Here is a 112,479-nt window from a genome sequence, read left to right as displayed (position 1 = left end):
CTCTTCGGCGGCACGGAACTGGTGACCTTGCCCTATCTGCTCTATGAGCGCCTCGGAGCCTACCGGCTCGACGAGGCATCCGCCGTCGGCCTCGTCATTCTCCTCGTCGCGTTTCTCCTCGCTCGCGTTTCAGGTCGCTTGTCCCATGCTGGTGATTGACCATTGCCGCCTCACCTGGCCCGACTTCGTGGCCGATTACTCGCTGAAGGTTCAGGCGGGGCGCCTGTGCGCCATCATCGGCCCGTCCGGAGGCGGCAAGACCACCCTTCTCCACATGATCGCCGGTTTCGAGAAACCGGAGAGCGGAACCTTGACGTTCAACGGCCAGGACCTTCTTCCGCTGGAGCCCGCCAAGCGCCCGGTCTCCATCGTCTTTCAGGACCACAATCTCTTCCCCCATCTCACCGTCACGCAGAACGTGGGGCTGGGCCTGCGCCCATCGCTGCGCCTGACGGACGAGGAGACAATCTTGATCGAGGAAACGCTGGATGCCGTCGGCCTCCGGGGCTTCGGCGCGCGCAGGCCTGGCGAGATGTCGGGCGGGCAGCGCCAGCGCGTGGCTCTCGCCCGCGCGCTCGTCTCGGGCCGCCCTCTCATCCTGCTCGACGAGCCTTTCAGCAGCCTCGATCCCGGCTTGCGCCGCGACATGATCCTGCTCGTCGACAGCATGCGCCGCAAACGCCCCGTGACCATCCTCATGACGATCCACACGCCGGAGGATGCGGCGGACGTGGCCGATCAGATGGTTTTCGTGGCCGACGGAAAAGTCGTCGCCTCGGATGAGCCCTCGCGCATTCTGGGCGGATCCCTGGCTGCGCGGATCGCAGCCGCGGTCTCGGACACGTAACGGCGATACGCTTCCAAGCCTTTCCCGCGCATCGGAATCCTGCAAGGACGCAGGCCCCAAGTGACCTCATACTGGTATCGAAACCGCTCGACGCTGTCGCCTTCCCGCCTTTTCCCCCCGAATTCGCCTGTTGTCGTTTCATTCTCTCCGCTCTCCGGCGGCATTGCCTCGCGCAGGGCTTTCTGCACAGCGAAGGCCTATTCCCGGCCCCGAGCTCTTCCCCAACTGGATATTAAGTGGCATGGTGCCGTTTCACAGATCGCACCCAGGTTCCTGGCCCTTATGACTGACCTCCTGTTCCTCGGCATCGATGGCGGCGGCACCAAGTGCCGGGCCCGGCTGCGCGATGCGCAGGGCAACCTGCTCGGCGAGGGAACGGGCGGCCCGTCCAACATCAGGCTCGACCCCGATCTGGTATGGAGCTCGATTCTCACCGCCTGCCGCGCGGCGCTCGCACAGGCCGGACTTCATGAGCGCGACCTCGGCAGGATTCACGCCGGCATGGGAGCCGCAGGCGCAGGGCAGACCAGCGCCGTCGACCGTCTGCTCGCGCGTTCTCATCCCTTCGCATCCTTCGCCATCGACACGGATGCGCACACCGCCTGGCTCGGCGCCTTCAACGGGGGCGACGGAGCGATTCTCATCGTCGGCACGGGCTCCTGCGGCTACGGCGGCGTGAGCGGCCGCTGCCATTATGTGGGCGGCTGGGGTTACGAGATTTCGGATGACGGCAGCGGCGCCGTGATCGGACGTGAGCTTCTGCGCCGCTGCGTCTGGGTGCATGACGGCCGCGCTCCGGGAACGCCGCTCTCGGATGCGGTTCTGGCCGAGTTCGGAAACGATCTCGAAGTCCTGGTGGACTGGGTCGGCAAGGCCCGCCCGAGCGATTACGGGCGCTATGCGCCGCTCGTTCTGGAATATGCCGGGCGGCGCGATCCGCTGGGCATGGCCATCGTCACCGAAGCCGCCGCGGGTCTCGGTTCCATCGCCACGCGCCTTCTCGACCTCGGCGCCCCGGCCCTGTGTATGTTCGGCGGACTGGCGGAGCCCTTGAGGCCCTGGCTTCCTCCCCCGGTGCAGCGGACCATCACGTCTCCCATGGCGGATGCCCTCGACGGCGCCATCCTTCTCGCCCGAACGGCCCTGTCAGGGAGACAGTCATGAGCGAGACATCCAGCGAGGCTCTGGCGCTTCTTCCCCTGGACGAAGCCAATCCCACGCCGCTCTACCTCCAGCTCCAGCAATCCATCGAGGAGGCGGTGCGCCGGGGTGCGCTCAAGGCCGATGCCGCCCTTCCGGGGGAACGGGACCTCGCCAAACAGCTCGGCATTTCGCGCGTCACGGTGCGCAAGGCCATCACGGGCCTGGTGCAGAAAGGCGTTCTCGTCCAGCGCTGGGGCTCGGGCACCTTCATCGCGCCGCACATGCGGCTGGAGCAGCCTCTCTCGCGCCTGTCGAGCTTTACCGACGACATGGCCGCCCGCGGCCTGAAATCCTCGGCGGTGATGCTCAGCCAGTCGCGGGGACCGGCCTCGACCGACGAATTGATGGCGCTCGGCCTCTCGCCGGGCGATCTGGTGAGCCGCGTCAACCGCCTGCGCCTGGCGAACGGCATTCCCATGGCCATCGAGAACGCCGTGGTTCCCTCGCGGGTCCTGCCCGATCCCTCTCTCGTCAGGCAATCGCTCTATGCGGTTCTGCACGAGAAAGGGTTCATGCCCACGCGGGCTCTTCAGCGGCTGCATGCGGTGCTGCTGACGGAGGAACAGGCTTCCTTGCTCGGCGTTGCGCCTCAGAGCCCGGCCCTTTACATCGAACGCCGCTCGTTCACCGCGACGGGCGAAGTGGTCGAGTTCACCTCGTCCTATTACCGGGGCGATGCCTATGATTTCGTGGCTGAGCTGACGATCAGCCAGCCCGAACGGATGCACGATGACAATGTCTGATTTGAAGAATACTCCCTCCACCATCACCGCCATGCTGCGCGAGGCGCAGGAAGCGCCCCAGGTGGTCGCGCGCCTCCTCGCGAACAATGCGCCGCTCTGCCGGGATCTCGGTGAGCGCCTGCGGGCTTCCCCGCCGCCCTTCGCCGTGACCTGTGCCCGCGGCAGCTCCGACAACGCGGCGACCTTCGTCAAATATCTTCTCGAGATCCATTCCGGACTCGTGACGGCTTCCGTCGGCCCCTCGGTTACGTCCGTCTACGAGGCGCGCCCGCGCATGCGCGATGCGCTCTTCATCGCCGTGTCCCAATCGGGCCGCAGCCCGGACATCCTCAACCTCGCGCAAGCCGGCCGCGACGACGGCGCGCTGACCGTCGCGCTCGTCAACGACACGACGTCCCCCCTCGCCTCCACCTGCGAAGTCGTGCTGCCGCTGCAAGCGGGGCCGGAGAAGAGCGTCGCCGCGACGAAGTCCTTCATCGCGGCGCTGGCCGCAGGATTGCAGCTCGTCGCCCATTGGTCGCAGGACAAGGAGCTGCTCGCCGCGCTCGACACGCTGCCGGATGTTCTCGCAAAGGCGTCCGCAGCCGACTGGTCGTCTGCGCTCCCCCTCCTCTCGGATGCGAACAACCTCTTCGTCGTCGGGCGTGGCGTGGGCTTCGCCGTGGCGCAGGAGGCCGCGCTCAAGCTCAAGGAGACATCGGGCATTCACGCGGAGGCGATGAGCGCCGCCGAACTGATGCACGGCCCCTGGACGCTGGCGGGCGACCACTTCCCCATCCTGGTTCTCAGCCAGCGGGACGAGACCCTGAGCGGCGTGAACGATCTCGTGACGAAGCTGAACGAGCAGGGCGTTCCCGTCGTCGTCGGCGGCGCGGCGGAAGGTTCCGCCGCCGTGAAGCTGCCGTCCGTCGAGAATGTGCATCCCTACCTCGCGCCCATCGCCCTGATCCAGAGCTTCTATCCCCTCGTGAACGCCATCGCTCTGGCGCGCGGACGCAACCCCGACAACCCGCCGCGCCTGCGCAAGGTGACGGAGACCGTCTGATGGCCATCGCGCTGACCGGAGCCCGCCTGTTCGACGGATCGCACATGCTCGACGGCCGCGCCGTCGTGATCGAGAACGGCCACATTGCCGCCGTGCCGCTCGAAAAGGATCTGAGCGCCGGAATCCGGCGCCATGCCATCGAAGGACTCCTGGCGCCGGGCTTCATCGACGTGCAGGTCAATGGCGGCGGCGGCGTCCTCTACAACGACGTGCGCACGGTCGAGGGCCTGAGGAAAATCGCGGAGGCCCACCGGCGCTACGGCACGACGGGCCTTCTGCCGACCTTCATCACCGATACCCGCGCGGCCATGGCGGAAGCGGTCGAGGCCATGCGCGCGGCTTTGGCGGCCCGCGTCCCCGGCGTGCTCGGCATCCATCTGGAAGGCCCCTTCATCAGCCCCGAGCGCAAGGGCGTGCACGATGCATCCTTCATCCGTCCGCTGGAGGATGAGGACATCGCCATCATGACATCGCTGACGGAAGGCCGCACGCTCGTGACCCTCGCTCCCGAGCGCACCGGCATGGACGCAATCGCGCGCCTTGCCTCCGCGGGCGTCCTGGTCTGCGCCGGTCACACCGCTGGCGATTACGACACCGTCATCGAGGCCACGCGGCATGGCCTGCGCGGCTTCACGCATCTCTTCAACGCGATGCCGCCGCTCGTAGGCCGCGATCCCGGCCCCGTGGGCGCTGCCCTCGACAGCCGGGATACCTGGTGCGGGATCATCGTCGACGGACATCATGTGAACGATGCCTCCCTGCGCATCGCGATCGCGGCCAAGGGGACGGAGCGGATGATGCTCGTGACCGACGCCATGTCGGTGACCGGCACGGACCTGACGGACTTCGAGCTCCACGGCCGCACGATCTACCGGCGTGAGGGCAGGCTCGCCACGGCGGACGGGACGCTGGCAGGCTCCGACCTCGACATGGCAAGCGCCGTGCGCAACAGCGTCCATCGCCTCGGCCTTGCCCTGCCGGATGTGCTGCGGATGGCCTCGCTCGTTCCGGCGCGCTTCCTCAGGCTCGATCACGAATGCGGACGCATCGCGCCCGGATACCGCGCCGATTTCGTGTTGCTCGACGACGCGCTGAACGTGCGGCAGACCTGGATCGGCGGCAGCAGCGACTGAGCGGATCAACCCTTCCGGTAGAAGACGAAGCTGCGGCTCCTTCCTGCGAAGTCGCGGTCGTATTCCCGCTCGACGCGCCAGCCGTGGCGCTCGTAGAAGCGGCGGGCGGCATGGTTGTCGCGGAAGCATTCGAGCGTTCTTGCTCCTCGCCGCTCCGCCTCATTCAAGAGAAGCGGGCCGCCGCCCCTGCCGCTCTCGCCGGGATCCATGAACAGCATGTCGATATGCCCGTCCGTCATGAGCAGGAAACCTGTCGGCCGATCGTTCAGCGCCGCAACCAGGACACGCTCCCACGAGGTGGCGAAGCGCTGCGCGAAGAACGCCGCGTGCTTGGCTCGAAGAACGTCCGCTTCCAGAATTCCGGCAAAGGCCGAGCGGTATGACCGTTCGGCGATATCGGCCAGCGCCGGAATGTCACCGGCCCTGGCGGCGCGGACGATCACGGCTGCCCCCTGAGACGCGGATCGAGGGTATCGCGCAGCGCATCGCCGAGCAGGTTGAACCCGAAGGACAGGAAGAGGATGGCAAAGCCCGCGAAGACGGCGCTCCAGGGAGAGAGCATGAGGAAGTTGCGGCCTTCCGACAGCATCAGGCCGAGCGACGGCGTCGGCGGCTGGGTGCCGAGCCCGAGGAAGGAGAGCGAGGCCTCGACCAGGATGGCGGCGGACAGGAGAAGGCTCGTCTGGACGAGGATCACGGAAGCGAGGTTCGGCAGGATGTGCAGGAAGATGATGCGCGCATCCGATGCGCCGATGGCTTTCGCCCCCGCGACGTACTCGCTCTCGCACAGAACGAGCGCAGGGCCGCGCAGGAGCCTTGCGAAGATCGGCGTGTAGACTACCGCGATGGCAGCCGCTGCGCTGTAGGTGTGCGGCCCCAGCACCGCGATGATGCCGATGGCGAGCAGCATCACCGGAAAGGCGAAGAGTACATCCATGACGCGCATGATGATGCGGTCGAGCCAGCCGCAGTAATAGGCGGCCACGAGCCCGAGCGCTCCGCCCGCGACAAGCGCGATGCCGACGGCGAGGAGGCAGGCGATGAGGGATGTGCGGTATCCGTAGAGAATGCGCGTGAGCACGTCGCGGCCCAGCTGGTCGGTGCCGAACCAGTTCAGCGCGGAGGGCGCGCGCAGGCGCCGCGCGACGCTCTGCGCCATGGGATCGTAGGGCGCGAAGAGCGGCGCGCCGATGGCGAGAATGAGTTGGATCGCCACCAGGGCGATGGCGAAAGTCAGAAGCTTGTTCTTGGCCAGACGCGACATGGCTCAAGCCCTCACGCGGGGATCGACGACGATGTAGAGGAAGTCGACGAGGAAGTTGACGACGACGAAGCCCGCGGTGACCACGAGGATCGTGGCCTGGATCAGCGGATAGTTGCGCTCGGCGATGGCTCCGAGGATGAGGCGGCCGAGACCCGGAATGGCGAAGACCTGCTCGACCACGATGGCGCCGCCGAGCAGATAGCCGGTCATGATGCCGACGCTGGTGAGAAACGGGATCAGCGCATTGCGCAGGGCGTGCTTGTAGACGACGGTCCGCTCCGCGAGACCCTTGGCGCGCGCGGTGCGGATGTAGTCCTGGCCCAGCGCATCGAGCATGGCCGAGCGCACGAGGCGCGAAAGGTTGGCGAGGATCGGCAGCGCCAGCGCCACCGCAGGCAGGAGCATCCGCTGGAGGTTGCCCACCGGATCTTCCGAGAACGGCACGTATCCGAGCGAGGCGAAGCCGGGCGCCCAGGCGGAGAGGAGCAGGATGAGCACGATGCCGAGCCAGAAGGAGGGAATCGTCAGGCCCGCGATCGCCGTCACGCGCATCGCCACGTCGGCCGCGCCGCCGCGGGTCTGGGCCATGAGGCAGCCGACGGGCACGGCCAGCACGGCTCCGATGAGGAGCGCAAGGAAGGTCAGCTCCAGCGTCGGCCACAGATGCAGGATGATCTCGGTCGAGACGGGACGACCGGTCCAGAGCGACGTGCCGAAATCGCCGCGCAGGGCCGCACCCGCCCAGAGCAGGTATTGCTCGACGATGGGACGGTCGAGACCCACGCGACGGTTGAGCTCCGCCATGCGCTCGGGCGTAATCTCGGTGTTCGCGCCGAGCATGATCGCGACCGCATCGCCGGGGATCAGCCGGATCATCAGGAAGACGATGATCGACACGCCGAAGAGAACGACGATCAGATCGATGAGGCGCGCGAGCAGAACACGGTTCATGCGGAAAGGCTCTTGAAACGAAACACCCCGGCGCGCGCAATCGCGGCGCCGGGGCGATGGATGACACTCAGTAGGACGCGTTGCGCAGCAGCATGAGCGAGCGGTTGGGCATCACATCGTAACCCTGCAGCTTGCTGTTCATGGCCGAGAACAGCGTGCCGTAGGTGAGATGCGCCACGGGGCCGGAGCAGGCGAGCTTCTGCTGCACCTTGTCGTAGGCCGCCTTGCGCGCCGCCTGATCCTGCAGGGTGCGGGCCTGATCGAGAAGCCCGTCGAGCTCCGCGTCCGAATACTTGAACACGTTGGTCGAACCGCCCGTGCGGAAGGTGCGGTAGAAATACTCGTCCGGATCGGGCTGGCCCGCATTGATGGATGCGAACATGTCGAAGTTGCTGTTGCGCCAATCCTGAATGAACTGGCCCTGCTCCTGGTTGACGAGCTCGACCTTGAAGCCCGCCTTGTTGAGCTGCTCCTGCACCACCTGCGCGATATCCTTGACGTCCTGGCGCGGCAGCACCTTCAGGGTCACGGCCACCGGCGTCGCAACGCCCGCTTCCTTCAGAAGCGCCTGCGCCTTGGCGGGGTCGGGCTTGTAGCAGGCGAACTGCTTCACATCGAGCGCCCAGGATTTCAGGGCCGGAGAGAGCGGCCCGCCCGGAACGCCCGCGCCGAAGAGCGCCGCATCGACGATCTCCTGGCGGTTGATGGCGTAGTTCACCGCCTCGCGCACCTTCGGGTTGTCGAAGGGCGGCTTCGACACGTTCATGCCGATCAGCATGTAGGCGAGATCCATGGTCTCGGCGAGCTTCACGTTCGGCTTGCCCTTGAGCTGCAGGGCCGTCGCCGCGTCGATGTTGGGCAGGAGAGCGTACTGACCGTTGCTCAGGCCCACCTGGCGGGTGGCCGATTCAGGCACGATGTTGAACTTGAGCCCGGAGAGCTTCGGCAGTCCCTTGTCCCAATAGGCCTCGTTCTTGGTGAGAAGGATGAAGCCGTTGGGCTGCCATTCCTGGAACTTGAACGGGCCCGTTCCGACCGGCGCCTTCTGCAGGGCGTCCTTGTTCGCCTCCATGGCGCTCGGCACGATGGCAATGGTGGCAAGCGAACTCAAGAGCGCCGCGGAGGGTTCCTTGAGCTTCAGCTCCACCGTCTGCGGATCGACCGCGCTGGCGCTTTCAACCGCCGAGAGACGGCTCGCCAGCGGCGAGGCGATGTCCTTGCTCTGCACGCGCTTGATCGAGGCCACCACGTCCTCCGCCTCCATGGCGGAGCCGTCGTGGAATTTCACGTTCGCGCGCAGCTTGAAGGTATAGGTCTTGCCGTCGGCGGACACGGTCCAGGATTCGGCAAGGGCAGGAACGATCTTCAGATCCTTGTCGATGGCGGTGAGGCCCTCGTAGATATTGCCGTTCACCACCATGAAACTCGGGAAAGCGGTGATGAGATGCGGGTCGAGACCGGTGGGGCTCGCATCCGCTCCGATCTCCAGAACCTGAGCCGAGGCGGATGCCATCGCCGCCATTAAGAACCCCGCACCCAGTGCGCTGCGCAGTGCTGACCTGACCATGCGTCTTTTTCTCCCTTGGAAGCCGCAGGGGTTTTATAGGCCATCGCCGTGGACCTGTCATGGTCCAATATCATACCACTCTAGACCGGCTCGACGCTTGTGCTATGGTCCGCCAGGACCTGAAAGCATCCCGGAGAGACCGATGCCCGAACGCCCCGTCGTCAAAGCCATTGGCGCGATCAGCGGCACGTCAATGGACGGCATCGACGTCTCCATCGTGGAGACGGATGGGGACAGCGTGGTGAAGCCGGGTCCGGGACGGACCTTTTCCTATCCGGAGGATCTGCGCGCGACCCTGCAGGCTCTCATCGCCCAGCCCGCCCGCGCGCAGAGCGAGCCGCTGGACGATCTCGAGCAGGCCGTGACGCAGGCTCATATCGCCGCCATCCGCCGCTTCATGAGCGAGACCGGAATTGCCGCAGGCGACGTGAAGCTCATCGGCTTTCATGGGCAGACCGTCTATCACCGGCCGGAGATCCGCTTTACCCGCCAGCTCGGCCTCGGCGCACAGGTGGCGCGCGAGCTCGGCATCGATACGGTCTATCGTTTCCGCCATGCGGACGTGGCCTCCGGCGGCGAAGGCGCGCCCTTCGTTCCGCTTTATCATCGGGCCCTGGCAAGCGGATTGCCCCAGCCGGTCATGGTTCTCAATCTCGGCGGCGTCGGGAACGTCACCTATATCGATGGCGACGCGGTGATCGCGTTCGATACCGGCCCGGCCAGCGCACTGCTCGACGATTTCATGCTGCGCCGCCGCGGCCTGGGCTTCGACGAGAACGGGCAGCTCGCGGCTTCCGGTAATGTGGACCAAAGGCTCGTTTCCGCATTCATGACGAACCCGTTCTTCGACCGGCCCGCGCCGAAATCTCTCGACCGGCAGGATTTCCACGACCGCGCCAAAGGCGTTGAAGCGCTCTCCGATGCCGATGGCGCGGCGACGCTGGCGGAGTTCACGGTGCAATCCGTCATCGCCGCGCTGCGGCATGTTCCGCGCGCACCGCAGCGCTGGCTGGTGACCGGCGGCGGGCGGCGCAACGCGCATTTCATGAAGCGCCTGCGCGAGGAGCTCGGCGTCGCGGTCGATCCGGTGGAATCCGTGGGCTGGAATGGCGATTTTCTGGAGGCCCAGGCCTTCGGCTATCTCGCCGTACGCTCCACGCTGGGGCTGCCCCTGAGCCTGCCCACCACCACGGGCGTGCCGCATCCAATGCCGGGCGGCGAACTTCATCGCGCCGCGTGAGCGCCATGCCGCTTGAATCATGGATCGGGCAGGCCTTCGCGCCTGCCGCCGCGTCCATCGGGACGGGCAACATCCCCGGCGCGGTTCTCGGCCTCGTCACCGCTGACGGCAAGCGCGCCGTTCACTGGTCCGGCGCGGCGCAGATCCAACCGGAGCACGCGCCGATCTCCCGCGAGACATGGTTCGATCTCGCCTCCCTCACCAAGGTCATCTTCACGACGACGCGCATCCTGCATCTCGTCGAGGAGGGGAAGATCGCGCTCGACGATCCGCTGGCGACGGTCATTCCCGATCTGCGCCAATACGACATGAACGCCGCCGAACGGCGGCTCACCTTCCGCCAATGCCTGGCGCACCAGACCCATCTTCCGGCCGTCGAGCCGCTCTACACCTACGGCCAGGATCCGAACACCCTGCGCGCTTTCATCCTGCAGCGCGTCTGGCAGCCCGGGCCGCCGGTCTATTCCGACATCAATTTCATGCTGCTCGGCATCGCCATCGAGCGTCTCACAGGGCAGGCGCTGATCGATCAGCCGCTGCCGCCGCGTTTCTCGTTCCGGCCCGATCCCGCGCTCTGCGCCGCCACGGAGCGCTGCACCTGGCGCGGGCGCGTGATCCGCGGCGAGGTGCATGACGAGAACGCTTTCGCGCTGGGCGGAGCCTCCGGCCATGCGGGCCTGTTCGGCACCATCGACGGCGTGCTCGACTTCGCGCAATCGGTCCTCGACGGATCGGCGTTGTCGCCGGACTCCGTGAAAGCCATCCGCACGCGCGAGTCGGACAAGCGGACGGTCGGCTGGGAAGGATTCCATCCCGGCTGGCACGGCGGCGATTCCTGCTCCGCCGGCACCATCGGCCACACGGGCTTCACCGGCACCGGACTCTGGATCGATTTCGAGCGCGGGTTGGCATGGTCGCTGCTGACCAACCGCGTGCATCCCAGCCGCCACAAGGACAGCGGAATCCTCGCGCTTCGCCGCGCGACGGGGGAGCAGACGGTCGCGCTGTTCAACCGCCACGCCCGTCCTTAAGGATGCCGGTAAAAAGTTTGCCGACGGCTCCGTCCGGGCGCCTGCGGGCCATTGTTGAGGCCCTTCACTGGTCCTATACTGGTCTGGAAGAAGGTTGGCACAATGGCGACAGAACATTTCAGCACCCGCTACCAGGATCTCGACACGTGGCCGAGCCTCGACGTCCTCTCGGCTTTCTATGAGGGGCAGCTCTCCGCCGTTGCAGCCGTCAGGCCCTCCCTGCCCGCCATCGCCGCGGCGGCGGAAGAGGCGGTCAAGCGCCTGCGCCGTGGCGGCCGGCTCGTCTATGCGGGCGCCGGAACGTCCGGCCGCATCGGCGTGCAGGACGGAACCGAGCTTCCGCCGACCTTCAACTGGCCGGAGGACAAGCTGGTCTATCTCATCGCCGGCGGCCAGGGCGCCATCATGCAGGCCGTCGAGAATGCCGAGGACTCGGTGGAGGACGGCATCGCCGGCATCCGCGACAACGCAATCGGGCCCGACGACGTGGTGATCGGCGTCGCCGCGAGCGGACGGACGCCCTTCACGATCGCGGTGCTCAAGGAAGCCGCCGCCCGGGGCGCTCAGACCATCGGCATCGCCAACAACCAGGACGCACCCCTGCTCGGCGTCTGCTCCCATCCGATCCTCGCCGATACGGGCGAGGAGGTGATCGCGGGCTCGACCCGCATGAAGGCGGGCACGGCGCAGAAGGTCATCCTCAACCTGCTCTCGACCCTGATCATGGTGCGGATGGACCGGGTCTATCGCGGGCTGATGGTCAACATGCGCGCCACCAACGCGAAGCTGCGCCGCCGCAGCGAGATCATGGTCTCGCAGATCACCGATTGCGACGATGCGACCGCCGTCGAGGCCATCCGCAAGGCCGACGGCGATCTCAAGACCGCCGTGCTCATCGCCATGGGCGCGGGCCTGCCGGAAGCGCAGGACGCGCTCGCGCGAAACGATGGCAATCTGCGCAAGGCCCTGGCAGATTTCTCGAAACGGGAATAACTGAGTCGGCCGTTCAGCCGGCCGACGAGAAGAAGGCAGAGGTCATGGGGCTGGGGCTTGGCATCGACGCGGGCGGAACTGCCACGCGCTGGCGGCTGGTGGACGAGAACGGCCAGCGCGTGGCTCAAGGCTCCGTCGCTCCCCTGACCGGCCATCTCTTCTCCGCCGCCGCGGAAGAGCGCGCCCGCCAGATCGTTCTCGACATGGCCCAGGCCGTGATGAAATCCGGCAGGCCAATGGGCATCGTTGCCGGAATCACGGGCCTGACCCGTGACACCCCGGCGGAAGCCACCATGCGCGCCCTGTTCGCCGAGATTTTCGAGCTGTCCCCCGACAGGATCTTCGTCGCGGAGGACATGTGGATCGCCTACCTGTCCTATTTCACCCTGGGCGAAGGCATCCTGGTCTACAGCGGCACCGGCTCCATCGGCTACTACCTCTCGGAGAAGAAGGAGGTGATCCGGGTCGGCGGGCGCGGCAACCTCATCGACGACGGCGGCTCCGGGTTCTGGATCGCCCGGGAGGCCTTGAAGTCGGTTCTGCGCACCGAGGAAGAAAGCCCCGGCGAGGGATGGACGACGAAGCTCGGCATGTGCCTCTCGGAGGCGCTCGGCGGCACGGATTGGAACGTGGTCCGCTCCTATGTCTATGGCGGCGACCGCGGCAAGATCGGCTCGCTTGCCCGCAGCGTGGGCGAAGCGGCTCACAAGGGAGACGAGACGGCCCTGCGCATCCTGCGCGAGGCCGGCGAAGAGCTGGCCCGTCTCGCCAATTGCCTGATCAAGCGGCTCGGCCCCCGCCCGGTCGCCCTGGTCGGCGGATCGTCCCGGCTGCACCCGGTCCTGGCCCAGGCGTTCCAGCGGGACCTCGTCGCAAAGGTGGAGTTCATCCACAGCGATGTGGATGCCGCCTTCACGGCCGCGCATCTCGCCGCGAGCGTGCGGTGAGGCGAAGCAGCCTTCCCATTGATCGCCATGGGGCTCGTGTGGTCTATCCATGGCCGGGGCCGCCTTGCGCCGTCAGGCGGATCGGGGCCCATGCCACGTGGGGGATACGGTGATTTTCGATACCTGGCTCGACATGCCGACCTGGGGGATCTTCGGCTCCCTCGCGCTCCTGTTCGCCCTCTCGGCCTTCTCCATCCATTGGCTTTCCTTCGGGAAGCCGAACCGGGCACGCGCCGCCGGCTTCGTCGGCGTCGTCCCGCCCTTCTCGGGCACGATTGCGGTGCTCTTTGCGCTGCTGACGGGCTTTCTCGCCAATGAGGTCTGGGACAGGAACAGACAGGCCGACCGGGCGATCTTCGCGGAGCGCGATGCGCTTCTCTCGCTCCACGCCATCAGCCTCGCGACGGTGTCCGACATGGAAGACATCCGCGCCGCCGTGCAGGATTATGCGGAAACGCTCATCAACGATGAATGGCCGCGCATGATGGAGCAGCAGAGCTCCCCGAAGACCGGCGAGGCCCTCCGCACCCTGCTCACCAAGGTCTCGAATCCGCAGATCGGCGTCGAGGCCGGAACGGCTGCGCAGAGCGCTCTCCTCAACATCGTTCTCAAGCTGCGCGCGGCGCGCTACGACCGCCTCGCGCTCAGCGGCGACCAGACCGACAGGACCAAGTGGAGCGCCGTGGTCATCCTGGCCCTCATCAGCCAGCTCGCCATCGGAATCGTGCACCTGGAAAAGCCGCAGGCGCAACGGGCCTCTCTCGCCATCTTCTCCGTCGCCGTCGTCATCACCCTCGGCCTCGTCGCCATGCGGGAACGGCCTTTCGACGGTCCCGTGCGGTTCTCGCCAGCGCCGATCCAGGAGGCGCTCCAGATCATCAGGAGCGGCTGAGGGCGGCATCGGGCCTCACGGCTTGCGCAAGCCCTCATCCTCGGCCAAGACTTTCGTCTCGGCCATTTCCGGAATTCCAGTTCGAAGCGAAACTCAACGATGAAAGCTCTTTTCGTAGGCCAGACCTATATCGACGTGACCTTCCTGGCGGATGAACTGCCGACCGGGGACGAGAAAACCGTGGCGCGGGATTATGCGATCTCGTTCGGCGGCAATGCGGTCACGGCCGCTTTCGCCTGCGCCAAGCTTGGGCTCGCACCCGACCTCCTCACGTCCATCGCCGACGACTGGCTGGGCCGCATGTTCATCGACATGGCCGCGAAATACGGCATCTCGGTCCATCACCGGAAGGTTGCGGAATCCTCACTGTCCTTCATCATGCCGCGGGGCGGCAAGCGCGCCATCGTCCGCTGCCGCGACGACCATTACCTGCATCCCGTGCCGCCGCTGAACATCCAAGGCTGCAAGGCGCTGCACCTGGACGGCCACCAGGCGGACGCCGCCATGCACTACGCCAAGGTCTGCCGCGAGGCGGGCATCCTCACCTCCCTCGATGGCGGCGGCCTGCGTTCCAACACGCACGAGCTTCTGGAATTCATCGACGTGGCCATCGTGGCCGAGCGCCTCTGCGAGCAGATGAACCTCACGCCGTCCGGCATGCTGGGCTATCTCAAGAGCCGGGGCTGCAAGATCGGCGGCGTGACCCTGGGCGAGCGGGGCCTCGTCTGGTACGACGAGACGGGCACGGAAGGCGTTCTCCCCGCCCTCGACGTCCCGGGCAGCAAGGTGGTGGACACGAACGGCGCGGGCGACATCTTCCACGGCGCCTACGTCTATTCCGCCATGGCCCGGCCCGAGCTGCCCTGGCGCGAGCATTTCATCTTCGCCCGCGCGGCCTCGGCCCATGCCATCCAGCATCTCGGCAACGAGGCGAGCCTGCCGACCCTCGAGGATATCGCCAAGGTACAGGTGCTGTTTCCGGAGAAGGCGCAATCTGCCGCAGGCGCAGAATCTTATTTGGAAAATGCGGGCTAGAATCTTATGAGATAAAATTACATTAACTATACGATCCAGCTCTGCCCGTTTCTCGCCGAGCGTTCATCCGAAAGGGATACAAGCGTGAGTCCTACTCAGTCCTGGGCTTATGGACTCAACGAAATTCGCTTTCAGGCGGGAGCAGAAGGGTTCAGCCGCGAAGCCCTCTCCGAGCTGCTCGAGAACGTTCCTCTGGCCATTGCCGTCACCCTGGGCCCGCAGCAGCGCTTCGTCTTTGCCAACCGGCTGTTCCGCTCGGCCATGTCCGCAACCGAGGAAAACCTGATCGGGCGGACCGTGCAGGAGGTCATGGGCAAAAGCTATACCCCTGACATCGGGGTACTTCGGCAAAAGGTGTTCGAAACCGGCGAGCCACAGGGACTGGAGGGTTATCCTATCGTCCTGACATCCGGCACGACCACCTATTGGGACGTCAAGCTGCTGCCGGTTCGCGACGGGGACGACAGGATCAGCGGCATCCTGACCCTGGCGGCGAACGTGACCGAACGGGTCAAAGCGCGCAGCGAGGCCGAGATCAAGGCCCGCGAGGTCGCGCTCCATAACGAACGCCTCGCGCTTGCCGTCGAAGCCACCGAGATGGGCCTGTGGGAGTGGAACGCCCAGACGGGCGAGACCTTCTGGTCCGATCGGCAGAAAGATATCTTCGGCCTTTCGAAGGGGGAACCCGCCACCTACGAGTTCTGGCACTCGGCCATTCATCCCGAGGACCGCGAGCGCGTGGTGAGCAGCGTCGAGGCCTTGAGCGACCCACGGTCCGGCGGGCAGCTCCACATCGAACACCGGATCGTCCGCCCGGACGGGGAGCTGCGCTGGATCCTGAGCCATGGCCGCATGCTCTACGAGATCGTGAACGGCGAGCTGAAGCCCGCCCGCCTTCTCGGCACCATCATCGATGCCACGGAGCGCCGCAGGAACGAGGAGATCCGGCAGCTTCTGGTGCAGGAGCTTAACCACCGGGTCAAGAATCTCTTCGCCATGACGAGCGGCATGATCGCGCTCACCGCGCGCATGGCGGAGACGCCGAAACAGATGGCGGAGGCTCTGCGCGGGCGCATCGAAGCCCTGGCCCGTGCGCACGAACTCATCCGCCCCGCCATCACAGGCACCGAGCCCACCGATGGAGAAACCTCTGTCGAGGAGATCGCGCAGGCCATCCTGGCCCCGCACATCAACCGGGATGCCCCCTCTTCGATGACGCTGGAGGGGCCGGCCGTGCGGATCGGCCCGAAGGCGGCGACGATCCTGACCCTGGTGCTGCACGAATTGGCCACCAACGCCTCGAAATACGGCGCCCTGTCGGCTCCCGAGGGCCGGCTGAACATCGCCTGGAGGCAGGGCGCAACGCTCACGCTGCTGTGGCGGGAGGAAAACGGGCCCATCCTTCAAGGCCCGCCCGCAACGGAGGGATTCGGCTCGAAGCTCGCCCGCAGGAGCGTAACGGATCAGCTCGGCGGTGCAATCGCCTATGAGTGGGAGCCGGAGGGCCTCAAGGTACGCATCGAAGTGCCGCTCAGCCACTTGAACGACTGAGGCGAAGGGAAGGCGGCTATCAAGCCGCCTTCTTCTGGTAATCCTTCACATCCGAGAACCGGATCGCCTTGTAGCGGTCGATCTCGTATTGAAGATTGAACATGTTCGGCGCCATGAACACGGGCGCCTCGTCGAGATCCCGCGCCATGGACGAGAGATGGCTCTCGATGAACTTGTCGAGCTCCTTCGGATCGTCCGCCGTGATCCAGCGGCAGATGGAGAAGCGCGTCGGCTCGTAGTCGATAGGCAGGCCGTATTCCGCGGCGAGCCGTTCTTTCAGTACGTCGAGCTGCAGCGCGCCCACGACGCCGACGATGGCTCCGGAGCCGTCGTTCGGCACGAAAAGCTGCACCACGCCCTCTTCCGCCATCTGCTGCAGCGCCTCGCGCAGCTTCTTCGCCTTCATGGCGTCCTGCAGTTTGATGCGGCGCAGGATTTCCGGCGCGAAGCTCGGCACGCCGCGGAAGACGATGTCCTCGCCTTCAGTGAGCGTGTCGCCGATGCGCAGGGTGCCGTGGTTGGGAATGCCCACCACGTCGCCCGCCCAGGCCTCGTCCGCGATGGCGCGGTCCTGGGCGAAGAAGAATTGCGGCGCGTTCAGGCTCATGGGCTTGCCCGTGCGCACGAGCTTCGCCTTCATGCCGCGCTGGAGTTTTCCTGAGCAGATGCGCATGAAGGCGATGCGGTCGCGGTGGTTCGGATCCATGTTGGCCTGGATCTTGAACACGAAGCCCGACATCTTGGGCTCGCTTGCCTCGACAAGGCGCTTGTCCGCCTCCTGGCCGCGCGGCGGCGGAGCATATTCGGCGAGTGCGTCGATGAGGTCGCGCACGCCGAAATTGCGCAGGGCGCTGCCGAAGAACACAGGCGTGAGGTGGCCCTCGCGGAAGGCCTGGAGATCGAAGGGCTTGCAGGCTTCCTGCGCCAGCATCACCTCTTCCTGCCAGGCCTCCGCCTCTTCCGGCGGCAGCAGGGCGATGAGCTTGGGATCGTCCGGGCCGGAGACGGGCATCAGCGCGTCATCCGTATCGATGCGGCGCACGGCGTTGCGGCGCAGGTCGAAGGTGCCCGCAAAGCTCTTGCCCTGGCTGATCGGCCAGGTGACGGGGGCGGTGTCGAGGGCGAGCGTCTTCTCGATCTCGTCGAGGAGATCGAAAGGGCTGCGCGCCTCGCGATCCATCTTGTTGATGAAGGTCACGATGGGAATGTCGCGCATGCGGCACACCTCGAAGAGCTTGCGCGTGCGCGCCTCGATGCCCTTCGCCGCATCGATCACCATGATGGCGGAATCGACGGCGGTCAGCGTGCGGTAGGTATCCTCCGAGAAGTCCTCGTGGCCTGGCGTGTCGAGCAGGTTGAAGACGCAGCCGCCATATTCGAAGGTCATGACCGAGGTCACCACCGAGATGCCGCGCTCCTTCTCGATTCCCATCCAGTCGGAACGGGTCGAGACGCGGTTCTTCTTCGCCTTCACCTCGCCGGCGAGCTGGATCGCTCCCCCGAAGAGCAGCAGCTTCTCGGTAAGCGTGGTCTTACCCGCGTCCGGGTGGGAGATGATCGCAAAGGTTCTGCGGCGGCTCACGGGAGCCGGAAGATCGGTCATGGTTCTTTAAAAATGCCCTGGGGACGGTGGTGGACAGTACGCCGCAGCGCGCCGCCCTTTCGCTATTCTCTTCTGACCCCATATGGGGGTTTCCCGTCAACAGCGAAAGGAGGTGATCCAGTGTCTCATTGTCATACCCTACGGTCCCCGGTTGCCGTGACCTGGATCTTGGCCTCTGCCGAGATCGGTGCGTAACGCACGCGCATCGTAGCGGAAAAGTGGAATCCGATTTTCGCTAGCGCGGCCCGCTGGGTCCGCACCCAACGATGCGTCCTTGAAGAAGGGGCATCGAATGGATCCCAAAAGCGGGGTCCACTTTTGGGTCCGATGCCTATGGCCGGCGTTCAGCGGGCCGTGGAACCGACAATGGAAAGGCCGCCTCCCAGGGCGGCCTTTCTTTTTGCCTTGCCGAGCCTCAGGCGCCGAGCAGCTTGCCCGTCCGCTGGGCCGTGGTGCCGGCGACCTTGGCGATCCGCATGCCCCGGGTCACGAAGCGCAGGGCGACCCGGGCGAACATCACCCCGTCGCAGGGGGCCTTGGCCTGAACGGTGGCGCCGGTGAGCGGATCGATCACGTCCGCGATCGCGTCGCCCGCCTTCACCCGGTCACCCACCTGGGCCTTGAAGACCAGGATGCCATAGCCCGGAGCCGGAACCGGCTCGGACGCCGCCAGGGGCGTGGCCCGGCAGAGGGGCTCCGGCAGCGTCGGGGCCGTGCCCTCGATCGCCCCGCGCAGGGTCAGGTAGGCGACGATGGCGGCAGCATCGGCCCTGGCCGTCTCGTGGTCAACGTCCCGCTCGCCCCGGAATTCCAGGGTCGTCGCGTGGCAGGAGAACGGGATCGGACGGTCCGGGAAACGGTCGGCCAGTTCCGCCCAGGGACGGCTGCAGGCCTCGTCGAAGGGCTCGTCGCCCGACACGTCGGCCAGGAGGTAGGCATGGGCTCCCATGAGCGCCGCAAGGGGAGCGAACTCCTCCGCCGAGCGCGTATGGGTATAGAGATGCACCACGGCCTCCGCATCGCAATGCAGGTCGAGGACGATGTCCGCCTCCTGGGCGAGGCCCAGCAGGGCCTTCTTCATGACCTCGGCAGGATTGGACGGCTCCCAGGCTTCGAGCTCCGCCCGCAGGGCCTCGCGAATCAGGCGGACATTGGCCTCACCGTCATCGGTCAGCCGGCCCTCGACCCGCTCGGCGACCTTTGGCACGAGATGGGGATAGCCGCGATTGAAATTGATTCCGTCGGCCAGGTTGAAGCGGCCGATATGGCTTCCCGATACCCTCTGGCTCAGGCCGATGGGATTGGCGGAGGGGACGAGCACGATCTCGCCCCTGATCCGGCCTTCGGCCTCGAGGACGGTCAGGCGCTCGCGCAGGTGGTGGGCGGCGATCATGCCGGGAATCTCGTCCGCATGGAGCGAGGCCTGGACGTAGATGCGGGGGCGCGCGCCTGCGGTGCCGAAGCGCTGAACCGTCAGGGAGAGGTCGGCTCCGGGGGCGAGGGGCGAAAGGGCGATCTGTTCTGTTCTCATATCCAATCGACAGGGTTCGGGCGCGGACAAGGGCCTTGGCGGCAGCCCGCGCGTCTTGACAGGCCCTTCTCAGGTAGCCTGCCACCCCTGGGATTGGAAGACGAAGCTTTGCGGCCTGGCCACGATGGCGGCGAGACCCAAAAGGGCCGGCTCCGGATTGACGATGGCGTAGACCGGCACCCTCTTCGCCCAGGCCTCGTGCGGCGCCTTGTGGTCGAAGGCTTCCCGGAAGCCTCCGGCCTGAAGGATGTCGACCATGCGCGGCGCGATCCCGCCCGCGATGAAGACGCCGCCGGAGGCCTCGAAGGTCAGGGCGAGGTCGCCCGCGAAGCGGCCGAGGAAGCGGGCGAAGAGAGACAACGCATCCTTCGCCAGGCCGTCGCCCTCGCGGGCGGCGGCGAGAACATCGTTGGGAATCGTGAAGGGGCACGCGACCCGGCGATGCGCCGCCAGCGCCCTGGCGATGCGGAACAGGCCGGGCCCGGACAGAACGACCTCTCCCGAGACCCGGCCGCCGACCCGCTCCAGATGCGGCCAGAGGGCGGTTTCCTCGTCGGTCGTCGGCCCGAATTCCATATGGCCCGCCTCGGTCGCCAGGATCGCGAAACGGTCCTCCACGGGAACGAGAGCCCCCGCGCCGAGTCCCGTGCCGGGGCCCAGGACGACCCGCGGCCCGTGCTTGGGCGGCGGGAATGTTCCGACAGGAGCGAGATCGCCCTTCGCCTCGTCGAGAACGGTCACCGAGGCGGCGACCGGCGTGTAATCGTTGACGAGGGTCACGCGCTCGAGATGAAGCGCCCGGCCGATGGCCTGGGCATCGATGACCCATTGGGCGTTGGTCAGGCGGATGGCGGGCGCGTCCACCCGGGTCGCCACGGCGATGATGGCGGAGCGGGGGGCCGCACCCGCATAGGATCGAAGCGCGATCTCGATGGCCCCGATGGGATCGGGCGTCTGGGCCGTCAGGGCGCGGGGCAGGAGCTGAACCGGCTCTCCGGGCGCGGGCAGAACGGCGAAACGGGCATTGGTGCCGCCGATATCGCCGAGCAGAACGGGAAATGCGAACATGAGAGCCTGGGATCCTTTCCGCCTTTCGCACCCGAATACCACGATCAGAACGCCTCCTCCCAGCTCCGGCTGAGGCGCACGGCCGAGTTGATGAGGCCGACCATGGAATAGGTCTGCGGAAAGTTGCCCCACAGCTCCCCGGTCGTGAAGTCCGCATCCTCCGAGAAGAGCCCGAAGGAATTGCGCAAGCTGAGGATGCGCTCGAACAGCTCCCTCGCCTCGTCCCTGCGTCCGATGGCGTTCAAGGCATCCACGTACCAGAAGCCGCAGATCATGAAAGCGGTATGCATGAGGCCGAAATCGTCTTCCACATCATAACGCAGGAGAAGGTCGCCGCGCCGCAGGGCCTTGCCCACGGCCTCCACGGTGGCGATGAAGCGCGGATCCTCCGCCTTCACGAAGTCGAGCTCGGCCAGCAGGAGCAGGGTCGCGTCGAGGTCCTCGCCGTCGAAGGACGAGACGAAGGTGCCCTTGGCGGGATTGTAGGCCCGCTCGTCAATGATCCTTTGCATGTGCTGGGCCTTCTCGCGCCAGAAGGCGGCGCGGTCCTCCCGCCCCATGGCTTCGGCGATCTTGACGAGCCGGTCGCAGGCCGCCCAGCACATCACGCTCGGAAACGTATGCACCGCCGCCTTGGTGCGCAGCTCCCACGGGCCTGCATCGGGCTGGTCGAAGACCTCGACGGCCCGGTGCCCCAGCTTCTCCAGATGTGCGAAGAGCGCCCGGTTGCCGGTGCGGATCAGGCGCTTGTCCAGGAAGGCATGGACGGAAGCCAGCACGACGCTGCCATAGGCATCGTTCTGGATCTGCGTATAGGCCGCGTTGCCGACGCGCACGGGCCCCATGCCGCGATAGCCGGCCAGCGCCGTCGCCTCGCGTTCCTCGAGATCCGGCGAGCGCGTGATGCTAAAGAGCGGCGGCATGTCCTTCTGGTCGGGAATGGCCTCCATGTCGTCGACGATGTTCGCGATGAAGTTGAGGTATTCCTCCATCGTCCGCGTCGTGCCGAGGCGGTTGAGCGCCTGGATGACGAAATAGGCGTCGCGCAGCCAGCAATAGCGGTAATCCCAGTTGCGCTGCGTGTTCGGCGCTTCCGGCACGGAGGTGGTGAGCGCCGCAACGATGGCGCCGGTTTCCTCGAAGTTGCACAGCTTGAGCGTGATGGCGGCGCGGATCACCGCCTCCTGCCAGTCGAAGGGAATCGACAGCGAGCGCACCCAGTCGCGCCAGAAATCCAAGGTGCTGTCGAGAAAGCTCCGGGCCGTGGTGTCCGTCTCCGAGCGGAGCGGCTCGTCCTCGCCGAAGAAGAACGACATGGGTCGGTCCACGACGAAGGGGCGCTCGTCCTGCACATAGGAAAGCGGCGCATCGGTGGTGAGGCGCAGGGAATAGGAAGGCCCCACGAAACGCAGGTGATTGCTGCCGCGCGTGCGGCTCGGCAGGCAGCCGCCCCAGTCGTAATGCGGCCTTAATCGCACGCGGATACGCGGGCGGCCCTTCACCGGATGGACGCGGCGGACCAGCATCGGAGGGCGGAAAGTGCGGTCGTAATGCTTGAAGCGCGGCGCGAAATCCGTGACCTCGAGAATGTTGCCGAAGGAATCGGTCATGCGCGAGACGAGCACCGCCGTGTTCTGGAGATAGCTCTGCTCGCAGCTCACCATGCCGACCATGTCGATGGCGAAGACGCCCTTCTGCTCCGCATCGGTTTGGCCGGCGGGGCTGTCGAGCAGGGCGGAGAAGACGGGATCGCCGTCGAACCTCGGGAAACAGCTCCAGACGATCTGCGCGCGACGATCCACGAGGGCTGCGATCGTGCAATTGCCGATGACGGCAAGGTCCAGCGAACTCATGTCAGAAATCATCCCCTTTGAAAGGAAGAGAGGCATCGAAGGCCCATGCGGACAGGCAATGACGCAGGGCCGCGGGCGTTCCAAGCCGCACCTTGGCGACGGTCTCGCCCGGACCGATGCGGATGGAGACGCCGCCATGGGCGTTCACCGCCTTGAACCCGTTCTCGTCGGTCAAGTCGTCGCCGATGAAGACCGGGCACCGTCCCTTGTAGGGCGCTTCCTGAAGAAACCGCTCGATCACTTTTCCCTTGCCTGCCGCCGATGGCAGGATTTCGGCAACGGCCTTGCCGTGCTGAACGCGATAGTCGCCGCCGAGGGCCTCGACGGCGGCATGCGCGGTCGCGAGCGCAAAGTCCTTCTCGTGTGGCGCAAGCCGCCAATGGATGGCGACGGAACATCCCTTGTCCTCGATGAGCACCCCTTCCTTGTCCGCCACGATTCGCCTGAGGCGCCCGACCATGTCGCGCAGGGCCGGATGATCCTCGGGATCGCACATCGAGAGCCGCCCCGCGACGCGCTGCTCGAGTCCGTGCAGCCCCGCCATGTCGAATTCATGCGGCGCGAACCGGCTGTCGAGGAAGGCGATGGGGCGTCCGCTGATGATCGCGAGCGCGCCGCCGAGCCTTTCCTGCAGCGCCGTCAGGATGCGCGGCAGGGCCGGATCGACCGCAACCGCGTCGGGACGCTCGACGATCTCCACGAGAGTTCCGTCGAAATCGAGGAAGAGAGCATAATCGTCGGGCGCATCGGGCATCGGGCTTCGTCCTGCATATGCGTCACGCATTGGCTGCGGCCCGCTTGCGTCCCCTGGCGATCAGCCGCCTGATCCGCTGCTGCTTGCGCAGGCGCGAGGCGGCGAGGAGCATCTGCCCCGCCCAACGATAGACGTTGCGCTCCTTGACCTGATCGCGCATCAGCCTCATCCGCTCCCGCTGCTCCGGCTGGGGCATAGTGAGCGCCCGGTTAATGGCCTCGCTCATCGCATGGGCATTGTACGGGTTGACGATCAGAGCCTCCGACAATTCGCGGGACGCACCCGCGAAGGCTGAGAGAATGAGCACGCCCTGCTCGTCGTCGCGGGCCGCCACGAATTCCTTCGCGACGAGATTCATCCCGTCGTGCAGGCTCGACACGATGCACAGATCGGCGGCGCGGAAAAGTTCGAACACCTCGTCAGGCTCGTGATGACGGATGAGGAGCTTGATGGGCTCGTACCCATCGCCGCCATGGCGCTGATTGATGTCGCGGGCAAGCGCCTCCGCCTCTTCCTGCAGGATGCGGTAGTTCTGCAGCTTGCTCCTCGTCGGAGCCGCTACCTGGACGAAGGCGAAGTTGCCATGCCAGTCCGGATTTTCGGTCAGCAGAACGTCGATGGCCTGCATGCGGTCGAGAATGCCCTTGGTGTAGTCGAACCGCTCGATGCCGACGCCGATGCGCATGTCGGGCGACAGGCCGAGGCGCTCGCGCACGATCCGCCGGCATTCCTCGACGGGCTTCTGCCCCTCGAGCGCCGTCGGCGGCCATTCGATGGAAATCGGATAAGGGCGGATCAGGGTTTCCTCACCGCCGAAGAACACCGAATCCTTCTCCCGGTCGATCCGGCTTTCCACGTAGGAATCGACCGCATCCATGAAGTTGTTGCAATGCGCCTGGGTGTGGAACCCGAGGATGGACGAGCCGAGAAGCCCGTCGATGATCTCCTCACGCCAGGGGCAGATGCCGAAGGTTTCCGCATTGGGCCATGGGATATGCCAGAAGGTCACGATGGTCGCCCGCGGCAACCGATCGCGGATCATGCGCGGCAGAAGCGCGAAGTGATAATCCTGCACGAGGATGATCGGATCCTCGCGTTTGGCTTCGGCCACGATGGCCTGTGCGAATTTCTCGTTCACCGAGCGGTAGAACTGCCAGTCGGCCTCGCGGAAGACCGGCCGCACGAAGGCGATGTGGCACAAGGGCCAGAGCCCTTCGTTGGCAGCGCCGTAATAATACCCGTCCTGCTCCTCCTCCGTGAGCCAGACGCGGCGGAGGGTGTAGGACGGATGGCTCGGCGGAACCGGCACCCGGTCGTTGACGTCCACCGTCTCCCGGTCCGCCGTGCCGCTGCCATGGGCGACCCAGGTTCCGCCGCAGGCGCGCACCACCGGCTCAAGAGCCGAAACGAGGCCGCTCGCCGGAATCTGCAGGGCGATCTCGCCGCTCTCCGTGCGGTTGTGGATGTAAGGCTCGCGGTTCGAGACCACGATCACCTCGGAACCGGACAATTCGTTGGACAGGGCCGCCCGCAGCGTGGCCGGGTTCCAATCCGTATGGGCGGCATCGATGGTCCGCCGCGAAGCCTCCAGCTCGTGGAGGACATCGCGGATCTCCTGGCCCAGGGGCATGATATTCTCTTCCACCGCCGGCTGGGCATTGCCGGACCGGGCGTGCTCGACAGCTTGGCGGATGGAGGCGAGCCAGCGCCGCATGATGATCGCGGCGATCATGGCCGCCAGCGCCGCCGCCCCGAAGGCGACGCCCGCCAGGGCCAGGAAGAGGTAGTTTCTCGCCTCCCCGCCCCGCTGCTCGGCATAGCTCAGATCGTGCAGGACCACGAGATGTCCGCGTCGTCCCCCGGCGTTTAGCGGGAAGGAGCTCACCAGCACATTGTGATCCTGATTGCGCACGATGGAGAAGCTTTCCGAATCGGAGCGCGCCGCCTCCGCGCAGGAGAAGGAGGGCGGCATGTTGCGCGAGGGGAAGCGCAGCTCCTGCCCATCGCAATAGCCGATGGCGAGCACGCGCTCGTCGGAGGCGATGCGCTCGAAGAGAGCGCTTACCTTCTGGGCGTCGTTGCGGGCCAGGAGCCCGCTGACCTGGTCGCGGACGGAGTTGAAGACGAGGCGGGAACGCAACTCCACGTCGCGACGCGACCATTGTTCCACGAAGGATGTCGCAAAGGGGAGAACGGCCAGGATGACGATGGCCGCCACGAGCATTGCGATGCCGCCAAAGCGGAAGATGATCCTCAAAACACTCAGTTCCTCAATAATGTGAACACCGTCATCGAAGCGGCCGGGCCGGCCTCGGGACGCCCTCGGAGAGGGATCGCTTCGATGGAGGACCGCAAGGAACGCGGTCTTCGTCCCTGTTATGGGTTCCGAACCGGAACTTTCCAGGCTTGAGGAGAATGGACGGGGCTTTCAGCGCCCGATTCAAACGAAAACCGCGGCCGGCGCTGAGGGCACCGGCCGCGGGGATAAGCTTTTCGCGCTGAAGGAAGATCAGTGCTCGCGGAAGGCGCGGGCGATCTGCTCCTGCATGGGCTTGAAGAAATATTCGAACGGGGTGCGCTGGTTCACCTCGACGAAGACCTCAGCCTGCATGCCGGCGATGAGGTGAATGTTCTCGAGCTTCTTCAGCTCCTGCTGCGGAAGCTCGATCCGGATCGTATAGAAGGTGGTGCCGGTCTGCTGATCGCGGGACACGTCCGCCGAAATGCGGCTGACGCTGCCGTGCAGATCCGGGATCATGCGGGCGTTGGAGGCGTGGACCTTCACCGTCGCCTTCTGGCCGAGCTTCACCTGATCGATCTCGTTCGGGAGAACCTTGGCCTCGAGTTCGAGCTTGTCGTTGATGGGCACGATGTTCATCACCGGCTCGGCGGGCGAGATCACGCCGCCGATGGTGTGAACGTTGAGCTGGTGCACGTAGCCGTCGCTGGGCGCACGGATGTCGATGCGCTTCAGCTGGTCCTCGGCGGCCACGCGCCGCTCGGTGTACTCGGCGACCTTGGCCTGGATCTCGCGCAGCTCCTGCACCGCTTCCGCGCGCATCTGCTCGTCGATCTGGATGATCTGGAACTCCGTCTCGGCGATGCGGCTCTCCGCCTGGGCGACCGCGGCGATGAGCTGGCCGCGCTGGCCTTCGATGCTGGCGGCATCGCGCTCGAGCGCGTTCAGGCGCGTGATCGGAACCAGATTCCGCTCGTAGAGATCGCGGACGCCCTTCAGCTCGTCCACGATCAGCGCGGCCTCGCGGGCCTTCGCCTGCTGCTGCGCCTTCAGGCCCCCGATCTCGTCCTGGGACTGGGCGATGCGCTTGCGGAGCTGATCCTTCTGCGCGTCGCGCGAGGCGCGGCGGGCCGTGAACAGGGTCCGCTCCGACGACATGATCTTCTGCACGGCCGGATCCGTGAGCCGGTTGGCGAATTCCGGCGGCGTCATGACTTCGGAGGCCCCGTCGCGCTCGGCCTCGAGGCGCGCCTGGCGGCCGAGATACTCGTCGAGCTGCTTGGCCACGACCTGCAGGTTGGCGCGGGTGACGGTCTCGTCCAGGCGGATCAGGAGATCGCCCTGAGAGACACGGTCGCCTTCCTTGACCCGCAGCTCGCCGACGATGCCGCCGGTCGAGTGCTGCACCTTCTTCAGGCTGGTATCGACCACGAACTGACCGCCCGCGACGACGGCGCCCGACAGGGTCGAGGTGGCGGCCCACAGGCCGATGGTTCCGCCGAAGAGCGCGATCATGGCCATGCCGCCGATGGAGGATTGGCGCAGAATCCGCTGATGGACGGAGGGTTTTTCGGGAGCTTGAATGACCAACATTTAACCAACCTCTCGCAGGCTCGCGGCCTGGGCACCGGGGGCCTGCTGCGGGCGCACCGGAGCCGGCGCAGGCGCAGGCGTCGCGCTGCGTTTCATGACGGATTGCAGGACCTCGTCCCGCGGACCCATGGCCTTGATCCGTCCTTCTTCCATGATGGCGACCTGATCGACCTGGCCGAGGGCGGCGGGGCGGTGGGTGATGACGACGACGATGCCGCCGCGCTTCCTCACCGACAGGATCGCCTGGTTCAGGGCCTCGTCGCCCGCGCCGTCGAGGCTCGCATTCGGCTCGTCGAGCACGACGAGGAACGGGTTGCCGTAAAGGGCGCGCGCAAGCGCGACGCGCTGGCGCTGACCGCCTGAGAGGGAAGCGCCACCTTCACCGATGCGGGTGTCGTAACCGTCGGGCAGGTTCAGGACGAGCTCATGCGCGCCGGCCATCTGCGCCGCGGCGATGACGTCCTCCGGCTTCGCATCCGGCTGGAAGCGGGCGATGTTCTCGGCGATCGTGCCTTCGAACAGCTCCACGTCCTGCGGCAGGTAGCCGATATGGCGGCCGAGCGGGTCGGATTCCCACTGGTCCAGAGCCGCGCCGTCGAGGCGGATCTCGCCGCGCAGGGTCGGCCACACGCCCACGAGGGCACGGGCGAGCGTCGACTTGCCCGAGGCGCTCGGGCCGATGAGGCCGAGGCCCTGGCCGGCCTGGAGCTGGAGCGAGGCGGCCTGGACGATCGGCAGCGAGGCTCCCGGAGCGCCCACATAGATCTCCTCCACCGACAGGGCGGATTTCGGCGCGGGCAGCGGCATGCGCTGGCCCTGGGCCGGAACGAGCGACATGATGTGCTGGAGGCGGCGATAGGCCTGGCGGGAGGCGGTAAAGCCCTTCCAGTGCGCAACCGCGATCTCGATGGGCGCCAGGGCGCGGGACATGAGGATCGAGCCGGCGATCATGAGACCGCCCGACATCTGACCCTGGATCACGTAATAGGCGCCCAAGCCCAGCACGGCCGACTGCAGCACCATGCGGAAGACCTTGGCGAAGGCGCTGATGCCGGCGGAGGATTCGCTGGCCATCAGGCCGTCGTTGACGTGGCGGACATGCACCTCGTCATAGCGGCTTGCCAGGAAGCCGAGCATGCCGTTGGCGCGGATGGCCTCCGCGTTGCGGCGGCTGGTCTCCGCGATGGCATGCCGCTCGGCGCCGCTCTTGGTCACCTCGTAGGAGGGGCCCTTGCTCTTGGCGTCCGTGTAGATGGTCAGGAGAATGATGACGATTCCGCCCACCACCGAGAGCACGCCGATGCCGGGATGGATCATGAAGCAGCCGATGAGGAAGATCGGCATGAAGGGCATGTCGAACAGGGCCGTGGGACCCAGGCTCGAGAGGAAGCCGCGGATCGTGTCGACGTCGCGGATCGGCTGCATGCTTTCCGCCTGCTTGGCGCCCTTGAGCGGCATCGTCGCCACGAGATCGAAGACGCGGCGGGAAAGAAGCTCGTCGAAGCGGGCGCCGATACGCGCCAGCATCCGGCTGCGCAGCATGTCGAGGCCGCCGGACAGGGAATAGGCCGCGAGCGTGATGAGGGAGAGGCCGATCAAGGTGGGGATGCTGCGGCTCGACAGCACCCGGTCATAGACCTGGAGCATGTAGAGTGAGCCCGTCAGGGCCAGAAGGTTGACCACCGCGGAAAAGACCGCGACTCCCGTGAATGAAGGAAGACAGGACTTCAGAGCGTCTTGGACCTCTGTGCTCTCTTCCCGATGTCTCGATGCCTGCTTCATGTCTTCTTTTCCATAGGCGGCCGGTTGCCCGACGCCGTCGTGATTGCAGTATCACTGTGTAAGGATGTTACCTTAACACAGCGTTCGCCATCTGGCGATGGCTGCGATGCCGGGCTTGTGGCCCCACAAGAGTATCTCGTTATAGTTAGGCCGTCAGGCCCTGCTGTCTCTGCACTCTTATGGGTATCGAGATGCCCCTAAGGTGTCGCTTTCCGTTACGCCACCTTTTGTAACCCTATTCTATGTAACTTTGTCAACAAAAAGTCTTAGCAAATATGAAATGATCGTTTCTTCCCCTGTATTTGGAGGGGAACGCAACGTAACCACTTAACCTTGAACGTAACGTTTCAGTAAAATTCCGTGGTTCCCGCTCTCTGGCCTGCAAATGCGGTCGCATTATGGACGCCGGCCATGCCCCCGGCGCCGCAGCGAATCAGCCGCCATGTCGAGCTGCGGCGTCAGCGGGGAACGATGCCCCGCAGGCCGTAGACGAGGGCTGCGAAGACCGCGAGGCTCGCCACGTAGAGGAAGACGAACCAGAGCAGGCGCTTCGCGCGCTGCTCCGACGGGCGGGGCGTGTCGCTCGGCATCAGTGATACCCGTAGCCGCCGCCCGAGATTTCCTCCGCCACCTTGCCGCGGAACACGTAATAGGCATAGGCCGTGTAGGCGAAGGTGATCGGCAGGACGATGGCGAAACCCACCAGCGCGAAGAGCTGCGAGTTCACCGTGTTGGCCGTGTCCCAGATCGTGAGGTTCGGCGGCACGTTGTAGGGGAAGAGGCTCACGCCCAGGCCCAGATAGCCGAGCAGGAACATCGCGATGGCGAGGAAGAACGGGCGCACGTGGCGCCCCTCCTCGAGATCCCGGAACAGGCGGTAGGCCATATAGGCGGTGATCAGCGGGATCGGCGCCAGGAAGGCGACGTTCGGCCAGGTGAACCAGCGAGTCTCGATCTGCCGTCCGAGGAAGGGCACCCACAGGGAGACGACCGCCATCGCGACGATGGTGGCGAGAAGAAAGCGGACCGCCATGCGGCGCGCCCAGATTTCCAGCTCGCCCGTGGTCTTCATCACGCACCAGGTGGCCCCCAGGAGTCCGTAGCCGCAGATCAGGCTGAGGCCGGTGACGACACTGAAGGGCGTGAGGAAATCGAAGGTGCCGCCGGTGAACTGGCGCCCGTCGTTGGAGAAGCCCTGCACGAAGGCGCCGAGCACAATGCCCTGGAAGAAGGTGGCGAGCAGCGAGCCGAAGAAGAACGCATAATCCCACAGGAATTTCGAGCGCTCGGCCTTGAAGCGGAACTCGAAGGCGACGCCGCGGAAGATGAGCGCGATCAGCATGAGGATGATCGGCACGTAGAGCGCCGGCATCAGGACCGCGTAGGCGACGTGGAACACGGCGAAGAGTCCGCCGCCGCCGAGGATGAGCCAGGTTTCGTTGCCGTCCCAGATGGGCGCCACGGAGAACATCATGCGGTCGCGCCAATTCTCGCTGCCGGCGGCCCTGAACAGGATGCCGACGCCGAGATCGAAACCGTCGACGATCACGTACATGGCGACCGCCACCGCGAGGAGCGCCGCCCAGATCAACGGCAGCCAGAACGCCAGTCCCTCGTATTCCGTCCCGAAACCGAACATGGTCCTTGCCTCCTATTCCGCAGGCTGCGCACGATGGCCGGGACGTCCTTCCAAGCCTTCGTCCGGCACCGAGAGCGGACGCTTCGGCCTCTTGCCGAGATCGTCGCCGCGCATGTCCTCCACGGGATCGGGCCCGCGGCGCAGGAGCTTGGCGAGGTAGTAGGAGCCGAAGCCGAACACGAAGGCATAGACGACGATGAAGATGATCAGCGTCGAACCGACAGCCTGCGCAGAGACGGGAGAGACCGCATCCGCCGTGCGCAGATGCCCGTAGACCACCCAGGGCTGGCGGCCGATCTCGGCAGTGAACCAGCCGAACAGCACCGCGCCGAAGCCTGAGGGCGTCATGATCATGGCGGCCGTCAGGAAGGCCCTGTTGGTGAACAGCGTGCCTTTCCAGCGCAGGTAAAGGCTCCAGAGACCGATGCCCAACATGGCGAAGCCGATGCCGACCATGATGCGGAAGGAGAAGAAGACCGGCCAGACCGGCGGGCGCTCGTCCGGCGGCACTTCCTTCAATCCGGGAACCTCGCCGTCGAAGGCGTGGGTGAGAACCCAGCTGCCGATCTTCGGGATGCCGATCTCGTAATGGTTCGTCTCCGCCACCTCGTCGGGGATGGCGAAGAGGCGCAGCGGCATGTTGGACATCCGGTCCCAGTTGCCTTCGATGGCGGCGAGCTTCGTCGGCTGATATTTCAGCACGCCGAGGCCATGAAGATCGCCGATGAGGATCTGGACCGGCACGAAGAGGGTGGCGAACCACAGGGCCATGGAGAGCGAGCGGCGGGAACCGGCGAGCTTGGCCTCCGGCGCGTCGTGCGGATGGCGCAGCAGCATCCAGGCCGACATGCCCGCCACCGCGAAAGCCGTCGTCAGGTAGCAGCCCAGCACCATGTGGAAATAGCGCAAGGGGAAGGACGGATTGAACACGGCCTTGAACCAGTCGACCGGCACCGCCTTGCCGTTCTCGATGGCGAAACCGTCCGGCGTCTGCATCCAGGAATTGGCGGAGAGAATCCAGAAGGCGGAAATGAGCGTGCCCAAAGCAACCATGCAGGTGGCGAAGAAATGCAGGCGGTCCCCCACCTTCTCCCAGCCGAAGAGCATGATGCCGAGGAAGGCGGCCTCCAGGAAGAACGCCGTGATGACCTCGTAGGCGATGATGGGGCCCAGGACGTTGCCGGTGAATTCCGAGAAGCGCGACCAGTTGGTTCCGAACTGGTAGCTCATCACGATGCCGGACACCACGCCGAGACCGAAGGAGACGGCGAAGACCTTCACCCAGAAGCGGAAGAGCGTGCGATAGAGCGGATTGCCCGTCCGGAGCCAATTGAACTCCAGGGCCGCGAGCCAGCTGGCGAGGCCGATGGTGAAGGCCGGAAAGATGATGTGGAAGGCAACCGTGAACGCGAATTGGATGCGCGAAAGCATCAGGGCGTCGAATTCCATGCCGCTCCCCTTTGACGTTCATGCCTGCTTTTAGGGCAGAAGGCAGGCCTGGACCAGAGGGGCGAAGCCTGACGGCCCTGCATATTCGGAATTTCGTCTTCGGGGAGGACAGGGCGTCCATCCGTTCCGGCGCACCGGAAGGATTGCCGCCTCGGTCTCAGGGGATCTTCACGTTGCTGCGAGGTCGCGCAACGACGACTTGCGGCAGAAGAACGGTGGAAAGGTACTCGCCGTACCGGCATTCATGGCCGCCACGACCATGATGTTGGCCATGTCCAGCTCCTCGGCGGACCGAGGGCAGACATCGGCCCTCGCCGTGCATCCCGACGCAAGGAAGGCATCGTGACGCTCGATGAACTCCTGGCTCAGGCCCCGCGTGCCGCGCCGCGCGAGCGCCTCGGCCCAGGCCTTGCTGTAGCGTTCGCATTTCACCTCTGGCCAGCTCTTCGACTGGATCTCCTGCGCGACGGCGGATGAGCCTCCGCCCAGGGCCGAGACGATCAGCCACACCGCAACGCCGGCAATTGTCTTCATCGCATGCCCCTTCGCACCGCAGACTCCATCATCGGGCCCGCGTTCGGATCGGGCATTCCTTGTCTCGAACGGTGCATTCTTTCAAGGAGAACCGGAGGTCCGCATCTCCGGCGGGTTCCGGGCAGGCTTGCTCCCCGCCGACGCGCGACGGCTCTTCACCGGTTTTTTCTCATCCTGCTCCCCGAGCTCGCGGGAGAGGCGCTCCTTCAGCAAGGTCAGAACCGCAGCCTCCTCTGGCCTGAGGGATGGCAGATCCTCGCGCAGCTCGGCCTCGATCTCGTCCTTGATTTCGAGAAGCAGCTCGCCTTCCAGGTAGAGGGAGAACACCTCGGGATGCACATAGCATTTGCGGCAAATGCTGGGTGTGTTGCCGAGCCGGGCCGAGACTTTCTCGATCGCCGCACGGATGTTCTTCTTGGCCTTGGCCTCGCTGTCGAACTCTTCGAATTCCGTCAGCGCCAGGGCCGCGAGAACCGTTCCGGCCCAGGTGCGAAAATCCTTGGCGGTGATGTCGCGTCCGGTGATCTCCTTGAGATAGGCGTTCACATCGGACGAGGTGATCGATTGCCGGTCGCCGTTCTCATCGAGATACTGGAACAGATCCTGCCCCGGCAGGTCCTGGCAGGCCTTCACGATCCTGGCCACGCGCCGGTCCTTCACCTGCAGACGCCAGGTCTTGCCGCTCTTGCCCTTGAACTGGAAGCGCAGCGCGCCGCCTTCGACCTTCACATGCGGATCGCGCAGGGTCGTGAGGCCGTAGCTTCCGTTCTGCTTCGCATAATCGGCGTTGCCCACGCGGATCAGCGTGTTCTCGAGCAGATGCACCACCGTCGCCAACACCTTCTCGCGCGGCAATCCCCGCAGGCGCATGTGCTCGTCGATGGTCTTTCGGATCGCGGGCAAGCCTTGCGCGAATTCGATCATGTGCTCGTATTTCGTGCTCTCGCGAATTTCGCGGAAGGCCGGATGATAGCGGTACTGCTTGCGGCCCTTGGCGTCGCGACCCGTTGCCTGGATATGGCCGTTGGCCTTCGGGCAGATCCACACATCCGTGTAGGCCGGCGGAATGGCCAGCGACCTGATGCGGTCGAGGGTCGGCCTGTCCGCGACCTTCGCGCCGTCGGGCTTGAGATAGGTGAAGCCTCTGCCGGTCTTCCTGCGCCGGATGCCGGGCGTCTCATCGGACAGGTAGACGAGCCCCGCCGTCTCGGCGGCGTCGCGCGGATCGACGAGGTTCTCGGTGGTGTCATTGGGTTCGAGCAGCATGGGGGCCTTGCTTGACGGGCAGAACGGCAACGGCTGCGTGCAGGGGGAGTTCCCTTCCGGCCCTCGAGGGGGTTACAAGGGCGCACCCGTTCATCCGGATCATCCCTTGCCCTCCTCTGCTCAGCTCGCCCTTCAGAACCGCAAGCTCGTCTTCGTCGTGACCGAGGACTGGTTCTTCGCCTCCCATTTCCTGCCCATGGCCAGGGCCGCGCGGGAATTGGGACTCGCGGTGACCGTGGTCACGCGGGTGCGCGAGCACCGGGAGGTCATCGAGGCGACGGGCGCCAAGGTGATTCCGCTGGAGGCCGAAAGGCGCAGCCTGAACCCCATGGCGGCGGGCTATGCAGCCGGGCAGCTGGCCGCGATCCTCAAGGCCGAAAAGGCCGATCTCGTTCATTGCATCGCCCTCAAGGGCATCCTGGTCGGCGGCTTTGCCGCCGCGCTGGCCGGCGTCGGACGCCGCATCTACGCGCTCACCGGCCTCGGCTTTCTCGGAGCTCGCACCGACAGCGTCGGGCGCCTGGCGCGGCGGGCCGTGCGGCTGCTCGTGCGCGGTCTCGAGACGCGCCGGACGCGCTATGTCTTCGAGAACGCCGACGACCCCCGGCTCCTCGGCCTCGATCCCTCCGGCGGGCAGGTGACCATCGTCGGCGGGGCCGGGATCGACCCCGATCTCCTGAAGCCGGAGCCGCTTCCCGCCCAGCCTCCGCTCAAGGTCGCAATCGTCGCCCGCATGCTCTGGTCCAAGGGGATCGACGTGGCGGTCGAGGCGGTCCGGGCGGCGAGGGCCGGGGGCGCGTCCATCGAACTGTCGCTCTACGGCGCGCCCGATCCCTCGAATCCGAAGGCCATTCCCGAGGAGACTCTCAAGGGCTGGAGCGCCGAGCCCGGCATCGCCTGGCATGGGGCGACGCGGGACATCGCGGCCGTCTGGCGGGAGCACCATGTCGCCTGCCTGCCCTCCCGCGGCGGCGAGGGCCTGCCGCGAACCCTGCTCGAGGCCGCGGCCTGCGGCCGCGCCATCGTCACCACGGATGTGCCCGGTTGCCGCACCCTGGTGCGGGACGGCATCGAGGGGCTCATCGTGCCGCCCGGCGATGCGCAGGGCCTGACGGAGGCCTTGCTGGCCCTGGCCCGCCAGCCCGAACGCGTCGCCCGCATGGGCGAGGCCGGCCGGGCCCGGGTTCTCGATGGCTTTACGGAACGGGATGTGATGGAAAGCGTCAAACGGCTCTACCGCTCAATGCTTGCCTCATGATCGTCGATCCCGTCGCCTTCATCCGCACCGAGACCCGCCTGCGCCTCGTTCCTCACGCCCCGGAGATCGCGCTCCATGTCGCCGACGAGGCGACGGAGCTGTGGCAGAAGACGGAGGAGGAACTCGGCGAGATCGGCCTGCCTCCGCCCTTCTGGGCCTTCGCCTGGGCCGGCGGACAGGCGCTCGCCCGGTATGTCCTCGACCATCCCGAAACGGTCCACGGACGGCGCGTGCTGGATTTCGCCTCCGGCTCGGGGCTCGTCGCCATCGCGGCCATGAAGGCCGGGGCCGCTGAGGTGACCGCCTGCGACATCGATCCCTTCGCCATCGCGGCCATCGGGGTCAATGCGGACGCGAACCGGGTAGCCGTCACCCCGTTGAAGGCCGATATCGTCGGCGAGGACCGGGGCTGGGATACGGTTCTTGCGGGCGACATCTGCTACGAGCGCGATCTCGCCGAGCGCGTCGCCGAATGGCTGTTCGCTCTGAACCGCAGGGGCGCGACCGTCCTCATCGGCGATCCGGGACGCAGCTACCTGCCGAAGGACCGGCTGGAGAACCTGGCCGCCTACGAGGTGCCCGTGACGCGGACGCTCGAGGATTCGGACATCAAGAAGTCGAGCGTCTGGCGTTTCCGCCAGCCATGAGGGGCTCGAGGCCCAGCCCGAAATTTTTGTGACAGAATTTCATGCGGCCCTATTTACCCCCATGAACATGTAGTGTTATATCCTCTATGAACGAGGTGGGTTCACCCAGATTGCGGTGTCCATCGCCTCGAGCCGACCTCAGTCTCGAACGAAGGTGATCCCGATGGTCCATAGCCCGTCTCCGCAGCACCGCATCCCCGCCAAGAGCCCCCGATTTCCTGCCGCGAATGCCTCCGAGACGGTCAAGCAGACCCTTGTCGAGATGGAGGCCCTCTGCCGGGCGAGAAGAGCCCGCCTGACGCCGATCCGCCGCCGGGTGCTGGAGGTTCTGCTCTGCTCCCAGAAGCCTCTCGGCGCCTACGATCTGGCCTCCGCGCTCGCCTCGCATGGACGCCGCATGGCCCCGATCACGGTCTATCGCGCGCTGGACTTTCTCATCGAGCAGGGCCTCGCCCACCGCATCGCCAGCCGGAACGCCTATGTGGCCGGGACCGGCAATCGCGGGACGACCGCGTTCCTGGTCTGCGAATCCTGCGGGGACGCCACCGAGATCGCGTCTCCCGAGGTGGCGGCGACGGTGCTCAAGGTTCTGACGGAGCGGGGCTATCAGCCCCACGCCCGGATCCTGGAGATCACGGGGCGCTGCGCCCATTGCCAGGACATTCACTGAAGGCAGTCCGCTTCAGGTCGAACAAGCCGCGCTTGACGACGGGGGTTTTTGCCATCAGCTAAACGACGGCAGCCCGGAGCTGCCGTCGTGGATTGCAGCATGTCCTTCATCTCGTCTCCTGAGGCCGAAACCCCATCCGAGCGCCCGGCGGGTCCCGCCCCGCGCCACCGCACGGTCGGCGTCCGGGTCGGCTCCGTCACGGTCGGCGGCGGAGCGCCCATCGTCGTCCAGTCGATGACGAATACGGACACCGCGGACGTGGACGCAACCGTCGCGCAGGTCGCGGCCCTCGCCCGCGCGGGGTCCGAGATCGTGCGCATCACCGTCGACCGCGACGAGGCGGCCGCCGCCGTGCCAAAGATCCGCGAGCGGCTCGACCGGCTCGGCGTGGACGTGCCGCTCGTCGGCGATTTCCATTACATCGGGCATCAGCTTCTCGCCGATCATCCGGCCTGCGCCGAGGCGCTCGCCAAGTACCGCATCAATCCCGGCAATGTGGGCTTCAAGGAAAAGAAGGACCGGCAGTTCGGAGCCATCGTCGAGCAGGCGATCAAGCACGGCAAGGCCGTGCGCATCGGCGCCAACTGGGGCTCGCTCGATCAGGAACTTCTCACGCATCTCATGAACGAGAACGCGGCCTCGGCCCAGCCGCGCGACATGCGCTGGGTGACCCGCGAGGCCATGATCCAATCCGCCCTCCTGTCGGCGGCCCGCGCCGAGGAGATCGGCCTCGGCCGCGACCGGATCATCCTCTCGGCCAAGGTTTCGGCGGTGCAGGATCTGATCGCCGTCTATCAGGAACTCGCCCGCCGCTCCGACTACGCGATCCACCTCGGCCTGACGGAGGCAGGCATGGGCACGAAGGGGATCGTGGCCTCGTCCGCCGCCATCGGCATCCTGCTCCAGCAGGGCATCGGCGACACGATCCGCTACTCCCTCACGCCAGAGCCCGGCGGCGACCGGACGGTGGAGGTCAAGACGGCCCAGGAGCTGCTCCAGACCATGGGGTTCCGCACCTTCGTGCCGCTGGTGGCCGCCTGCCCGGGCTGCGGCCGCACCACCTCCTCCGTCTTCCAGGAGCTGGCGCGCGACATCCAGAACTGGATTTCGCATTCCATGCCCGAATGGCGCCGCACCTATCCCGGCGTCGAGAACCTGAACGTGGCGGTGATGGGCTGCATCGTGAACGGCCCGGGCGAATCGAAGCACGCGAATATCGGCATCTCGCTCCCCGGCACGGGCGAGCAGCCGGCTGCTCCGGTCTTCATCGACGGCAGGAAGGCGCTGACCCTGCGCGGACCGACCCTGGCGCAGGATTTCCAGAAGATCGTCCTCGACTACATCGAGAAGAGCTACGGACGCTCGGGACGAGACGCTGCGGAATGAGGCCGCCGTCGACGGCTGGAACCTTAAGCGAAATTCCGTTTTAAGCTGAGGCGCGATATGCTAGAAGCCCGCCGCGCCGGCAATGACGGCCGCTACGCTCTTTGAGAAGGGGCCGCCCTTCGTCGTCTGGCAGTATGTTTCAACAAGGGCCGTCCGCGGGCTTATCCGCAAAGAAAAGCATCCATGACAGAACAGCAAGCTGTCGCCCCCGGACATGCGGATTCCGCGGTCCCTGAGGCCACCCTCCCCGAAAGCCACCACAAGGCGAGCTTCTGGACCCTGACCCTTGGCGCCATCGGCGTGGTCTACGGCGATATCGGCACGAGCCCGCTTTACGCCATGCGCGAGACGGTGATGGCCGCCACCGGCGGTCATCACGGCACACCCGTGGAACTGACCCGCGATCTCGTGATCAGCATCCTGTCGCTCCTGCTCTGGGCGCTGATCCTGACGGTGTCCGTCAAATACGTCGTTCTTCTCCTGCGCGCCGACAACAAGGGCGAAGGCGGCTCGCTGACGCTGGTGGCCCTCACGCAGCTCGCCCTCGGGCGCAGGAGCCTGCCCGTCCTGGTGATGGGCATGGCGGGAGCGGCCCTGTTCTACGGCGACGCCGCGATCACGCCGGCAATCTCCGTGCTCTCGGCCCTGGAGGGCCTGAAACTCGTTGCACCCGCCTTCGAAAGCTATGTCCTGCCCGGTGCGCTGGGAATCCTGATCGCTCTCTTCGCCGTGCAGAGCCGCGGCACCGGCAAGGTCGCCGCCTTCTTCGGCCCGCTCACGCTCCTGTGGTTCGTGACGATGGCGGGGCTGGGCCTTCTTCACATCGCGGACGACTTGGAAGTCCTTCTCGCCTTCAACCCCTATTACGGCGTCTCCTTCCTCGTCACGCACCCGGGAACCGCCTTTGCAATCCTCGGCAGCGTATGCCTTGCGGTCACGGGAGCCGAAGCGCTCTATGCCGATCTGGGCCATTTCGGCCGCAGGCCGATCCGCATGGCCTGGGGCACGGTGGTCTTCCCGGCCCTGGCCCTGAACTACCTGGGCCAGGGCGCTCTCGTCCTCTCGAATCCCGAATCCATCGCCAATCCGTTCTTCCTGCTCGCGCCGCCATGGCTGCTCCTGCCGCTCGTGATCCTCGCCACCCTGGCGACCATCGTCGCGAGCCAGGCCGTGATCACGGGCGCCTATTCGCTGACGCGGCAGGCGGTCCAGCTCGGCCTGCTGCCGCGCCTCGATGTCCGCTTCACGTCGGAGACCCACCAGGGGCAGATCTACCTACCCCGCGTGAACTGGCTCCTGCTCGCCGCCGTGGTGTTCCTCGTGGTCACGTTCGGTTCGTCGAGCAGCCTGGCGAGCGCCTACGGCATCGCGGTGTTCGGCACGATGGTCGTCACCACGCTGCTCGCCTGCGTGGTGATGAGCCGGAGCTGGGGATGGGGGCCGGTGAAGACTGCGCTGGTGATGGTTCCCCTGCTGCTGATCGACCTGACCTTCCTGTCCTCGAATCTGGTGAAGCTCCTGGACGGCGGCTATGTGCCGCTGCTGATCGCAGGCGTGTTCTTCGTGATCATGTTCACCTGGGTGAAGGGCACGCGCATCCTGTTCGAGAAGACGCGCAAGATCGACGTGCCCCTGCTCGAACTCGTCCAGATGCTCGAGAAGAGCCCGCCGCACCGGGTGAAGGGCACCGCCGTTTTCCTGACGAGCGATCCCGACACCGCGCCTGCGGCCCTCCTGCACAACCTCAAGCACAACAAGGTGCTGCACGAGAAGAACGTGATCCTGACCGTCAACAGCGCGGACATTCCCCGCGTGGAGGACGAGGACCGCGTCGCCATCGAGCATGTGGGCGATTCGTTCTGGCGCATCCGCCTGAGCTACGGCTACATGGAGACGCCCAACATCCCGCGCGGGCTCGCGATCCTGCGCAAGCAGGGCTTCAAGTTCGACATCATGGCGACGTCGTTCTTCCTGTCGCGGCGCTCGATCCGCCCGGCGAGCCAGTCGGGCATGCCGCTCTGGCAGGACAAGCTGTTCATCAGCCTCGCCAAATCCGCCAGCGACGCCACGGACTTCTTCCAGATCCCGACCGGCCGCGTGGTCGAGGTCGGCACCCAGGTGACGGTGTAAGACGGTTGCCTCCCGGGCGGTGCGATGCCACCTTCATGTCGCCATGACAGACATCGCCCTCATCCGCCCCAGCCTCGACTGGCTGCCCGCCTATGAAGACGCCCTGGCGAGGGGCTGGTCGCCGAACACCGACCACGATGTCAGCCGCGAGCAGCTCGCTCAACTGCGCCGCGACCCGGAAGGCTTCCTCCACGACCTGTACAACAGCCCTATGATCCGGCTGCCCGACGGGCGGGAGGTTCCGCGTCTGCCCGCGCACGATTTCTGGATCAGCGACGGCACGTTCTGCGGCCGGATCGGCTTTCGGTTCCAGCGGGGAACCGAGGAGCTGCCCCCGACCGCCTTCGGCCATATCGGCTATACCGTCGTGCCCTGGAAGCAGCGGCGGGGCTACGCCACCCAGGCGCTGCGCCTGATCCTGCCCGTCTGCCGCTCGGAAGGCTTTTCGCGCGTGCTGATCACCTGCGACGACGACAACGAGGGATCGCGCAAGGTGATCCTCGCCAATGGCGGCGTGCCCGCAGGCACGCTCCCCCATGCCACCCGCCCCGGCCATGTGAAGCTCACCTTCTGGGTGCCCACATCCGAACGGTGACTTCGGCGTCCCGCGTTATTGACCCTTCCCATCATTATCCCTACGCATCGGGCGCATCCGCGCGAGGACCCGTTCTTTGACCACCGCCCCGTCCGTTTCCCACCGCCCGTTCCTGCCGAGCCGCAGCGAGGCCGTGCTCATCTTCATCACCATGATCTGGGGCGCGACCTTCCTGATCGTGCAGAACGCCCTCGCGGTGAGCGGGCCCTTGCTCTTCGTCGGCCTGCGCTTCGGCACAGCGGCGCTGATGATGGCGCTCATCGCCTTGCCCGTTCTGCGCGGCCTGACCTGGGCCGAGATCAAGGCCGGCGTGATGATCGGCGTCGCGATCTTTCTCGGCTACACGCTCCAGACCTACGGGCTCCAGACGATCCCGAGCAGCAAGTCCGCCTTCATCACGGCTCTCTACGTGCCCATCGTGCCGCTGCTGCAATGGCTGGCGCTCAAAAGGCCGCCCGGCATCATGTCCTGGATCGGCATCGCGCTGGCCTTCACCGGTCTCGTGCTGCTCGCCGGGCCTGACGGCGCATCCCTGGGGCTCGGCGTCGGCGAGTTCCTCACCCTGCTCAGCGCGATCGCCATCGCGGCAGAGATCATCCTGATCGGCGGCTTCGCGGGCCGCGTCGACGTGCGCCGCGTCACCGTGGTGCAGCTGGCCGTGACCTCGCTCCTCGCTTTCGGCTTCATGGCGCCCCTGAACGAGACGATGCCGGAGCCGTCGTGGCTGCTGCTCCTGAGCGCCGTGGGCCTCGGCCTCGCCAGCGCCGGGATCCAGCTCGCCATGAACTGGGCGCAGAGGACCGTCTCTCCCACCCGCGCCACGGTGATCTATGCGGGCGAGCCGGTCTGGGCGGGAATCGTCGGCCGCGTCTATGGCGAGCACCTGCCCGTCGCCGCCCTGGCCGGCGCGGCCCTCATCGTCGCGGGCGTGATCGTCAGCGAGCTGAAGCCGCGCCGCTGGCTGAAGGCGCGGCCTTCGGCCAGCGCCTGATCAAACCTCGCGCTCGACGACGAAGCGCACCGCCTCGCGCAGGATCTGCGCCTTGTCGCCGAACCCAGCAAGCGCGGCGTCGGCCTTCTCCACGAGCTGGCGGCATTCGCGCTTGGCGCCGTCGAGGCCCAGCAGGTCGACGAGCGTCGCCTTGCCCTTCTCCCGGTCCTTTCCCGTGCGCTTGCCGAGCGCCTCGGGCGTCGCCTCGCGGTCGAGAATGTCGTCGGCCACCTGGAAGGCCGCGCCCAGCGCGCGTCCGTATTCCACGAGGCTCCGGCGCGCCGCCGCATCGGCCTGTCCCAGGATCGCCCCTGCCTCCACCGAGAAGCTGAGGATCGCGCCGGTCTTCATCATCTGGAGCAGGCGCACCTCGGCCTCCCCCAGCTCCGCGGGGCCGTAGCGGCCTTCCGCCGAGAGGTCGAGGAGCTGGCCGCCCACCATGCCACCCAGGCCGGAGGCGCGGGCGAGGCCGAGCACGAGGCCGGAGCGTACCGCCGGGTCGGACGAGGTTGCCGGATCGGCGAGAACCTCGAAGGCGAGGGTCTGCAGCGCATCGCCCACCAGGATGGCGGTGGCCTCGTCATAGGCCCTGTGCACGGTCGGACGCCCCCGGCGCAGATCGTCGTCGTCCATGGAGGGCAGGTCGTCATGCACGAGGGAATAGCAATGCAGGAGCTCGACGGCGCAGCCTGCTCGCAGGGGCCCCTCTCCCTCCACCCCCATGAGGCGCGCCGCCTCGATGGTGAGGAAAGGGCGCAGGCGCTTGCCGCCGCCCAGGACGGCATACCGCATGGCGTCCATGAGCCGGGACGGGCGGGCAAGCTCGCCGGGGGCGGCTTTGTCTGATAGCAAGGCCTGAAGACCCGCCTCGACGATCCTCGCGGCTTCGGAGAGCCGCGTCGTAAAAGTGCTGATGGATGACGCCATGATGAGCCTGGATTCGGGGGGAGCGGCCGCTCCGCCCGAGAGCAACGTGGATGAACGATCGAAGCCGAAATGGACGCTGCGCTCGGGCCGGCCGCGGGAGCCGATGAACGCCGCGCGCCTTCTCCGCCGCCTCGTCCGGATCGGCCTCGGCCTCATCCTCTTATGGGCCGCAGCGGTCTTTTGGCTAGGGCTTTTGTACGGGGCCGCGCCCCCGGTCTCGACCCTCATGCTCGGCCGCTGGCTCACCCTCCAGCCCGTGGAGCGGGTCTTCGTGAATCTCGAGGAGATGTCGCCCCACCTGCCGCTGGCGGTCATGACCTCCGAGGACAGCCGCTTTTGCGAGCATCACGGGGTGGACTGGGGCGCTCTCTGGACCGTGGTGGAGGCGGCCGACGAGGACGGGCCGGCCCGGGGCGCCTCGACCATCCCAATGCAGGTGGCCAAGAACCTGTTTCTCTGGCCGAGCCGTTCCTACATCCGCAAGGGCCTGGAGATCCCGGTCGCGCTTTATCTCGACCTGATCTGGTCGAAACGCCGGATGATGGAGGTCTACCTCAACATCGCCGAATGGGGCGACGGGGTGTTCGGAGCCGAAGCCGCCGCCCAGAGATATTTCCGCAAATCGGCCAGGAACCTGACCCGCGGCGAGGCCGCCCTGCTGGCGCGGGCCCTGCCCAATCCGCTCGTGCGCAACCCGGCCCGGCCGCGGCCCGGCCACCGGGCGCTGGCCGGCCAGCTCCAGGCCCGCATCGCGGGGGCAGCCCCCTACAGCGCCTGCCTGAAGCCGTAAGGCGCCGCCTGCGGCAACGAAAAACGGCCGGAATGCTTCAGGGGACTAGATATTTGCCGAAAGACCTTGTATGAGGCGCAACCTCATCAAGTTTGAGATGTGAGCGTTCCCCGGTTGAGCGGGCGCTCCGCTTTTTTACCGGAGACGAGAAATGGCCGTTCCAAAGAGAAAAACGTCGCCCTCGCGGCGTGGCATGCGTCGCTCCGCCGATGCCTTGAAGGCCCCGACCTACATCGAGGACAAGGATTCCGGCGAGCTGCGCCGTCCTCACCACATCGACCTGAAGACCGGCATGTACCGGGGCCGTCAGGTTCTGAAGGTGAAGGCCGACGCGTAATCCTGCGCGACATGCGAAAGATCCAAGACCGGCGCTCCATGCGCCGGTTTTTTTATGCCCGCTATCCCCAAGCCTCCTGATTTCCCGTCACTTTTTACGCTTCGTTAAGCCCAGGGGCCGATCCTGCATCCTTGTTTTTCGGGGTCTTGGCCGGGCTTGCGACGACGCGCCTTCCGCCTCCCCGATCCATGCGTATTCCGAGGATGAGGGTGATGGCGACGAAGCGGCAGGGCCGGACGGGACTTTTCAAGGGCACATCCCGGCCGCCGCAGAAGCGCCAGACCGTGAAGGACAGGCCTTCGCCCCTGGCAGGCGTCACCTATGCCTGGGACATGATCGGGGACGGGCTGACCTGGGGTCCGGGAGCCGCCGAGGCGCTGGGCCTTTCGCCGAAGGATCTGCCGAAGACCGGCCATGTCTTCGCGGCGATGATCGAGCCGGGCTGCGGCCTCCCCCGCCGGGAGGCCATCGCCTCGGCCCAGGATCCGGGCCGCGCCTACGAGACCCGCTACGCGCTGCGCCTCGAGCCGGATCGGGTTGTGATGATCGAGGACACGGGCCGGTGGCAGCCGGACGTCCAGGGCCGCCCGGCCTTCGCCCGCGGCCTGCTCCGCATCGATCCGGCCTCGGCCGCGCGGGACATTTTGCCGGCCCGGCTCCAGGCTCGGTCGGAGCTTCTGTGCGGCATCCAGAGCAGCATCAACGAGGCCCTCAGGGTGTCCCAGACCTGCACCCTGATCGCGGGCGCGTTCGATGAGGACGAGGCGGACCTCATGGCGGACATCGCCCGCAGGCTGCGCCCGATGATGCGCCGCCACGACCTGTTCAGGGCGCTCGGGCCGAACCGTTTCACGCTCACCCTCACCTGCTGCCCCGCGGCGGATGCGGTCAGCGCCATGAAGCGGCTCCAGGGGCTCCTGAGCGACAGCCCGGCCGCCGCCACCCTGCGCCTGGGCGCGGCCTGCGCGCCGGACCACACCTTCAAGGCCACCAAGCTTTTGCGTTTCGCCGAACTGGCCCTGAGCCGTGGCATCGAGCGGGACGAGGCCCTGGCCTTCTACACGCCGCGCCTGGCAGCACCGCCCCAGGCCGACCAGGCGCCGTTCGACTGGATCGCCGCCCTCAACGGGCGCAGCCTGGCTCTGGCCTGCCAGCCGGTGGTGGATGCGCAAAGCCGCGCTCCCTCGCTGATGCAGGCCTGCGCCGCCATCCCGAGCGCCGATCCCGCGACGATCCCTCTCGCGCCGGCGCCGGGACTGGCAGGGGAGAACCTCGCCCTGCTGGTCGACGGCCGACTGCTGGAGCTGGCGGCGGATCACCTCGTCCGGAACCCCGCCCAGCGCCTGGCGCTGCCGGTGTCTTCCAGGACCCTGCAGGATCCGGAATGGCTGCCCATGCTGGCGGCGCATCTCGGCGCCCGCCCGGGCATCGAGTCGCGGCTCATCGTCGAGGTTCCGGAGATCGCGCTCATCGAATCCCGGCGCAATCTCGGCCGCCTCCACGCTATGAAGGCCCTCGGCATCGGGCTTGCGCTCACGGGATACGGGGCCGGATACATCACGCCCGCACAGCTCCGGATGCTGCCGGTCGACCTCCTCAAGATCGACGGCGTCTTCATCCAGCCGCTCAAGCGCTCCACCGACGACCGCCTCCATGTCCGCACCCTCATCGACAGGGCGCAGAATCTCGGCATCGCCGTTGCGGCGGAATGGGTGGACGACGAGGCGACCGCCCGGCTGCTGGCGGCCTGGGGCGTGGATTACCTGCAGGGCGCCCTGTTCGGGGAGCCGGAGGCGGTGATGCAGCCTTCGGCGTTTCATGCGCTCCTGAAGCGCGCGCAGGCCTGAAGCCGGGCGGCTACTTGCTCGCCAGCTTGTCGAGTTTGGCCTGCATATCGGCCATCTGCCGCTTCAGGGCGTCGAGGTCGCCCGCCTCTTCCGCCTTCGTCGCGGGCTTCGTCTCGGCATTGCCCGCAGCCCCCTGCGGGAAGGGCGAGAACATGCGCATGGCCTCGGTGAAGAAGCCCATGTTCTTGCGCACCTGCTCCTCCATGGCCTGGAAGGCCCCGGGACCGAAGGCCTGGGCCATCTGCTCCCGCAGCTTCTGCTGCTCCTGGGAGAGGTTGTTCATGGAGAATTCGAGGTAGCTCGGCACCAGGGCCTGCATGCTGTCGCCGTAGAAGCGGATCAGCTGGCGGAGCACCGTGACGGGCAGGAGATTCGGCCCTTCCTTGTTCTCCTGCTCGAAGATGATCTGGGCCAGGACCGAGCGGGTGATCTCCTCGCCGGACTTCGCGTCATAGACCACGAAATCCTCGCCCTTGCGCACCATGCCGGCCAGATCTTCCAAGGTCACGTAGGTCGAAGTGCCCGTGTGATAGAGGCGGCGGTTGGCATATTTCTTGATAACCGTCGGTTGTTTGTCCGTCGCCATGTGTCCCGATACGCTCCTGGGAAATCCACCGGGCCGCCGTCCTGCGGGAGGTCGGCCTCCGTTAATTATAGACCTTATGACGGACGAGCAAAGCGCCAAAAGTCTAAGGCACCCCGCGGACGGCTCGTTCATCCGGTCCTTGACAGAGCCCCCCTGGGGCTTTCATCGGATAGGCACTACATTCATTCCGGCATTGCCAATCAGCACAGGAGAGAGGAATGGCCCGAGACAGCATCGTCATCGTCGGCGCGGCGCGCACCCCCGTCGGCTCGTTCAATGGGGCCTTCGCCAATACCCCGGCCCATGAGCTCGGCGCCGTCGCCATCAAGGCGGCCCTCGAGCGCGCCAAGGTCCAGGCCGGCGAAGTGGACGAGGTGATCCTCGGCCAGATCCTCACCGCCGCCCAGGGCCAGAACCCGGCCCGCCAGGCCGCCATGGCCGCTGGCGTGCCGCAGGAAAAGACCGCCTGGGGCCTCAACCAGCTCTGCGGCTCCGGCCTGCGCACGGTGGCCATCGGCATGCAGCAGATCGCCAACGGCGACGCCGGCATCATCGTCGCCGGCGGCCAGGAATCCATGTCGCTCGCCCCGCACGCGGCCCATATGCGCGCCGGCACCAAGATGGGCGACTTCAAGCTCGCCGACACGATGCTGAAGGACGGCCTCATGGACGCCTTCCACGGCTACCACATGGGCAATACCGCCGAGAACGTGGCCCAGCGCTGGCAGCTCACCCGCGAGGAGCAGGACCAATTCGCGACGGGCTCGCAGAACAAGGCAGAGGCGGCCCAGAAGGAAGGCCGCTTCAAGGCCGAGATCGTGCCGGTCACGGTTTCGACGCGCAAGGGCGACATCGTCGTCGACCAGGACGAGTACATCCGCGCCGGCACCACCCTGGAGGCGCTCGCCAAGCTCAAGCCGGCCTTCTCGAAGGACGGCACGGTCACGGCCGGCAACGCCTCGGGCATCAACGACGGCGCGGCTGCCGTCGTGCTGATGACGGAAGCCGAGGCCGAGCGCCGCGGCCTGACCCCTCTCGCCCGCATCGCCTCCTGGGCCACGGCCGGCGTCGATCCGGCGATCATGGGAACGGGCCCGATTCCAGCCTCCCGCAAGGCCCTGGAGAAGGCGGGCTGGAAAGTGTCCGACCTCGAACTCGTCGAGGCCAACGAGGCCTTCGCGGCCCAGGCTCTCGCGGTCAACAAGGACATGGGCTGGGATCCGTCCATCGTGAACGTGAACGGCGGCGCGATCGCCATCGGCCATCCGATCGGCGCATCGGGCGCCCGCGTTCTCGTGACCCTTCTGCACGAGATGGGCCGCCGCAACGCGAAAAAGGGCCTCGCCACCCTCTGCATCGGCGGCGGCATGGGCGTCGCCATGTGCCTGGAAAGGTAAGCGGCCGCGAGCGCCAACACCGCAAAGAAGCCCCGTACGGGAAATTACGGGGCTTCCCCTTCTCCGTTCTGCCACATGTACTAAGCTAAGTTGCGGGGGCGGCGGAAACCTGACCGCCCCGTTACAGACGGGTCCTCGAACGATCCGCATGGGAACGGTCCTGGGAAGGGAAACAGCATGGCACGAGTCGCATTGGTCACCGGCGGAACGCGCGGCATCGGCTCCGCGATCGCAAAGGCTCTGCAACAGAGCGGATACAAGGTCGCTTCCAATTATGGCGGCCACGACGAGACCGCCCAGCATTTCAGGGACGAAACCGGCATTCCGGTCTTCAAGTTCGACGTGTCCGATGCAGAGGCCTGCGAGGCGGGGATCAGGGCCGTCGAGGCCGAGCTCGGCCCCATCGACATTCTCGTGAACAACGCGGGCATCACCCGCGACGCCATGTTTCACAAGATGACCTTCGACCAGTGGTCGGCGGTCATCCGCACCAACCTCGATTCCATGTTCACCTGCACGCGCCCCGTGATCGAGGGCATGCGCGAGCGCGGCTTCGGGCGCATCATCCTCATCTCGTCCGTCAACGGCCAGAAGGGACAGATGGGACAGGCGAACTATTCCGCGGCCAAGGCGGGCGTGATCGGCTTTGCCAAGGCGCTGGCGCAGGAGAACGCCAACAAGGGCGTCACCGTCAACGTGATCGCGCCGGGCTACATCGCCACCGAGATGGTGAAGGCGGTTCCCGAAGAGGTGCTGAAGTCCAAGATTCTGCCGCTCATCCCCGTGGGCCGTCTCGGCGAGGTGGAAGAGATCGCACGCGGCGTCGTCTTCCTCGCCAGCGACGAGGCCGGGTTCGTCACCGGCTCGACGCTCACCATCAACGGCGGCCAGTACATGGCCTGAAGAAGGCCTGGACGGCGCTGCGGGAAAACGCCGAAGGCTCTCCTCATCCGGAGAGCTTTCGTTTATGGCGAAGGCCATGACAACCCGCACCGCCACCACCATCGGCCTTTTCGCCATACTGCTCTGGTCCATGCTCGCCGTGTTCACGGCGGCGACGGGAACGATCCCGCCGTTCCAGCTCAACGCCATGACCTTCCTGGTCGGAGGAATGGTGGGCGTGGTGAGCTGGATCGTCCGGCCTCAGGGGTTGAAGGCCCTGCGCCAGAAGCCGGTCGTGTGGGCCTTGGGCATCGGCGGCCTGTTCGGCTACCACGCCCTCTATTTCGCCGCCCTGCGCTGGGCGCCCCCGGCCGAGTCGGGGCTGATCAACTATCTCTGGCCGCTGCTGATCGTGCTCTTCTCCTCGCTGCTTCCCGGCGAGCATCTGAAGCGGGCGCATATTGCCGGCGCGCTTCTGGGCTTTGCCGGCGTCGTGGTGCTGATCGCCGGACGCGGCGCCTTCGATGCGCGGGCGGAATACATGCCCGGCTATGTCTGCGCCTTCGTCGCGGCCTTCGTCTGGGCCGGGTACTCGGTTCTCTCCCGAAGGTTCGGCCAGGTGCCGACCGATGCGGTGGCGGGCTTCTGCCTCATGACCTCGCTCTTGAGCCTGGTCTGCCATCTGGCCTTCGAGACCACCGTCTGGCCCGAGACGGCGACGCAGTGGCTCGCCCTTCTCGCACTCGGCCTCGGGCCGGTGGGCGCTGCCTTCTACGTGTGGGATATCGGCATGAAGCGCGGCGACATCCGCTTCCTCGGCGTCGCATCCTATGCGACGCCGGTGCTCTCGACCCTTCTGCTGGTGGCGGCGGGCTACGCCGAGCCGACGCTGACGCTCGCGCTGTCCTGCGGCCTCATCGTGGCGGGCGCGCTCGTGGCGACGCTCATGCCGAAGCGGAGGAGCGCCCCGGCATGACGCGGTGGGTGTAGCGGTAAGCGGTCTGGAAGCCGAACGCCCCGTAGAGCGAGCGGGCGATCTCGTTCTCCTCGCGCACCTGGAGATAGGCCGTGTGCGCGCCCTGCGCCGCGCCCCAGGCCATGAGGCTCGACACCACGCGGCGGCCGAGCCCGATGCCGCGCAGATCGGGGGCGACCACGATGTCGTAGAGACCGATATAGCCGCGCTCCGCGACGCCCAAGCCCCAGGCCACGGGCTTGTCGTCCAGGCTGAGCGTGGCGAAGGCCGCCTTCTGGCGGATGCGCGAGACGATCCTCATCAGCGTCTCGTCATCGGCCTTGTCGCCGCCGTAGGATTCCGCCGCCGCGCGCACCCAGCGCTTGGAGGCATGCGGCTCGAGAGCCACCTCGGGATCGATCTCGCGGTCGCCGCTTTTGACGGGCGCGGTCAGAACATGCGTCGGCTCGATCTCCTTGAAGCCGCGCAGCCTCAGCCGCTCGTCCGCCTCGGGCGCCTCGACGCCGTTGAGGCGGAAGGTCGGGCGCACATTGGCCTCGACGAAGCGGGCGATCATGTAGTCGATCAGCCCGTCGTCGAGGGTCGCGCCGGGCAGGAAGGGCGTCGCGGAATTGGCGCGCTTCGAGTAGCCGTTGGCAAGCCGCAGGATCCAGCCGTCATAGGCCTGATAATCGAAGGAGGGCCAGGCGTTGAGGAGCCGGCTCTCGAGTCCGATGATGAGGCTGTGGTCGGTCATGAGGCTGTCCGCTCCTGAAGGGTCCTGACGTATCAGAACCTGTTCTTCCATTCGCGCAAGGCCTGAAAGACCTCCACGGGCGCTGCGCCTTCCTTATGAACGGCTTTTGCGAGCGCGGGCTCCCCGGCGCGCAGAAACGGATTCGTCGCCTTCTCCTGGCCGATGGTCGTCGGCACCAGGAAGCGGCCCTGGGCCTTGGCCTCCTCTGCCTCGGCCGCCCGCGCCTTCAGCGCCGCGTTGTCCGGATCGGCCGCGAGCGCGAAGCGCGCGTTCGAGAGGGTGTAGTCGTGTCCGCAATAGACGCGCGCCTCGTCCGGCAGCGCCGCGAGCCGCTGCAGCGACGCCCAGAAACCGGCATAGGTTCCTTCGAACATGCGTCCGCAGCCGAGGGTGAAGAGAGTATCGCCTGCGAACAGCGCGCGATCCGCCGCGAACCAATAGGAGACGTGATCGGCGCAATGGCCGGGCGTCTCCCACACATGGGCCTGCAGGCTGCCTACATGCACCGTGTCGCCCTCCGCCACATAGGCATCGGCGGCGGGCACCGCCTCGCGGGCCTTCAGGGGCGCGACGACGCGGCAGCCGGTGCGGCGCTTCAGGGCGTCCACGGCCTGCACGTGATCGGCGTGGCGGTGGGTGACGAGGATGTCCGTCAGCTGCCAGCCCGTCTCGGCCAGTGCCGCGAGAATCGCCCCCTCCTCCGGCGCATCGATGGCAGCGCAGGCGCCCGTGTTGGGATCGTGGACGAGAACACCGATATTGTCCTGAAGGCAGAGAAAGGCGTGGATCTGGGCGGTCATCGAGGAACCCTGTCTTGATGTGCTCTGAGCTATCATGGAACACTCGGCTCATGAAACCAGATCCCGCGCCTTGGACGATCGCCGGACCGGATCGAAAGACGGCATGCTGAGGCCATGAGCATCGACATCACCGATCTGCGCGGCTTCTACGCGAGCCCTCTCGGAGGCGTGACGCGCCGCTTCGTCGGACGGGCCATCGACAGCTTCTGGGGCCCGCTTACGGGCCTGCGCGTGCTCGGCCTCGGCTATGCGCCGCCCTACCTCTCCGCCGTGAAGGGGGAGAGCGAGCGGACACTCGCCTTCATGCCGGCGAGCCAGGGCGTGGTGAACTGGCCCGGCACCGGGGCCTCGGCCTCGGCCCTCGTCGACCCGCTGATGATGCCCCTGCCCGACGCCTCCATCGACAGGGTTCTCGTGGTCCATGCCCTGGAGACGGTGGAGAGCCCCAGCGAGCTCCTGCACGAGATCTGGCGCATCCTGACCCCGGGGGGGCGGATCATCCTGGTGGCCCCCAATCGGCGCGGCCTCTGGGCGCGCATGGACACAACCCCCTTCGGCCACGGCCAGCCCTACAGCCGCTCCCAGCTCAAGAGCCTCATGCGCCAGACCTGGTTCTCGCCCGAGGGCTGGGCCGAGACCCTCTACGTGCCGCCCCTGCGCAACCGTTTCCTGCTCCGGACCGCCCAGGCCTGGGAGCGCGTCGGCGCCGGGTTCTCCCTGCCCTTCGCGGGCCTGCACATCGTCGAGGCGACGAAGCAACTCTACCGGCCCGGCGCCGTGCGGGCGGTCCAGCGCTCCCGCCGATTTGCCCCGGTTTTCGTTCCGGCACCGGCGGCTCCGGCCTCCCGCATCGCCGATTGTCCTTGATTTTGCCGGGTTTTCCGGGGGTAAGACCGGGCTCACCTTGACTTGACGCCCCTGAAACGCCAGTGTCCGCCCCGTTTCGGCAGGGCTATAGGGTCACGCCGATTTTCATTTTTCATAGAGTCTGATGCGCAGTTATCTCGATTTCGAAAAGCCCGTCGCCGAGCTTGAAGCCAAGGTCGAGGAGCTTCGGGCGCTCGGTGAGAACCGGGACGCCGTCTCCATCGCCGACGACATTTCGCGCCTGGAGGTCAAGGCCGCCGACGCCCTGAAGGACCTCTATGCCAAGCTCACGCCCTGGCAGAAGACGCTCGTCGCGCGCCATCCGCAGCGCCCCCATTTCGTCGATTACTGCGCCGGGCTCATCACCGAGTTCACGCCGCTGGCCGGCGACCGCAAATTCGCCGAGGACGAGGCGATCGTGGGCGGCTTCGGGCGCTTCCGCGGCCAGCCCGTCTGCGTGATGGGGCAGGAAAAGGGCCACAACACAGAAACCCGCATCCGGCACAATTTCGGCATGGCCCGTCCCGAGGGCTACCGCAAGGCCGTGCGCCTGATGGAGATGGCGGACCGCTTCGGCCTCCCCGTGATCTCCTTCGTGGACACGGCCGGAGCCTATCCGGGCATCGAGGCCGAGGAGCGCGGCCAGGCCGAGGCCATCGCCCGCTCCACCGAGATGCAGCTGGCGCTTGGAGTTCCCAACGTCTCGGTGGTGATCGGCGAAGGCGGATCCGGCGGCGCCATCGCCATCGCCACCGCCAACAAGGTGCTGATGCTGGAACACGCCATCTACAGCGTGATCTCGCCGGAAGGCGCGGCCTCGATCCTCTGGCGCGACGCGGCCCGGGCCCAGGACGCCGCCACCAACATGAAGATCACGGCCCAGGACCTCCTGCGGCTGGGCATCATCGACGGCATCGTGGTGGAGCCCGTGGGCGGAGCCCATCGCGACTCCAAGGCCGCCATCCAGGCGACCGGCAACGCCATCGAGGAGGCTCTGCACGATCTGAGCAACATGGGCCCGTCCGAGATTCGCGACCACCGCGCCGAGAAGTTCCTCAATATCGGCCGCAGGCTTTAAGCCCGGCCGATCCCCCGTGGCCGCTCCGACCCCGGTGCGGTCATCGCCTTCGAGCGGGCCGCCACAGCGGCCCTTTTCCTTGCGTCATCCTTCCCAAGAATCCCCCGGAAGAGGGATTTTTACCTCCTATTAACCGTGCCTGCAGGCCCCTCCCGCTTGCAGTAAGGACCGGTTAAGGCTAACGATTTAGGGGTAAAGGGGAACTGTCAGGCACAGAGGCCGGCAGATCAGAATTGCGGGGTCCCCCATGATGAAGCGTATCGCATTGGCCGCGAGTCTTGCGCTCGCGCTCGCAGCCTGCCAGGACGAGCAGCTTTCCCGTGGCTCCACACGTCACCTTGCGCCGATTCCGCCAGCTACCATGGCGTTGATGTCTTCCAAGGGGATGTCCAAGAGCGACCCGATCCTGATCCGGGCCTACAAGAAGGAATCGGAGCTGGAGATCTGGAAGCGCGGCTCCAACGGCAAGTACGCGCTGCTCAAGACCTACCCGGTCTGCCGCTGGTCGGGCCAGCTCGGCCCCAAGACACGCGAGGGCGACCGTCAGGTGCCGGAAGGGTTCTACACGGTCACCCCGGCGCAGATGAACCCCAACTCCAACTTCTACCTCTCGTTCGATACCGGCTACCCGAACGCATTCGACCGTTCGCTGGGGCGCAACGGCGGCGACATCATGGTGCACGGCTCGTGCTCCTCGCGCGGCTGCTTCGCAATGACGGACCAGAACGTGGCCGAGATCTACGCCATCGCCCGCGAGGCGCTCGGCGCAGGGCAGCGCAGCTTCCAGTTCCAGTCCTATCCGTTCCGGATGACCCCCGAGAACATGGCCAAGCACCGCCTCGACCAGAACATCGCCTTCTGGAAGAACCTGAAGGAAGGCTCCGATACCTTCGAGGTCACGAAGGAGGAGCTGCAGGTGGCCGTCGGCCGCGGCCGCTACGAGTTCAACCTGGATCCCGACACCGCCACCGCCGTCGCGCAGAAGCGGAGCCAGGACGAGCAGCGGGTGGCCGAGCTCGTCGCCAAGGGCGAGAAGCCGATCAAGCTCGTCTATCACGACGGCGACACGCATGATTCGTTCCGCGAGGCGCTCGCCAACGTGACGGGCGTGTCCGACAGCAGGCTCGGTTATGTGAGCCGGATCGACGGCATCTCCTCCGGCCCGCAGGTGATCGCGCTCAACGACGCCGGCAAGGAAGAGAAGCCCGAGGCGCCCGCCACGGCCCTCGCCTTCGCTTCCATGAAGGAAGTCCCGGTTTCGCAGCCCGAGGCCCGCCCGGCCGCCAAGGAACAGGCCGCTCCCGCTGCAGCAGCAACGGCGCCCGCATCGCAGGAGACGCCCTTCTACAAGCGGATGTTCGGCAGCGTGGCCGACCTCTTCAGCACCTCCGCCTCGCAGCCCGTGGCCGAGACGGTGCAGGCGGCGCCCGTGGCGCCGGTCTCGCCCGCCGTCAGGACGGCTCCCGCCGCGAAGCCCGTGCCGCAGAAGCGGGCCGACAACGCGGCGGGCCTCAAGGTCGCCAAGGTGAACTGACCTCACCCTTCATGCCATGTGAAAAGCCCGCCTCACGGCGGGCTTTTTTGTCATGCGCGGTCTTGCGCCGGTTCGCCAGCGGTCCGAACGAAAACGCCGCCTGAAGGGCGGCGTCGGAAGTCCTGCTCTGAACTCCTGCTCTCTTGGCGGAAGCGATCACCCGAAAAGGGCGTCGATGGCGTCCTGAGACGTGCGCGTGGGATCGCCCTCCAGCGCCGGCCCGTTCAGGAGCGCCTCGTCCCCCTCGCGCTCCGGCATCTTGTAGGCTTCCACATCGTCGAAGCTTTCCAGCCCACCCCAGATCTGCACCATCTGGGTCACCCGCTCCTCGATGAACTTCATCGAGTTCACGACCTTGCTGATGCGCTGGCCCGTAATGTCCTGGAAGTTGCAGGCCTCGAAGATGGTGATAACCTTTTCCGAAATGCGCAGCGCCATCTCGGCATCGTCACCGGACAGGCGCGAGGCCAGCTTGCCCGTGATCTCGTCGATCTCCTCTGCGGCTGCAAGGATGCTGTTGGTCGCCTCCTCCGTGCCGGAGACCACGGCCCCGAGTTCGTCGGTCACGCTCGTGACCTGGCCGCCCGGCGTGCGGGAATGCAGGGTCGCGATCTCCTGCTTCGTGCGCTGGATCGATTCCGTGATGGCGTCGAGCTCATCCTTGAGCCTCAGGGCCTCGCGCAGATCGGTCCTGATCTGGTCGAGCAGAGCCTTCGAGGCCCCGCTGTTCGGCTCGAGCGCGGCATGGATCGCCGTGAGGCCGCGCATGACCTCGGCATGACGCCGGGCTGCGATGCTCTCACGCGACTGCGCCAGGAGATCGAGACTCAAGGGATCGAAGGAAGAGGGAGGCGGAAGGCGCATGACGGCTACTCACCCAGCACGGCGGCGATCTTCGAGCGCAGGGTCTCCGCATTGAAGGGCTTCACGATGTAGTTGTTCACGCCCGCCTGCTTGGCGGCGACCACGTTCTCGGTCTTCGCCTCGGCGGTGATCATGATGAAGGGCATGGCGCTCAGCTCCGCATCGGCGCGCACCTTCTGGAGCAGCTCGAAGCCGGTCATCGGCGCCATGTTCCAGTCGGAGATCACGAGCCCGTACTGCTTCTCCTTCAGCTTGGCGAGCGCCTCCGTGCCGTCCTTGGCCTCGTCCACATCGGTGAAGCCGATCTGCTTGAGCAGGTTGCGGATGATGCGCAGCATGGTCTGGTAGTCATCGACGATGAGCACCGGAAGCGACGTATTCAATGCCATAATGTTTCGATCCGTAGAGTGAGAAGAGAAAGACGGGCAGGCTGTGCCACATCTTTCTTCAGAAATGGTTGTGATCTCACTCTACGGGCCGATGCTTGCCTGATGCTTGCATGACGCGGGCCATCCCGTCCTGCGCGGAAAGGATGCCGACGCAGAAAGAACGATGCGCTGTCTTCCTCACCAATGATCAATGCCGCAGGCCGGGAGCCTCCTGGCCCGTCCGCGCTACGTATTCGGTGTAGCCGCCTCCATATTGATGGATACCGTCCGGCGTGAGTTCGAGGACCCGGTTCGAGAGCGCCGCCAGGAAGTGGCGGTCGTGCGAGACGAAGAGCATGGTGCCCTCGTATTTCGACAGGGCCTCGATGAGCATTTCCTTGGTCGCCATGTCGAGGTGGTTGGTGGGCTCGTCGAGCACGAGGAAGTTCGGCGGATCGTAGAGCATCCTGGCCATCACGAGGCGTGCCTTCTCGCCGCCCGACAGCACGCGGCACTTCTTCTCCGCATCGTCGCCCGAGAAGCCGAAGCAGCCCGCGAGCGTGCGCAGCGAGCCCTGCCCCGCCTGCGGGAAGGAATCCTCCAGGAACTCGAACACGGTGCGGTCGCCCTCCAGGACCTCCATGGCATGCTGGGCGAAATAGCCCATCTTCACGCTCGCGCCGATCGTGACCGTTCCCTGGTCGGGCTCGGCCGTGCCCGTCACAAGCTTCAGGAGCGTCGACTTTCCCGCGCCGTTGACGCCCATGACGCACCAGCGCTCCTTCCGGCGCACCATGAAGTCGAGCCCTTCATAGATGCTGCGGCTGCCATAGCGCTTGTGCACGTTCTTGAGGCTGACGACGTCATCGCCCGAACGGGGCGCGGGCAGGAACTCGAACGCCACCGATTGCCGGCGCCTGGGCGGCTCCACGCGGTCGATCTTCTCCAGCTTCTTGACCCGGCTCTGCACCTGCGCAGCGTGGGAGGCGCGCGCCTTGAAGCGCTCGATGAACTTGATCTCCTTGGCGAGCATCGCCTGCTGGCGCTCGTATTGCGCCTGCTGCTGCTGTTCGTTCAGCGCCCGCTGCTGCTCGTAGAATTCGTAATCGCCGGAATAGGTGGTGAGCGTGCCGCCGTCGATCTCCATGATCTTGTTGACGATCCGGTTCATGAAGGCGCGGTCGTGCGAGGTCATGAGCAGCGCGCCGTCATAACCTTTAAGGAATTCCTCGAGCCAGATGAGGCTTTCGAGATCCAGGTGGTTGCTCGGCTCGTCGAGCAGCATCGCGTCGGGGCGCATGAGGAGAATGCGCCCGAGCGCCACGCGCATCTTCCAGCCGCCGGAAAGGCCGCCCACGTCGCCGTCCATCATCTCCTGGCTGAAGCCCAGGCCCGCGAGCACCTCGCGCGCGCGGCCCTCGAGGGAATAACCGTCGAGCTCCTCGTAGCGGGCCTGCACCTCGCCGTAGCGCTCGATGATCGCCTCGAGATCGTCCGCCTTGTCCGGGTCCACCATCGCGGCTTCGAGCTCGCGCAGTTCGGCCGCCACGGCGCTCACGGGGCCTGCGCCCTCCATCACCTCGGCCACGGCGCTGCGGCCCGCCATCTCACCGACATCCTGACTGAAGTAACCGATGGTGACGCCGCGATCGACGGAGACCTGCCCTTCGTCCGGCTGCTCCTCCCTGGTGATCATGCGAAAGAGCGTCGTCTTTCCCGCCCCGTTGGGACCCACCAGGCCGATCTTCTCGCCTTTCTGAAGGGAGCCGGAGGCCTCGATGAAAAGGATCCGGTGGCTGTTCTGCTTGCTGACGTTCTCGATTCGAATCATGATTTTTGAAAGCTTGGAGGAGTTGCGGCGGCCTTATGGCACGGCTCGCGCCCGGCGGCGAGCGTTCCGGACGGGGCAAACTGTCCGGCGCTCGTCGGACGCCCGCCTTGCGGCGATCTGCGTGTTACAGATGCGCAAGTTGCGCCACAGAAAAAGCCCGGCGCGACGGCCGGGCTCTTTCGCTTTTTGTCTTGGGCTTCCGCCTCAGGCCACGAACTGCCCGTGGCAATGCTTGAACTTCTTGCCCGATCCGCAGGGGCAGGGCTCGTTGCGGCTGACGCGACCCCAGGTGGACGGATCGTTCGGGTCGCGGGCGGAGGCCTGCTCCGTGCCCACGGCCGCGGCGGCAAAGCCGAGCGCCGGCCCGGCGCCGGAAGCGCCCTGAGGCATGTCGAACTCGTTCTCGCCGGTGGCGGGATCGAGGTGCTGGGCGAACATGGGCGGCAGGGATTGCGGCTCCGGCTGCTGGAACACCACCTGGATGCGCATGAGCTGGCCCGTCACCTGCTCGCGCAGGTGAGCGATCATGGTGTTGAACAGCTCGAAGGCCTCGGACTTGTACTCGTTGAGCGGATCGCGCTGGGCCATGCCGCGCCAGCCGATGACCTGGCGCAGGTGGTCGAGGGTCACGAGATGCTCGCGCCAGAGATGATCCAGGCTCTGGAGCAGGACCTGCTTCTCCACGTAGTTCATGACGTCCGAGGTGTTGGCCTCGACGCGCTGGGCATAGGCCTCGTCCGCAGCCTTGGTGATGCGCTCGCGGATCTCGTCATCGGCGATGCCTTCCTCCTTCGCCCATTCCTCCACCGGCAGATCAAGGTTGAGGAAGTTGATGACGCTGTCCTTCAGGCCCTGGACATCCCATTGCTCCGCATAGGCGTTCTGGGGGATGGCGCGGGCAACGATGTCCTCGATCACGCCGTGGCGCATGTCGTCGATGGTCTCGCGCACGCTCTCTTCCGCCATGAACTCCTTGCGCTGCTCGAACACGACCTTGCGCTGGTCGTTCATGACGTTGTCGTATTTGAGGATGTTCTTGCGGATGTCGAAGTTGCGCGCCTCGACCTTCGCCTGCGCCCGCTCGATGGCCTTGTTGATCCACGGATGAATGATGGCCTCGCCTTCCTTCAGGCCGAGCTTCTGCAGCATGCCGTCCATGCGGTCGGAGCCGAAGATGCGCATCAGGTCGTCCTGGAGCGACAGGTAGAACTTGGAGCGGCCCGGATCGCCCTGACGGCCGGAGCGGCCGCGCAGCTGGTTGTCGATGCGCCGCGACTCGTGGCGCTCGGTGCCGAGCACGTAGAGGCCGCCGGCGGCCAGCGCCTTCTCCTTGAACGCCGCCACCTCGTCGAGAATTTCCTTCTCGCGGCGCGCGCGCTCTTCGCCCTCGATGCCGGCGAGCTCGCGCTCGATGCGCATCTTGGCGTTGCCGCCGAGCTGGATGTCGGTGCCGCGGCCCGCCATGTTGGTGGCGATCGTGATCGCGCCCGGCACGCCGGCCTGGGCGACGATGAAGGCTTCCTGCTCGTGGAAGCGGGCGTTCAGAACCGCGAAATGCTTGGTGCCGCGCCCGGCGCGCGCATCCTTGTAGAGCGGCTCAAGGGCCTGCGGGTTCTCGAAGTCGATGAGCTTGTAGCCTTCCTTGACGAGGAGTTCGGCCAGGTATTCGGACTTCTCGATGGAGGTCGTGCCCACCAGGATCGGCTGGCCGCGCGAGGACGATTCCTCGATGTCGCGGATGACCGCCCTGTAGCGCTCCTCGGCCGTGCGGTAGACCTCGTCGCTGTCGTCGATGCGGGCGACGGGACGGTTGGTCGGGATCTCGACCACTTCGAGGTTGTAAATCTCCAGGAACTCGTCGGCTTCCGTGGCGGCGGTGCCGGTCATGCCGCCGAGCTTGCCGTAGAGGCGGAAATAGTTCTGGAAGGTGATGGAGGCGAGCGTCTGGTTCTCGGGCTGAACCTGCACGTGCTCCTTGGCCTCGAGCGCCTGGTGCAGGCCTTCCGAGTAACGGCGGCCCGGCATCATGCGGCCGGTGAACTCGTCGATGATCACCACCTCGCCGTTGCGGACGATGTAGTCCTTGTCGCGCTGGAACAGGGTGTGGGCGCGGAGCGCCTGGTTCATGTGGTGAACGAGCGTCGCATTCTGGGCGTCGTAGAGGTCGCCCTCCTTCAGGAGGCCCTCGGCGCGCAGCAGTTCCTCGATCTTCTCCGTGCCCTCTTCGGTGAGCGCCACGGAGCGCTGCTTCTCGTCGAGCTCGTAATCGCTCTTGTTCAGGCGCGGAATGACCTTGTCGATGGCGTTGTAGAGGTCCGAGCGGTCGTCGAGCGGGCCGGAGATGATCAGCGGCGTGCGCGCCTCGTCGATGAGGATCGAGTCCACCTCGTCCACGATGGCGAAGTTGTGGCCCCGCTGGACCATCTGCGCCATCTCGTACTTCATGTTGTCGCGCAGGTAGTCGAAGCCGTATTCGTTGTTGGTGCCGTAGGTGATGTCAGCCGCATAGGCCGCGGCGCGCTCCGCGTCGTCCAGGCCGTGGACGATGACGCCGACGGAGAGGCCCAGGAAGCGGTAAATCTGGCCCATCCACTCGGCATCGCGCTTGGCGAGGTAGTCGTTGACCGTGACCACATGGACGCCCTTGCCGGAAAGCGCGTTCAGGTAGACCGGCAGGGTCGCGACGAGGGTCTTGCCTTCACCGGTGCGCATCTCGGCGATCGAGCCCTCGTGGAGGACCATGCCGCCGATGAGCTGGACGTCGAAATGGCGCTGCCCCAGGGTGCGCTTGGCCGCCTCGCGGACCGTGGCGAAGGCGGGCACCAGAATGTCGTCCAGGGTCTTGCCCTGGCTCAGCTGGGCCTTGAACTCCGCCGTGCGGGCCCGGAGCTGCTCGTCCGACAGGGCCTCCAGCTCGGCCTCCAGCGCGTTGATAGCCGCGACCTTGGGCCGGTAGGACTTCAGCCGGCGGTCGTTGACCGAGCCGAAGATTTTCTTCGCGAGAGAACCGAACATCGAGAGCCTTCGAAAATTCCAGAAGAGGTCAGGGGGCGTTTGGGCCGCCTTATAGACCTAATTATGCCAGAGTGCACCTTAAAGACTGTGCCCGATTGGCACGGCCTTAAAGCCCCGCCGGGGCCGGCCGGCCCCGGCGAGTGGCGATGCTGTGACATAAATAAGCCATCACTTGCAAACGTAAACACATTCGGCCATCTGTTCGTCGCTGTCCGTGGGCGATCATGCTCACCAGAGGAAATTCTATGTCCCGTTCCCTCACGCTTCGGAAAAGCCTTCTGACCCTCGGCGCCGCCCTGCCCCTCATGGCGGGCGCCGCCCTCGCCCAGACCCCCGCCCCGGCCTCGGCTCCGGCCACATCGCCGGCGGCCGTTCCCGCCGTCGATCCGGCCAAGGTGATCGCCCGGGTCAACGGCATCGAGATTACGGAAGGGGACCTTTCCATCGCCGCCGAGGATCCGGCCCTCCAGATGCCGAACGTGCCCGAGGAGCAGAAGCGCGAGCTTCTCACCGGCTACATGATCGACCTGAAGCTCGGCGCCAAGGCGGCCGAGGCGGCGAAGGTGGGCAGCGGCGCGGATTTCGCCCGCAAGCTCGCCTATAACCGGGACAAGACCCTGCTCGACACCTATCTCGAGCAGGAAGCCAAGAAGGCCATCACCCCCGAGGCGACCCGCAAGCTCTATGACGAGACGGTCAAGAGCGTGCCTGCCGAGCAGGAGGTCCGCGCCCGCCACATCCTGGTGGACAACGAGGACGAGGCCAAGAAGATCGCGACTCGGGTGAAGGGTGGCGAGGACTTCGCCAAGGTGGCCGGCGAGGTCTCCAAGGACCCCGGCTCCAAGACCGACGGCGGCGATCTCGGCTTCTTCACCAAGGACCGCATGGTGGAACCCTTCGCCGAGGCTGCCTTCAAGCTCGAGCCCGGCCAGATCTCCGATCCCGTCAAGAGCCAGTTCGGCTGGCACGTGATCAAGGTCGAGGAGAAGCGCACCAAGCCGGCCCCGACCTTCGAGGAGACCAAGGACCAGGTGGAGGCCTATCTCGCCCGCAAGGCGCAGCAGGACCTGATCCTGAACCTGCGCAAGAACGCCAAGGTCGAGCGCCTGGACGACAAGGGCAACCTCGTCGAACAGAAGCAGCCCTGAGCGCTCTTCGACCGGCACGACCTTCAGGGGCGGCCTTCGGGCCGCCCTTTTCGTTGCCGCGGCTTCTCGCCGAACCTTCACCATGACCTTCGGTGAAGCTTGCACTTGACAAAAAGCCTTAAAAAACCACAGGTCGCGGTCGCAACGTCGTATCCCAACAGCTCCTTCCGGGTTCCTCCATGTCCAAAACCGTGTCCCCGCTCGCACCCAAGTCGTTTCCGACGCTTCCCGCCCTCGAGGGCGTGAGGATCGCGACCGCGGAGGCCGGCATCCGATACAAGAACCGGACGGACGTGCTTTACGTGACCCTGCCGAAGGACACGGCCGTGGCGGGCGTCTTCACCCGCTCCAAATGCCCCTCCGCACCGGTCGACTGGTGCCGCAAGAACTTAGGCAAGGGCACGGCCCGGGCGCTCGTGGTGAACTCGGGCAACGCCAATGCCTTCACCGGCAAGAAGGGCGCGGAAGCGGTGAAGCTCACCGCCGATATCGCCGCCGCCGCGGCAGGCTGCCGACCCTCGCAGGTCTTTATCGCCTCCACGGGCGTCATCGGCGAGCCCCTCGACGCCACGAAGTTCGAGGGCGTGCTCGCAGCCTGCGAGAAGAAGGCGAAGCCCACCGGCTGGACCGAGGCGGCCAGGGCCATCATGACCACCGACACCTTCCCGAAGGTGGCGACCCGCACGGCCAGGATCGGCGGCGTCGAGGTGACGCTCAACGGCATCGCCAAGGGCGCGGGCATGATCGCCCCCGACATGGCGACCATGCTCTCCTTCGTCTTTACCGATGCCCCCATCGCCGCGCCGGTGCTCCAGGCCCTGCTGAAGAAGGGCGCGGACAAGAGCTTCAACTGCGTGACGGTGGACAGCGACACCTCGACCTCCGACACGCTGCTCTTCTTCGCGACCGGCACCGCCGCCGCGAAGGGCGCGCCCACGATCTCGCTGCCAAGCGACCGCCGCCTGAAGGAGTTCCGGGCAGCGCTCGAAAGCCTCCTCTGCGACCTCGCCCAGCAGGTCGCCCGCGACGGCGAGGGCGCGCGCAAGTTCGTCACCGTGAAGGTCACCGGGGCCACCGGCGCAACCTCCGCCAAGCGCATCGCCATGGCGATCGCCAACTCGCCGCTGGTGAAGACCGCCGTGGCGGGCGAGGACGCCAACTGGGGCCGCGTGGTGATGGCGGTCGGAAAGGCCGGCGAACAGGCCGAGCGGGACAAGCTCGCCATCTGGTTCGGCGATATCCGCGTGGCGGTGAAGGGCGCGCGGGACCCGGAATACAGCGAGGCGAAGACTTCCGCCTACATGAAGGGCGACGACATCACGATCCGCGTCGACTTGGGCCTCGGACGCGGCGAGGCCACAGTCTGGACCTGCGACCTCACCAAGGCTTACGTGGAAATCAACGGCGATTACCGGAGCTGATCAAAGGCTCGGGACGACCGTGACCTTGCGCTTGACCGTCACGCGCATCGGGCCGCCATGGCGGTCTGTTCCGATGAAAGCGTACGAAAATTCGTCATCGCCCTGATAGCCCGGCTTGGCCACGTAAAAGGGCATGAGACCGCGTACACCCGCTACGCCGAATTTCGGCTTCTGGACGATGACAGCCTCGTCGATGGCCCCTTCGATGCCATTCATGCCGAAGCCGCAGCCTTTGCCGGCCTTGATCGTCATCGTGCCTTCGACCTCTGAGCGATAGCCGTTGATGTAGGTCGGCGGGACGACGCAATCCTGCGCCTGCGACTGCATCGGAAACAGGAGGACAGCACTGGTAATCAGACAGAAGGATAGCTTTGTCACTTGTTCCAAGAGAAGCCCCGAGGTTGTGATTATTCTCCTCCAGGTTGTGTTCTGTTGTTACGCTTGTCAAGCGTAGGAAATCTGTTCGCTTGTGAGAGAAAGCACGCTATGAGAGCGGCCTTCGCCGAGCTCTACCCAACCGAAGCAGCCTGATCGTGCCCCCTCTCAAGCTCACCCTCGTCGTTGCCGTCGCCCTGATCGACACGGACAACCGCATCCTCCTGGCGCAGCGCCCGGAGGGAAAGCAGCTGGCCGGGCTGTGGGAATTTCCCGGCGGCAAGGTGGAGCCGGGCGAGCGGCCGGAAGAGACCCTGATCCGGGAGCTGCGGGAAGAACTCGGGATCGCCGTGAAGGAGCCCTGCCTCGCGCCGCTGACCTTCGCGAGCTTTGCCTATGAGACCTTCCACCTGCTCATGCCGCTCTATGTCTGCCGCCGCTGGGAGGGCTTCGTGCAGCCGCTCGAAGGGCAGGCGCTCGCATGGGTGAAGCCGCAGGACCTGCGCAGCTACCCCATGCCTCCGGCCGACGAGCCGCTGATCCCCTTCCTCATCGACCTCGTCGGCCCCTGAGTCGCGTCCATGTCCGCCCCGCATGCCGGAACCGTGGCGGCGATGCCTGCCGCCCCCACCGCCGCCTTCGTCCTTTCCAATCTCCTGATCTGCTCGTTCCTGTGGGGCAGTTCGCTCCTTCTCGTGAAGCTGAGCGGGAATTTGAGCCCCTTCGTGCTGGCGGCCATGCGCGGGCTGATCGGAGCCGCATCGCTGGCCCTGTGGTTCGCCATCCAGGGCAAGAGCATTCTGCCGCAGCGCCATGAATGGCGGATCTGGGCCGTGCTGGGCACTCTCAATGGCTGGCTGCCGAACGTGCTGATCGCCTATGCGCTGACACGGATTCCCACCGCCCCCGCCGGCATGATCCAGGCCTCGTCGCCGCTCATCGTCGCCACGCTCTCGCATCTCCTATTTGCCGACGAGCGGCTCACGCCGCAACGGCTGGCAGGCGTTCTCGTCGGCTTTGCCGGCATGGGCATCCTGATCGGTCCCGCCGCCCTCCCCGACAGCGGCATCGACGCCACCGGCGTGCTCATCATGGTGGCGGTCGCCTTCAGCTATGCGAGCGCGAACATCTATGTCCGGACCGTCAGACAGGCGGTCCCGGCCAGGATGGCCCTCGGCCAGCAGATCTGCTCGGGGCTCGTCGCGTCGCTGCTCGCCCTCACCGTCGTCGGTCCCGACGCTTTTGCGTCCGTGCCCTCGCGCCTCGCGCCGCTCCTGGCGCTGGGCGTCCTGTCCACGGCCCTGCCGATCCTGCTCTTCATGCACCTGATCCACCGCACCGGCCCGACCCGCGCCTCGATGGTGGGCTATCTCGTGCCGATCTGGACAACCATCATGGCGGTGCTGTTTCTCGATGAAAGCATCGGCTGGCGCGAGCTGACCGGCGGCGCGGTGGTGATGACGGGCGTCGCGCTGGTGTCGCTGAGCGGACGGCTCAGGCGAGTTCGCTGAGGGCCCTGCGGGTCTCGGGCGAAATCGCCACCGGCCGCTGGGTGGCGCGGTCCACATAGACATGGACGAAATGCCCCTGCGCCGCCGGCAGGCGCGCGTCCTGCCGGAAAATGCCGATCCGGTAGCGCACCGAGGAGCGTCCGAGATGGGCGACCGCGATTCCCGCCTCCAGCGCCTCGGGAAAGGCGACGCTCTCGAAATAGGTGCAGCCCGATTCGACCACGAGCCCGATGACGGGGCTTCCGGCGATCGCGAGCAAACCCTTCTCGATGAGCCAGGCGTTCACCGCCGTGTCGAAATACGAATAGTAATGCACGTTGTTCACGTGCCCGTAGGCGTCGTTGTCCATCCATCGGGTGGCGACGGGGCGAAAGTGCCGGAAGGCGGAACGGTCGAGGCGCGCGGGACGGTCGGACATGGCGCTCGTCACCAGGCCGCCTCGTAGATCGCGCGCGCATCCTTCTCCGTGAGCGGGCGCGGATTGTTCACGAGAAGCCGCGTCTGCTTCATCGCATCCTCCGCCAGAATCGGCACGGCGTCATGCGGGATGCCGACATCGCGCAGGCGCGACGGAAGGCCCACCTTCACGCACAAGGAGGCCAGCGCCCCGGCGAAAGCCATGGCGGTGGCACGGCCTTCGAGCTCGGGGAAGGCATGGGGCGCAAGCTCTGCATAGGCCGCCTCGCAGGCGCTGGCGTTGAAGCGCAGCACGTGCGGCAGCACCAGGGCGTTCGAGAGCCCGTGCGCCACGCCGAAACGGCCGCCGATGGGATAGGCCAGCGCGTGCACGGCGGCGACGGGCGAATTGGCGAAAGCCTGGCCCGCGAGCAGGGAGCCCAGCAGCATGGCCGACCGGGCTTCCCCGTCGCGGCCGTGCCGCACCGCGCGTTCGATATTGCGACCCAGAAGCCGCAGGGCCTCCTTCGCGAGCGCCTTCGAGACAGGATTGTTGTTGGGGCTCGCCGACGTATAGGCCTCGATGGCATGGACCATGGCGTCGATGCCGGTCGCGGCGGTCACGGGCGGCGGAAGACCGAGGGTGAGATCGGGATCGAGCAGCGCGATGTCGGGAATGATGAGGGCTGAGACGACGCCCTTCTTCTCATGCGCGCCGGTGGTGACGATGGAGATCGGCGTCACCTCCGATCCGGTGCCCGCCGTGGTGGGGATGGCGAGCAGCGGCAGCCGCGGCCCTTTCGCAAGGCCGACGCCATAGATGTCGGAGAGGTTCTCGCCGCCCGGCGCGAGCAGCGCCACGAGCTTTGCCACATCGAGGGAGGAGCCGCCGCCGAAGCCGATCACGGCCCGGGCCTCGAAGGCCCGCGCCTGCGCGATCGCCGCGAGCACCACGTCCTCGGGCGGATCGGCCACGACCGAATCGAAGACATCGACGGCGATCCCGGCCTCTTCGAGCGAATGCAGGGCGGGCGCGACGAGCCCCGCCTTCACGAGCCCGGCATCCGTGACCAGCGCCACCCGCGGACCGAGCCGCTGGGCCACGATCTCGCCGAGGCGCGCGATGCTGCCCGAGCCGAAGACGAGAGAGGGCGTGGTGCTGAAGGTGAACGGCGACATGAGCGCTTCCTCCATCATCGGAGATTGCCTTGGACGCGCCACGCCAGCAACCCGCAGGCCTTACGCCCTTAGGAGAACGCCTTAATCCTTGAACTCCTCGATGGCGTCGACCTTCTCGGGATAGAAGGCCAGATGCTCCTTGATGGCCGCGACCGACGGAAACGGCTCTTCGTAGCTCCAGGCCGCGTTCTCCCGCACGAGCCCGCCTCCGTTCACGGTGAAATAGGAGGCGCTGCCCTTGTACGGACAGTTCGTATGGTGATCGGTGGCATCCAGGAGATCCATGCGCACATCCTCGCGCGGGATGTAGTACACCGGCGGAAGCGTCGCTTCCTGCAGGGTGAGCGCCTGCGTGGTCTCCGCGACGATGAAGCCGCCGAGCATGACCCGGATGCGATGCGGGTTCGGGGTGATGGTGATCGGGTGATCCGGGCCGGGCTCCTTCATGGCGCTTCCCTCTCCAAGGCGGTCTCATCGGAGAATGAAGATAGAGCGGCCCGGCCCCGGCCCAAGGCAGGGAGGGTCAGGCCTTCCCGGGCTTTTGCGCGGGAGCGCCCTCCTTGACGCCCAGGGCATCGGACAGCCGCATCCTGGCCGAGCCGGGCCTCAGGGGCTTCTGCTGGCTCTCATGCGGCGCCCAGCCCGAAAGCCAGACGATCTCGAAGGTCGCCGGAATGCGCCCGTCGGGCTCGCCGAAGCGCTCGGCATAGATTTCAGCCGCGCGCATCAGGGTCGAGCGACGCAAGGGAGTCCTGCGGCGGTCGTGAAGGGCGTTTGTCAGGCCCATCCGGCGCAGGTCCCGCATGAGGGCGAAGGCATGGGCATAGCGCACCCGCACGATGTCCGAATCCGTCACCGGCAGGGCAAAGCCCGCGCGCTGGAGCAGCCCGCCGATGTCGCGCAGATCCGCGAAAGGGGCGACGCGGGGGCTCACCCCGCCCTCCACCTCCGCTTCGGCCTGGGTCAGGGACTGGCGCAGCTCGGTGAGCGTGCTGCCGCCGAGAAGCGCGCCGATGAACAGCCCGTCGCCCTTGAGGGCGCGGCGGATCTGGACGAGGGATCCCGGCAGGTCGTTGACGCTGTGCAGGGCCAGGAGGGACACCGCGAGGTCGAAGCGCTCGCCGGAAAAAGGCAGGCGCTCCTCGTCCCCCAGAACGCTTCCGGGCTCCGGCACAGGCGACAGGCGGATCACGGCCTCGGCGCGGCCTTGCGCGCGCAAGGCCTGCGCCGCCAGGGGAGTGGGCGTTCCCACGTCGAGGGCGAGCGGGAAGGCCCGCAGGACGGTGGAGAGCCGTTCCTCCAGGTCCTCGACGGCGCGGACGAGCAGGAAGTCGGCATAGCCCTGCCGCAGCGCGCGCGACAGGCGGCGGCGGACGAGAGGACGGTCGAAGACGAGGGGCGTGCTCATGAGGCGCTGGATATGGCGTGTGCGGGCGAAGGTCCAAGAGTTTTTTGCGAGAGTTTTTTGCAAGTGTTTCTTGATGGGCCCTTGCGCTCTCCGTCCGGGGAGATGCCATGGGGAAGGCCATCGGATAAGCTTGGCCGATGAGCGAACCCTTCGACGCCACCGACGCGCCAGTGCCGTCCCGCCTCGGCAGGCGCGCGGGCGCCCTGTGGCGCCGGGCCCTGGGTCTTCTCTACCCGCCATCCTGCATCGCCTGCCAGGCGGCCACTGGCGAGCCTCACGCTCTGTGCCCTCACTGCTGGTCCGGCATCCGCTTCATCGAGCGCCCCTTCTGCGAGCGGTTGGGCATTCCCTTCGCGGTCGATCTGGGCCAGCCCCTGCTCTCGCCCGCAGCCATCGCCGATCCGCCGGTCTTTCAGCGCGCCCGCGCCGTCGCCGAATATGACGGGATCGCCAGCCTCCTCGTCCACCGGCTGAAATACAACGACCGGCTGGAGCTCGCCCGGGCGCTCGGCGCCATGATGGCCCGCGCCGGAGCGGAACTCCTGGACGAGGCGGACGTGATCGTCCCCGTGCCCCTGCACCGCTGGCGGCTGTGGCGGCGGCGCTTCAACCAGGCGATGGCGCTCGCCGGAACCGTCTCCGCGCAGAGCGGCATGCCCTGCGATCCGTTCCTGCTCGCCCGCGTCAAGCGCACGCGCCGGCAGGTGGGCCTCACCAAGGCGCAGCGGCAGGAGAACCTGCAGGGCGCCTTCCGCGTGCCAGTGGAGGCGACGGCGCGGCTGAAGGGCAAGAGGGTGCTTCTGATCGACGACGTGCTGACCACCGGCTCCACGGCCAATGCCGCCTCCCGCGCCCTGCTGCGCGGCGGCGCGGCAAGAGTGGACGTCCTGGCCTTCGCGCGGGTCGTGAAAGAGTTGTGAGAGAGGCACAAAGCTTCCTATATGCTCCCCGTCACAGGAGATTTGCCGCCCATGCCGCCCATCACGATCTACACGAAGAGCTGGTGCCCCTATTGCTCCGCCGCCAAGAAGCTCCTGAGCGAGAAGGGCGCCGCTTTCACCGAAATCGACATCGAGAAGACGCCCGAGGCGCGGGCCGAGATGATCCAGAGGGCGATGGGCCGCTCCACCGTGCCGCAGATCTTCATCGGCGAGACGCATGTCGGCGGCTGCGACGATCTTTACGCCCTTGATGACAGGGGCCAGCTTGAGCCTTTATTGCAGGCCTGACGGAGATTTGAGATCCCATGAACCCGACCCGCTTCACCGCCGCCTGCATCCAGATGCGCTCCGGGCGCGACGTCCTTAGGAACCGCGACGACGCGGTGGCCCTCGTGCGCCGGGCCGCCGACGAGGGCGCGGATTTCGCCCAGACCCCGGAAATGACCTCCCTCGTCTGCCGTGACCGGGACGAATTGTTCGGCAAGGTCGGGCCTGAGGCGCAGGACCCCGTGCTGGCGGCCCTCCGCGAAGTGGCGCGGCATCGCGGCATCGTGATCCAGATCGGCTCCATCGCCGTGAAGGAGGGCGACAAGGTCGCAAACCGCGCCTTCCTCATCGACGCTGACGGCGAGGTGATCGCGTCCTACGACAAGATCCACCTCTACGACGTCGACCTGCCGAACGGCGAAAGCTGGCGCGAATCGGCCACCTATACGGGCGGCTCGAACGCCGTGGCCGCCGAGACGCCCTGGGGCTATCTCGGCATGACGATCTGCTACGACGTGCGCTTCGCGGCGCTCTACAAGGCGCTCGCCGAGAACGGGGCCTCGTTCCTGTCCGCTCCTGCCGCTTTCACGAAGCAGACCGGCGAGGCGCATTGGCATGTGCTGCACCGGGCGCGGGCCATCGAGACGGGATCCTTCATGATTTCGGCCGCCCAGGGCGGCCTGCACGAGGATGGACGCGAGACCTACGGCCACTCGCTGATCGTCGACCCCTGGGGCCGGGTGCTGGCGGAAGGCGGCACGGAGCCCGGCGTGTTCCTGGCCGAGATCGACACCGCCCTCGTCGCCGAGGTGCGCGGGCGCATCCCGACCCTCAAGAACGCCCGCCCCTTCCGGGTCGAGGTCGTTCCCACCATCGAGACGGATCGGGCGGCGAGCGCCTGATCCTCTTTTCTTTCCGAGCCTGAACCCTCACATCTCACCGGGACATGATCAAGTACGCCCTGGCCTGCGAGCAGGCCCATGAGTTCGAAAGCTGGTTTCCCTCGAGCGAGGCGTTCGAAACGCAGCGCAAGCGCGGTTTCGTGACCTGCCCGTTCTGCAACTCCGCCAAGGTCGAGAAGCAGATCATGGCGCCTGCGGTGTCGCGCACGGACAAGACACCGACAGCACCGGCTGCGGACCCTCAGGCGGTTGCCGTGCTCACGGAGCGCGAGCGGGAGCTTCGCGCCGCGCTGCGGGCCCTGCGCGAGCACGTGATGAAGAACGCCGAGAACGTCGGAAAGGCCTTCGTCGAGGAGGCGCGCAAGATGCATTACGGCGAGACGGAAGAGCGCTCGATCTACGGCGAGGCGGACATGGAGGAAGCCCGCGCCCTTCTCGAGGAAGGCATCGAGGTCTTGCCCATGCCTGTCGTGCCCGACGACAGGAATTAGCGCAGCGTACCGAGCGATGCGTGCTTGAAATGCGGGCACCGGAATGCTCCGGTGCCCGCGCATTGGTCCTGTGAAAGGACGATAGGAAGAAGACTATTTCTTCGGCGAAATCTTCTCGATGCCGAGTCGCGTCTCGCCATCGAAGGCCCAGATGCTCTGGTAGCCGCCCTTGTTCTCGTCGTCCTCGACGAGAAGCGCGGTGCCGCTCGATTTCTTGTTGCGGAAGCTCGCAGCAAGAACCCGTTCGTCGCCGACGGCGTACCCCTCGTAACGCTCGCCCTCGATATTCCAGGTGAGCTTGAACGTGTCCTTGCCCGTCTGGACGATAGTCAGCGTTCCCGAATAATCGGTGTCGGGCTCGCCATTATTGCCCTTCACGGTATAGACGCCGGCGCCGCCCGCCATCGCGGGAACGCTTGCGATCGTGGCAAGCGCGATCATCGCCGATCCGATCAGCTTCAACATCATTGCAGGTTTCCTCGTCATGAGGCCGCGCATGGGAAAGACGCGTCAGCGATAGGTGTATTTCGAGATCGAGCAGACGTTCACGCCGCGCTTGACGCGCTCGGTGCCGTCGGTGAACACCGCCTTGAAGTCGAACTTGCAGGCGCCGGAGCCGTCATTGATGTCGATCTCGACTTCCTCGCCGTCGGCGAGAACGTCCTTGCCGAGGATGTCCTCTTCCCAGTCGTCGGTGTCGACAGCGGAAGCATAGAATTCCTCCATGGTCTTGCCGGTGTTGTTGACGATGTCGACGCGCCGATCCGCGGCGAATGCAGCGTTCACGGCGCAAAAAACGAATAACCCGGCCGCGGCGAGCGTTGTTAAATTCTTCAAGATTGCCCCCAAAAGTGGAATTTGCATTGAATTTACAATGCTATTATTTGCACGATGCGATAGTTTCTATATTCTTTGTGATTTTGTTCACTATCGAACAATAATGCAGGATAGAAATAACATGCCTTACGTTAAGAAAACAATCTCTTTCTGCCTTTCCGCCCCGGCCTTCGAACGGATGTCCCGTCGTTTCAGGCCGATCCGATCCCTCGATCTTCCGGCATCCCGCCCCATGTGAGAGCGAGGCTCGGCCGATGAGGGGTCGCTTTGACGGTTTTCTTCACCAGCGATACCCATTTCGGCGACCCCCGGGTCTTGCGCATCGACAAGCGCCCCTTCAAATCGATTCCCGAGCATGACGAGGCGCTGATCGCCCACTGGAACGCAACCGTCTCCGGCGGCGACGAGGTCTGGCACCTCGGCGACTTCGCCCTGCATATGCGCCCCGAGCGGATCGAAGACCTGCTGAACCGGCTCAACGGCCGCAAGCATCTCATCACCGGCAACAACGACGGTCCGGCGACCCTGGCGGCGAAGGGCTGGGAGAGCGTGCAATCCTATGCGGAACTCACCCTCGGCGACCGCGCCGTCGTCATGTGCCACTATCCTTTCCGGACCTGGAAGAACATGGGCCGCGGCTGGATCGATCTGCACGGCCACTCGCACGGCAGGCTGAAGCCGCAGACCCGGCAATACGATGTGGGCGTGGATGCCTGGAACTATCGGCCCGTCACGCTCGAGACGATCCTCGGCACGCGGCGCCGGAGAACGGCACAGCCTTCCTGATGCGGTGCGGTTCCTCCTCGTTTTGTGATCGAAAGAACGCGTTCCCGGCTTTCCATGCCGCCGTTTCGCCTTATGACCTTCATGCGACAGGGAGACAGGAATGGATCAGCCTAGAAGCGACTTGAGACCTACGCGCCGCATCTCGCTGATGCGGCGGTTCTTCGACAGCGAGGCCTCAGGCGGCATGATCCTCATGGGCGTGACGGTGATCGCCCTCGTCATCGCCAATTCGCCCCTGGCCGCAGCCTATTTCGGCCTCCTCAAGACCTATGTCCTGGGCCTCAGCATCCTGCACTGGATCAACGACGCGCTCATGGCGGTGTTCTTTCTGCTGGTGGGGCTCGAGATCAAGCGCGAGATGCTCGACGGACAGCTGTCCACATGGCCGCGCCGGATGCTGCCGGGCATCGCGGCTTTCGGCGGCATGGTCGTTCCTGCAATCGTCTATCTCGCGGTCACGTGGGACGAGCCGCAGCTCCGCCAGGGCTGGGCGATTCCGGCCGCCACCGACATCGCCTTCGCCCTCGGCGTGCTCGCGATCCTGGGCTCCCGCGTGCCGGCATCGCTCAAGATTTTCCTTACGGCGCTCGCCATCCTGGACGACCTCGGCGCGATCGTCATCATCGCCCTTTTCTATACAAGCGAGCTTTCGCTCGCGATGCTGGGGGCAGCCGTCCTCTGCCTTCTCGTGCTGGCGACCTTCAACCGCCTGCGCGTCGGAGCGCTCCTTCCCTATCTCGCCGTGGGCGCGCTGTTGTGGTTCTTCGTCCTGCAATCGGGTATTCACGCCACCCTCGCGGGCGTCGCCCTCGCCTTCGCCATCCCGCTCCAGCCCGATCCGAAGAAGACGCGGATGGAGGATGCGCCCCTCCACCGCCTGGAGCATGCGCTTCACGGCTGGGTCGCCTATGCGATCATTCCGATCTTCGGCCTTGCCAATGCGGGCGTGCCGCTCTCCGGACTGTCCCTGGACGCCGTCTTGAGCCCCCTGCCGCTCGGCATTGCCCTGGGCCTGTTCATCGGCAAGCAGGTCGGCGTGTTCGCCTTCTCGGAGCTCGCGATCAGGCTCAACCTCGCCGATGTGCCGGCGGGCGCGTCGCGGGCGCAGTGCTACGGGGTCGCGCTCCTGTGCGGCATCGGCTTCACCATGAGCCTCTTTATCGGCGCCCTCGCCTTCCCGGACCAGCCGGAGCTGGGGGATGCGACCAAGATCGGCGTGCTCATGGGTTCCGTCCTCTCCGCGCTCGCCGGCTACGTGGTGCTCAGCCTCGCGCCGCGGGAGCAACCGCTCAGGCCTTCGAGGCCAGCAGCATGTAATTGACGGCCGTATCGCGGGACAGGGACCAGCTGTCCCGCAGCGGATTGTAGGCCACGCCCGTCAGGTCATCGACCCTAAAGCCCGCCGTCCCGATGGCGTCCGTCAGCTCCTCCGGCGTGACGAATTTGTCCCATTCATGGGTGCCCTTGGGCAGCCAGCCGAGAATGTACTCGGCACCCACGATGGCCGAGGCGAAGGAGCGCAGGGTCCGGTTGATCGTCGCCATGGCAAGGCAGCCCCCGGGCTTCACGGCCTGGACGCAGGCCGTGACGAAGGCCTGCCGGTCCGCCACGTGCTCCACCACCTCCATGGCGAGCACCATGTCGAAGGTCTCTCCGCGGGCGACCACCGATTCCACCGTCTCGTTGCGGTAATCGACGGCCACCCCCGCCCGCTCCGCATGCAGCCGGGCGACGGAAATGTTGGTGGGGGCAGGATCGAGGCCCGTGACCCGTGCGCCGAGCCGGGCCAGCGGCTCGGAGAGCACCCCCCCGCCGCAGCCAACGTCGAGGATCGCGATCCCCTCCAGAGACTGCGCGGAGCGCGGGTCGCGCCCGAAGCGGCGGCAGGCCGCGTCGCGGATATAGGCCAGGCGCACCGGGTTGAACTTGTGCAGGACCTTCATGGGGCCTTTCGGGTCCCACCAGGTCTCGGCGATCCGCTCGAATCGAGCGACCTCGGCCGGGTCGATGGTCGTGGATGCGCCGTGGGTCATCGAAGCCTGATTCCTTAGACGAAGAAATGATTCCCGCGCGTTGACAGGGCGCGGCCCTACCGTCATGTATACGCGCCTTTCGCGCCGCGAAGGGCAAAATTTTCCCTGACCCTTAACGGCCTTCTTCGCCCATGCCCCGTCTTGTCATGAAGTTCGGCGGAACATCCGTCGCCACCGTAGAGCGCATCCGCAACGTGGCGCGGCATGTCAAACGCGAGGTCGAGGCCGGTTACGACGTGGCCGTGGTGGTTTCCGCCATGGCAGGCAAGACCAACGAACTCGTCGGCTGGGTCAAGGAGGCCTCCGCCCTTTACGACGCGCGGGAATACGACGTGGTCGTCGCCTCCGGCGAGCAGGTCACGTCGGGACTGCTCGCCCTCGCCTTGCAGGAGATGGGTCTCAAGGCCCGGTCCTGGCAGGGCTGGCAGATCCCGATCATGACCTCGGACGCCCACGGCTCGGCCCGGATCGCCGCCATCGACGGCACCGGGATCGTCAAGGGCTTCACGGATTCGAAGGAAGTCGCCGTGGTCTCCGGATTCCAGGGGATTCATCAGCCCACGGGCCGCGTCACGACCCTGGGGCGCGGCGGCTCGGACACCAGCGCCGTGGCGCTCGCCGCCGCCATCCAGGCCGAACGCTGCGACATCTACACGGATGTGGACGGCGTCTACACCACCGATCCGCGCATCGTGCCCAAGGCGCGGCGCCTGGATAAGGTTTCCTATGAGGAAATGCTGGAAATGGCCTCGCTGGGGGCCAAGGTGCTCCAGGTGCGCTCGGTCGAGCTCGCCATGATGCATCGCGTGCCGACCTATGTGCGCTCCAGCTTCGACGATCCCGCCGATCCCAAGCTCGGCACCCTCATCTGCGACGAGGAAGACATCATGGAACAGCAGGTTGTCACGGGCATCGCCTATTCGCGCGACGAAGCCCAGATCACGCTGCGGGACATCGCGGACAAGCCGGGCATCGCCGCTTCGATCTTCGTGCCCCTGGCCGAGGCCAACATCAATGTGGACATGATCATTCAGGTCGTGTCCGACAACGCCGCCACCACGGACCTGACCTTCACGGTGCCTGCGGCCGATTACGAGCGGGCCTGCGCGATCCTGAACGAGCGCCGGAACGAGATCGTCTTCAAGGAACTCCAGGGGGCGACGGACGTCGTCAAGGTCTCCGCGATCGGCGTCGGCATGCGCAGCCATGCAGGCGTGGCGGCGCGGGCCTTCAAGGCCTTGGCCGACAAGGGCATCAACATCCGCGCGATCACGACTTCTGAGATTAAATTCTCAGTGCTGATCGATTCTGCCTACACGGAGCTTGCGGTGCGTACGCTCCACTCGCTATACGGCCTTGATCAAGCCTGATTGACGAAGGATCGGTCGGGCTGCGACATTGAAACTGCAAGTCGCCGGTCCGCCTTGCCGGCCCTGATAGGACGGGAACTGATAAGCTCATGCCAAGCGCCCCCGGCGGTCCGCGCCTCTTGCTGCGCCGCCTCCGCGAGATCATGGCGGAGCCGGTGGGGGCGCAGGACCGCCTCGACAGGATCGTCACGCAGATCGCCGCCAACATGGTGGCGGAGGTGTGCTCCGTCTATGTGATGCGCGGCGACGGCGTGCTGGAGCTCTTCGCCACCGAGGGCCTGAAGCGGGAAGCCGTCCACCTCACCACCATGCGCTCGGGCGAGGGCCTCGTGGGCCTCATCGCCTCCACGGCCGAGCCCCTGGCTCTCTCCGACGCCCAGAGCCATCCCTCCTTCTCCTACAAGCCCGAGACGGGCGAAGAGATCTACCACGCCTTCCTCGGCGTCCCCCTCCTGCGGGCGGGCAATACGCTCGGCGTCCTCGTCGTCCAGAACCGGACCTACCGGGTCTATACGGAAGAGGAGGTCGAAGCCCTTCAGACCACCGCCATGGTGGTGGCGGAGATGCTCGCCACCGGCGAGCTTCAGGCCCTTGCGCCCGTGGAGACGGGCATCGCCCTGCGCCGCCCGGTCTACCAGAAGGGCGTCGCGCTCGCCGATGGCGTGGGCCTCGGCTACGTGGTGCTCCACGAGCCGCGCGTGGTGGTGAAGAACCTCATCGCCGAGAATGTCGAGGCGGAGCTGTCGCGGCTCGAATCGGCCATCGCCGAGGTGCGCCTGTCCATCGACGAGCTCATCGAGCGCGGGGATGTCGCCCATCATGGCGAGCACCGGGAGGTCCTGGAGACCTTCCGCATGTTCGCCCATGACCAGGGCTGGCTCCGGCGCATGCGCGAGGCGGTGACCTCGGGCCTGACGGCGGAAGCGGCGGTGGAGCGGGTTCAATCCGACAACCGCGCCCGCATGCTGCGCCAGACGGACCCCTACCTGCGCGAGCGCCTGCACGACCTCGACGATCTCGCCAACCGCCTGCTCCACCGTCTCGTGGGGCGCAACCTCGTGGCGGAACGCAGCCATCTGCCGGAGAACGCGATCATCGTGGCCCGCTCCATGGGCCCGGCCGCCCTGCTCGACTACGACCGCTCGCGACTGCGCGGCCTCGTGCTCGAAGAGGGCGGGCCGACGAGCCATATCGCGATCGTCGCCCGCGCGCTCGGCATTCCGGCCGTGGGCGAGGTGCCGAACGCGACCTCCCTGACGGAGCCGGGCGACGCCATCATCGTCGACGGCGCGGCGGGCGAGGTCCAGATCCGGCCCAATCCCGACGTCGAGGCGGCCTATGCCGAGAAGGCGCGGCTTCGCGCCCGCCGGCAGGAGCAGTACCTCAAGCTGCGGGACGTGCCCTCCGTCAGCAAGGACGGGGTCGAGGTGACCCTGCAGATCAATGCCGGCCTCGTGGTCGACCTGCCGCACATCGCCGAAACCGGCGCGGCGGGCGTCGGCCTGTTCCGGACCGAACTGCAGTTCATGATCGCGGAGCGGATGCCCTCGGCCTCCGAGCAGCAGGCGCTCTACAGCACGGTCTTCGCGGAGGCGGGCGACCGGCCCGTGACCTTCCGCACCCTCGATATCGGCGGCGACAAGATCCTGCCCTACATGCAGGCGGTCGAGGAGGAGAACCCGGCCCTCGGGTGGCGCGCGATCCGCATCGGGCTCGACCGCCCGGGCCTTCTGCGCGCCCAGATCCGCGCTCTCCTCAAGGCGGCCGCCGGGCGGCCCCTGAAGATCATGTTCCCGATGGTGGCAACCTGCGACGAGTTCGAGCGCGCCAAGCAGATCGTGGAGCGGGAGAAGACCCATCTCGCCAATCACGGCCATCCCCTGCCCTGCGACCTGAAGCTCGGCGTGATGCTGGAGGTGCCCTCGCTCCTGTTTCAGCTCAAGGAGATCTGCGAGAGCGCGGACTTCATTTCGCTCGGCACCAACGATCTGATGCAGTTCCTCTTCGCCATCGACCGCGAGAACCGGCGCGTGGCGGATCGCTTCGACCCCCTGAGCGCGCCCATGCTGCGGGCCTTGGAGATGGTGGCGGAGCATGCGCAGGCGGCCGGCTGCCAGGCCACGGTCTGCGGCGAGATCGGCGGACGCCCTCTCGAGGCCATGGCCCTGGTCGGCCTCGGCTTCCGCTCGCTCTCCATGTCCCCGGCCGCCATCGGCCCGGTGAAGGCCATGCTTCTGGAGACGAATGTCGCGGAGCTCAACGCCCTGATCCGCGAGGAGCTGAAGAACGCCGGAGGCGGCGAAACGCTGCGCCCGAGGCTTGCCCATTTTGCGGAAACCCATGGTATTCCGGTCTGATGTCGATTGCGCCTCCCTCTGATCGCCTGAACGCCATTCTCGCCCGCCATGACATCATCACGGCGACGCTCAATGCCGGGCCGGACCCGGAAACCTTCGTGGCCCTGTCCCGCGAACTCGCCGAGCTCGACGGCGTGGTGGAGGCCATCCGCGGCTACCGGACGATGGAGGACAACCTGAAGGGCCTTCAGGCCCTGCTCGACGACCCCGCGACGGATGCCGAGATGCGCTCGCTCGCCGAGGAGGAGCTGCCCCAGGCGCGGGACGACCTGGAGAAGGCGGCGCAGAACCTGCGCGTCATGCTCCTGCCCAAGGACGAGGCGGACGAGAAGAGCGCCATTCTCGAAATCCGCGCCGGAACGGGCGGCGACGAGGCCGCCCTCTTCGCGGGCGACCTGCTGCGCATGTACACCCGGTACGCGGACCTGAAGGGCTGGAAGGTCGAGATCGTCTCGGAAAGCGAGGGAACGGCCGGCGGCTACAAGGAAGTCGTAGCCGAGATCAAGGGACGCGGCGTGTTCGCGCGGCTCAAGTTCGAGAGCGGCGTGCACCGGGTCCAGCGCGTGCCGGACACGGAGACGCAGGGGCGCATCCACACCTCCGCCGCCACGGTCGCCGTGCTGCCGGAGGCCGAGGACGTGGACATCGTCCTCAACGAAGCGGACCTGAAGATCGACACCATGCGGGCGCAGGGAGCCGGCGGCCAGCACGTCAACAAGACCGAATCGGCGATCCGCATCACCCATATCCCCACGGGAACGGTGGTTTTCGTCCAGGACGAGCGCTCCCAGCACAAGAACCGCGCCCGTGCGCTCTCTCTGCTCAGGGCCCGCCTCTACGATGCCGAGCGCACCGCCAAGGACGCCGCCCGCGCCGCCGACCGCAAGGCGCAGGTCGGTTCCGGCGACCGCTCCGAGCGCATCCGCACCTACAATTTCCCGCAAGGGCGCGTCACCGACCACCGGATCAACCTGACCCTCTACAAGCTCGAGGAGGTCATCGGCGGCAACGCGCTGGACGAGCTGATCGACGCCCTCGTGACCGAGCACCAGGCCGCCCAGCTCGCCGCCCAGGACCAGGCGGCATGACCGGCGGCACGCCGATTGAGGGCTTGAGCCACATCACGCTCATCACCCGCGATCTCGCCCGCATGACGGCCATCGTCGAGGGCGCCCTGGGGGGCCGGGAGATCTATTCCTCCGGCGAAGACACCTTCTCGCTCTCCCGGGAAAAGTTCTTCGACGTGGGCGGCCTCTGGATCGCCGTGATGGAGGGGGAGAGCCTTCCCACCCGCACCTACAACCACATCGCCTTCAAGATCCCGGCCGCCGCCCTGGAGACCTGTCGCCGGCGGATCGAGGCGCTGGGCCTGGAGATCCGCGAATCCCGCCCCCGGGTCGAGGGCGAGGGGCATTCGCTCTATTTCTACGACGACGACAACCACCTGTTCGAGCTGCATACCGGCACCCTTCAGGAGCGGCTGGAACGCTACCGGCGGGGGCCGACGCCTTGAAAACCCGCGCCCAGGCCTTGAAGGACCTGCGCCGGACCCTCGCCGAGGCCGGCTTCGACACCGCGGCGCTGGATGCAAGGCTGCTCCTGCTGGCGGCCTTAAGGGTCCCTGCCACCGAGCTCATCACCCGGCCCGACGCTCCCCTGACGCCCGAGCAGGATGAAGCCCTCGCAGCCTTTACCGAACGCCGCCTGAACCACGAGCCGGTGGCGCGTATCGTCGGGGAGCGGGAGTTCTGGGGCCTGCCCTTCCGCCTCTCCCCGGAAACCCTGGTGCCCCGGCCCGATACGGAAACCCTGGTCGAGACGGCCCTCGCCCTGCTGCCCGACCGGCAGGCGCCTCTCAGGATCGTGGATTTCGGCACCGGCTCGGGCTGCATCCTGGTGGCGCTCCTCCATGAGCTGCCGAACGCCACGGGGCTGGGCATCGACCTGTCCTTCGGCGCCCTCGCGACCGCGCGGGCCAATGCTCGGCTCAACGGGGTCGACGACCGCGGCCGGTTCGTCCTGTCCCGCTGGGCCGAGGCGATTGCCGGCCGGTTCGACCTGATCGTCTCGAACCCGCCCTATATCGCCTCGGACGTGATCCCCGCCCTGGACCGGGAGGTGCGTGAGCACGATCCGCGCCTTGCCCTGGACGGGGGGCCGGACGGCCTCGAGCCCTACCGGATCCTGCTGGGGGAAGCGGAGCGGCTCCTGGCCCCGGGAGGGCTGCTCGTGGTCGAGATCGGCTACGATCAGGCGGAGGACTTGAAGAGCCTGGCTGGCCTCCACAGCCTTGAAATTCTGAAGATCGCGCACGATCTATCGGGTAACCCGCGATGCGTCGCCATGAAGCGATTGTGAAGGGCGGAGCGAGGCTTTCTTGTCCCAAGACGGGATAAAGTCGGAAATAGCCCTTGTTGGACCGAGAGGAACCCGCTAGATTCCAGCGTAGAGATCGTCCTCGGTCTAAACGAATCGGTAGCCTTGAGGGGCATGCCGGAAGACCAAACGATATCAATCGCGCAGGCAGGGGCTTTTGAACGGAACAGCCTGGCGCGATCCCTGAACCCGACACTGAAGGATGCCTCAGCCTCTCGAAGGCCATGGCGAACGTCAGACGGTTGCCACGCGAACGGTGGGCGTTGAGCCCGTTCGGTGAACATTGGCTTGCATATCGCGTGGGCTTGAAGAACCAGCGAGGCTCGTAGAGCGAAAATGAGACCAGGACAGAACAGGCGTATGCGCGGTCGCAACAACAACCGCAACAGCAACAAGGGGCCCAATCCCCTGACCAAGAGCTATGAGTCGAACGGACCGGACGTGAAGATCCGCGGCACGGCTCAGCATATCGCCGAGAAATACAGCCAGCTTGCCCGTGACGCCCTTTCGAGCGGCGATCCTGTGGCGGCGGAGAACTACTTCCAGCACGCGGAGCACTACTACCGCATCATCGCAGCCGCCCAGGAGCAGCTGCGCGAGCAGTACGGCTACCAGCAGCGGTCCTTCGACGAGGAAGGCGGCGAGGAAGAAGGCTTCGCCCAGGGCGAGCGCCAGAACTTCGATCGCGCCTCTTCCGAACGTCAGGATTTCGGCGGCACCGGCGAGGACATGGATTTCGGATCCCAGCCGCAGCCCTATGAGGGCCGGGCCGAGCGCCAGCCCCGCTTCGACCGCGGAGACCGTCAGGACCGGCAAGACCGCCAGGACCGCCAGGATCGCGGCGACCGGGGTGACCGTCGTGAGCGCTTCCAGCGCGACCGGGGACCCCGCCAGGACTTCCAGCGCGACGAGCAGCCTTCCGAGGCGAGATCCGAGAGCGGCGAGCGCCAGCCCCGCTTCGACCGCGGAGACCGCCCCGAGCGTGGCGAGCGTCAGGAGCGTGGCGAGCGGTTCGAGCGCCGCGAGCGCTTCCAGCGCGACCGCCGCCGGGACGATTCCGACGCGCCGGAACAGGGTGTCCTGCCGGCCTTCCTGACGAATCCCGTCCGCGCGCCGGCCCCCGCAGCCGTCGAAGAGCCTGCTCCGGCCCCCGTCGAACAGGATGCAGGAAACGACGAGGCCGCGGCCCGTCCGCGCCGCCGCCGCCGCACCCGCCAGGAAATGATCGAGGCGGCGAATAACGAGAATGCCGGCTTCGGCTCCGACGCGATCGAGACGCCGGCCGCCGAATAAGGCCAGGCGAACGGAACGACGTGAAAAGGGAGGGCTTGGCCCTCCCTTTTTTGTGACGGACTCGCTGCGCCGCCTGGAATTGATACCTAATGATATAATCTCTAGGATGGCGGCCACGCTTGCCTTTTCGGTGGATCCGCCATGACCGTCTCGAAGCCCCGCTCTTCCCTGTTCTTCGCCTCGACGCTCTCCAGCCCGGCAGCTTTCGAGGCCCCGACGTTTCCGGAGGCGAATGTCCTCTCCCTGTCCGCCAGCCTGAGCCGTTCCGGCACGGGGCGGGCCGACCGTCTCTTCGGCACCTCGGGCAGCGACGTGCTCTCGGGGCTGGGCGGCAACGACCTGCTCGACGGGCGCAAGGGCCGCGACCGCATGGCGGGCGGAACCGGCAACGACACCTACATCGTCGACAACGCGGGCGACCGGGTGAGCGAGAAGGCCGGCGGCGGCACGGATACGGTCAAGGCCTCGATCCACTGGACCTTGGGCGCGCAGGTGGAGAACCTGATCCTGACCGGGCGCGCCAACCTGAAGGGCACCGGCAACAGCCTCGCCAACACGCTCACCGGCAACAGCGGCCACAACACGCTCGACGGCAAGGCGGGGGCCGACAGGCTCGCCGGAGGCCGGGGCAACGACACCTACATCGTCGACAATGCCCGGGACAGGGTGACGGAGAAGGCCGGCGAAGGCACCGACACCGTGCGCGCCTCGGTCAGCTACACCCTGGGATCGCAGGTGGAGAATCTGGTGCTTCTCGGCGCGGCCGTGTCGGGCCGCGGCAACGGCCTCGACAACGCCATCACCGGCAACGCGCTCGCGAACGCGCTGAGCGGCGAGGCGGGGAACGACACGCTGGAGGGCGGAGCCGGCAACGACACCCTCGACGGCGGCACGGGCGCGGACCGTCTTGTCGGCGGTCTCGGCGACGACACCTACATCGTCGACAATGCCGCCGATGCGGTGGTCGAAGCCGCCGGTGGCGGCAGCGACGCGGTCTCGGCTTCGGTCGACTACACCCTGAGCGATCATGTCGAGCGCCTCGTGCTCGTCGGCGCTGCGCTGCGCGGCACCGGCAACGCACAGGCCAATACGATCATCGGCAATGCCGACAACAACACCCTCGACGGCGCAGGCGGCGCCGACACCCTCGACGGCGGCGCCGGCAACGACGTCTATGCCGTGGACGATGCCGGCGACTGGATCGTGGAAGCCGAAGGCGGCGGCATCGATACGGTGCGGGCTGCGTTCGACTACACGCTGGGTGCGCATGTGGAGAACCTGGTGCTGCTGGGCTCGGCCCTGTCGGGCACTGGCAATGCTCTCGACAACGCCATCACCGGCAACGGCCTTGCGAACTCTCTCATCGGCAGCGAAGGCAACGACACCCTCGACGGTGGACAAGGTGCGGACACGCTCGAGGGCGGTTCGGGTGACGACGTCTACATCGTCGATCACACCGACGATACGATCGTGGAAGCGGGAGAGAGCGGGAGCGACACCGTCCGCTCGTCGGTCGATTACGTGCTGGGCGATCATCTCGAGAAGCTCATCCTTATCGGCGCAGCCGTGAGAGGAGTCGGTAACAATCTCGACAACAACCTCATCGGCAACGCCCTCGCCAACGATCTCCAGGGCGGCGGCGGCAACGATGTTCTCGACGGGGGTGCAGGTGCCGACCGTCTGGAGGGCGGAAGCGGCAACGATTTCTATCTCGTCGACGATGCGGGCGATGAGATCGTGGAGACCGAGGATGGCGGATACGACACCGTCCATGCCTCCACCGACTACACGATCGGCGACCATGTCGAGTGGCTCGTCCTCGTCGGCGGCGCCATCGCCGGCACGGGCAATGGCCGGAACAACCTCATCACCGGCAACGATCTCGGCAACAGTCTCTCGGGCGCCGATGGCGACGACACGCTCGAAGGCGGTGCCGGCAGCGACACGCTCATCGGAGGCCTCGGCCGTGACTCCCTCGTCGGAGGTGACGGCAACGACGTCTACGTGATCGACGGCGATACCTCCGATGTCATCGATGAACGGGGCGGCGACGAGGACATCGACACGGTCCGGACAACGCTTCGCTCCTACACCCTGGGCGATAGGATCGAGAACCTGATCATCGAGAACGATACCGAATCCAACAGCGCAATTGGAAACGCGCTCGCCAACGACATCACCACCGGCAGCAACAACGACATTCTTTCAGGCGGCGGAGGCGACGACACCCTGCGGGGCGGCCACGGCAACGATACCTACTTCATCAATCAAGGCGACAGCAACGATGTGGTGGTCGAAGAGGCCAGCGGCGGACGAGACCGCATTTATTCGTCGATCTCCTACGTGCTTCCCGACCATGTGGAAGAGCTTATCGTTCAGTCTCCAGACGGATCGGGCCTCCAAGGCACCGGGAACGACTCCAATAATACGATTACCGGGGGAATAGGGAATGACACCCTGTTCGGCGGAGGCGGCAATGACAGCCTCTCCGGAGGGGGAGGAGGTGGCACCGACAGCCTGGTGGGCGGCACGGGCAACGATGTCTATCTGGTCTACCGGGAAGAGGACGTGGTGGTCGAGCTCGCGGGAGAGGGAACCGATCACGTCATGTCGATAGCCGCAAGCTTCACCCTCCCGGACAATGTCGAGAACCTGGAGCTGGTCGGCACCCTGGGGAGTACCGGCTACGGCAACGGCCTCAATAATCGCCTCGTCGGCAATGGCAGCAACAACCTTCTGGAGGGAAGAGACGGCAATGACAGCCTCGATGGGGGCAGCGGCAGCGACACGCTCACAGGCGGTCGCGGGGACGACGTCTACACCATCGATAACCTGGACACGCTGATCGAAGCGATCGATGAGGGCACGGATACGGTCCGGGTCGGCTTCAGCTATACCCTGCGCGACAACTTCGAGAACCTTGAGATTACGGGCTTCCAAAATATCGACGGCACGGGCAATGCCGCGAACAACCGCATCGTCGGCAACAGCGGCCACAACATCCTGAACGGCATGGGCGGAACGGATACCCTGATCGGCGGCGATGGCGACGATATCTATACGGTCGATAGCGCGGCCGAGGTCGTCATCGACACATCGGGCACCGATACCCTGCGCGCAGGTTTCAACTTCGGCACCTTCAATCCGGACAGAAGCCTCACCCGAACGATCCTGCTCCAGGACGACCTCGAAAATCTCACTCTGATCGGAGGCACCGAGGTTGTCGTCGGGCTCGGCAACCTCGGCAATAACTATATTCGGGGCAATGCCGGAACCAACGTTCTCGACGGCGTCTACGGCAACGACACCCTGAACGGGGGCGCAGGAGACGACATCCTGTTCGGCTCTCTCGGCGCAACGATCTTCGAATACAGCGATCGCGTCAGCGTCGAGAAGATCCGCGGCTTCGTGCCGACCGAGGGCGACCGGATCGACCTCAGGCCCCTGAGACAGGCAGGGCTGATCTCAAGCTACGACGTGGGGACGGAGAGGGACCCGGACAACCCGAGTGTCTTCATCTACCGGATCGGAACCTACAGCCCCAGCGGGAACGGCAAGATCTTCATACAGGACACGGCGACCACCATTTCAAACATCCACCAGTATATTCTCTTCTGAAGTGTCGTTTCCCCGATTGGCCGCTCAGGCGAAGGAGAATTGCGCCTGGGCGTCCTGCTCCGGCTCCAGTGTATCGCCAGGGCCTATGGCCCCGCCATCCAGAACCTCGGCATAGATGCCGCAGTCGAAATGGCCATAGGCCTGCATGAGGCCCTTCGGAATTTCCAGGTCGCGGATGCCCGTGTCCGGATCCACGTTGGTGGCGGCGCAGCGCTCGATACGCTTCGTCACCTTGAGGCGCGCGCCCGAGGGGGCGGCGAGCACCTGCCCCACGAGATTGAACTCCGCCCAGGGCTCGAGACCTTCGATGTGAATGTTGCCGCGAAAGCGCAGGGGGTCGACGGGCGCACCCACCACGTTCTCGAGCGCCCGCACGCTCGCAAGGTTGATGAGCGAGACAAAGCCGCGACGGGAATCGGTGAACCGGAAGCCCTCGGGAGCGGTCAGCAGCTTCGGCGGGCCGCGCAGCTCCTTCGGCATGAAGCGGCGGAAGAAGGCCTCGATGGCGAGCCTTCCCTGCGCCGTGGAGAGATCGCCCCGCGCCACCTCGCGCCCGCCCTGTTCGATGAAGAGGGTCGTGATGCTGTCGAGATAGCGGGTTTTCAGCCGGGCCAGGCTCTCGTTGCGCATCAGCATCAGGAACTTGATCTTGGGCTGGTGCTGCGGGTTTCCCGGATCGAACCCGGCCGGGCCGTTCTCGATGGCGAAAAGCCGGTCACCCGGGAAATAGCCGCCCTTCGCCAGGGTGGCGGAGGACAATGTCTCGGGGGAGAGGCCCTTGACCGGATAGCGCTGAAGGGAGGCGATGCGGATGCTCATGGCCTACCGATAGAAGGCGCAGAAGTGCGGAGCAAGGTCTCCGGCTCCTTTCCCAGGGGCGATCAACGCAAATCAGAAAGCCCCGCCGGACGACGGGGCTTCTCTTCGCGAGCGCTCGCGGAACCTAGAGCCGTTTGCATTTTCATGAAATCGCACGTCGCTGCACAAGTCCTTGCTGGCCTCCATTTCGGACGAAAAACCGGTTCCCACTTTTCCTGAAATGGCTCTAGGAAGCATCCCCCGAACGGGCGACCCTGGAGCGCTTCAGCTGGGGCGTGAAGCCGGCCTCGCGGCCACCGGAGGCGTCGACCTCCACCCGATGCGGGTCCGCCTGCATGCCTTTATTGGCGGTCCGGTGCGCCGGAATGCTGGCCTGGGGGCCGGCCTCCTGCTTCATGCGCAGCGCCTTCTCGGCATTGGCTTTCAGGTCCTCGCGGGCCTTCTCGGCCTTGCGCTTCTTCGGGTTGAGGCGGGCGAAAAAGTCTGAAAGAGCCATTCTCCTACTCCTTGGCGCGGGTAAGCACCCCATCCTCTTCGTCGCTGCGGTGGGTCGGCGGGGCCTTCACGCGCCTGGGATCGACCGGGATGTCCCGCGACGTGGCGATGCTGCCGGTGGAATCGCCGATGTCGCGGCTGGCCTCTACCTGCTCGGGCGTCTGGCCGGGCAAGGGAGGAACCCGCCCGTTCTCGGTCGTGTCGCCGAAGGTTTCGGGCGTCACCGAAGGCTCCTGCTCGGCCGGGCTTTCCGGGACGGCCAAGCCCATCTCCGCATTGCGGGCGAGATCGGCGCGGGCTTTCTCGGCGTCCGTGCGCGGGTCGCGTGTCATGCAGGCCTCCTCCATCTGTTGCCTTCGTCAATGCGAGGAAGGAAAGCCGGTTCCCCTCTTGTTGTTCTGGATCAATGCTCCCACCTTAAGCGCAGCGGATGCTCCTCCGAGGGGGTCCGACATCGCAGGGCCGGCCTGTGCCTCCAAGAGGGCGGGCTGGCCTCAGGAGGGATGACACGATGAATTTCGAGAAATACACCGAGCGCGCCCGGGGTTTCGTTCAGGCTGCGCAAAACCTGGCCATGCGGGAAGGCCACCCGCAGCTGTCTCCCGGCCATGTGCTGAAGGTTCTGCTCGACGACCCCGAAGGTCTGTGCGCCGGTCTCATCGACCGCGCCGGCGGCCGCTCGCGCGATGCGCATGCCGCGGTCGAGCAGTGGCTCGCCAAGCAGCCGAAGGTGTCGGGCGCAGCTGCGCAGCCGCAGGCGACGCGGGAGCTGATGCGCTTCTTCGACACCGCGGAGAAAGCGGCCGAGAAGGCGGGCGACTCCTTTGTCACAGTCGAGCGCATGCTGCTGGCGCTGGCCGTCGAGAAGGATTCGGAAGCGGGCAAGATCCTGGCCGCCGCCGGGGTGACCGCTCAGGGCCTCAACACCGCCATCAATGCCCTGCGCAAGGGCCGCACCGCCGACAACGCGACGGCGGAAAACGCCTATGATGCGCTCAAGAAATATGCGCGCGACCTCACCGAAGCGGCGCGCGACGGCAAGCTCGACCCGGTGATCGGCCGCGACGAGGAAATCCGCCGCACGATCCAGGTGCTCTCGCGGCGCACCAAGAACAACCCGGTGCTTATCGGCGAGCCCGGCGTCGGCAAGACCGCCATCGTCGAGGGCCTGGCGCTGCGCATCGTCAACGGCGACGTGCCGGAATCGCTCAAGGACAAGCAGCTGCTCGCCCTCGACATGGGTGCGCTGATCGCGGGTGCGAAATATCGCGGCGAGTTCGAGGAGCGGCTGAAGGCCGTGCTGCAGGAAGTGACCGCGGCCGAGGGCGGCATCATTCTCTTCATCGACGAGATGCACACGCTGGTGGGCGCAGGAAAGGCCGACGGCGCGATGGACGCCTCGAACCTGTTGAAGCCCGCGCTCGCACGCGGCGAGCTGCACTGCGTCGGCGCGACGACGCTCGACGAGTACCGCAAGCACGTGGAGAAGGACGCGGCGCTCGCCCGCCGCTTTCAGCCGGTCTTCGTGAGCGAGCCCACGGTCGAGGACACCGTGTCGATCCTGCGCGGCCTGAAAGAGAAGTACGAGCAGCATCACGGCGTGCGCATCACCGACAGCGCGCTCGTGGCGGCCGCGACGCTCTCGAACCGCTACATCACCGACCGGTTCCTGCCCGACAAGGCCATCGACCTCGTCGACGAGGCCTCCTCGCGCCTGCGCATGCAGGTCGATTCGAAGCCCGAGGAGCTCGACAACATCGACCGCGAGATCGTGCGCCTGAAGATCGAGCAGGAGGCGCTGAAGAAGGAAACGGACACCGCCTCCAAGGATCGCCTCGAGCGTCTCACGAAGGAGCTGGCGGATCTCGAAGAGCAATCGGCAGCCATCACCGCCCGCTGGAAGGCAGAGAAGGACAAGCTCGGCACCGCCGCGGATCTGAAGAAGAAGCTCGACGAGGCGCGCAACCACTTGGCCGCCGCCCAGCGCGCGGGCGATTGGGCGAAGGCGGGCGAGCTTTCCTACGGCGTCATTCCGGGGCTCGAGAAGCAGCTTACAGACGTCGAGGCGAAAGCGGATGGCGGCGGGCTGATGGAAGAGGCCGTGACGCCCGACCACGTGGCAGGCGTCGTCTCCCGCTGGACCGGCGTGCCCGTCGACAAGATGCTCGAAGGCGAGCGCGAGAAGCTGCTGCAGATGGAGCAGGAACTCGCCAAGCGCGTCGTCGGACAGCGTGAAGCCGTGGAAGCGGTCTCCACCGCCGTGCGGCGCGCCCGCGCCGGGTTGCAGGATCCGAACCGGCCCATCGGCTCGTTCATGTTCCTCGGCCCAACGGGCGTCGGCAAGACCGAGCTGACGAAGGCGCTCGCCGCCTTCCTGTTCGACGACGAGACCGCGCTCGTGCGCCTCGACATGTCGGAATACATGGAGAAGCACTCGGTCGCCCGCCTCATCGGCGCGCCTCCCGGCTATGTAGGCTACGAGGAGGGCGGCGCGCTCACCGAGGCCGTCCGCCGCAGGCCCTACCAGGTGGTGTTGTTCGACGAGATCGAGAAAGCGCATCCGGACGTGTTCAACGTCCTCCTGCAGGTGCTCGACGACGGTCGCCTCACGGACGGGCAAGGGCGCACCGTGGACTTTCGCAACACGCTCATCATCATGACCTCGAACCTGGGCGCCGAATATCTGGTGAACCAGAAGGAAGGCCATGACACCGACGAGGTGCGCGACGAGGTGATGGCCGTGGTGCGCTCGCATTTCCGGCCCGAGTTCCTCAACCGCGTGGACGAGATCATCCTCTTCCACCGGCTGCAACGCAGCGAGATGGGCGCGATCGTCGACATCCAGCTCGGCCGTCTCCGGAAGCTCCTGGCCGATCGCAAGATCACCCTCGAGCTCGACGAGGAGGCGCGCAACTGGCTCGCCGACAAGGGCTACGATCCGGCCTATGGCGCGCGTCCCCTGAAGCGCGTGATCCAGAAGCACGTGCAGGATCCGCTGGCGGAGCTCATTCTCTCCGGCGAGATCAAGGACGGCGAGACCGTGCCCGTTCATGCAGGCCCCATGGGCCTGATGATCGGCGATGTCACGGTGAGCGGCACGGAGCGCCCGCCGCAGGGCGTGCGGCTCAACTGATCCACGATCCGCAGATGCGGGAAAGGCCGGGCGTCACGCCCGGCCTTTTTCATTTCGGAGCTTCCAGTGTCTTCTTCGTCCGATCATTCGGCGGCGATACGGTAGTCGCCCTCGTCGGCGGCAGCGGATTCAGCGGCGCTTTCATCCTGACGATTCGGGCGGCGCGGCGCGGTTCCCTCGCGCAGGACCATGCCCTTGTCGAGTCGCTCCGCCTTATCCTCGCGCAGCTCCCGCTTGGAGCGGCGAAGCTGCTTGCCGGTCTTTTGCAGCGCGGCCCTGAAGGCGGCGTAGAGATCCTTGTTCTTGGCCTCCCCGCTCATCTTCTTCAACGCGCCCATCTGCATGTTGACCGTGCAACGGTACGTGATTCCTTCCCGGGCGACGTGCACGGAGGCCGCACTCAGCCGCCCGAAATATTTTCCGGCGATGCGATGGATGTTCGTTTTGGCGTATTCGGGAAAGTTTTCCCCCAGGTCGATAGTCGAGCTTTGCACCAGGATCTTGTTATCGGCGCCTTCGGGACTCATTCGCTCCTCCATTGTGAAGGTTCGATGGCTAACGGCGGGGAAAGGCGAAAGTTTCAAGGCGGATGAAACAAAAAGGCGCCTTGCAAAGTTATAAACTGTTTGTGGCCTGCGGTTTCGAGCCCTCTGCTCTCGCACGTCGACAAAGCCGACATCGACATTCTGCGAGCGGTCGTCGCGGAGGCAACGGATAAGCTTGCGGGAAGTTCGCGTCTGACCGCGCATGCGGGACGCGGCTCGAACCAAATCTGCCTGCGAACGTTCGCTCACAGATCGCGCAAGCAGGAGCATCCCATGTCGTCACGCCATCTCGTGATCGCCGGTCTCGCGGCCGCCGTGAGCCTGCCGGCTTTCGCCCAACAGCAAAACCAGGCCATCCCCTATCCTGCCACGCCGCGTCCCGCCGAGACACAGACCAATCCGGGCCTTGGACAGAACGCGCAGGATCGCCAGCAGCGCACGCAGCAAGGCGGTGCGCCGCAGGACCTCCGGACACCAATGCGCCAGGGTCAGGCCGCCGCGCCCGCCGCGCCCGCCGCGCCCGCCGCGCCCGCCGGCATGGATCAACAATCGCTCCAAGCTCAGCAATCCTACATCCAGCAGATGCTGGCGCTCGGCACGGTCTCGCTGCAGCAATCGAACTTCGCTCACGGAAAGGCCCGCGATCCCCAGGTGAAACGGTTCGCGGATTTCGAGATCGCCGAGCAGAATCTCTTGACCGAGATCATGCACTCCTTCGCGGAACCCAGCGCGACGGCCTCGACGTCCGAGGGAACCCGCCAGGCCGCCTCCACCGCGCCCGAACTGCCGCAGAAGGACGCGCAGGCCATGGAGCGACTCTCCCGCGCGGAAATGGGCGCGGCCTTCGACAGAGATTATGTCGCGCTGCAGATCCAAGGTCATCAGGAGATGCTGAATCTCCAGGAGGCCTATCTCCGGCAGGTCTCCGGCAACCGTGAGATGACGAACATTGCAAGGCTCGCGCGCAACCATATCAAGGATCATCTGACATTGTTGCAGGACATTCAAAAGGAAGTCGGCCGGTAACGTGCGAATCGGCCCCCGAGATTTCCGCTTCGGCGGACCAATGGCACAGATGGAAGAGGAGTTTTTCATGGCGCACGACAAGCGAGGCCGCCCTCCCGAACCGGACCTGGATGAAGCGATGAACGAAGCGTCGCAGACCGAGACCGGCGACGACTTCGTCGCGGGACCGACCCAGCGCAACGAGGTCGGCAACACCAAGCGCGCAGCGGCAAAGGTTACGGGCGCCATGGGCGCCTCGAAGAAACGCGACCCCGATCTCGACATCGACCACGTGGATGACAACCGGGTGGATAGCGGATCGAAAGCCGGCATCCGTTCCTTCAAGGACGTTCCGCCGGACAAAGGCGCAGCCGACGCCCATTTCGAATTGTCCAACGAGGAGATCGCCGAAGGCGTCAGCACGACTGCCGCCAAGAGCCCGGCTCCCCGCCGGGGACGGTGAAAGTTCACCGGCTTCCGAACCGGGGCGGTTCCGACGGAAGGAGGGGTGACAGCGGACGGCCTCGCCCTTTATGAAGTGTTCAGCCAATCCGGCATGAACGACATAAATCTGTCGAGGACACGCTCATGGATAGAAGAAAAGTTCTCAAAGGTGCGGGGCTTGCCGCCGCGGCGGGCGCCGTCGCCTCTCCCGCCATCGCCCAGGCGCAACCGGAGATTCGCTGGCGCATGGCCTCGGCCTATCCGAAGAGCCTCGACACCCTCTTCGGCGCCGGCGAGATGATCTCCAAGCGCGTGGCCGCTGCCACCGACAACAAGTTCCAGATTCAGACCTTCGCAGCGGGCGAGATCGTCGGCGCGCTTCAAACCCTCGACGCCACGCAGAACGGTACGGTCGAGTGCTCCTACACCCTGTCGAGCTTCTTCATCGGCAAGGACCCGACCTTCATGTTCGATACCTCCGTGCCGTGGGGCATGAACGTGCGCCAGCATAATGCCTGGATGTATTACGGCGGCGGCCTCGAACTCATCCGCGAGTTCATGAAGGACTACAACGTATTCCCGATTCCCGCCGGTCAGACGGGCGCGCAGATGGGCGGCTGGTTCCGCAAAGAGATCAAATCCATCGAGGACCTGAAGGGCCTCAAGATGCGCATCGCCGGCATGGGCGGCCAGATCATGCAGAAGCTCGGCGTGGTGCCGCAGGTGCTTGCCGCAGGCGACATCTATCCGGCGCTGGAACGCGGCACCCTCGACGCGGTGGAGTTCTCGGGCCCGCACGACGACGAGAAGCTCGGCTTCGTGAAGGTCGCTCAGTACTATTACTATCCGGGCTTCTGGGAAGGCGGCGCGCAGCCCTCGCTCTATGTGAACATGAGCAAGTGGAACGAGCTGCCCGCGCATTACAAGGCAATCCTCGAAGCGGCCTGCGCGGAAGCCAACGCCATGTGCGTCGCCAAGTATGACGCCCAGAATGCGGACGCGATCCGTCGTCTCGTCGGCCAGGGCGTGCAGCTGCGGCCCTTCCCGCGCGACGTGATGGAGCAGAGCTACAAGGAAGCCTTCAAGCTCTACGGCGAAATCGCGGCCTCGAACCCCAAGTTCAAGAAGATATACGAACATTGGAACGCCTTCCGCGAGAAGGAGATGACCTGGTTCCGCATCGCCGAGCTGCCCTTCGATTACTTCGTCAACCAGCAGCAGGGCCAGCCGCGCTGATCATTTCAACCTTCGGGAAACGACGCCGTGAGGCGTCGTTTTTCGTTTCAGGCGACAAAAAGGACGGATCGAAGCTTGGCCTGATGCGTTGTCTTCCTGACTGGACACCCCGATCCGAGAATGGAGAGCACCATGACGGACAAGAACCGCAATCCGAACGCCGCGCAGGAAGAGAAAAGGCGCAAGGACGAGAAGAAATCCGCGAACAACAAGAAGCACCAGGAAGATCTCCTGGACGAAGGCGTGGAAGAAACCTTTCCCGCCAGCGATCCGGTCTCCGTGAAGATCACGAAATAGGCCTTCCGCTTCATGAAACCCCAGGCCCATCCGCCTGGGGTTTTGTTGCGATCAGCTGCGGCTGGCCACGGCGACGCCCAGGGCCGCCAGCGCCATGCCTGCGAGCTGGACGAGGCTCAAGGTCTCGCCGAAGAGCCCGAAGGCCATGAGCGCCGCGACGGGCGGCACGAGATAGAGCAGCGTCGCCACCCCCACCACCGCGCCTTGGCGGATCAGGAAGAGCAGCAGGCCGATCGCGCCGATGGAGAGCCCGAACACGGCCCAGGCCAGGGCGCCGAGGAGCGGCGCAGTCAATTCCATGCGTCCCTCTTCGAACAGCAGCACCAGCGGCAGGGTGGCGGCGGCCGCGCCCATATACTGGATCGCCGCGTTCACGCGCAGGTCCAGCGTGCTTCCGGTGCGCTTCTGCCAGATCGTGCCGAGGGTGATCGAGAGCATGCCCAGGATGCAAATGCCGAGAGCGAGCGGCGGCACGCCGCCAGTTCCAAGCTTCGGCGCGACCACGAGCGCAGCCCCCAGAAAGCCGAGGGCGATGCCGGCCCAGCGCCGGAGAGAGACCTGCTCGCCCAGGATCGGCCCGGCGAGAAGCGCCGTGGTGAGCGGCTGGAGACCCGCGACGAGGGCGCTGATGCCCGCCGGAAGCCCATGCTTCACCGACCAGAACACGCCCCCGAGATAGAAGCCGTGCAGAAGAACCCCGGCGATCAGGCTGTTGCGCCAATCGCTCCAGCGCCGCGGCCAGGAAACCCGCGCCGCCGCGACGATGGCGACGAGCACGAGAATGGCGAGCGCGTAACGGACCAGGAGGAAGGTCAAGGGCTCGGCATAGGGCGCGACGAAACGCGCCACGATGAATCCGGTCGCCCAGATGAGCACGAAGAGCGGCGGTGCGAGGCGGGCGAGCGGATTCGGATTCATGGAGGATTCGTGGATAAGGGCAGCGGCAGGATCATCCGTCTTGTAGGCCCGCGGTCGGGCCCTTGTCGATCCGGGAGCGGCTCGTTCCATCGTCGAGGGGTACGGGCCCGGAAGAGAACTTCCTTGGGATCGGGCCATGGACGCCTGGTTCCCTTTTGCATCCGATGCTTCCTGAGGGAGCGCATTGTTCAAGCGAAAACCGGGTCCACTTTTCCACACGATGCGCTAGGCTGGCCGACGTCATTTGCTTGTCCTTTAACCCCTGCCGCACCATCTCCAGCAGCCTGGAGACCCCGCTCTTGAACCGCCTTCGCCTCTGGCTCGAACTTCTCGCCATCGCCTCGACCCGCTTCGTGCTGCACGATGCCTGGGCCATTGCGAGCCATATCGCCCTCTCGGTGCTGACCTCGCTGTTTCCGTTCCTCATCCTGGTCACGGCGCTGGCGAGCCTGTTCGGCACCGGGACGCTGGCGGACGAGGTGGCGGACATCATCCTCGAAGCCTGGCCGCGGGAAATCTCCGGGCCCATCGCGGGCGAGGTGCACAACATCCTCACCGTCCGCCGCAGCGGGGTGGTCACCTTCGGCCTCGTGCTGGCGCTCTACTTCGCCTCCAGCGGCGTGGAAAGCCTCAGGGTCGGGCTCAACCGCGCCTATGGCGTGCGCGAGACCCGGGCCTGGTGGCTGACGCGGCTCGAATCCATCGCCTTCGTCATCGCGGGCGCCTTCGTGCTGCTCGCCATGGCGCTCCTGGTCGTGCTCGGTCCCTTCGTCTGGCGCGGGGTGGTTTCCTGGGTCCCGGCCCTGAAACCCTTCGACGGTCTCGTCGCCTTCCTGCGCATCGGCGTCGCGACGGTGGTGATCGTTGCGGGGCTCACGCTGGCCTACAAGCTCGTGCCCGCGGGGCAACGGAGTTTCCGGGCGGTGCTGCCGGGCGTGGGCGTGACCCTGGCGCTCTGGCTCCTCGGCGGCTTCGCCTTCAGCTCATATCTCGAGTTCTTTCCGGGAGCCTATGCCTCCACCTATGGAGGGCTCGCCACCGCCATGGTGGCCCTGATCTTTCTCTATACGCTGGGCGCGATCTTTCTCTTCGGCGGAGAGCTCAACGGCACGATCCTTCTCGCCAAGGGCCGCCGCCTCGGCCAGGAGCCCAAGCCGGAGACCATGAGCGATGTCATCACGCTGCCTTGAGCGTGGCTCGGACCTCAACCGGTGAGCTGATGTCCGACGAGGCCCAGCAGGGCCAGCCCCGCCAGGAAAGCGAGAAACCAGCTCGGGCAGTGGTGGGAGCAATCGTCTGCATCGAGCGCACGATCGATACCATCTTCGTTGAAACGGCTCATCATGTGAGCGCGCATAATCCCGGAACATCTCAACCGTATGACATTGTACGATGCTCAGAGCATTTCCGACATCGTGGCGGAGCGCCCGCGGCGCTTCAGGAGATCAGAATCGCCATCGGAACGAAGCCGATCAGCCCGAGGACTGCGATACGGATCAGGCTGAGCCGGGGCTTGCGTTCACGGTCCGGATGCAAGAACACGCCGCCTCGATAGCCTCAAAGCGATCCTTCCGTTACGGGGAGCTGTGTGGGTAAGCCTAATTCTAGACGGTGAGCCCGACTACCCACAGGCAGAGACCGACGCCGACGAAGACGGCAAGCCAGTTCAGGGACCGGTCGATGAGCAGGTTCCACGATACGGACAAGGCTGAGTCCGGCTTCTGGCGCGGGGGCAAATCGACGGGCATGGCTGATCCTCCAAAAGCCTGGGAAGCTTCGAGACGCAGCATGCGCCGAAAAGGGCAACGGCCGACTAGGGAACCGCTGGCAATTGAAGCATATAGCGGCAACACGTCATTTGTAAGGGTGTCCGGAAACCGTAATGGGGACGGGCTATTGGAAACGGCTATGCTTTGCCGCCCGGTTCGGCAGGGGCGGGAATGAGGCGACCAGCCGCGCTCCACGCCACAGCTCCACCCGGCACGACTGGGCCAAGCGGCGAGCCCATTCCATTGCCAGCTCATGATCTTGGCTATTGAAATGATGGGTGGCAAAAGTTCCTGTCGAGCGACTGACGACACGAGCGTGATAGCCTTCGGCCGAGGAAAGATGCGCATCCATGAGAAAACCTCGAAATATGGAGTTCTTCGAGGGCAGTATTGCGCCTAAAAGGACAGCGTCCGATTCATGAACTACTGATTTTTAGAGGATAGTATTTGAATAAGGCTTTTTTAAAGATCGACGGACTGAAATCCGAATATCAGTCAGGTCTTTCATCCTCATGCCAATCGAGGAACGAGTATTGTTCGCAAGATCATCGAACGCGAAAAATGGACTTGCAATTTTAGGATCTGCTCGATGCACGATCCCTCGAATGACGCATTGCCAGGCAAACCTTGAAGTCCGCTCGATGATCGTCGAATCGTCCGATCCTACACCGGCGTCACGATCCGGCGTGCAAGCTTGCCACACTCTTCCCCCCGACCGTAGATGCGGACGAGTCTCCGCGATCCAAGGGCCGAGAGCCTGACGGGTTTGGGCCGGGCCCGCACAACAGTCGATGTCTCGTGCGAAAACGGCCGGGCTGTGGCCCGGCCGTCCCAAATTCCGCGCGATGCGCGATCAGCTCACGATGCGATATTTGACGAAGCCTTCCGGCGCATCGCCCATCTTCTCGACCTTGATGCCGGCCGGCTGGTAATTGGCGGCGTTCGGGCCGGTGGTGAAGGTCATGGTGACGCCCGCAGGCGCGACGAGCGACCAGGAGCCGTCCGCCTTCGGCGCGACTTCCTTCTTCTCGACGATGTAGCGCATGATGGCGTCGCGGGTGAGGTCGGGCGCCTCGAACACGATGGTGGTGCCGTCGGCGCCGGGGAAGTTACCGCCGCCGCCCGCGCGGTAGTTGTTCGTGACCACGATGAACTGCTGATCGTCCGCCACGGGCTTGCCGTTATAGGTCAGCTCCTTGATGCGATGCGCATCGGGATTCACCAGCTTGCCGTCATTGTCATAGCGGGAGGCCTGGGTCGGATCGATCTTGTACTGCACGCCGGCGATGACGTCGAAATTGTAGGCCGGGAACTTCGGATTGATGAGATCCTGCTCGCCGCCCTTGGCCACGTCGATCTGGTTGTAGATGCCGGCCGAGCGCTCGAGCCACTCGCGCACCTGCGCGCCCGTGATCTTCACCACGCGGATCGTGTTCGGATAGATGTAGATATCCGCCATGTCCTTGATGGCGAGCGGGCCGGGCTTGATCTCGGTGAAGTAGTTCGGGCCGCCGCGGCCGCCGGCCTTGAAGGGCGCCGCTGCCGAGAGGATCGGCAGGTCCTTGAAGGCGGAGGCCTTGAGCTGGTCGGCCACGTACCAGGCCTGCGCCTCGGCTACGAGCTTCACGGAGGCGTCGTCGGCCACGAGCGAGTAATAGGAATGGATCGGCACCGCCGTCGTGCCCACGGGCTCGCGCACGTATTTCAGCGTGGCGTCGTGACCGGCCTGGGCCGCCGCCATCACGCCCGCATCCGATTCCACCTTCGCGACGACCTTGCGGTCGACGCGGTCGTAGATCGGGCGCGCCTCGGTGCGGAAATTCGCGACCTTCCAGGCATCGCCCTCCTTGGTCAGCTCGAGGTCAACGAGGCCGAGATGACTGCCCCAGAAGCCGGCCATGACGGCGGGCTTGCCATGGAGCGTGCCGGCCTTCACGTCGACGCCGGGAATGTTGTTGAACTCCTTGCCGCCCGGGAACACGAAGTGCTGGTGGCCGGTGAGGATGACGTCGATGCCGTCGACCTTCGCGAGGTGCAGCGCCGCATTTTCCTCGCCGCCCTTGCGCTCGCCGCCCGCGATGCCGGAATGGCAGAGCGCGACGACGATGTCGGCCCCCGCCTTCTTCAGCGCAGGCACGTGCTTGTTGGCCGCATCGACGATGTCGATGGTGGTGGCCTTGCCGTCGAGATGCGACTTGTCCCACTGCACGATCTGCGGCGGCACGAAGCCGATCACGCCGACCTTCAGCTTCTGCTTCGCGCCCGATTCATCGACGAGTTCGCGCTCGAGGATGATCCAGGGCTTCTGCAGGGTTTCGCCATTGGCCTTGAGAACGTTGGCGCAGACCAGCGGGAATTTCGCCGCGCCCAGCGAGTTCTGCAGGAATTCGAGGCCGTAGTTGAACTCGTGGTTGCCCAGGGTTCCGCAATCGTAGTTCAGCTCGTTCATGGCGGCGACCATGGGATGGACGTCGCCCGCCTTCATGCCGCGGCGATAGGCGATGAAGTCGCCGAGCGGCGAGCCTTGAATCAGGTCGCCGTTGTCGAAGAGCAGGGTGTTCTTGGCCTCGGACCGGGCCGCCTTCACGAGGGTGGCCGTGCGGGCAAGGCCGACCGTGTCGTCGGCCGCGTCGCGGTAGTAATCGTAAGGAAAGACGTTCACGTGCAGGTCGGTGGTCTCCAGAATGCGGAGCTTCACGACCGGGCCGGCCGCCCAGCCGCGATGCGGCATTCCGGCGATGGCGGCGGCGGCAACGCCCGTCTGCAGGACGCGGCGGCGGGTTACGGATTGTGTCATGGTCTTCCCCTGGATTTGTTCTGTTGCGAAACAGCGTTCGCATTAGCCGAGAGAAGCACAAGTTTTGTGACAAGATCAATATAGCTGGCTAAGGGGAGCCCGTAATCCACCGATCTGTCGAAACGTGAGGGTGTCATCCCGGGAGCGCGAAGCGGTGGACGGGGAGCCATCCATGCGCGAAGGCGCCATGGGTCCCCTTCCCCTTCGCCGCTTCGGCCGGGAACGATGTCGGGACGTTACCCCCGCAAAGCCTCGTCGAGGTCGCGATAGAGATCCTCCACATCCTCGATGCCCGTGGACAGGCGCAGAAGATCGGGCGGGCACGGCGTGCCGGGCCCCTCGATGGAGGCGCGGTGCTCGATCAGGCTCTCGACGCCGCCGAGCGAGGTCGCCCGCTTCCACAGCCCAACCCGCGCCGCCGTGCGGATCGCGGCGGCCTCGCCTTCCGACACCTGGATGGAAAGCATGTAGCCGAAGCCGTTCTCCATCTGCCGGGCGGCGATGTCGTGGCCGGGATGCTGCGGCAGGCCGGGATAGAGCACCCGCGCCACCTTGGGATGGGCGGAAAAGCGCTGCGCGAGGTCGAGCGCGCTCTTGGCCTGGGTGGCCGTGCGGACATGGAGCGTGCGCATGCCGCGCATGAGCAGATATGCCTCGAAGGGGCCGAGGATCGCGCCCTGCATCTTGCGGATATTGGCGATCCGCGCCCAGAACGCATCGGCCTTCGCGCCCGCGAGCGCGCCCGCCACCACGTCGGAATGGCCGTTGAGCACCTTGGTGGCCGCATGCATGACGATGTCGGCGCCGAGGGTCAGGGGCCGGGTATGGACCGGCGAGGCGGTGGTGGAATCGACCGCCAGCCGCGCGCCGGCCGCATGGGCGATCTCGGCGGCGGCGGCGATGTCGGTGATGGTCCAGAGCGGGTTGGAGGGCGTCTCGACCCAGACGAGCTTGGTGCGGCCCGGCTGAACGGCCTTGGCGAGGGCGTCGAGATTGTCCGTCTCCACGAAATCGACCTGGAGGCCCCAGCGGACGGCTTCGGTCATCAGCCAGTTGCGCAGGGCCCAGTACATGACCTTGGAGGCCACGATGTGATCGCCCTGATCGAGCGCCTGGAACACGGCGGTGGCCGCCGCCATGCCAGACGAGAACAGGAGCGCGCCGGCCTCGGCCTCCTCCAGCATGGCCAGAACTTCCTCCGCCTCGCGGATCGTGGCATTGTCCGGCCGGCCGTAGACGAAGCCGGAGGAATACGCGTTGTCTTCATCGCGGATATAGGTGGTCGCCACATGGATCGGCGGCACGACGCCCTTGGTGATCGGGTCCACATGGCCCATGGCCTGGGCGGTCAGGCTGCGCTTCGACCATGGGGAACGCGATGACGGCATGGGGAACCTCCGGAAGCGTGACAGGTTGCATCACTGAAGAATGACGCACCGTCTTAAAGGGATTTCGAGAATGGATACAGAGCAAACCATGACGGACGGTCATGCAACGCCGCCGTTTCAACGGATTCTGATCGCGGTGCTGCCGGTCGTGGCCGTGGCGGCGGCGGGCAGCCTCGTCACCAACCCCAACATCCCGACCTGGTACGCAGGCCTCGAGAAGCCGGGCTTCACGCCGCCGAACTGGGCCTTCCCGATCGCCTGGACGCTGCTTTACGCCCTCATGGCCTATGCGGTCTGGCGCATCCTGTCCCTGCCGAAGCATCTCCCGGGCCGTTTTGCCGCCATCACGGCTTTCTTCGTGCAGCTCGCCTTGAACTGCCTGTGGTCCTTCGCCTTCTTCGGCGCGCACAGCCCGATCCTGGGGCTCGTCGTCATCGCCGCCCTGATCGTGGCGATCCTGGCGACGATGCGCCGTTTCTGGAATCTCGACCGCGTCGCGGCGCTTCTGCTCGCGCCCTATCTCGCCTGGGTTTCCTTCGCGACCGCGCTGAACGCGGCCGTCTGGCACCTCAACGGCTGACCGGCCGCCCCTTATGCGGACGGCTTCTCGTCGAACAGGTCCGGGTCCGGGTCGTGATGGTCGAGGACGCCGACGAAGGGCAGCTGGCGGTAGGAATGGGCCACATCCATGCCGTAGCCGATGACGAACACGTCGGGGCAGGTGAAGCCCACATAGTCCGGCTCGATCTGCACGGCGCGCTTGCCGGGCTTCTCGAGGAGAACCGCCGTCTTCACGCTCTTGGCGCCGCGCGCCATGAGCAGATCCTTGGCGAAGGTGACCGTGCGGCCGGATTCCAGGATATCGTCCACCAGCAGCACGTCGCGCCCGCGCACGTCACTCTCGATGTCGCGCAGGATCGTGACGTTGCCGGTCGAGACCGTGCCGTCCAGGTAGCTCGACAGGTGAACGAACTCGACCTGCGGCGAGAGGCCGGCGCGGTGCAGGGCGCGGATCAGGTCCGCGGCGAACATGAAGCTGCCCTTGAGCACGGCCACGACGAGCAGGTTCTCGGGCTTCGCATCCGCGATCTCCTGAGCCAGAGTCTCGTTGCGCTTGGCGATGGTGTCCTCGTCGAAGAGAACCCGGATACGGTGGGCAGCGGTCATCATGATCGTCCAGAAAGAATGCGACAATGGCTTGGGGCCTTTCCCCTTCACGACCATGCTTGGCCGAGGATGTCAAACGGTGACGGTGCTTTTCGGCGCCGTCCTGCGGCAATGTCCCGCGAGGCGGCCGCTTCCCGTGCCTCCTGGGCAAGTTTATGGCTTGCTAACCATGGCGGGGCGATAAGGGAGCGAATCGGGGCTTTTCCCGCCACGGGACCATGAATTTCCAAGGATGGCTTGAGCGCGCGTGAGAGCGTATTACGACGAGGAATTCGATGACAGCGCGGCCCCGGTCGTGCATTTCGAGAATGTGGGCGTGCGCTACGGCATGGGGCCCGAGGTCCTGCGCGACCTGACCTTCTCCATCGAGCCCAACTCCTTCCAGTTCCTCACCGGCCCCTCGGGCGCCGGCAAGACGACGCTCCTGCGGCTGATCCTGCTCTCCGTGAAGCCGACCCGCGGCCTGATCTCGCTCTTCGGCGAGGACGTGTCCCGGATCTCGAAGGACGAACTCACGGGCCTGCGCCGCCGCATGGGCGTGGTCTTCCAGGATTTCCGCCTGCTCGATCACCTGACCACTTACGAGAACGTGGCCCTGCCGCTCCGGGTGCAGGGCAAGGAGGAATCGAGCTATCGCGCCGAGGTCGTGGAGCTGCTGCGCTGGGTGGGCCTGGGCGACCGCATGCACATGCTCCCGCCCGTGCTCTCCGGCGGCGAGAAGCAGCGCGCGGCAATCGCCCGCGCGCTGATCGTGCGCCCCGACCTTCTGCTCGCGGACGAGCCCACCGGCAACGTGGACCCCTCGCTTGCCCGCCGCCTCCTGCGCCTCTTCATCGAACTCAACCGGCTCGGAACCTCCGTGGTCATCGCGACCCACGATTTCAGCCTCATGGACCAGCTCGACGTCCGCCGCCTCGTGCTCGGCGACGGCAGGCTGCATATCGACGAGTGAGCCGGATGAACGCCCCCTCCCAGCCTCGACTGAGGAAGGCCGCGGCTCCGGACGGGCCGAAACGGTCCCTGCCCGCCTCGCTGAGCCGCAACGCCCCCCTCGTGCCGGTGGATTCCGCGGGCGGGCAGGCGCTCGCCGCGGTCATCGCGATCCTGACCTTCCTGGCGGCGCTCTGCGCCGGCGGCGCCGAGCTCGTCTCCGCGAGTTCCGCCCAATGGCGCTCGGAGATCGCCCGGGAGGTCACGATCCAGATCCGCCCCAATCCCCAGCGCTCCATCGAGCAGGACGTGGAACGCGCGACCGCCCTCGCCCGCCAGGCGCCGGGCGTGGAGAAGGCCCAGGCCTTCACCAAGGAGGAATCGGAACGCCTGCTCGAGCCCTGGCTCGGAACCGGCCTCGATTTCAACGACCTGCCGGTGCCGCGCCTGATCGTGATCAAGATCCAGGAGGGCGCGAAGCCCGATTTCGGCAACTTGAGGCAATCCCTCCAGCGCGAGGTGCCGGGGGCAACCCTGGACGATCACGCCCTCTGGGTCTCGCGGCTTTCGACCATGGCCAACACCATCATCGGGATCGGCGTGTTTCTGGTGGTTCTGGTGCTCGTCGCCGCGGGCCTTGCGGTGATCTTCGCGACCCGCGGCGCCATGGCGGGCAACCGGGAGGTGGTGGAGGTGCTCCATTTCGTCGGCGCGAACGACGATTTCATCGCCAGGGAGTTCCAGCGCCGCTTCTTCCGCCTCGGGCTGCGCGGCAGCGCCATCGGCGCGGGGGCGGCCCTGGTCCTGACCCTGCTTCTCGGGCTCGTGACCCGGTCCCTGCGGGCGAGCCCCACGGGCGACCAGATCGAGGCCCTGTTCGGCGCCTTCACGATCAGCTGGAGCGGCTATGCGGTCGTCGTCCTCATCGCCCTGCTCGTGGCGCTGATCACGGGCATCGTCTCGCGCCTGACCGTGAGACGTTTTCTTAACGAAAGCGGTTGATGGTGACAGCCGACCGGACAAAGCGGGTTGCCTCTCCCTTGCCGCATTCTCCACTATCTTCGTCCAAGATGACCTCGCGAACGCAGAGTTGGAGTGCGCCGGACGCCAGGGACACCATGGAAGCCCTCGGCTGGGGCTGGACGATGCCCGAATCGTCCCGAGCGCCCGCCCGCCGTTCATGGGCACGGCGTCTGCTGGGCCTCGGCTTCTGGGCCGGCGCCGCTGCCGCGATCGTCGGCTTCCTCGGCTTCTTAAGCTTCGTCTACAGCCTCGACCGCTTCGAGCAGCCCCCGGAGACCCGGGCGGACGGAATCGTCGCCATGACCGGCGGCGCGCAGCGCATCGGCGACGCCATCGACCTGCTGGCCAAGGGCTATGCCCAGCGTCTGCTGATCTCGGGCGTCAACGAGAACACCAGTCGCGAGCAGATCGCCCGGCTCAACCCCGGCCAGCGCCGCCTGTTCGATTGCTGCGTGGACCTCGACTACCGGGCCCGCAACACCATCGGGAACGCCATCGAGACCCGGCGCTGGGCCGAACAGAACGGCTTCAGCACCCTGATCGTGGTGACCTCGAACTACCACATGCCGCGCACCCTCGTGGAACTCGACCACGCCCTGCCGAACCTCCAGAAGATCCCCTATCCCGTCGCCGCGACCATCGATCCGCACGAATGGTGGCACAATCCGGCCGTGGCCCGGGTAATCTTTTCGGAATACCTGAAGTTCCTGGCAGTCTGGGTGCGCACCCGCTTCGAGGAGGACCCGGAGCGCTCCTCGGTCGTCCAGATCATCAGCGGCGGGTCGCCGGTCAATCGGCAGCTCGTCGCAGAGCCCGTCTGGCGCTAGAGAAGCCGCAAAAAACCTTATAAGGTGGCGCGCCCGCGGAGCCCGTTGCTCCGCTTTTCCTTTTTCAAGAAGCCATGCTGATCGTCCGTTCCCTGCTGTTCAACGTCGCCTTCTACGTCAACCTGGTCCTGTGGCTGATCATGCTGATCCCGGCCTTCCTGGTGCCGCGCCGCGTGTTCATGCGGCTAGTCCAGACCTGGGCCCATACGTCGCTCTGGCTTCTGCGCGTGATCGCGGGAACACGGGTCGTCATCACGGGCCGGGAGAAGATCCCGCCGGGCGGGGCGCTGGTCGCCGCCAAGCACCAGTCGTTTCTGGAGACCTTCGCCCTCGTCACGATCCTCGACGACCCGACCTACATCCTGAAGCGGGAGCTGATGTGGATCCCCTTCTTCGGCTGGTACCTTGCGAAAGCCCGCTGCGTGCCCATCGACCGCAAGGCAGGCTCGCTCGCGCTCGTCCAGATGACGGCCCGCGCCAAGGACGAGGCCCAGCACGGACGCCAGATCATCATCTTTCCCGAGGGCACCCGCCGTCCGCCGGGAGCCCCCCCGGCCTACAAGTACGGCGTGGCGCATCTCTACCAGAATCTCGGCTTCCCCTGCATCCCGGTCGCCATGAATTCGGGCCTCTACTGGCCGCGCCGCCGGTTCATCCGCCGCCCCGGCACGGTGCGGATCGAGGTGCTCGATCCCATCGCCCCGGGCCTGCCGCGGGAGGAATTCTTCCAGGAAGTGCAGGCGCGGATCGAGGGAGCCTCTAACCGGCTCTACGAAGAGGGCCGGAGGGAGCTGGGACTCGGCCCCTCATCCTCTTCGGAGACCTCGCTCTCGAAGGCCTGACGAACGTCATCCCATCGCGTCATTCCCGGCCGGAGCGCGGGGCGGCCCCTGCCCGGCCTCCGTTGCCCGGGGACGGCAAGAAAGCTCGAAAACCCAGTCCAGCCAAGGTTTCCGGCGTCTTGACGACTCTTCCGCCGATTCTTACATATAAGAACATATGGCGAACAAACGAACCATATCCTGGAATGCGGCCATGCGGGATCTCCGCAACGACCGGATGCGGAGGGCTGGCGTGCGCGAGGAAAGGCTACGGGCGACCGCAGGGCTTCGCTCCTCTTCCACCTTGAGTTCCTGGCGCGGGCGTTCCGGCCGCCGCTACATCGTCGGCGTGCACCCGCTCAACGAGGCGGAGCTTCTGGAGGTCGCCGACGCCGTGATTCTCGCCGTGAAGCGGGACCGCGCCGGAACCGGCATGGTGGTCGATGCCGCCATGGCGGGCGCGGAGCCTGCCGAGCAGACGCGCCTGCGCTGGCTCGCCAAGGTCCGCGAACGGGGCGCCACCGAACTCCACATTCACCGGCTCGCCACGACGGACGAGGATCGCCGCGCGATCTTCGAGGATCTGCGCGAGGAAGAAACTCAGGCCTCCTGAGCGAGAGCGGCGACGATTCTGTGCAGCAGCGGATCGATCACCTGCATGCCGACGAGATGATCGTAGGTGTTGCGGACGTAATCCGGGTTACGCCCCGAAATGCCCTGTCCCTGACGCACGAGCCGGACCACTTCTTCGAAGGAGAGGCGGCCCGCATATTGCCCATGGTTGCGGTCGACCACATAGGCGAGCGCGCGGACCCGGCGCGCATCGGCCAGGCGCACCGGCAGATGACGCTCCAGGTAGACCGCCGTGACCTGCTCGCGCTCGCGCAGATACCCGATGGTGGCCTCGGCCTCTTCCGGCGCCACGCGGAACGCCACGCCGTGGCAGCGCCCGCCGCGATCGAGCCCCAGCACCAGCCCCGGATGCTCGGGTGTCCCGCGATGGACATGGGAAAAGACGCAGAGCGAACGGTGATAGCCGTAGAGATGGGCGTGCACGCGCTCGCGATACGCAAAGCCCGGCCGCCACATGAGCGAGCCGTAGCCGAACACCCATAAATCCTCCGTGAGGTCCTTCATCTCACCCGTGCCCGAACCTTGCCTGTTTCGGGCGTATAGCATCGGACCCGGAAGGGAGCACCTTTTTTGGAATCGATTCGCCGCCCGTTTTGAAGAGCGTTTCTCAATGAGAAGGCGGGTCCACTTTTCCGCACGCGGCGCTTGGGTTACGAAGCGCCGGCACAACAGGAGATCGCACATGGATCAGGCCGCCCCGGTGGGGAATGTTCGTCGCAGCCGTTTCTGGCTCTACACGCCTTTCGTTCTGCTGCTCCTCGTCGCCATCGCCTGGAGCGTTGCCTGGTTCGCGATCCGCAACCGCGCGGTGGACGCCCTCGACGGCTGGCTCGCGGCGGAGGCCCGCCAGGGACGGCAATGGACCTGCGCGGACCGCACCATCGCAGGCTATCCCTTCCGCATCGAACTGATCTGCAATTCCCTCGACGTGAGGCGGGGCGTCGTGACCGCTTCCTTCGGCCGCACCGAGGCGGTGGCGCAGATCTATCAGCCGCGCCGCATCATCGCCGAGCTGGCGGGGCCCCTGCGGGTCAGCGACGGCACCGTGGCGGTTGAGGGCAGCTGGGATCTCCTTCAGGCGAGCGTGAATGCCTCCCAGACGGGCCTGCAGCGCCTTTCCATCGCGGCGGACGCGCCGAAGGTGACCGTCACCGGCCTGGGAACCGGCGAGCTGTCGGGCTCCGGCAAGCACCTGGAACTTCACGTGCGCCCCAACCCGTCCCGCACCGCCGAGCAGGCCCGCGACGTCGCGGCCTCCGTGACGGAGGCGCGCCTTCCCCTGCTCGATGCGCTCATCGGCGGCGCCGAGCCCACGAACCTGAATGCCGACATCACCGTCACGCAGGCCGACGGCTTCAAGGGAGGAACCATCGCGGAGGAGCTGGAACTCTGGCGCGGAGCGGGCGGCAAGATCGACGTTCTCATGCTGTCGGCCGCCAAGGGCGCGCGCCGGGTCGAGACCAAGGGCGAGCTGCGCCTCGACGATCAGCGCCGGCCCACGGGCCGGCTCGACGTCGCGGCGGCCGGGCTCGACGGCCTCATCGGCACCCTGACCGGCGGCCGCGTCGGCGGCAATATCCTGGGCATGCTGCTGGGGCAGAATCCGCGCGCCGGCACAGCCCAGCCGGGCGACAAGCCGCGCCTTGCTCCCATGCCGCCGCTGCGCCTCGAGAACGGCCTTCTCGCCATGGGACCCTTCGTGATCCCCAACGTGAAGCTGCAGCCGCTTTATTGATCGGGGCTTTTACTGGCCCTCGCGCCGGCGGCCGAAATCCGGCTCCGGCGTTTCCTGGCCCGACGAGATGATGCCGCGCCGGATGGCGCGGGTGCGGGTGAAGAGGTCGAAGAGCTTGTCGCCCTCGCCCCAGCGGATGGCGCGCGCGAGCAGGGCGATATCCTCGTTCAGGCGGCCCAGCATTTCCAGCACGGCCTCGCGGTTGTGCAGGAAGATGTCGCGCCACATGGTCGGGTCGGACGCGGCGATGCGGGTGAAGTCGCGGAAGCCGCCGGCGGAGAACTTGATCACCTCGCCCTGCGTGACGGTTTCCAGATCTGCCGCCGTGCCGACGATGTTGTAGGCGATGAGATGCGGCACATGGCTCGTGATGGCGAGCACCAGGTCGTGATGCTGCGCGCTCATCGTCTCCACGTTCGAGCCCATGGCGGACCAGAACGCGCGCACGCGCTCGACGGCTCCCTCGTCCTCGCCTTCGGGCGGGGTGAGGATGCACCAGCGATTGTGGAAGAGCGTGGCGAAGCCCGCATCGGGGCCGGAATGTTCCGTGCCCGCCACCGGATGCGCAGGCACGAAATGCACGCCCTTCGGCAGGTGCGGCTGCACCTGCGCGATCACGGAGGCCTTCACCGAACCCACATCCGAAACGATGCAGCCGGGCTTCAGGCCGGGGCCCATGGCCTCGGCGACCTTGCCGCAGACGCCGACCGGCACGCAGAGGATGACGAGATCCGCATCCTTGACGCCGGCCGCGATGTCGGTGGTCGCCTCGTCCGCGATCCCGAGTTCGCGCACCCGCGCGACAACGGCCTCGCTCGCGTCGACGGCGACGATTGTGCGCGCGAGGTTGAGATGGCGCGACGCGCGCGCGATGGATGAGCCGATCAGCCCGAGGCCGATCAGGGCGACGCGCTCGAAGAGCGGCGTTTCACGGGGAGGACCGAGGCGCTCAGGCATGCTTGCCGCCCATGAAATCCTTGACGCCCATGAAATCGCGCAGGGCCTCGACGACGAGGCGGTTCGCCTCCTCGTCGCCGACGGTCAGGCGCAGGGCATGGGGCAGACCGTAGCTCTCGATCCGGCGCAGAATGAGGCCGCGGCCCGACAGGAAGGCATCGGCGTCCTTCGCCGTCCGTCCGGGCTCCTGCGGGAAGTGGATCATGATGAAATTGCACACGCTCGGCGTGACCTTGAGGCCCAGTGCCTCGATCTCCTGGGACAGCCACGAAAGCCAGCGCTCGTTGTGCTCGACGGCCTTCGCCACATGCGCCTCGTCCTGGATAGCGGCGATGCCGGCCGCCATGGCGGGGCCGTTGATGTTGAAGGGGCTGCGGATCCGGTTGACCGCATCGACCACATGGGCCGGGCCCACCATCCAGCCGAGGCGCAGATTGGCGAGGCCGTAGATCTTCGAGAAGGTGCGCGTCATCACCACGTTCTCGGAGGTGGCGACGAGTTCGAGGCCCGCCTCGTAATCGTTCCGGCGCACATATTCCGCATAGGCCGCGTCGAGGACGAGCAGGACGTGCGGCGGCAGGGCCGCGTGCAGCCGCTTGACCTCGTCGAACGGGATGTAGGTGCCGGTCGGGTTGCTGGGATTGGTCAGGAAGACGATCTTCGTCCTGTCCGTGACCTTGGCGAGGATCGCGTCGACATCGACCCGGTAATCCTTCTCCGGCGCGACGACGGGCGTGCCGCCCGCAGTCAGGATGGCGATGCGGTAGACCAGGAAGCCGTATTGCGAATAGATGCCCTCGTCGCCGGGGCCCACATAGGCATGGGCGAGCAGGGAGAGAAGCTCGTCGGAACCGGCGCCGCAGACGAGCCGGTCGGGATTGAGCCCGTATTTCGCCGCGATCGCCTCACGCAGCTTCGCAGCCGACCCGTCCGGATAAAGCTCGAAGTGACCGGCGGCCCGGATGGCCTCGATCGCCTTGGGCGAGGGTCCCAGCGGCGTCTCGTTCGAGGACAGCTTGTGGATTTTCTTCACCCCCGCAACGGCGCTTTTGCCGGGCACATAGGCCTCGATCTGCATCACGCCGGGACGGGGCTCGGGACGGGCGGACATCTTGGGACTTCCTGAAAACACTTGGATCGGCAAAAAGGGCTCTTGGGCTTTGGAGCATGCGCTCATCGGCGAACCGGTACCCACTTCGCCGGGACATGCTCTAGCGCAGGTCGGGTCTCATTTCACGTGGAAACGTGCGGCATGGCTGCCGACCTCGGCGAGCTGGGCGAGGCTCGCGCCCGCCTGGGTCAGGGTCTCGCGCAGCTGCGCGGGCGAAACCGTGCCGGGCACGGCGATCAGCTCCGACAATCCGTTCGTGTCGGCGGCGCTCGCCACCACCTCGCCGCCGAGGCGGCCCAGGGCTTCGTTGGCGCCGCGATGCCAGCGCTCGAACTGCGCGGCATAGAGCACCACGTCGCGCACGGCCGCATCCACGAGAGGCTTCGAGATGACGAAGACCGGCGTGCCGGCGGGATGATCCGGCCGCTCGATGAAGGGCAGGCGCGCAATGACCTTCGGGCGGTCCCGGTCGGCCAGCGTGCGCCACCAGGCGCCGCTCGTGGCGCCCTGGTCGAGCCGGAAGATGCCGAGATCGCCGCGCGAGGCCGCCACCGCCTCGATCACCGCCGCCGCGCTCGGATGCGTGACGTAAGGAACCGTGAAGCCGAAATGGAACCGGGCCGAGTCCCGCATGGGGGCATCCCCGCCCGAGATGTCGGCATGGACGGAGTAGTTGGACTGGACATAGGTGAAGGTGCCGATGATCACCCGCCAGATGCTCTCCACCGTATCGAGGGGCAGGAGACCCTCGTGGCGCTCGGCCAGCGCCTTCATCATCGACGCCTCGCGCCCGGGCCGGAAGGCCGAGCTGATCCCCGTCTCGGAGGCCTTCTTGGAAGCAATCAGGCGGTCGATGATGGTGCCGCGCTCCATGAGCAGCCGGTGCATCGCCTCGTCGATGCGGTCGATCTCCTGGCGCAGTTCGGCAAGGGACGGAGCGGGCTTCTCGGCGGACATGGACGGGTTCCTCGGATCGATGCCCTTCTTTCGCAGCCTTGGGCGCGCCTGCCAAGTGCAGGATGGCGCTTTCAATCCGGCCTCCGACATCTCCCCGCGCCGAGGCGTCATGTTCGTTGACGTGGCAGGCGCTCCGCATTACCGGTTGTTCGGAAGAAAGAACATTTCCGACACGTCATGTCCTCTGCACCCCTGTCCTCCGAACCGCGAAGCCAGGTCGACGACCCGTCGAGCCTGGTCATGCGCTTTGGCGCGGACGCGCCGCTGCTGATGGATGCGGGCGTGGCGCTCGGCCCCTGGCAGATCGCCTACCAGACCTACGGCACGCTCAATGCCGACAGGTCCAACGCCGTGCTGATCTGCCACGCGCTCACCGGCGACCAGCATGTGGCCAATGCGAACCCGGTCACGGGCAAGCCCGGCTGGTGGACCACCATGGTCGGCCCCGGAAGGCCCGTGGACACGGACCGTTTCTTCGTGATCTGCGCCAACGTGATCGGCGGCTGCATGGGCACCACCGGCCCGGCCTCGATCGACCCGGCGACCGGCGAGCCCTATGCGCTGGATTTCCCGGTCGTTACCATTCGCGACATGGTGCGGGCGCAGGCGGCCCTCATCGACCGGCTCGGCATCGAGAGCCTGTTCTGCGTCGTCGGAGGCTCCATGGGCGGCATGCAGGTGCTGCAATGGGCCGTGAGCTACCCGGAGCGGGTCTTTTCCGCCCTGCCCATCGCCACGGCGGCGCGTCACTCGGCCCAGAACATCGCCTTCCACGAGGTCGGCCGCCAGGCGGTCATGGCCGATCCGGACTGGCGCGGCGGACGCTACCTGACGGAGGGCACGCGTCCCTCCAAGGGCCTCGCCGTAGCCCGCATGGGGGCGCATATCACCTATCTCTCCGAGATGGCCCTGCACCGGAAGTTCGGCCGCAACTTCCAGGACCGCAGCGCCCCGACCTTCTCCTTCGACGCCGATTTCCAGATCGAGAGCTACCTGCGCTACCAGGGCATCGCCTTCGTCGAGCGGTTCGACGCCAATTCCTATCTCTACGTGACGCGGGCGATGGATTACTTCGACCTCGCGGCGGAGCACGGCGGCTCCCTCGCCAGGGCCTTCAAGGGCACGGCGACGCGCTTCTGCGTGATCTCCTTCACCTCCGACTGGCTGTTTCCCACCTCCGATTCGCGGGCCATCGTCCATGCGCTGAACGCGGCCGCCGCCTCGGTGGCCTTCGTGGAGGTGGAGAGCGACAAGGGGCACGACGCCTTCCTGCTCGACGAGCCCGAGATGTTCGCGGCGGCGCGCGGCTTCATCGATGCCGCCGCGCGGATTCGGGGGATCGCATGAGCCTGCCCGTCGCCCTCCCCTCGCCCGAGACCGAGCCCGGCCATCGCCTCGATTTCCTGCTCGTCGCCGACATGGTGGAGCCCGGCTCCCGCGTGCTGGACGTGGGCTGCGGCGACGGCTCGCTCCTCGCCCTCCTGCGCGACAGCAAGGGCGTCGACGGGCGCGGCATCGAGATCTCCCGCGAGGGCGTGAATGCCTGCCTCGCCAAGGGCCTGCCCGTGATCCAGGGCGACGCGGACACGGACCTCGCCGATTACCCGGACGATGCCTTCGACTACGTGATCCTGTCGCAGACCATCCAGGCCACGCGCCGGCCCAAGGCGGTGCTGGAGCATCTGCTGCGCATCGGCCGCCGGGCCATCGTGTCCTTCCCCAATTTCGGCCATTGGCGCGTGCGCTGCGAGCTGGGGTTCCGGGGCCGGATGCCCGTCACGGAGAACCTGCCCTATTCCTGGTACGACACGCCCAACATCCATTTCTGCACCATCCGAGACTTCGTGGAGATGTGCGGCGAGGTCGGCGCCCAGATGGACAAGGCCGTGGCGCTCAACGCCGGCGGGAAGCCCATGCGCGTGAGCCTGCCCTGGTGGGTGTGGAACCTGCTGGGCGAGCAGGGGGTGTTTCTGCTGAAGCGGCGGTGAAGGGAAGCGCTATTTCCCCTCCCCCGCCGCCAGGGGATGCAGGTCGCGCACCATGCTCTTCAGGCGCTCGTCCAGCACATGGGTGTAGATCTGCGTGGTCGAGATGTCGGAATGGCCGAGCAGTTCCTGCACCACGCGCAGGTCCGCCCCGTTCTGGAGCAGATGGCTCGCGAAGGCGTGGCGGAGCACGTGGGGGCTGACCTTGTCTGCGCGCAGGCCGGCGGCTCCGGCCACGGCCTTCAGGTCGCGGGCAAAGGCCTGGCGGGTGAGATGCCCGCTCTCGCTGTCCGCCGGGAAGAGCCAAGGGCCGGCGGCGTTCTTGCCCTCCTCCAGCATGGCGAGATAGGCCCGCGCGGCCTCCCGCGCCGCCTCGGTGAGCGGCACCAGCCGCTCCTTCGCGCCCTTGCCCCGCACCACGAGGAAGCGGTCGCGGGTCCTGGCGGCGCTGCGGGGCAGCGCCACGAGCTCCGAGACGCGCAGGCCCGTGGCGTAAAGAAGTTCGAGCAGGCA

109 protein-coding genes (2 of these 109 running past the window's edge) are annotated in these 112,479 nt (G+C 66.2%); 61 read left to right on the top strand and 48 right to left on the bottom strand.

Translation table 11 applies throughout. The features are described from left to right. From L879_RS21480 to nagA, 6 genes are all read left to right on the top strand, one after another. Positions 1-159, top strand: partial view of an ABC transporter permease subunit gene (locus L879_RS21480; protein ID WP_035459427.1) — the end only. It extends 1,419 nt beyond the left edge of the window; 159 of the gene's 1,578 nt are visible here — the last part of the coding sequence; its start codon lies off the left edge, out of view; the stop codon is at positions 157-159. Beyond that, on the top strand, positions 146-847 hold the full coding sequence (locus tag L879_RS0111915) for a thiamine ABC transporter ATP-binding protein (protein ID WP_027316301.1): 702 nt from the start codon (positions 146-148) through the stop codon (positions 845-847). The genes L879_RS21480 and L879_RS0111915 overlap by 14 nt, the downstream gene beginning before the upstream one ends. Positions 848-1,129: 282 nt before the next feature. After that, a complete protein-coding gene (locus tag L879_RS0111910; protein ID WP_027316300.1) occupies positions 1,130-2,011 on the top strand; it encodes a glucosamine kinase nucleotide-binding domain-containing protein in 882 nt (293 codons plus the stop codon). Continuing rightward, entirely contained in the window at positions 2,008-2,793 is a 786-nt protein-coding gene (locus L879_RS0111905; RefSeq protein WP_027316299.1) for a GntR family transcriptional regulator, read from the top strand. Before L879_RS0111910 ends, L879_RS0111905 begins: the two co-directional genes overlap by 4 nt. Then, positions 2,786-3,838: an SIS domain-containing protein gene (locus tag L879_RS0111900; protein ID WP_027316298.1), complete on the top strand. Its 1,053-nt coding sequence runs from the start codon at positions 2,786-2,788 to the stop codon at positions 3,836-3,838. Before L879_RS0111905 ends, L879_RS0111900 begins: the two co-directional genes overlap by 8 nt. Then, a complete protein-coding gene (gene nagA / locus L879_RS0111895; protein ID WP_027316297.1) occupies positions 3,838-4,971 on the top strand; it encodes an N-acetylglucosamine-6-phosphate deacetylase in 1,134 nt (377 codons plus the stop codon). Before L879_RS0111900 ends, nagA begins: the two co-directional genes overlap by 1 nt. 5 nt (positions 4,972-4,976) lie before the next feature. On the opposite strand, the gene L879_RS22825 is transcribed toward nagA, so the two are convergent. The 4 genes from L879_RS22825 to L879_RS0111875 all read right to left on the bottom strand — a co-directional run bounded on the left by L879_RS22825 (position 4,977) and on the right by L879_RS0111875 (position 8,753). Further along, the gene (locus tag L879_RS22825; RefSeq protein ID WP_051435263.1) at positions 4,977-5,414 is read right to left on the bottom strand and encodes a GNAT family N-acetyltransferase; all 438 of its coding nucleotides are present in this window, start codon (positions 5,412-5,414) and stop codon (positions 4,977-4,979) included. Then, positions 5,411-6,235 carry an ABC transporter permease gene (locus tag L879_RS0111885; RefSeq protein ID WP_027316296.1) on the bottom strand — a complete coding sequence of 275 codons (825 nt, stop codon included), beginning with the start codon at positions 6,233-6,235 and terminating at the stop codon, positions 5,411-5,413. The genes L879_RS22825 and L879_RS0111885 overlap by 4 nt, the downstream gene beginning before the upstream one ends. Before the next feature lie 3 nt (positions 6,236-6,238). Next, complete coding sequence (locus L879_RS0111880; RefSeq protein ID WP_027316295.1) at positions 6,239-7,186, bottom strand: ABC transporter permease; 948 nt, start codon at positions 7,184-7,186, stop codon at positions 6,239-6,241. 67 nt (positions 7,187-7,253) lie between these two features. After that, positions 7,254-8,753, bottom strand: coding sequence for an ABC transporter substrate-binding protein (locus L879_RS0111875; RefSeq protein ID WP_027316294.1), 1,500 nt, complete (start codon positions 8,751-8,753; stop codon positions 7,254-7,256). A 142-nt stretch (positions 8,754-8,895) separates the two neighbouring features. On the opposite strand from L879_RS0111875, the gene L879_RS0111870 reads away from it, so the two are divergent. From L879_RS0111870 to L879_RS0111840, 7 genes are all read left to right on the top strand, one after another. Continuing rightward, positions 8,896-9,993, top strand: a complete 1,098-nt coding sequence (locus L879_RS0111870) for an anhydro-N-acetylmuramic acid kinase (RefSeq protein WP_027316293.1) — start codon at positions 8,896-8,898, stop codon at positions 9,991-9,993. A 5-nt stretch (positions 9,994-9,998) separates the two neighbouring features. Beyond that, a complete protein-coding gene (locus L879_RS0111865; protein ID WP_027316292.1) occupies positions 9,999-11,024 on the top strand; it encodes a serine hydrolase domain-containing protein in 1,026 nt (341 codons plus the stop codon). Between the two features lie 102 nt (positions 11,025-11,126). Next, on the top strand, positions 11,127-12,017 hold the full coding sequence (locus L879_RS0111860) for an N-acetylmuramic acid 6-phosphate etherase (RefSeq protein ID WP_027316291.1): 891 nt from the start codon (positions 11,127-11,129) through the stop codon (positions 12,015-12,017). A gap of 44 nt (positions 12,018-12,061) precedes the next feature. Then, the gene (locus tag L879_RS0111855; protein WP_027316290.1) at positions 12,062-12,964 is read left to right on the top strand and encodes an N-acetylglucosamine kinase; all 903 of its coding nucleotides are present in this window, start codon (positions 12,062-12,064) and stop codon (positions 12,962-12,964) included. A 109-nt stretch (positions 12,965-13,073) separates the two neighbouring features. Continuing rightward, positions 13,074-13,856 carry a bestrophin-like domain gene (locus L879_RS0111850; protein ID WP_027316289.1) on the top strand — a complete coding sequence of 261 codons (783 nt, stop codon included), beginning with the start codon at positions 13,074-13,076 and terminating at the stop codon, positions 13,854-13,856. Positions 13,857-13,955: 99 nt separating this feature from the next. Then, complete coding sequence (locus L879_RS21470; RefSeq protein ID WP_051435261.1) at positions 13,956-14,891, top strand: sugar kinase; 936 nt, start codon at positions 13,956-13,958, stop codon at positions 14,889-14,891. A gap of 84 nt (positions 14,892-14,975) precedes the next feature. After that, positions 14,976-16,442, top strand: a complete 1,467-nt coding sequence (locus L879_RS0111840; RefSeq protein ID WP_027316288.1) for a sensor histidine kinase — start codon at positions 14,976-14,978, stop codon at positions 16,440-16,442. Between the two features lie 19 nt (positions 16,443-16,461). Here L879_RS0111840 and L879_RS0111835 read toward each other — a convergent pair whose 3' ends face one another. From L879_RS0111835 to L879_RS0111775, 13 genes are all read right to left on the bottom strand, one after another. Next, complete coding sequence (locus L879_RS0111835) at positions 16,462-18,045, bottom strand: peptide chain release factor 3 (protein ID WP_027316287.1); 1,584 nt, start codon at positions 18,043-18,045, stop codon at positions 16,462-16,464. 415 nt (positions 18,046-18,460) lie between these two features. Further along, on the bottom strand, positions 18,461-19,576 hold the full coding sequence (locus L879_RS0111830; RefSeq protein WP_027316286.1) for a succinylglutamate desuccinylase/aspartoacylase family protein: 1,116 nt from the start codon (positions 19,574-19,576) through the stop codon (positions 18,461-18,463). A 69-nt stretch (positions 19,577-19,645) separates the two neighbouring features. Next, positions 19,646-20,584 (bottom strand): glucokinase, encoded by a 939-nt coding sequence (locus L879_RS0111825; protein ID WP_438268104.1) that lies wholly within the window; start codon positions 20,582-20,584, stop codon positions 19,646-19,648. 104 nt (positions 20,585-20,688) lie between these two features. Beyond that, positions 20,689-22,497: a glycoside hydrolase family 15 protein gene (locus L879_RS0111820; protein WP_027316284.1), complete on the bottom strand. Its 1,809-nt coding sequence runs from the start codon at positions 22,495-22,497 to the stop codon at positions 20,689-20,691. A gap of 1 nt (position 22,498) precedes the next feature. Continuing rightward, positions 22,499-23,251 carry a trehalose-phosphatase gene (gene otsB / locus L879_RS21465; RefSeq protein ID WP_035459424.1) on the bottom strand — a complete coding sequence of 251 codons (753 nt, stop codon included), beginning with the start codon at positions 23,249-23,251 and terminating at the stop codon, positions 22,499-22,501. A 22-nt stretch (positions 23,252-23,273) separates the two neighbouring features. Further along, entirely contained in the window at positions 23,274-25,508 is a 2,235-nt protein-coding gene (locus tag L879_RS0111810) for an alpha,alpha-trehalose-phosphate synthase (UDP-forming) (protein WP_035459422.1), read from the bottom strand. A 252-nt stretch (positions 25,509-25,760) separates the two neighbouring features. After that, positions 25,761-27,083, bottom strand: a complete 1,323-nt coding sequence (locus L879_RS0111805; protein ID WP_027316282.1) for an HlyD family type I secretion periplasmic adaptor subunit — start codon at positions 27,081-27,083, stop codon at positions 25,761-25,763. Next, positions 27,084-28,865: a type I secretion system permease/ATPase gene (locus L879_RS21460; RefSeq protein ID WP_035459420.1), complete on the bottom strand. Its 1,782-nt coding sequence runs from the start codon at positions 28,863-28,865 to the stop codon at positions 27,084-27,086. Between the two features lie 458 nt (positions 28,866-29,323). After that, a complete protein-coding gene (locus tag L879_RS24480) occupies positions 29,324-29,455 on the bottom strand; it encodes a hypothetical protein (RefSeq protein ID WP_275944457.1) in 132 nt (43 codons plus the stop codon). Further along, positions 29,455-30,504, bottom strand: coding sequence for a cytochrome d ubiquinol oxidase subunit II (gene cydB / locus L879_RS0111790; protein ID WP_027316281.1), 1,050 nt, complete (start codon positions 30,502-30,504; stop codon positions 29,455-29,457). Before cydB ends, L879_RS24480 begins: the two co-directional genes overlap by 1 nt. A 12-nt stretch (positions 30,505-30,516) precedes the next feature. Next, on the bottom strand, positions 30,517-31,953 hold the full coding sequence (locus L879_RS0111785; RefSeq protein ID WP_027316280.1) for a cytochrome ubiquinol oxidase subunit I: 1,437 nt from the start codon (positions 31,951-31,953) through the stop codon (positions 30,517-30,519). A gap of 168 nt (positions 31,954-32,121) precedes the next feature. Further along, on the bottom strand, positions 32,122-32,487 hold the full coding sequence (locus L879_RS0111780; protein ID WP_027316279.1) for a hypothetical protein: 366 nt from the start codon (positions 32,485-32,487) through the stop codon (positions 32,122-32,124). A gap of 81 nt (positions 32,488-32,568) precedes the next feature. Then, positions 32,569-33,753 carry a DNA topoisomerase IB gene (locus tag L879_RS0111775; protein ID WP_027316278.1) on the bottom strand — a complete coding sequence of 395 codons (1,185 nt, stop codon included), beginning with the start codon at positions 33,751-33,753 and terminating at the stop codon, positions 32,569-32,571. 106 nt (positions 33,754-33,859) lie between these two features. On the opposite strand from L879_RS0111775, the gene L879_RS0111770 reads away from it, so the two are divergent. The 7 genes from L879_RS0111770 (at position 33,860) to L879_RS21450 (ending at position 41,430) form a co-directional block, all read left to right on the top strand. Beyond that, on the top strand, positions 33,860-35,011 hold the full coding sequence (locus L879_RS0111770) for a glycosyltransferase family 4 protein (RefSeq protein WP_027316277.1): 1,152 nt from the start codon (positions 33,860-33,862) through the stop codon (positions 35,009-35,011). After that, positions 35,008-35,658, top strand: coding sequence for a class I SAM-dependent methyltransferase (locus L879_RS0111765; protein WP_035459418.1), 651 nt, complete (start codon positions 35,008-35,010; stop codon positions 35,656-35,658). The genes L879_RS0111770 and L879_RS0111765 overlap by 4 nt, the downstream gene beginning before the upstream one ends. Positions 35,659-35,821: 163 nt before the next feature. Beyond that, complete coding sequence (locus L879_RS21455; RefSeq protein ID WP_051435260.1) at positions 35,822-36,328, top strand: Fur family transcriptional regulator; 507 nt, start codon at positions 35,822-35,824, stop codon at positions 36,326-36,328. A 99-nt stretch (positions 36,329-36,427) separates the two neighbouring features. Then, positions 36,428-37,714: a flavodoxin-dependent (E)-4-hydroxy-3-methylbut-2-enyl-diphosphate synthase gene (gene ispG / locus L879_RS0111755; RefSeq protein ID WP_027316275.1), complete on the top strand. Its 1,287-nt coding sequence runs from the start codon at positions 36,428-36,430 to the stop codon at positions 37,712-37,714. 183 nt (positions 37,715-37,897) lie between these two features. After that, entirely contained in the window at positions 37,898-39,844 is a 1,947-nt protein-coding gene (locus tag L879_RS0111750; protein ID WP_027316274.1) for a potassium transporter Kup, read from the top strand. 43 nt (positions 39,845-39,887) lie between these two features. Beyond that, positions 39,888-40,439, top strand: a complete 552-nt coding sequence (locus tag L879_RS0111745) for a GNAT family N-acetyltransferase (RefSeq protein WP_035459415.1) — start codon at positions 39,888-39,890, stop codon at positions 40,437-40,439. A 76-nt stretch (positions 40,440-40,515) separates the two neighbouring features. Then, on the top strand, positions 40,516-41,430 hold the full coding sequence (locus L879_RS21450) for a DMT family transporter (protein WP_051435259.1): 915 nt from the start codon (positions 40,516-40,518) through the stop codon (positions 41,428-41,430). On the opposite strand, the gene L879_RS0111735 is transcribed toward L879_RS21450, so the two are convergent. Beyond that, complete coding sequence (locus L879_RS0111735; RefSeq protein ID WP_051435258.1) at positions 41,431-42,357, bottom strand: polyprenyl synthetase family protein; 927 nt, start codon at positions 42,355-42,357, stop codon at positions 41,431-41,433. Between L879_RS0111735 and mtgA the strand changes: the two genes are divergently transcribed. The 3 genes from mtgA to L879_RS0111720 all read left to right on the top strand — a co-directional run bounded on the left by mtgA (position 42,356) and on the right by L879_RS0111720 (position 45,331). Next, positions 42,356-43,147, top strand: a complete 792-nt coding sequence (gene mtgA, locus L879_RS21445) for a monofunctional biosynthetic peptidoglycan transglycosylase (RefSeq protein WP_438268102.1) — start codon at positions 42,356-42,358, stop codon at positions 43,145-43,147. The two genes, L879_RS0111735 and mtgA, sit on opposite strands and share 2 nt — an antisense overlap. Before the next feature lie 151 nt (positions 43,148-43,298). Then, a complete protein-coding gene (rpmF, locus tag L879_RS0111725; RefSeq protein ID WP_027316271.1) occupies positions 43,299-43,484 on the top strand; it encodes a 50S ribosomal protein L32 in 186 nt (61 codons plus the stop codon). A 212-nt stretch (positions 43,485-43,696) separates the two neighbouring features. Continuing rightward, positions 43,697-45,331: a GGDEF domain-containing phosphodiesterase gene (locus tag L879_RS0111720; RefSeq protein ID WP_027316270.1), complete on the top strand. Its 1,635-nt coding sequence runs from the start codon at positions 43,697-43,699 to the stop codon at positions 45,329-45,331. Positions 45,332-45,341: 10 nt separating this feature from the next. Here L879_RS0111720 and phaR read toward each other — a convergent pair whose 3' ends face one another. Continuing rightward, positions 45,342-45,917, bottom strand: a complete 576-nt coding sequence (gene phaR, locus L879_RS0111715) for a polyhydroxyalkanoate synthesis repressor PhaR (RefSeq protein WP_027316269.1) — start codon at positions 45,915-45,917, stop codon at positions 45,342-45,344. Between the two features lie 218 nt (positions 45,918-46,135). Here phaR and L879_RS0111710 point away from each other — a divergent pair, with 218 nt between their 5' ends. From L879_RS0111710 to yddG, 3 genes are all read left to right on the top strand, one after another. Beyond that, the gene (locus tag L879_RS0111710; RefSeq protein WP_027316268.1) at positions 46,136-47,314 is read left to right on the top strand and encodes an acetyl-CoA C-acetyltransferase; all 1,179 of its coding nucleotides are present in this window, start codon (positions 46,136-46,138) and stop codon (positions 47,312-47,314) included. A 177-nt stretch (positions 47,315-47,491) separates the two neighbouring features. Further along, positions 47,492-48,217, top strand: a complete 726-nt coding sequence (phbB, locus tag L879_RS0111705; protein WP_027316267.1) for an acetoacetyl-CoA reductase — start codon at positions 47,492-47,494, stop codon at positions 48,215-48,217. Between the two features lie 76 nt (positions 48,218-48,293). Next, positions 48,294-49,172 (top strand): aromatic amino acid exporter YddG, encoded by an 879-nt coding sequence (gene yddG / locus L879_RS0111700; RefSeq protein WP_027316266.1) that lies wholly within the window; start codon positions 48,294-48,296, stop codon positions 49,170-49,172. Here yddG and L879_RS0111695 read toward each other — a convergent pair. Together L879_RS0111695 and gloB are read right to left on the bottom strand one after the other, a co-directional pair. Next, positions 49,141-49,908 (bottom strand): GNAT family N-acetyltransferase, encoded by a 768-nt coding sequence (locus L879_RS0111695; protein WP_027316265.1) that lies wholly within the window; start codon positions 49,906-49,908, stop codon positions 49,141-49,143. The genes yddG and L879_RS0111695 overlap by 32 nt on opposite strands. Before the next feature lie 32 nt (positions 49,909-49,940). Beyond that, positions 49,941-50,708 carry a hydroxyacylglutathione hydrolase gene (gene gloB, locus L879_RS0111690; RefSeq protein ID WP_027316264.1) on the bottom strand — a complete coding sequence of 256 codons (768 nt, stop codon included), beginning with the start codon at positions 50,706-50,708 and terminating at the stop codon, positions 49,941-49,943. Positions 50,709-50,822: 114 nt separating this feature from the next. On the opposite strand from gloB, the gene L879_RS0111685 reads away from it, so the two are divergent. The 3 genes from L879_RS0111685 (at position 50,823) to L879_RS0111675 (ending at position 54,187) form a co-directional block, all read left to right on the top strand. Next, positions 50,823-51,575 carry a class I SAM-dependent methyltransferase gene (locus L879_RS0111685; RefSeq protein WP_027316263.1) on the top strand — a complete coding sequence of 251 codons (753 nt, stop codon included), beginning with the start codon at positions 50,823-50,825 and terminating at the stop codon, positions 51,573-51,575. Between the two features lie 124 nt (positions 51,576-51,699). After that, positions 51,700-52,653, top strand: coding sequence for an acetyl-CoA carboxylase carboxyltransferase subunit alpha (locus tag L879_RS0111680; RefSeq protein WP_027316262.1), 954 nt, complete (start codon positions 51,700-51,702; stop codon positions 52,651-52,653). 247 nt (positions 52,654-52,900) lie between these two features. After that, positions 52,901-54,187, top strand: a complete 1,287-nt coding sequence (locus L879_RS0111675; RefSeq protein ID WP_027316261.1) for a L,D-transpeptidase family protein — start codon at positions 52,901-52,903, stop codon at positions 54,185-54,187. Between the two features lie 156 nt (positions 54,188-54,343). Here the strand turns inward: L879_RS0111675 and L879_RS0111670 are convergent, their stop codons facing one another. The 4 genes from L879_RS0111670 to secA form a co-directional block, all read right to left on the bottom strand. Beyond that, positions 54,344-55,051 (bottom strand): protein phosphatase CheZ, encoded by a 708-nt coding sequence (locus L879_RS0111670; protein WP_027316260.1) that lies wholly within the window; start codon positions 55,049-55,051, stop codon positions 54,344-54,346. 5 nt (positions 55,052-55,056) lie between these two features. Then, entirely contained in the window at positions 55,057-55,440 is a 384-nt protein-coding gene (locus L879_RS0111665) for a response regulator (RefSeq protein WP_027316259.1), read from the bottom strand. A 187-nt stretch (positions 55,441-55,627) separates the two neighbouring features. Continuing rightward, positions 55,628-57,250: an ABC-F family ATP-binding cassette domain-containing protein gene (locus L879_RS0111660; RefSeq protein ID WP_027316258.1), complete on the bottom strand. Its 1,623-nt coding sequence runs from the start codon at positions 57,248-57,250 to the stop codon at positions 55,628-55,630. Between the two features lie 204 nt (positions 57,251-57,454). Further along, positions 57,455-60,265 (bottom strand): preprotein translocase subunit SecA, encoded by a 2,811-nt coding sequence (gene secA, locus L879_RS0111655; protein WP_027316257.1) that lies wholly within the window; start codon positions 60,263-60,265, stop codon positions 57,455-57,457. Positions 60,266-60,510: 245 nt separating this feature from the next. Between secA and L879_RS0111650 the strand changes: the two genes are divergently transcribed. Both L879_RS0111650 and argJ read left to right on the top strand, forming a co-directional pair. Next, positions 60,511-61,413 (top strand): peptidylprolyl isomerase, encoded by a 903-nt coding sequence (locus tag L879_RS0111650; RefSeq protein WP_027316256.1) that lies wholly within the window; start codon positions 60,511-60,513, stop codon positions 61,411-61,413. 179 nt (positions 61,414-61,592) lie between these two features. Next, a complete protein-coding gene (gene argJ, locus L879_RS0111645) occupies positions 61,593-62,834 on the top strand; it encodes a bifunctional glutamate N-acetyltransferase/amino-acid acetyltransferase ArgJ (protein WP_027316255.1) in 1,242 nt (413 codons plus the stop codon). On the opposite strand, the gene L879_RS0111640 is transcribed toward argJ, so the two are convergent. Then, the gene (locus L879_RS0111640) at positions 62,835-63,212 is read right to left on the bottom strand and encodes a hypothetical protein (protein ID WP_027316254.1); all 378 of its coding nucleotides are present in this window, start codon (positions 63,210-63,212) and stop codon (positions 62,835-62,837) included. Between the two features lie 152 nt (positions 63,213-63,364). On the opposite strand from L879_RS0111640, the gene L879_RS0111635 reads away from it, so the two are divergent. Both L879_RS0111635 and L879_RS0111630 read left to right on the top strand, forming a co-directional pair. Beyond that, a complete protein-coding gene (locus L879_RS0111635; RefSeq protein WP_161634665.1) occupies positions 63,365-63,781 on the top strand; it encodes a (deoxy)nucleoside triphosphate pyrophosphohydrolase in 417 nt (138 codons plus the stop codon). Positions 63,782-63,790: 9 nt separating this feature from the next. After that, entirely contained in the window at positions 63,791-64,720 is a 930-nt protein-coding gene (locus L879_RS0111630) for a DMT family transporter (RefSeq protein WP_027316252.1), read from the top strand. Here the strand turns inward: L879_RS0111630 and L879_RS0111625 are convergent. The 4 genes from L879_RS0111625 to L879_RS21440 form a co-directional block, all read right to left on the bottom strand. Next, on the bottom strand, positions 64,704-65,138 hold the full coding sequence (locus tag L879_RS0111625) for an acyl-CoA thioesterase (protein WP_027316251.1): 435 nt from the start codon (positions 65,136-65,138) through the stop codon (positions 64,704-64,706). The genes L879_RS0111630 and L879_RS0111625 overlap by 17 nt on opposite strands. An 8-nt stretch (positions 65,139-65,146) precedes the next feature. Beyond that, positions 65,147-66,295 carry an iron-containing alcohol dehydrogenase gene (locus tag L879_RS0111620; protein WP_027316250.1) on the bottom strand — a complete coding sequence of 383 codons (1,149 nt, stop codon included), beginning with the start codon at positions 66,293-66,295 and terminating at the stop codon, positions 65,147-65,149. Positions 66,296-66,376: 81 nt separating this feature from the next. Then, positions 66,377-66,742, bottom strand: a complete 366-nt coding sequence (locus tag L879_RS0111615; protein ID WP_027316249.1) for a DUF427 domain-containing protein — start codon at positions 66,740-66,742, stop codon at positions 66,377-66,379. Positions 66,743-66,818: 76 nt separating this feature from the next. Then, positions 66,819-67,703 carry a methyltransferase domain-containing protein gene (locus L879_RS21440; protein ID WP_035459411.1) on the bottom strand — a complete coding sequence of 295 codons (885 nt, stop codon included), beginning with the start codon at positions 67,701-67,703 and terminating at the stop codon, positions 66,819-66,821. 137 nt (positions 67,704-67,840) lie between these two features. Between L879_RS21440 and L879_RS0111605 the strand changes: the two genes are divergently transcribed. The 4 genes from L879_RS0111605 to L879_RS0111590 are packed head-to-tail and all read left to right on the top strand — an operon-like array spanning position 67,841 to position 70,304. Then, positions 67,841-68,623 carry a ComF family protein gene (locus L879_RS0111605; RefSeq protein ID WP_084020948.1) on the top strand — a complete coding sequence of 261 codons (783 nt, stop codon included), beginning with the start codon at positions 67,841-67,843 and terminating at the stop codon, positions 68,621-68,623. Between the two features lie 51 nt (positions 68,624-68,674). Then, positions 68,675-68,932, top strand: coding sequence for a glutaredoxin 3 (gene grxC / locus L879_RS0111600; protein ID WP_027316247.1), 258 nt, complete (start codon positions 68,675-68,677; stop codon positions 68,930-68,932). 17 nt (positions 68,933-68,949) lie between these two features. After that, positions 68,950-69,813 carry a carbon-nitrogen hydrolase family protein gene (locus L879_RS0111595; protein WP_027316246.1) on the top strand — a complete coding sequence of 288 codons (864 nt, stop codon included), beginning with the start codon at positions 68,950-68,952 and terminating at the stop codon, positions 69,811-69,813. Positions 69,814-69,857: 44 nt separating this feature from the next. After that, positions 69,858-70,304 carry a DUF1178 family protein gene (locus L879_RS0111590; RefSeq protein ID WP_027316245.1) on the top strand — a complete coding sequence of 149 codons (447 nt, stop codon included), beginning with the start codon at positions 69,858-69,860 and terminating at the stop codon, positions 70,302-70,304. 93 nt (positions 70,305-70,397) lie between these two features. Here the strand turns inward: L879_RS0111590 and L879_RS0111585 are convergent, their stop codons facing one another. After that, positions 70,398-70,772 carry a hypothetical protein gene (locus L879_RS0111585; RefSeq protein ID WP_027316244.1) on the bottom strand — a complete coding sequence of 125 codons (375 nt, stop codon included), beginning with the start codon at positions 70,770-70,772 and terminating at the stop codon, positions 70,398-70,400. A gap of 42 nt (positions 70,773-70,814) precedes the next feature. After that, positions 70,815-71,090 carry a hypothetical protein gene (locus L879_RS0111580; protein ID WP_245265219.1) on the bottom strand — a complete coding sequence of 92 codons (276 nt, stop codon included), beginning with the start codon at positions 71,088-71,090 and terminating at the stop codon, positions 70,815-70,817. Between the two features lie 318 nt (positions 71,091-71,408). Here L879_RS0111580 and L879_RS0111575 point away from each other — a divergent pair, with 318 nt between their 5' ends. Together L879_RS0111575 and nhaA are read left to right on the top strand one after the other, a co-directional pair. Beyond that, positions 71,409-71,927, top strand: coding sequence for a metallophosphoesterase family protein (locus tag L879_RS0111575; RefSeq protein ID WP_027316242.1), 519 nt, complete (start codon positions 71,409-71,411; stop codon positions 71,925-71,927). Positions 71,928-72,027: 100 nt separating this feature from the next. Then, positions 72,028-73,248 (top strand): Na+/H+ antiporter NhaA, encoded by a 1,221-nt coding sequence (nhaA, locus tag L879_RS21435; RefSeq protein WP_051435257.1) that lies wholly within the window; start codon positions 72,028-72,030, stop codon positions 73,246-73,248. Here nhaA and ubiG read toward each other — a convergent pair. Beyond that, the gene (ubiG, locus tag L879_RS0111565) at positions 73,217-73,960 is read right to left on the bottom strand and encodes a bifunctional 2-polyprenyl-6-hydroxyphenol methylase/3-demethylubiquinol 3-O-methyltransferase UbiG (protein WP_027316241.1); all 744 of its coding nucleotides are present in this window, start codon (positions 73,958-73,960) and stop codon (positions 73,217-73,219) included. The two genes, nhaA and ubiG, sit on opposite strands and share 32 nt — an antisense overlap. Positions 73,961-74,091: 131 nt before the next feature. Between ubiG and L879_RS0111560 the strand changes: the two genes are divergently transcribed. The 7 genes from L879_RS0111560 (at position 74,092) to L879_RS22820 (ending at position 84,974) form a co-directional block, all read left to right on the top strand. Further along, complete coding sequence (locus tag L879_RS0111560) at positions 74,092-75,330, top strand: aspartate kinase (RefSeq protein WP_027316240.1); 1,239 nt, start codon at positions 74,092-74,094, stop codon at positions 75,328-75,330. A gap of 89 nt (positions 75,331-75,419) precedes the next feature. Next, positions 75,420-77,687, top strand: a complete 2,268-nt coding sequence (gene ptsP, locus L879_RS0111555) for a phosphoenolpyruvate--protein phosphotransferase (RefSeq protein ID WP_027316239.1) — start codon at positions 75,420-75,422, stop codon at positions 77,685-77,687. Next, positions 77,687-78,775 (top strand): peptide chain release factor 1, encoded by a 1,089-nt coding sequence (prfA, locus tag L879_RS0111550; protein ID WP_035459408.1) that lies wholly within the window; start codon positions 77,687-77,689, stop codon positions 78,773-78,775. The genes ptsP and prfA overlap by 1 nt, the downstream gene beginning before the upstream one ends. Further along, entirely contained in the window at positions 78,772-79,200 is a 429-nt protein-coding gene (gene fosX, locus L879_RS0111545) for a FosX/FosE/FosI family fosfomycin resistance hydrolase (RefSeq protein WP_027316237.1), read from the top strand. The genes prfA and fosX overlap by 4 nt, the downstream gene beginning before the upstream one ends. Next, positions 79,197-80,045 (top strand): peptide chain release factor N(5)-glutamine methyltransferase, encoded by an 849-nt coding sequence (gene prmC, locus L879_RS0111540; RefSeq protein ID WP_027316236.1) that lies wholly within the window; start codon positions 79,197-79,199, stop codon positions 80,043-80,045. The genes fosX and prmC overlap by 4 nt, the downstream gene beginning before the upstream one ends. Positions 80,046-80,423: 378 nt before the next feature. Further along, positions 80,424-81,356, top strand: a complete 933-nt coding sequence (locus L879_RS0111535) for a DUF4167 domain-containing protein (RefSeq protein WP_035459406.1) — start codon at positions 80,424-80,426, stop codon at positions 81,354-81,356. 141 nt (positions 81,357-81,497) lie between these two features. Next, positions 81,498-84,974, top strand: coding sequence for a beta strand repeat-containing protein (locus L879_RS22820; RefSeq protein WP_051435256.1), 3,477 nt, complete (start codon positions 81,498-81,500; stop codon positions 84,972-84,974). A 24-nt stretch (positions 84,975-84,998) separates the two neighbouring features. Here the strand turns inward: L879_RS22820 and L879_RS21425 are convergent, their stop codons facing one another. The 3 genes from L879_RS21425 to L879_RS0111515 all read right to left on the bottom strand — a co-directional run bounded on the left by L879_RS21425 (position 84,999) and on the right by L879_RS0111515 (position 86,620). Beyond that, the gene (locus tag L879_RS21425; RefSeq protein WP_051435255.1) at positions 84,999-85,793 is read right to left on the bottom strand and encodes an MOSC domain-containing protein; all 795 of its coding nucleotides are present in this window, start codon (positions 85,791-85,793) and stop codon (positions 84,999-85,001) included. Positions 85,794-86,019: 226 nt separating this feature from the next. Then, positions 86,020-86,289, bottom strand: coding sequence for a hypothetical protein (locus L879_RS21420; protein WP_051435254.1), 270 nt, complete (start codon positions 86,287-86,289; stop codon positions 86,020-86,022). A gap of 4 nt (positions 86,290-86,293) precedes the next feature. Next, positions 86,294-86,620 carry a hypothetical protein gene (locus tag L879_RS0111515; protein ID WP_035459404.1) on the bottom strand — a complete coding sequence of 109 codons (327 nt, stop codon included), beginning with the start codon at positions 86,618-86,620 and terminating at the stop codon, positions 86,294-86,296. 179 nt (positions 86,621-86,799) lie between these two features. Between L879_RS0111515 and clpB the strand changes: the two genes are divergently transcribed. Then, positions 86,800-89,421, top strand: a complete 2,622-nt coding sequence (gene clpB, locus L879_RS0111510) for an ATP-dependent chaperone ClpB (protein WP_027316233.1) — start codon at positions 86,800-86,802, stop codon at positions 89,419-89,421. Between the two features lie 83 nt (positions 89,422-89,504). On the opposite strand, the gene hpf is transcribed toward clpB, so the two are convergent. Continuing rightward, positions 89,505-90,170 carry a ribosome hibernation-promoting factor, HPF/YfiA family gene (gene hpf, locus L879_RS0111505; RefSeq protein ID WP_245265218.1) on the bottom strand — a complete coding sequence of 222 codons (666 nt, stop codon included), beginning with the start codon at positions 90,168-90,170 and terminating at the stop codon, positions 89,505-89,507. A 69-nt stretch (positions 90,171-90,239) separates the two neighbouring features. On the opposite strand from hpf, the gene L879_RS0111500 reads away from it, so the two are divergent. The 4 genes from L879_RS0111500 (at position 90,240) to L879_RS23990 (ending at position 92,948) form a co-directional block, all read left to right on the top strand. Next, positions 90,240-90,992, top strand: a complete 753-nt coding sequence (locus L879_RS0111500; protein WP_154664191.1) for a DUF4142 domain-containing protein — start codon at positions 90,240-90,242, stop codon at positions 90,990-90,992. Between the two features lie 118 nt (positions 90,993-91,110). After that, positions 91,111-91,434, top strand: a complete 324-nt coding sequence (locus L879_RS0111495) for a hypothetical protein (RefSeq protein ID WP_154664190.1) — start codon at positions 91,111-91,113, stop codon at positions 91,432-91,434. 125 nt (positions 91,435-91,559) lie between these two features. Then, positions 91,560-92,651, top strand: a complete 1,092-nt coding sequence (locus L879_RS0111490; protein WP_027316229.1) for a TRAP transporter substrate-binding protein — start codon at positions 91,560-91,562, stop codon at positions 92,649-92,651. 132 nt (positions 92,652-92,783) lie between these two features. Then, positions 92,784-92,948 (top strand): hypothetical protein, encoded by a 165-nt coding sequence (locus L879_RS23990; RefSeq protein WP_169732748.1) that lies wholly within the window; start codon positions 92,784-92,786, stop codon positions 92,946-92,948. Positions 92,949-92,999: 51 nt separating this feature from the next. On the opposite strand, the gene L879_RS0111480 is transcribed toward L879_RS23990, so the two are convergent. After that, complete coding sequence (locus L879_RS0111480) at positions 93,000-93,866, bottom strand: DMT family transporter (RefSeq protein ID WP_027316228.1); 867 nt, start codon at positions 93,864-93,866, stop codon at positions 93,000-93,002. Between the two features lie 299 nt (positions 93,867-94,165). Between L879_RS0111480 and L879_RS0111475 the strand changes: the two genes are divergently transcribed. Then, the gene (locus L879_RS0111475; protein ID WP_027316227.1) at positions 94,166-95,056 is read left to right on the top strand and encodes a YihY/virulence factor BrkB family protein; all 891 of its coding nucleotides are present in this window, start codon (positions 94,166-94,168) and stop codon (positions 95,054-95,056) included. A gap of 14 nt (positions 95,057-95,070) precedes the next feature. Here the strand turns inward: L879_RS0111475 and L879_RS23635 are convergent, their stop codons facing one another. The 4 genes from L879_RS23635 to L879_RS0111450 all read right to left on the bottom strand — a co-directional run bounded on the left by L879_RS23635 (position 95,071) and on the right by L879_RS0111450 (position 99,820). Next, positions 95,071-95,211 carry a hypothetical protein gene (locus L879_RS23635; RefSeq protein WP_154664189.1) on the bottom strand — a complete coding sequence of 47 codons (141 nt, stop codon included), beginning with the start codon at positions 95,209-95,211 and terminating at the stop codon, positions 95,071-95,073. A 259-nt stretch (positions 95,212-95,470) separates the two neighbouring features. After that, entirely contained in the window at positions 95,471-95,614 is a 144-nt protein-coding gene (locus L879_RS23630; protein WP_154664188.1) for a hypothetical protein, read from the bottom strand. 874 nt (positions 95,615-96,488) lie between these two features. Next, positions 96,489-98,432, bottom strand: a complete 1,944-nt coding sequence (locus tag L879_RS0111455; protein ID WP_027316226.1) for a bifunctional 2',3'-cyclic-nucleotide 2'-phosphodiesterase/3'-nucleotidase — start codon at positions 98,430-98,432, stop codon at positions 96,489-96,491. Positions 98,433-98,668: 236 nt separating this feature from the next. Further along, a complete protein-coding gene (locus L879_RS0111450) occupies positions 98,669-99,820 on the bottom strand; it encodes a trans-sulfuration enzyme family protein (RefSeq protein ID WP_027316225.1) in 1,152 nt (383 codons plus the stop codon). 70 nt (positions 99,821-99,890) lie between these two features. Between L879_RS0111450 and L879_RS0111445 the strand changes: the two genes are divergently transcribed. Then, positions 99,891-100,400: a TspO/MBR family protein gene (locus tag L879_RS0111445; RefSeq protein WP_027316224.1), complete on the top strand. Its 510-nt coding sequence runs from the start codon at positions 99,891-99,893 to the stop codon at positions 100,398-100,400. Between the two features lie 11 nt (positions 100,401-100,411). Here L879_RS0111445 and hpt read toward each other — a convergent pair whose 3' ends face one another. Further along, positions 100,412-100,990 carry a hypoxanthine phosphoribosyltransferase gene (hpt, locus tag L879_RS0111440; protein WP_027316223.1) on the bottom strand — a complete coding sequence of 193 codons (579 nt, stop codon included), beginning with the start codon at positions 100,988-100,990 and terminating at the stop codon, positions 100,412-100,414. Positions 100,991-101,315: 325 nt separating this feature from the next. Here hpt and L879_RS0111435 point away from each other — a divergent pair, with 325 nt between their 5' ends. From L879_RS0111435 to L879_RS0111415, 5 genes are all read left to right on the top strand, one after another. Further along, on the top strand, positions 101,316-101,939 hold the full coding sequence (locus tag L879_RS0111435; RefSeq protein WP_210278726.1) for a cell division ATP-binding protein FtsE: 624 nt from the start codon (positions 101,316-101,318) through the stop codon (positions 101,937-101,939). Positions 101,940-101,944: 5 nt separating this feature from the next. Beyond that, complete coding sequence (locus L879_RS0111430) at positions 101,945-102,919, top strand: cell division protein FtsX (protein WP_154664187.1); 975 nt, start codon at positions 101,945-101,947, stop codon at positions 102,917-102,919. Positions 102,920-103,062: 143 nt separating this feature from the next. After that, on the top strand, positions 103,063-103,767 hold the full coding sequence (locus L879_RS0111425; protein ID WP_368086320.1) for a YdcF family protein: 705 nt from the start codon (positions 103,063-103,065) through the stop codon (positions 103,765-103,767). 74 nt (positions 103,768-103,841) lie between these two features. Beyond that, a complete protein-coding gene (locus L879_RS0111420; protein WP_027316219.1) occupies positions 103,842-104,609 on the top strand; it encodes a lysophospholipid acyltransferase family protein in 768 nt (255 codons plus the stop codon). A 193-nt stretch (positions 104,610-104,802) separates the two neighbouring features. Then, a complete protein-coding gene (locus L879_RS0111415) occupies positions 104,803-105,201 on the top strand; it encodes a hypothetical protein (protein WP_245265217.1) in 399 nt (132 codons plus the stop codon). Here the strand turns inward: L879_RS0111415 and L879_RS0111410 are convergent. Continuing rightward, positions 105,189-105,725 (bottom strand): gamma-glutamylcyclotransferase, encoded by a 537-nt coding sequence (locus L879_RS0111410; protein ID WP_027316217.1) that lies wholly within the window; start codon positions 105,723-105,725, stop codon positions 105,189-105,191. The two genes, L879_RS0111415 and L879_RS0111410, sit on opposite strands and share 13 nt — an antisense overlap. 178 nt (positions 105,726-105,903) lie before the next feature. Here L879_RS0111410 and L879_RS0111405 point away from each other — a divergent pair, with 178 nt between their 5' ends. Then, the gene (locus tag L879_RS0111405; RefSeq protein ID WP_027316216.1) at positions 105,904-106,956 is read left to right on the top strand and encodes a DUF2125 domain-containing protein; all 1,053 of its coding nucleotides are present in this window, start codon (positions 105,904-105,906) and stop codon (positions 106,954-106,956) included. A 9-nt stretch (positions 106,957-106,965) separates the two neighbouring features. Here L879_RS0111405 and L879_RS0111400 read toward each other — a convergent pair whose 3' ends face one another. From L879_RS0111400 to L879_RS0111390, 3 genes are all read right to left on the bottom strand, one after another. Then, positions 106,966-107,913 carry a prephenate/arogenate dehydrogenase family protein gene (locus L879_RS0111400; protein ID WP_027316215.1) on the bottom strand — a complete coding sequence of 316 codons (948 nt, stop codon included), beginning with the start codon at positions 107,911-107,913 and terminating at the stop codon, positions 106,966-106,968. Then, on the bottom strand, positions 107,906-109,024 hold the full coding sequence (gene hisC / locus L879_RS0111395) for a histidinol-phosphate transaminase (RefSeq protein WP_027316214.1): 1,119 nt from the start codon (positions 109,022-109,024) through the stop codon (positions 107,906-107,908). Before hisC ends, L879_RS0111400 begins: the two co-directional genes overlap by 8 nt. A 117-nt stretch (positions 109,025-109,141) precedes the next feature. Then, positions 109,142-109,981, bottom strand: coding sequence for a chorismate mutase (locus tag L879_RS0111390; protein ID WP_027316213.1), 840 nt, complete (start codon positions 109,979-109,981; stop codon positions 109,142-109,144). 177 nt (positions 109,982-110,158) lie between these two features. Between L879_RS0111390 and metX the strand changes: the two genes are divergently transcribed. Further along, entirely contained in the window at positions 110,159-111,328 is a 1,170-nt protein-coding gene (gene metX, locus L879_RS0111385; protein WP_035459400.1) for a homoserine O-acetyltransferase MetX, read from the top strand. Continuing rightward, positions 111,325-111,969 carry a methionine biosynthesis protein MetW gene (gene metW, locus L879_RS0111380; protein WP_027316211.1) on the top strand — a complete coding sequence of 215 codons (645 nt, stop codon included), beginning with the start codon at positions 111,325-111,327 and terminating at the stop codon, positions 111,967-111,969. Before metX ends, metW begins: the two co-directional genes overlap by 4 nt. Positions 111,970-111,978: 9 nt before the next feature. Here metW and xerD read toward each other — a convergent pair whose 3' ends face one another. Further along, positions 111,979-112,479, bottom strand: partial view of a site-specific tyrosine recombinase XerD gene (xerD, locus tag L879_RS0111375; RefSeq protein ID WP_027316210.1) — the 3' portion only. It continues 435 nt past the right edge of the window; the window shows 501 of its 936 coding nt (coding positions 436-936); its start codon lies off the right edge, out of view; the stop codon is at positions 111,979-111,981.

The organism is Microvirga flocculans ATCC BAA-817, from assembly GCF_000518665.1.
Classification (GTDB): Bacteria; Pseudomonadota; Alphaproteobacteria; order Rhizobiales; family Beijerinckiaceae; genus Microvirga; species Microvirga flocculans.
The sequence above is the reverse complement of the archived record's forward strand: the minus strand, read 5'-3'. Positions and strand labels throughout refer to the sequence as shown.

Bases quoted from the DNA above. Each gene is read 5' to 3' on its own strand.
- L879_RS0111915 (WP_027316301.1), top strand. From the start codon at position 146: ATGCTGGTGATTGACCATTGCCGCCTCACCTGGCCCGACTTCGTGGCC.
- L879_RS0111910 (WP_027316300.1), top strand. From the start codon at position 1,130: ATGACTGACCTCCTGTTCCTCGGCATCGATGGCGGCGGCACCAAGTGC.
- L879_RS0111905 (WP_027316299.1), top strand. From the start codon at position 2,008: ATGAGCGAGACATCCAGCGAGGCTCTGGCGCTTCTTCCCCTGGACGAA.
- L879_RS0111900 (WP_027316298.1), top strand. From the start codon at position 2,786: ATGTCTGATTTGAAGAATACTCCCTCCACCATCACCGCCATGCTGCGC.
- nagA (WP_027316297.1), top strand. From the start codon at position 3,838: ATGGCCATCGCGCTGACCGGAGCCCGCCTGTTCGACGGATCGCACATG.
- L879_RS0111885 (WP_027316296.1), bottom strand. From the start codon at position 6,235: ATGTCGCGTCTGGCCAAGAACAAGCTTCTGACTTTCGCCATCGCCCTG.
- L879_RS0111880 (WP_027316295.1), bottom strand. From the start codon at position 7,186: ATGAACCGTGTTCTGCTCGCGCGCCTCATCGATCTGATCGTCGTTCTC.
- L879_RS0111875 (WP_027316294.1), bottom strand. From the start codon at position 8,753: ATGGTCAGGTCAGCACTGCGCAGCGCACTGGGTGCGGGGTTCTTAATG.
- L879_RS0111870 (WP_027316293.1), top strand. From the start codon at position 8,896: ATGCCCGAACGCCCCGTCGTCAAAGCCATTGGCGCGATCAGCGGCACG.
- L879_RS0111865 (WP_027316292.1), top strand. From the start codon at position 9,999: ATGCCGCTTGAATCATGGATCGGGCAGGCCTTCGCGCCTGCCGCCGCG.
- L879_RS0111860 (WP_027316291.1), top strand. From the start codon at position 11,127: ATGGCGACAGAACATTTCAGCACCCGCTACCAGGATCTCGACACGTGG.
- L879_RS0111855 (WP_027316290.1), top strand. From the start codon at position 12,062: ATGGGGCTGGGGCTTGGCATCGACGCGGGCGGAACTGCCACGCGCTGG.
- L879_RS21470 (WP_051435261.1), top strand. From the start codon at position 13,956: ATGAAAGCTCTTTTCGTAGGCCAGACCTATATCGACGTGACCTTCCTG.
- L879_RS0111835 (WP_027316287.1), bottom strand. From the start codon at position 18,045: ATGACCGATCTTCCGGCTCCCGTGAGCCGCCGCAGAACCTTTGCGATC.
- L879_RS0111830 (WP_027316286.1), bottom strand. From the start codon at position 19,576: ATGAGAACAGAACAGATCGCCCTTTCGCCCCTCGCCCCCGGAGCCGAC.
- L879_RS0111820 (WP_027316284.1), bottom strand. From the start codon at position 22,497: ATGAGTTCGCTGGACCTTGCCGTCATCGGCAATTGCACGATCGCAGCC.
- otsB (WP_035459424.1), bottom strand. From the start codon at position 23,251: ATGCCCGATGCGCCCGACGATTATGCTCTCTTCCTCGATTTCGACGGA.
- L879_RS0111805 (WP_027316282.1), bottom strand. From the start codon at position 27,083: ATGTTGGTCATTCAAGCTCCCGAAAAACCCTCCGTCCATCAGCGGATT.
- L879_RS21460 (WP_035459420.1), bottom strand. From the start codon at position 28,865: ATGAAGCAGGCATCGAGACATCGGGAAGAGAGCACAGAGGTCCAAGAC.
- L879_RS24480 (WP_275944457.1), bottom strand. From the start codon at position 29,455: ATGCCGAGCGACACGCCCCGCCCGTCGGAGCAGCGCGCGAAGCGCCTG.
- cydB (WP_027316281.1), bottom strand. From the start codon at position 30,504: ATGTTCGGTTTCGGGACGGAATACGAGGGACTGGCGTTCTGGCTGCCG.
- L879_RS0111785 (WP_027316280.1), bottom strand. From the start codon at position 31,953: ATGGAATTCGACGCCCTGATGCTTTCGCGCATCCAATTCGCGTTCACG.
- L879_RS0111780 (WP_027316279.1), bottom strand. From the start codon at position 32,487: ATGAAGACAATTGCCGGCGTTGCGGTGTGGCTGATCGTCTCGGCCCTG.
- L879_RS0111775 (WP_027316278.1), bottom strand. From the start codon at position 33,753: ATGCTGCTCGAACCCAATGACACCACCGAGAACCTCGTCGATCCGCGC.
- L879_RS0111765 (WP_035459418.1), top strand. From the start codon at position 35,008: ATGATCGTCGATCCCGTCGCCTTCATCCGCACCGAGACCCGCCTGCGC.
- L879_RS21455 (WP_051435260.1), top strand. From the start codon at position 35,822: ATGGTCCATAGCCCGTCTCCGCAGCACCGCATCCCCGCCAAGAGCCCC.
- ispG (WP_027316275.1), top strand. From the start codon at position 36,428: ATGTCCTTCATCTCGTCTCCTGAGGCCGAAACCCCATCCGAGCGCCCG.
- L879_RS0111750 (WP_027316274.1), top strand. From the start codon at position 37,898: ATGACAGAACAGCAAGCTGTCGCCCCCGGACATGCGGATTCCGCGGTC.
- L879_RS0111745 (WP_035459415.1), top strand. From the start codon at position 39,888: ATGACAGACATCGCCCTCATCCGCCCCAGCCTCGACTGGCTGCCCGCC.
- mtgA (WP_438268102.1), top strand. From the start codon at position 42,356: ATGATGAGCCTGGATTCGGGGGGAGCGGCCGCTCCGCCCGAGAGCAAC.
- L879_RS0111735 (WP_051435258.1), bottom strand. From the start codon at position 42,357: ATGGCGTCATCCATCAGCACTTTTACGACGCGGCTCTCCGAAGCCGCG.
- rpmF (WP_027316271.1), top strand. From the start codon at position 43,299: ATGGCCGTTCCAAAGAGAAAAACGTCGCCCTCGCGGCGTGGCATGCGT.
- L879_RS0111720 (WP_027316270.1), top strand. From the start codon at position 43,697: ATGGCGACGAAGCGGCAGGGCCGGACGGGACTTTTCAAGGGCACATCC.
- phaR (WP_027316269.1), bottom strand. From the start codon at position 45,917: ATGGCGACGGACAAACAACCGACGGTTATCAAGAAATATGCCAACCGC.
- L879_RS0111710 (WP_027316268.1), top strand. From the start codon at position 46,136: ATGGCCCGAGACAGCATCGTCATCGTCGGCGCGGCGCGCACCCCCGTC.
- phbB (WP_027316267.1), top strand. From the start codon at position 47,492: ATGGCACGAGTCGCATTGGTCACCGGCGGAACGCGCGGCATCGGCTCC.
- yddG (WP_027316266.1), top strand. From the start codon at position 48,294: ATGACAACCCGCACCGCCACCACCATCGGCCTTTTCGCCATACTGCTC.
- L879_RS0111695 (WP_027316265.1), bottom strand. From the start codon at position 49,908: ATGACCGACCACAGCCTCATCATCGGACTCGAGAGCCGGCTCCTCAAC.
- gloB (WP_027316264.1), bottom strand. From the start codon at position 50,708: ATGACCGCCCAGATCCACGCCTTTCTCTGCCTTCAGGACAATATCGGT.
- L879_RS0111685 (WP_027316263.1), top strand. From the start codon at position 50,823: ATGAGCATCGACATCACCGATCTGCGCGGCTTCTACGCGAGCCCTCTC.
- L879_RS0111680 (WP_027316262.1), top strand. From the start codon at position 51,700: ATGCGCAGTTATCTCGATTTCGAAAAGCCCGTCGCCGAGCTTGAAGCC.
- L879_RS0111675 (WP_027316261.1), top strand. From the start codon at position 52,901: ATGATGAAGCGTATCGCATTGGCCGCGAGTCTTGCGCTCGCGCTCGCA.
- L879_RS0111670 (WP_027316260.1), bottom strand. From the start codon at position 55,051: ATGCGCCTTCCGCCTCCCTCTTCCTTCGATCCCTTGAGTCTCGATCTC.
- L879_RS0111665 (WP_027316259.1), bottom strand. From the start codon at position 55,440: ATGGCATTGAATACGTCGCTTCCGGTGCTCATCGTCGATGACTACCAG.
- L879_RS0111660 (WP_027316258.1), bottom strand. From the start codon at position 57,250: ATGATTCGAATCGAGAACGTCAGCAAGCAGAACAGCCACCGGATCCTT.
- secA (WP_027316257.1), bottom strand. From the start codon at position 60,265: ATGTTCGGTTCTCTCGCGAAGAAAATCTTCGGCTCGGTCAACGACCGC.
- L879_RS0111650 (WP_027316256.1), top strand. From the start codon at position 60,511: ATGTCCCGTTCCCTCACGCTTCGGAAAAGCCTTCTGACCCTCGGCGCC.
- argJ (WP_027316255.1), top strand. From the start codon at position 61,593: ATGTCCAAAACCGTGTCCCCGCTCGCACCCAAGTCGTTTCCGACGCTT.
- L879_RS0111630 (WP_027316252.1), top strand. From the start codon at position 63,791: ATGTCCGCCCCGCATGCCGGAACCGTGGCGGCGATGCCTGCCGCCCCC.
- L879_RS0111625 (WP_027316251.1), bottom strand. From the start codon at position 65,138: ATGTCCGACCGTCCCGCGCGCCTCGACCGTTCCGCCTTCCGGCACTTT.
- L879_RS0111620 (WP_027316250.1), bottom strand. From the start codon at position 66,295: ATGTCGCCGTTCACCTTCAGCACCACGCCCTCTCTCGTCTTCGGCTCG.
- L879_RS0111615 (WP_027316249.1), bottom strand. From the start codon at position 66,742: ATGAAGGAGCCCGGCCCGGATCACCCGATCACCATCACCCCGAACCCG.
- L879_RS21440 (WP_035459411.1), bottom strand. From the start codon at position 67,703: ATGAGCACGCCCCTCGTCTTCGACCGTCCTCTCGTCCGCCGCCGCCTG.
- L879_RS0111605 (WP_084020948.1), top strand. From the start codon at position 67,841: ATGAGCGAACCCTTCGACGCCACCGACGCGCCAGTGCCGTCCCGCCTC.
- grxC (WP_027316247.1), top strand. From the start codon at position 68,675: ATGCCGCCCATCACGATCTACACGAAGAGCTGGTGCCCCTATTGCTCC.
- L879_RS0111595 (WP_027316246.1), top strand. From the start codon at position 68,950: ATGAACCCGACCCGCTTCACCGCCGCCTGCATCCAGATGCGCTCCGGG.
- L879_RS0111590 (WP_027316245.1), top strand. From the start codon at position 69,858: ATGATCAAGTACGCCCTGGCCTGCGAGCAGGCCCATGAGTTCGAAAGC.
- L879_RS0111585 (WP_027316244.1), bottom strand. From the start codon at position 70,772: ATGATGTTGAAGCTGATCGGATCGGCGATGATCGCGCTTGCCACGATC.
- nhaA (WP_051435257.1), top strand. From the start codon at position 72,028: ATGGATCAGCCTAGAAGCGACTTGAGACCTACGCGCCGCATCTCGCTG.
- ubiG (WP_027316241.1), bottom strand. From the start codon at position 73,960: ATGACCCACGGCGCATCCACGACCATCGACCCGGCCGAGGTCGCTCGA.
- L879_RS0111560 (WP_027316240.1), top strand. From the start codon at position 74,092: ATGCCCCGTCTTGTCATGAAGTTCGGCGGAACATCCGTCGCCACCGTA.
- ptsP (WP_027316239.1), top strand. From the start codon at position 75,420: ATGCCAAGCGCCCCCGGCGGTCCGCGCCTCTTGCTGCGCCGCCTCCGC.
- prfA (WP_035459408.1), top strand. From the start codon at position 77,687: ATGTCGATTGCGCCTCCCTCTGATCGCCTGAACGCCATTCTCGCCCGC.
- fosX (WP_027316237.1), top strand. From the start codon at position 78,772: ATGACCGGCGGCACGCCGATTGAGGGCTTGAGCCACATCACGCTCATC.
- L879_RS0111535 (WP_035459406.1), top strand. From the start codon at position 80,424: ATGCGCGGTCGCAACAACAACCGCAACAGCAACAAGGGGCCCAATCCC.
- L879_RS22820 (WP_051435256.1), top strand. From the start codon at position 81,498: ATGACCGTCTCGAAGCCCCGCTCTTCCCTGTTCTTCGCCTCGACGCTC.
- L879_RS21425 (WP_051435255.1), bottom strand. From the start codon at position 85,793: ATGAGCATCCGCATCGCCTCCCTTCAGCGCTATCCGGTCAAGGGCCTC.
- L879_RS21420 (WP_051435254.1), bottom strand. From the start codon at position 86,289: ATGGCTCTTTCAGACTTTTTCGCCCGCCTCAACCCGAAGAAGCGCAAG.
- L879_RS0111515 (WP_035459404.1), bottom strand. From the start codon at position 86,620: ATGACACGCGACCCGCGCACGGACGCCGAGAAAGCCCGCGCCGATCTC.
- clpB (WP_027316233.1), top strand. From the start codon at position 86,800: ATGAATTTCGAGAAATACACCGAGCGCGCCCGGGGTTTCGTTCAGGCT.
- hpf (WP_245265218.1), bottom strand. From the start codon at position 90,170: ATGCGCGGTCAGACGCGAACTTCCCGCAAGCTTATCCGTTGCCTCCGC.
- L879_RS0111500 (WP_154664191.1), top strand. From the start codon at position 90,240: ATGTCGTCACGCCATCTCGTGATCGCCGGTCTCGCGGCCGCCGTGAGC.
- L879_RS0111495 (WP_154664190.1), top strand. From the start codon at position 91,111: ATGAACGAAGCGTCGCAGACCGAGACCGGCGACGACTTCGTCGCGGGA.
- L879_RS0111490 (WP_027316229.1), top strand. From the start codon at position 91,560: ATGGATAGAAGAAAAGTTCTCAAAGGTGCGGGGCTTGCCGCCGCGGCG.
- L879_RS23990 (WP_169732748.1), top strand. From the start codon at position 92,784: ATGACGGACAAGAACCGCAATCCGAACGCCGCGCAGGAAGAGAAAAGG.
- L879_RS0111480 (WP_027316228.1), bottom strand. From the start codon at position 93,866: ATGAATCCGAATCCGCTCGCCCGCCTCGCACCGCCGCTCTTCGTGCTC.
- L879_RS23635 (WP_154664189.1), bottom strand. From the start codon at position 95,211: ATGATGAGCCGTTTCAACGAAGATGGTATCGATCGTGCGCTCGATGCA.
- L879_RS23630 (WP_154664188.1), bottom strand. From the start codon at position 95,614: ATGCCCGTCGATTTGCCCCCGCGCCAGAAGCCGGACTCAGCCTTGTCC.
- L879_RS0111455 (WP_027316226.1), bottom strand. From the start codon at position 98,432: ATGACACAATCCGTAACCCGCCGCCGCGTCCTGCAGACGGGCGTTGCC.
- L879_RS0111450 (WP_027316225.1), bottom strand. From the start codon at position 99,820: ATGCCGTCATCGCGTTCCCCATGGTCGAAGCGCAGCCTGACCGCCCAG.
- L879_RS0111445 (WP_027316224.1), top strand. From the start codon at position 99,891: ATGGATACAGAGCAAACCATGACGGACGGTCATGCAACGCCGCCGTTT.
- hpt (WP_027316223.1), bottom strand. From the start codon at position 100,990: ATGATGACCGCTGCCCACCGTATCCGGGTTCTCTTCGACGAGGACACC.
- L879_RS0111435 (WP_210278726.1), top strand. From the start codon at position 101,316: ATGGGGCCCGAGGTCCTGCGCGACCTGACCTTCTCCATCGAGCCCAAC.
- L879_RS0111430 (WP_154664187.1), top strand. From the start codon at position 101,945: ATGAACGCCCCCTCCCAGCCTCGACTGAGGAAGGCCGCGGCTCCGGAC.
- L879_RS0111425 (WP_368086320.1), top strand. From the start codon at position 103,063: ATGCCCGAATCGTCCCGAGCGCCCGCCCGCCGTTCATGGGCACGGCGT.
- L879_RS0111420 (WP_027316219.1), top strand. From the start codon at position 103,842: ATGCTGATCGTCCGTTCCCTGCTGTTCAACGTCGCCTTCTACGTCAAC.
- L879_RS0111415 (WP_245265217.1), top strand. From the start codon at position 104,803: ATGCGGGATCTCCGCAACGACCGGATGCGGAGGGCTGGCGTGCGCGAG.
- L879_RS0111410 (WP_027316217.1), bottom strand. From the start codon at position 105,725: ATGAAGGACCTCACGGAGGATTTATGGGTGTTCGGCTACGGCTCGCTC.
- L879_RS0111405 (WP_027316216.1), top strand. From the start codon at position 105,904: ATGGATCAGGCCGCCCCGGTGGGGAATGTTCGTCGCAGCCGTTTCTGG.
- L879_RS0111400 (WP_027316215.1), bottom strand. From the start codon at position 107,913: ATGCCTGAGCGCCTCGGTCCTCCCCGTGAAACGCCGCTCTTCGAGCGC.
- hisC (WP_027316214.1), bottom strand. From the start codon at position 109,024: ATGTCCGCCCGTCCCGAGCCCCGTCCCGGCGTGATGCAGATCGAGGCC.
- L879_RS0111390 (WP_027316213.1), bottom strand. From the start codon at position 109,981: ATGTCCGCCGAGAAGCCCGCTCCGTCCCTTGCCGAACTGCGCCAGGAG.
- metX (WP_035459400.1), top strand. From the start codon at position 110,159: ATGTCCTCTGCACCCCTGTCCTCCGAACCGCGAAGCCAGGTCGACGAC.
- metW (WP_027316211.1), top strand. From the start codon at position 111,325: ATGAGCCTGCCCGTCGCCCTCCCCTCGCCCGAGACCGAGCCCGGCCAT.